The sequence below is a fragment of the Streptomyces sp. NPDC026246 genome (assembly GCF_055567995.1).
Genome location: NZ_JBVHPJ010000004.1, coordinates 388,616 through 499,293 on the forward strand (window position 1 = coordinate 388,616; position 110,678 = coordinate 499,293).

Below are 110,678 nucleotides of genomic sequence, written 5' to 3' on the forward strand. Positions count from 1 at the left end.
CCATGCGCCACCTGCTGGAGGACAACCACGAGCCGCGCAAGCAGCAACTGCGGCACATCCGCCGGGCCATCGCCATCTACCGCTCGCTGCTCGACGGCGGCATCGTCGAGAAGCTCGACCAGCCGGACGCAGAGGGCCGTATCGTCCGCCTCACGGTCGACCTCCAGCAGGACTTCGCCCTCAACCAGCCGCTGTCCACCTTCGCCCTGGCCGCCTTCGAACTGCTCGACCCCGAATCGCCGTCGTACGCGCTCGACATGGTGTCCGTCGTGGAGTCGACCCTGGACGACCCGCGGCAGATCCTCGCCGCCCAGCAGAACAAGGCGCGCGGCGAGGCCGTGGCCCAGATGAAGGCGGACGGCGTCGAGTACGAGGAGCGCATGGAGCGGCTCCAGGACATCACCTATCCCAAGCCCCTGGAGGAGCTGCTCTTCCACGCGTACAACACGTACCGCAAGAGCCACCCCTGGGTCGGCGACCACCCGTTGTCGCCGAAGTCGGTCATCCGGGACATGTACGAACGCGCCCTGTCCTTCACCGAGTTGGTCTCCCACTACGAGCTGGCCCGCACCGAGGGCATCGTGCTGCGCTACCTCGCCAGCGCCTACAAGGCCCTCGACCACACCGTCCCCGACGACCTGAAGTCCGAGGATCTGCAGGACCTGATCGAGTGGCTGGGCGAGATGGTGCGCCAGGTCGACTCCAGCCTGCTCGACGAGTGGGAGCAGCTCGCCAACCCGGAGGAGATGACCGCCGAGGAGGCCCAGGAAAAGGCCGACGAGGTCAAGCCCGTCACCGCCAACGCGCGGGCCTTCCGCGTCCTGGTCCGCAACGCCATGTTCCGCCGGGTCGAACTCGCCGCCCTCGACCAGGTCGGCGAACTGGGCGAGATGGACGCCGAGTCCGGCTGGGACGCCGAGGCGTGGGGCGAGGCCATGGACACGTATTGGGACGAGTACGACGACCTCGGCACCGGTCCCGACGCCCGTGGACCGAAGCTGCTCATCATCGAGCAGGAGCCGGAGAACGCCCTGTGGCGGGTCCGGCAGATCTTCCACGACCCGAACGGCGACCACGACTGGGGCATCAGCGCCGAGATCGACCTCACCGCCTCGGACGCCGAGGGCCGCGCGGTCGTCCGCGTCACCGACGTCGGCCAGCTCTGACCGGACCGGCAGCAGCGAACACAGGAGAGACCCCATCCCATGACGACGAACCCCGCCGAGAGTCTCGTCGACCTGCTCGACCTGGAGCAGATCGAGGTCGACATCTTCCGCGGCCGCAGCCCCGACGAGTCCCTGCAGAGGGTCTTCGGCGGGCAGGTGGCGGGCCAGGCGCTGGTCGCCGCCGGCCGCACCACGGAGGGCGACCGGCCCGTGCACTCGCTGCACGCCTACTTCCTGCGGCCGGGCCGCCCGGGAGTGCCGATCGTGTACCAGGTGGAGCACGTGCGCGACGGGCGCTCCTTCACCACCCGGCGGGTCACAGCCGTGCAGCAGGGCCGGACGATCTTCAACCTCACCGCGTCCTTCCACAAGCCGGAGGAGGGCAGCTTCGAGCACCAGCTGCCGCCGGCCCGCAAGGTCCCCGACCCGGAGTCCCTGCCGACGGTGACGGAGGAGATCCGCGAGCACCTGGGTGCCCTCCCCGAGCAGCTGGAGCGGATGGCCCGCCGCCAGCCTTTCGACATCCGCTATGTGGACCGGCTGCGCTGGACCACCGAGGAGGCCCGGGACGCCGAGCCGCGCAGCGCCGTGTGGATGCGTGCCGTCGGGCCGCTCGGCGACGACCCCCTCGTGCACACCTGCGCCCTCACCTACGCCAGCGACATGACCCTCCTGGACGCCGTCCGCATTCCCGTCGAGCCTCTGTGGGGGCCGCGGGGCTTCGACATGGCGTCGCTGGACCACGCCATGTGGTTCCACCGCCCCTTCCGCGCGGACGACTGGCTGCTCTACGACCAGGAGTCGCCCATCGCCGTCGGCGGCCGTGGTCTGGCCCGGGGCCGGATCTACGACCTGGAGGGACGGCTGGTCGTCTCCGTCGTCCAGGAAGGCCTCTTCCGCAAGCTCGGCTGAGCCGGCCTTCACCGATCCGGGCCCCAGGGGGTGGGCCCCGGATCGCGCCCGGGGCCCGGACCGGTGACCATGGCAGGGGAACTACCAGCCGGCGTCACGCGCCCGCCGCAACCGGGAGGTGACCACGCTGCACACCGTGCTCCCCGTTCTGTTCGCCGTCTGCGCGGCCTTCAGCAACGCCGTCGCGACCGTGCTGCAGCGCAAGGCGGCGCTCACCGTGCCGCGTGCGCAGGGCTTCCGGGTGGGGCTGATGCTCGATTTGCTGCGGCGGCCGGTCTGGCTGGCCGGCATCGTCGCGGTGATCGGCGCCGCCGTCTGCCAGGCGCTGGCCCTGGCGACGGGGCCGTTGACGATCGTGCAGCCGCTGTTCGTCCTGGAACTTCCGCTCACTCTGGTCGTCGCCTCTCTGCTGATGCACCGGCGTCTGCCCGGTGCGGGCTGGCTGGCCGTCGCGGTGGTGGTGGCCGGGCTCGCCCTGGCCCTGGCCGCGGCCTCCCCCTCCGGGAACCGCACCCATGTACCGCTGGATCGCTGGATTCCCGCGCTGGCCGTGTGCGCGGCGGTGGTCGTGGTCCTCTCGGTCGCCGCTCTCAAGCGCCCCGAGGGCCGTGCCCGTGCCGCGTGTCTGGGAACTGCCACGGCGATCAGCTACGCGGTGACCGCCGCGCTGATGAAGGCGGCCACCCACATCCTCGACGAGCAGGGACTCGTGGCCTTCCTCACCACGTGGCAGACCTACGCCTTCGCCGTGACCGGCGTGTGTGCGCTGTTCCTGCTGGAGAACGCCATGCAGGCCGGCCCACTGGTCGCCTCCCAGCCGGCGCTCACCCTCGGCGACGCACTGGTGAGTCTCGCCCTCGGCATCCTGTTGTACGAGGAGACGGTCCGTTCGGGGTGGTGGCTGGTGCCCCAGTTGTTCGGGGTCGCGCTGATCGCCGCGGGGGTCCTGGCGCTGTCCCGTATCCCCTTCACCCAGTCGCTGGTCGCCCCGGACGAGGAGCAGGAGCCTGTGGCAGCGCCCTGACGACGGCCTCTACCGCCGGCCTCTGCGGCGGAGGCGGCTCAGCAGGCCGGCCGGGCGGGATCCGGTGCGGGATCCGGGGCGAGACCCGGGGCGGGTGGCGAGGGAGGATCCGGGGCGGGTGGCGAGGGAAGGTCCAGGGCGGGTGGTGCCCTGGGACGGCACGTGAGTGCCGGGCGCCTGGCGTGCGACGGCCGAGGCCGGCCACGACAGGAGCGCCGGCGTGCGCCGCTCGGCAGGAGAGGGAGCCGGGAGCCATTCGCGTGCCGTCTCCAGCGTGTGGGCCAGGTCGGCTCGGAACCAGGCGACCTCGTCCGGTTCGCTCGCGGTCATGAGCGTCGCGGCCAGGTCTGCGGCGGGCGACCCCGGGGCGCCGTGCGAGGGAAGGCGGGGGCGGTACCGCTCCAGTCGTGCGCGCTCCTCGGGATCCGGCACGACCTCCGCCACATCGGACGGATCGAGGAGGGAGGCGACCGCCGCGGCTCGCGCCCATGGGTCGTCCCCGGCCTGCCGGGTCAGGAACCCGATATGACGTCCACGCCAGTTGCGGGGCCGCCGGTCCGTTCCCGCCCGCTGCGCTTCCCGCATCTCGGGTGGTGTGCGTCGGCCGGTCAGCAGCTGGACGTTGCTCGTCTCGGCCGCGAACCGGCCCAGCTCCTCGGCCAGGTAGAGCCAGACGACGGTGCGGTAGCGGTTGAGGTAGAAGCGGACCGGCACCAGGAGGCCGAAACGCGCCAGCGCCGTGAACCTCGTCGGAGCAACCCCCATCAGCTCGGCGCCCTCATGGGTGCCCACCGTCGCGACGCGCCGGCGCAGGTCGCCCGAGGAGCCGTCCTCGGCACGCAGCCGGTCGATCTCCGCCCGGGCCACGCGTCGTCCGGAACCGCCCTCGTCGGGCACGGTACGGATGAGGCCCAGGTTCACCGCCAGGTCGAACTCGCCGCGCTTGAGATCGAGGTCGCGGGCGGCTCGGCTGGGGGCGCAGGAGGTGGCGTCGGTGGTGGTGCTGATGCGTGACATGGTCGGTCTCCCCCGTGGAGTGTGGCGGCTGACGCCGGACGCGATCGCCGTGCAACAGACCGTATCCGTTTGGCTACCAAGCGCGCTCAGTCTGTGGATAACTCCACGGGGGTAACAGAACCGCAGGTCAGAGGTCTCTTGTCGGCTTCTGCTCGGGTTGGCGCGCGTCCACGTCGAGATGCTCGCCGACCCGGTTGACCAGTAGCGTCATCTCGTAGGCGATCTGGCCCATGTCGGCTTCGGCTCCGCTCAGGACGCACAGGCAGCTGCCCGTTCCGGCCGCGGTGACGAAGAGCACCGCGTCGTCGAACTCGATCATCGTCTGGCGTACGCCGCCCGCTCCGAAGTGCCGTCCCGACCCCTTGGCCAGGCTGTGCAGTCCGGACGACACGGCGGCGAGGTGCTCGGCGTCCTCTCGGCGCAGTCCGGTGCTCGACCCGGTCACCAGGCCGTCATTGGACAGGACGAGTGCGTGCCGCACGTCGTGGACGCGTTCGGTCAGATCGTCGAGCAGCCAGCCCAGCCCCTGGTTCTGCGGCATCTTCCGTTCTCCCCGTTTTCTCCCCGTACGATTCCCCTCCTTTTCGGAGGATCTCCATGCCAGCCTTCCCCACGACCGTGGCCGGGGCAAGGAGGATGGAAGCCATGGCAGAGAAGATGACCGATGCGCAATGGCGGGAGTTCGTGTCCCACGGCACCCGTACCGGAAAGCTGTCGACCGTCCGGGCCGACGGCAGTCCGCACGTGGCGCCGATCTGGTTCGTGATGGACGGGGACGAGCTGGTGTTCAACACCGGCAAGAGCACCGTGAAGGGGCGCAACATCGTCCGGGACGGCCGGGTCGCCCTGTGCGTCGACGACGACCGGCCGCCGTACTCGTTCGTCGTGGTGCAGGGCCGTGCCCGCGTCTCGGAGGACCTCGACGAGGTGCGGCACTGGGCCACCCGGATCGGGGCACGCTACATGGGCGCCGACCGCGCCGAGGAGTTCGGTGCCCGCAACGGTGTCCCGGGCGAACTCCTCGTGCGGGTGACCGTCGACAAGGTCCTGGCCGAGGCGGACGTCGCCGACTGAACGCGCGGGGCCGTCCGTCGGCGGAGCCGGCCGGCGGCGGCTCAGCCGACGGAGTCGAGCAGCCGGGCGGTGTGCATGCGCCCGGCGTACTCCATGAGCCGGATCAGCACCTCCTTGCCCGAGTCGCGTTCACGCGCGTCGCACAGCACCACCGGGGTGCCACGGTCGAGGTCGAGGGCGCGCGAGACGTCCGGAGCACCGTGCATGCGGGCACCCGCGAAGCAGTTGACGGCCACCACGAACGGGATGCGCCGGTGCTCGAAGTAGTCGACGGCGGGGAAACAGTCCTCCAGACGACGGGTGTCGGCGAGGACCACGGCACCGAGCGCGCCCTGCGCCAGCTCGTCCCACAGGAACCAGAACCGGTCCTGGCCGGGGGTGCCGAACAGGTACAGCGAGAGCCCGGACCTGATGGTGATGCGCCCGAAGTCCATGGCGACGGTCGTGGTCGTCTTGTGGTCCACTCCCTCGGTGTCGTCCACCGAGCGGCCGGCTTCGCTGAGCAGTTCCTCGGTGCGCAGGGGGCGGATCTCGCTGACGGCACCCACCAGGGTCGTCTTGCCCACGCCGAACCCGCCGGCGACCAGAATCTTCAACGCCAGTGCGGTGGTGTCGCCGCCCGTGGCGTCGGAGTGCTCGGAGACCATTGATCACTTCTCTCGGGAGTGCCGGCAGGGATGACGTGGTGCGCGTGCGGTGGAGGACCGGCGAGGCGAGCGACGGTCGGCGCCCGGTGGCCGTGTGCGGTGGCCGTGTGCGGCGGCCGTGTGCGGCGGCCGTGTGCGGCGGCCGTGTGCGGCGGCCGTGTGCGGCGGTTGTGTGCGGCGGCCGTGTGCGGCGGTTGTGTGCGGCGGCCGTGTGCGGCGGTTGTGTGCGGCGGCCGTGTGCGGCGGTTGTGTGCGGCGGCCGCCGGTCACAGGGCCTTGAGACCTTCGATCACCTCGCGGAGGATGCGTTCGTCGGGCAGTTGGGCGGGAGGAACCGGGCGGCTGACGGTGACGCAGCCGAGTTCCAGGAGGTCGCCGAGGAGGACCCGGACCACGCCCACCGGCAGGTCCGTGCCGGCGGCGAGTTCGGCGACCGACTGGGTCTCGGTGCGGCACAGACCGAGGATGTTGCGGTGTTCCGGGCCGAGCGGGGCGTCGTCCGTGCCCGGCGCGGCCGGATCCAGGGAGACCAGCGCGATCAGGTCGAACCGCACGCCCTCGGGGCCGGACCGGGTCCGGCCGCCCGTCAGCGCGTAGGGGCGGACGAGCGGACCGGCCTCGACGTCGTACCACTGGCTGCCCTGGTCGTGCGGGGTGCCGGTCATGTCCTCGGTCATCTGCGCGGGCCGTTCTGCTCGTTCATCCGGCGGCCGGCGGGTGGGTGCCGACGCGGGGTGCGGTGCCGAGGTGTTCGCCGACGCGCTTGACCAGGCGTGCCATCTCGTAGGCGACCAGGCCGATGTCGGCGGTGACGGCGGTGAGCAGGGCGAGGCAGGATCCGTCGCCCGCGGCGGCCACGAACAGGAAGCCCTCGTCCATCTCGACCATGGTCTGGCGCACTCCGCCGGCCCCGAAGTGCCGTCCCGCTCCCTTGGCCAGGCTGTGGAAGCCGGAGGCGACCGCGGCGAGGTGCTCGGCGTCCTCGCGCCGCAGGTCGCTGGAGGCGCCCACCGCGAGGCCGTCGTTGGACAGCACGACGGCGTGCCGGATCTCGCTCACGCGGAGCGTCAGATCGTCCAGCAGCCAGTCGAGTTCGCCGGAGCGCCGGGCGGTGTGCGTGCTCGGGTCCTGGATCATGCGGGGTCTCCTTCGCTGCTTTCGTGGCCCGTCGCGGGGTGGGGCGCCGCTCCGCGCCCGGGTCGCCTGCCTCCGCCGCGCGCCCAGCCGTCGCGGTAGGCCGCCATGCGGTCCCGTACGAATTCGGGTGTGCGCGTGTCGTCCCGCGGTGCGGGTGTCACGGGCGGTTCCTCGGGGCGTCCTTCGCGCAGTTGGGGGGCGAGACTGGCCTGGCGTACCCGCCGCGGAAGATCGTCGGAGTGTTCGGGCTGCTCTGGGGGTCGGTGCAGTCGCAAGGTGGCGACTCCTGGTGGTGGGGTGCGGCTCATCGACTCGCTGTGGCCCGGGGCCTCGGTGCGGCTCATCAGGTCGGTACGGCTCACCGTCCCGGTCCGGCCGTCCGGCTCGGCGTGGCTCTCCGGGACGGTGTGCTCCGGCGTCTCGGGGTGGTCCGTGGCGGTGACGTGGTGCGTGTCCTCCGTGTGGCTCGCCGCCTCGGTGACGGCGGGTACCGAGGCCATGAGGGCGCGCCGGTCGGCCTGGGCGGGGACGGGGTCGTGGAGGCGGCTGCCGTCGGGCACACGCGCGTGGGCCGCTTCGCCGTACGGGCTGGTGCGGCCCGTCCCGGCGGGGGAACGTTCGGCTGGGTCCGCGTGCAGCAGTGCGGTGGGCAGCAGGACGACGGCGGTGGTGCCGCCGTACGGCGAGGTCCGCAGGTGGACCTTGACCTCGTGGCGGGCGGCGAGCCTGCTGACGACGAACAGCCCGAGCCGGTCGCTGTCGAACAGGTCGAGCGCCTCGGACTGCGCGATACGGCGGTTGGCCTCGGCGAGGGTCTCCTTGCCCATGCCGAGGCCGCGGTCCTCGACCTCCACGGCGTAGCCGTTGCCCACGGGTTCGCCGGTGACGCGCACGCGCGTGTGGGGCGGTGAGAACTGGGCCGCGTTCTCGATGAGTTCGGCGAGCAGGTGGGTGAGGTCGGCGACGGCTGCGCCGATCACGGACGCCTCGGGGAGCTGGCGCACCTCCACGCGCGCGTAGTCCTCGATCTCGGAGACCGCGGCGCGGACGACGTTGGTGAGCGAGACGGGCATGCGCCAGGCCCGTCCGGGCGCGGCTCCCGAGAGGATGATCAGGCTCTCGGCGTGACGCCGCATACGGGTGGTGAGGTGGTCGAGCCGGAAGAGGTCGCTCAGTTCGTTCGGGTCGTCGGAGCGGCGTTCCATGCTGTCCAGCAGGCTGAGCTGCCGGTGGACGAGGATCTGGCTGCGGCGGGCGAGGTTGACGAAGACGCCGGAGATGCCGCTGGCGAGTTCGGCGCGTTCCACGGCGGCTCGCAGGGCGGCGCGGTGGACCGTGCCGAGGGCCTCGGCGACCTGGCCGGTCTCGTCCTCCGCCGGTGGGGTCGACGGCACTTCGGCGCCGATGTCGATGTCCTCTCCCGCGCGCAGTTTCCGCATGGCGTCGGGCAGTTTGCGCCGGGCGATCTCCAGGGCGGTGTTGCGCAGGCTCACGAGTTCCACCACCAGGCCGCGTCCGATGCGCACGGAGATGACGAGCGAGGCGGCGACGGCCGCGAGACCGAACAGGACGGCGGCACCGGCCGGCGTGAGCAGGCCCCGGGTGAAGGGGTCGGCCCGCTCCGCCACGCTGCGCGCCGCGTCGCCCTCGATGGTGCGCATACCGCTGTGCACGCGCGCGTGGGCGGTGGTCCAGGTGTCCGCGGGGACCGCGTCCACCGCGCGGGCGCCGGATCCGGCGGAGAGCACCTTGTCCTCGACGGCGCCCAGACTGTCGTGGGCACCGTCGCTGTCGAGGCTGCTCCAGGCGGCTCGTTCGGCGCCGCGCAGGTCCGCCACGGCCGCATCGGTGAGCGTGCGGCGTACCTGGACCGCGCCGGCGAACAACCGGAGCCGTTCACCGTCGAGCGCACCGCGCAGGCGGGCGCTCGCCAGCACCGTGTCCTCCTGCGCCAGCGCCTCGCCCGCCCGGGAGAACTCCAGCAGCACGCGCGCGTCGGAGCCGAGGGCGGCGTCCTGGATGCCGGTGAGGGCGCCGACCGCCCCGAACGCCGTGGCGATGGTGCTCGTGTACCGCTCGTACGCCTCTTCCCAGCCCACGCGCCGGTCGAGCACCGCCGTGCGCAGTGGCTCCAGTTGTTCGGCTCCGGTGACGAACTCCCGGAGGCGGGGGGCGACGGCGGCGGGCAGTTCCTCGCCGTCGGCGACGGTGTTGCCCCGGCCGAGCCGGAGTTTCGCGACGGCCGCGTCGGTGCGGCGGGCCAGTTCGTCCAGTTCGGCGGCGCGTACGGCCGACGGGTCGGTGGCGCGTCGGACCGCCGCCGCACGTTCGGCCTGGAGCGCGGCGACCGCAGTCGAGACGGGGACGCGGACGGCGGCGTCCACGCGCTGTACCTGCCGCAGCCGTGAGACGTCCTGGGCGGTGGTGACGGTGGCGTACGCCCACAGGGCCAGCAGGGAGACGACGGGCACCATCAGCAGGCAGACGATCTTGGCCCGCACGGTCCGCGGACGTATCCGCCAGCGTTCGGCCCGCGCGGGTATGCCGTCCGTGCCTTCGCCCTCGGGTGTCTCGGGTCCCTCCTCGGCCGGTGGCCCGGCGTGTGCGCGGCGGCCGCGCACGGGCGGGGGCGGCGTCTGGGCGCCGGCTGTGGGCGTCCTCCGGGGTGTGCGCATGGACTCCTCGCTCGGGAGTGGTCGGGGGTGCCGCCGGGGGCCGCGGCGGGGCGGAGTGCGACAGCCGGGCCGCACGGTGAGTCGCTGGGAGGGCTAGGAGGGGGCTGTGCCGACCGTCCGCTGGGCTGACGCGGAGGCCTCGCGCTCCCCGACTGTCGGTGACAGCGCCACGAAGGCGGAGGTCAGGAAGAGGTAGGACCCCAGGCCGACCGCGAGGGGGAAGATGAACTGCATCGCCGTGGCGCCGGGCAGGACGTCGGCCGACGGCGTCACCCGCACCGCCACCGCGAACATGCCGGTGTAGTGCATGCTGCTGACGGCGGCACCCATGATCAGGGAGGCCACGGTGACCGCCACGGGTGACTTGATGTTGAGCGCCGCCCACAGGGCCGCCGTGGCGGCGACGACGGCGATGAGGACCGACAGGCCGACGAGCAGCGGGTCGTACGTCACGTCACCGTGCAGCCGTACGGCCGCCATGCCCAGGTAGTGCATGCTGGCCACGCCGACGCCGGTGGTGAGTCCGCCGAGGACGAGGGCCCGGCCGCGGTCGCGGCTGTAGCCGACGGCGAAGACGCCGGCGCAGACGACGACCATGGCGACCATCAGGCTCAGCAGTGTGAGCGGCACGTCGTAGCGGATGTCGGTGCCGGCGACGCTGAATCCGAGCATGGCCACGAAGTGCATGGTCCAGATGCCGGTGCCGATCGCCGAGGCGGCGGTGAGGAGCCAGTTGCGGCGCGAGCGTCCGGTGGTGGCGAGCGCGCGGACGGTGCAGCGCAGTCCCAGCGCGGCGCCGGTGCAGGCCATCACGTACGACAGCACGGGGGTCAGCCACCCCAGGGCGGCGTGGTCCAGGTGTCCCATGGCCCCGGGACGCTAGACCCGGGCACGCCGCGTGAAGGGGGCGCATTTCGAAAGTAGGTGCAATGTGACGCAAGGATGCTTGGGAACGATCGGGTCACGCTCGAACGTGTGCACCGAAGCGTCCTTCGTGCCGGTGGGGAATCATGCCGTACATGAGCGACGACCAGACGCGTGTCCAGGAGTTCTTCACAACCCGCGCCGCCGACTGGGACAGCCGGTTCCCCGACGACGGGCCCGCCTACGCGGCCGCGGTGGCGGAACTCGGATTGCGACCGGGCGGCCGGGTGCTGGACGCCGGGTGCGGCACCGGCCGCGCCCTGCCGCCGCTGCGTGGTGCCGTCGGTCCCTCGGGCGTCGTGCTCGGGGCCGACCTGACACCGGCCATGCTGCGCGAGGCCGTCCGCGCCGGGCGGGACAGGGACGGGGCGCTGCTCCTCGCGGACGTCGCCGCGCTTCCCGTGCGGTCGGGCTCACTGGACGCCGTGTTCGGTGCGGGGCTCGTCTCACACCTGCCGGATCCGGCCGCGAACCTGCGTGAACTCGCGCGCGTGGTGCGCCCCGGCGGACTGCTGGCCCTGTTCCACCCGATCGGCAGGGCGCGCCTCGCGGCACGGCACGGCCGCGCGCTCACCCCGGACGACCTGCGCGCCGAGCCTCGTCTCCGTCCGCTGCTGGCCGGCGCGGGCTGGCGGCTGACGTCGTACGTGGACGAGGACGACCGCTTTCTCGCGCTGGCCGTGCGGTCGGACATCTGACGCTGCCGGGCGCACGCGCCGAGCGGTGGGCGCGGCGACCGTCGCGGTGACGCTGACGCCGGACCCCGATGTCCCAGCCAGCCCCGGTCGGGATCTCACCCGGTCCCGGTCTCCGGGGCTTCCCCGCGCCGCACCGGGCAGCCCCGCAGACCGGGGACCGGACGGGTGCCGAGGTCGGCGATCCGGTAGCCGTTCGGGTAGCCCTTGATCTCACGGTTCTGGCGGGCGAAGTGCGGTGCACGGCGTGGCGGCAGCAACCGGACGGCGCGGCCCCGCAGCCGGACGGCGCGACGCACCCACGCGCGCGTGGCGGCGCTCGGCGGGGTGTAGCGGAAGGCCCGCAGCAGGGAGTCGTCGAGCAGCGAGAGTGTGGTGGTGCGCAGCAGCGGCGCGAGCGGCGCCGGGTACCAGGAGGCCATCAGATCGAGCGTGGCGTCCGAGACGCGCCGCGCCTCCTCGTCCCAGGCGAAGTGGGCCGCTTCGTAGGCGTCGAGCACGGCCTCGAACTCCTCGTAGGTCCCGAGGATGTCCTTGATGCCCATGTGCCGGCCCAGTGTGCGGTAGTGCACGACGGAGGCGACGATCTCGTGGCGTGACATCCGCCGCCAGCCGTAGGCGTCGATCCACCGCTTGGGCATGACCACGAAGGTGCACAGGACGTAGCGCATGTCGTCGTCGCTGATGTCGTAGCTGCGGTGCATCCCGTTGATGCGGCGGATCGCCGTCCTGCCCTGGTCGCTGCCGAAACCGTGTTCCACGACGGCGTCCAGGAGCAGCGCGGTGTCGTCGTAGCGCTTCTGCGCGCGCTCGGTGAGCTCCGCCGTGCGGGCGAGCAGCCGGCCGATGCTCGGGACGGCGTACGTGCGGTACAGCGCCAGCTCCAGCGCCCTCGTGTAGTCCCAGGGGAACTCGTAGGCCACGCTCAGCCGGTAGATGTCCGTGGCCTGCCGGTTCGGGTCCATCTGCCGGATCTGTTCCAGACGCGCGTATCGCTTCACCGTGCGGTCCCCCTTCTGCCACGAGTCCCGCAACTTTACGTTGGAGGAGCCGATATGACGGCACGGCAGTTCACACACACCGGGGGAAGGGTGGTCGACATGTGGGGCAGGGTCCGCAGGGCCGGGGACAGGGTCGCGCACGCCTTGCGCACGGAACCGAAGGCCGGCGGGGACGGACGCCCGCACAACCTGTTCGAGGCCGCGGCGTCCTATGTCACGGCCTGCGCCGAGGACGATCAGGAACGGGCCGATGAGGCGGCCGGCTGGGTGTCGCCGGAGGCCCTGTCGTTCGGCGTCAACGAACTGGCCTGCCGGGCCGTGATCGCGCTCGCGCGAGAGCGCGGCCGGTCGCCCGAGGCGGTGGCCCGGGAGCTGCTGGGGCTGCCGACGCAGTGACCTGTCCCTCCGCGGCGGCCGATTCGCCCCCGTCCGCCGGAAAACTGCAGCTCGCGCGCCCGGCGGGGTCGTGACAAGCGGCTTCCGCGCACACTAGGGTGCGCGCGGTTGGACGAACCGATGGGGAGGCTGGGATGGCCGGGACGGACGAGGTCGCCGTCACCGCCGAGGACGACGCGCTCTACGTGCTCACGGCGGTGCTGCTGACGCCGGCGAAGTTCCCGAGTGTGCTCGGCGACGACTACCCCGAGGCCTGTGCGGCGCTCGGTCTCGCCCCGCTCGCGGACGGGTACGGGCTGGTGCTCGGCCAGGACGGCGAGGGCGCCCGGTGGACCGTGGTCACCGACGACGTCTCCCTGGTGGCCGTCGCGATCGCGTCGTGGGACTGCGGCATGGAGTACGAGCTGTCCCCGGACGAGCGCACGGTCGTGTCCGCGCTGCCCGGCTGGCCGCTCGCGGTCGCCGTCGCGGCGCCCGGCGTGCCCGCACCGCACGATCCCGGCCCGGACATCGACGACCGACCCCCGCTGACACCGCCGGACACCGGCGTCTGGGGCCCGGCCCAGCGACGCCTCGGAGCGGACGAGATCGCCCTGCAGTGGGCGATGTGGCGGGAGCAGGTCGACGCGGCCTATCCACGGCCCACCGGGTCCGCGAGCGAGGAGGGCAGCACGGCAGGCGACGCGCAGGGCGGCGCGCAGGGCGTCGGGGAGAACGGGCGGACGACCGGTCACAGCGGCATCCGGCGGGCTCTCGCCGAAGCACGCACCTACCTCGACACGCCACCGCCGCTGGGCCGGGTCCGTTCGTCGTTCGCGCCGGGAGACGCCCGGATCCTGCGGGCCGACGGACCGGGCTGGTCCCTGGTCGCCCGGACCGACGACATCGCTTTCGTGCTGCTCGACGACGAGCCGGGCGAGGTCCTGCCCGTGGGCAGGGGGCCGGAGCTGCCGGGTCTCCTCGAAGCGCTGGACAAGATGGCCGTCCGGCCCAATTGAGCCGGTCCGGGCCCGGCCCGGCGTCCCGGCCGCACCACCCGTCGCGCGTCACGGGCTTGCGCCGGTGGCCCGTCCACGCGGTGCGTCAGTGGGTGCCGACGCTCCGCGTTCCCGGGCGCCTCACCGGCCGATCTCCTTGCGTGTGGCACGGCGCAGCCTGCGCCGCTGTGACGGGTCCAGGGTGAGGTACGCCGCGGCCGGGACGCCCAGGACGATCAGGAGCGCCGCCCACCAGGGCAGCCAGATCAGCAGGATGAGCCCGACCGCCACACCCCCCACGGCGATCTTGGCGTTGTTGGACATGTCGTCGCCTCCTTCGCGGCCGATGCCGCTCTCTGTCCCGGAAACGGATCCGCGCCCACGCCGGTTCCGATCCACGACCCTGAGACATCCCTGAGGCCGGACCCCGAGGCGCCCCTGAGACTCCATGGTGACCCGGTTCACAGCTTTGTCGTACCCATGGGCGGCGGAAGTGCTGTATTCTCGGCGACTCCGCTCTGCTAGTCAAATTTGAGGACTGAGTCATAACCGAGCAGTCGACACCCCGGGAATCCTCCTCCGAGACCCTCGAACTGACCCGCTGTCATGCCGTGTTCCTACCCGGCGACCCGCCGCGCACCGGCGGCATCGCCTTCTGGCGGCCCGACGGCACGCTGCCACCTCTTCCTGCGCCGTCGCCCGCGGCGGCACCGGCCCTCGCCGACCCGACCGTGGTCGATCTCGATGTCGTCGTCGCCGGAGACGACGGGGTCGAGAGAGCGACGGTGCCCGCGGCCCTGCTGCCGTTGCGCACCGCCCTGCCGGTCCTGACACGCGTGCGTGCCGACACCGGGGACCACCGGTCGGCGGCGTTCTGGGGCGCGGCGGCCCTGCACGCACTGCAGCTCCTGTCGCGCGGCCTGCTGCTGCCGGGACTGTCGCCGGGTGACCACGACGCCTGGCGCGCCGGCCCGCTGCACGCCGAGGACGTCGAGGCCGTACGCCGCCTCGCCGCCGCGATGCCGCCGGAGGCGCATGCCGTGCCGCTGGACGGCCCGGGCCCCTTGCGGCTGCCCCGGCCGGAGCCGCTCCTGAGGGCCTTCCTCGACGCGGTGGCCGACACCCTGCCCCGCTCCCCCGCCGCTCCCTTGGTGACCGGCGGCGACGCCTACGCGTCGCTCGGCCCGGTGCACCTGCCCGGGCAGCGCGCCTGGGCCGCCGACATCGCCGCCGGCCACGACGCGGGCGTGCGGCTGTCGCTGCGGATCGAGACGGACGGACTGCCGGACATCGAGGCGGACGGACGTGGAGACACCGGGACGGACGGCCCCGGGGGCACCGGGGACACCGGGGCGGAGGGACCCGAAGACCGCGGGACGGACGGGGCGAGCGACCCGGAGGGTCTCGACGCGGACGTGGCCTTCCGGGCCGTGCTGCAGGTCCACAGCGTCAGTGACCCGGCGCTCGTGGCGGACGCCGCGGACCTCTGGGCCGGCGGCGAGGCCTTCGGCCCGCGCGCGCGGATGGACGCCCTGCTCGCGCTGCGGCGGGCGGCCCGCGCCTGGACGCCGCTCGCTCCCCTGATGTCGGCGGCCGTGCCGGACGCGGTGGCGCTCGCCGACGAGGAGGTCGTCGACCTGCTGGGCGCAGGGGCCCGGGCCCTGGCGGCGGCCGGGGTGGAGGTGCACTGGCCCAGGGGACTGACCCGGAAGCTCACCACGCGCGCGGAGGTGGGCCCCTCCGACAGCGGCACGCATCCGGACGACGAGGTGCAGGCCGGGCGGAGTCCCGGGGTGGCCCCGTCGTTCCTCTCCGCCGACGCGCTGCTCTCCTTCACCTGGTCGTTCGCGCTGGGCGACCGGCAGCTCAGCCGCGCGGAACTGGACCGCCTCGCCGAGGCCAAGCGCCCCGTGGTGCGGCTGCGCGACCAGTGGGTCCTGGTCGACCCGCAGGAGGTGCGCCTGGCCCGCTCCCGGCAGGACCACAAGGTCGCCCCGGTGGACGCGCTGGGCGTGGCCCTGACGGGCTGGGCCGAGGTCGAGGGCCACCGGGTGGAGGCACGGCCCACGGGGTGGCTCGCGATGCTGAAGGCGCGGCTCGCCGATCCCGAGGCGCAGCAGCCCGTCGAGCAGCCCGCCGCCCTCGCTGCCACCCTGCGCGACTACCAGCGGCGGGGGCTCAACTGGCTGGCGAGCATGACCTCGCTGGGGCTGGGCTGCTGCCTCGCCGACGACATGGGTCTCGGCAAGACGGTCACCCTGATCTCCCTGCATCTGCACCGGCAGACCGACGCACGGTCCGCGGGGCCGACCCTCGTGGTCTGCCCGACGTCGCTGATGGGGAACTGGCAACGGGAGATCGAGCGGTTCGCCCCGGGCGTCCCGGTACGGCGCTTCCACGGCGCGCGGCGCTCCCTGGAGGACCTCGCGCCGGGTGAGTTCGTCCTCACCACGTACGGCACCATGCGCCTGGACGCGGGCCGGCTCGGTGCGGTGCCGTGGGGCATGCTCGTGGCGGACGAGGCCCAGCACGTGAAGAACCCGTACTCCTCCACCGCGCGTGAGCTGCGTTCCATCGGCGCACGCGCGCGTGTGGCCCTCACCGGCACCCCGGTGGAGAACAACCTGTCGGAGCTGTGGGCGATCCTCGACTGGGCGACTCCGGGACTGCTGGGCCGGCTCGGCACCTTCCGGCGACGGTACGCGGAGGCGGTCGAGGGCGGCCGGGACCCGGCGGCCGCCGACCGTCTGGCCCGGCTGGTACGGCCGTTCCTGCTGCGCCGCCGCAAGTCCGACCCGGGCATCGCCCCCGAGCTGCCGCCTAAGACGGAGACGGACCACGCCGTCCTGCTCACCCAGGAGCAGACGGCGCTGTACGAGGCCGTGGTGCGCGAGGCGCTGGCGGAGATCTCCAGCGCGGGCAGCATGGCCCGGCGGGGCCTGATCGTGAAGCTGCTGACCGGTCTCAAGCAGATCTGCAACCACCCGGCCCAGTACCTCAAGGAGGAGCGGCCGGTGATCTCCGGGCGCTCCGGGAAGCTGGAGCTGCTGGACGAGCTGCTGACCACGATCCTCGCCGAGGGGGCCGGTGTCCTGGTCTTCACGCAGTACGTGCAGATGGCCCGCCTCCTGGAACGCCATCTGACCGGGCGCGGCACGCCCTCGCAGTTCCTGCACGGCGGCACGTCCGTCGCCGAACGCGAGGCCATGGTGCGGCGGTTCCAGGGCGGTGAGGTGCCGGTGTTCCTGCTGTCGCTGAAGGCGGCGGGCACCGGGCTGAACCTGACCCGGGCCGAGCACGTGGTGCACTACGACCGCTGGTGGAACCCTGCCGTCGAGGCGCAGGCGACCGACCGCGCGTACCGCATCGGCCAGACGCGGCCGGTGCAGGTGCACCGCATCATCGCGGAGGGAACCGTGGAGGACCGCATCGCCGAACTCCTGGCCCGTAAACGGGAACTCGCGGACGCGGTCCTGGGCTCCGGCGAGTCCGCGCTGACGGAACTGACGGACGCCGAACTGGCCGACCTGGTCGAGCTGCGAGAGGGCGTGCGATGAACCGGTACGACGACGCCCCGGAGCGGACGTTCGCCGCGCTGCCGCCCGCCCGCGGCAAGGCGTTCACCGCGAGTTGGTGGGGCCGGGCCTGGCTGCAGGCGCTGGAGGACACCGCGCTCGACCTGGCGCAGCTCAAGGCGGGCCGGCGGCTGGCCCGGGCGGGAGCGGTCGGCGCGGTGTCGGTGCGCCCGGGCCGGCTCACGGCCGTCGTGCAGGACCGCGACGGCACGGCCCACCGGGCCGACGTCCTGCTGTCCGAGCTCTCGCCCGCGCAGTGGGACCGTTTCCTCGACATGACGGTGGAGCGGGCCGGTCACGTGGCAGCGCTGCTGGACCGGGAGATGCCGCCGCACCTCGTGGAGGACGCGGCGAGCGCGGGTGTCGACCTGCTGCCGGGGATCGGCGACCTGGAACCGGAGTGCGACTGTGACGCCTGGGACCACTGCGGGCACACCGCGGCGCTCTGCTACGAAGTCGCGCGGCTGCTCGACCAGGACCCGTTCGTGCTGCTGCTGATGCGCGGGCGGACCGAACCCGCCCTGCTGGAGAACCTCCAGGCGCGCAGCGGAGCACACGCCGTTCCGGACCCCGCCGAGCCGGACGGGGTGGACGCGGCCGAGGCGTACGCGGCCGGTGACATCCTGCCGCCGCTTCCGGCCCTGCCCTGGCCGCCGGACGAACCGGGGACGCCGCCCTCCCTCGACACCGATACGCCGCCCGCGCCCGGCGTGGACCCGACGGCACTGGAGTACCTGGCGGCACGCACCGCCGTGCATGCCCACCGGCTGCTCGCCCGGGCGCTCGAAGGCGACCCCGGGGTGCAGCTGACGTCCGGACAGGACGCGGTGCGGCTGGCCGCGGGCGATCCGGCTCGGGACGTGGCCGACCGGCTGGCCGACGGGTCGGGGCGGGGACGCGAGGGACTGGCGACGGCCGTCCGCGCCTGGCGTCTGGGCGGCCCGGACGCCCTGTCCGTGCTCGACGAGGAGTGGCAGGTCGAGGGCGAGGCCCTCGCACGCGCGCGTGCCGCCCTGGAGGCGGCCTGGGACCCGGAGGAACGACCCGCGCTGCGGGCGCGGGGCAACCGGTGGACACCGGTGGGCTCGGCGACCCAGCTACGCCTCGGCCGTGACGGCCGCTGGTGGCCCTACCGCAAGGAACGCGGCCGCTGGCAGCCCGCCGGAGAGCCCACCCGGGACCCGGCCACGGCTCTGGCCGCCGCGGAGCCCGCACCGGGGGAACCGGGGGAACCGGGGGGAAAGGTCGGACCGTGAGGGTGACGCGCGTCGGGCGCACCTGGAGGTGACCTGAGTCCGGCGCCAGGGCTCCGGTCGGTGGGCCGGTGTGATCGCTGCCCTGTACTCAGCGTTGGAGCTCTGGCCCGGAAAGCAGGCCCGGACGGTGGCCGAACACGGAGTCGGAGCTCCAACCCGTCGGCCCTCGGGGACGGCAGGAGCGAGGGTGCGAGGCGCGTGCGGGGACCACCGCGCCGGCCGGTCGCGACGTCCGGCCGGCGGGTCTTCGCGCGCGTGGTGGCACCCACACGCGCGGGGTGGCACCCACAACGGCCACGCGCGCGTGGCGGCACGAACCGGGGCCACGCGCGCGCGGGGGTCAGCCGCGGGCCCCGAGCAGGTGGTCCATGGCCAGCTGGTCCAGGTGCTCGAACGCCATGCCGCGCGCGGCGGCGGCCTCGACGTCGAACGTCTCGAAGGCCGTCCGGTCGGCGAGCAGGGCCTGGAGGCCGTCCGCCGCGGTCGGCTGCGCCAGCTCGTCCAGCCGGGCCGCGCGCAGTGCCTCCTGGACTTCCGGATCGGCGCGGAACGCGGCGGCGCGCTCCTTGAGGATGAGGTAGTTGCGCATGCAGCCGGCCGCCGAGGCCCACACGCCGTCGAGGTCCTCGGTGCGCGGCGGCTTGAAGTCGAAGTGGCGCGGGCCGGTGTAACCGGCCGACTCCAGCAGGTCGACCAGCCAGAACGCGGCGCGCAGGTCCCCGGCGCCGAAGCGCAGGTCCTGGTCGTACTTGATGCCGGACTGGCCGTTGAGGTCGATGTGGAAGAGCTTGCCCGCCCACAGGGCCTGGGCGATGCCGTGCGGGAAGTTCAGGCCGGCCATCTGCTCGTGCCCCACCTCGGGGTTCACGCCGTACAGCTCGGGGCGCTCCAGGCGTTCGATGAACGCCAGCGCGTGGCCGACGGTCGGCAGCAGGATGTCGCCGCGCGGCTCGTTCGGCTTCGGCTCGATGGCGAAGCGCAGGTCGTAGCCCTGGGACGTGACGTACTCGCCGAGGAGGTCGAAGGCCTCCTTCATCCGGTCCAGGGCGGCGCGGACGTCCTTGGCGGCACCGGACTCGGCTCCCTCGCGGCCACCCCAGGCCACGTAGACCTGGGCGCCGAGCTCGGCCGCGAGGTCGATGTTGCGGATGGTCTTGCGCAGGGCGTAGCGGCGTACGTCGCGGTCGTTGGCGGTGAAGGCGCCGTCCTTGAAGACCGGGTGCGTGAAGAGGTTGGTCGTGGCCATCGGGACCTTCATGCCCGTGGCGTCCAGCGCCTGCCGGAAGCGCTTGATGTGGTTCTCGCGCTCGGTGTCGCTCGAGCCGAACGGGATCAGGTCGTCGTCGTGGAAGGTGACGCCGTGCGCGCCGAGCTCGGCCAGGCGCTGCACCGTCTCGGCCGGGTCCAGGGCGCGCCGGGTGGCGTCACCGAAGGGGTCCCGTCCCTGCCAGCCGACGGTCCACAGGCCGAAGGTGAACCTGTCCTCGGGGGTGGGCTGGTAGTTCATGCCGCGGCTCCTTGCTCGCTGAGGCTATTTCGTCATGCCGGTTTACAAATTAGTATGCGAGCACCTTCCTGGGAAGGGACAAGGTGCCCCCGAACACAGGCACGTGCCGCGCGCAGTAGGGAGAAACCCGATGTCAGCAGCCGAGGGTCCGCTCGTCGTCGGCGTGGATTCGTCCACCCAGTCCACCAAGGCGCTGGTCGTCGACGCGGCCACCGGCCGGGTCGTCGCCAGTGGCCAGGCGCCCCACACGGTCACCTCGGGAGCGGGGCGCGAGAGCGATCCGCGCCAGTGGTGGGACGCGCTGTGCGAGGCGCTGCACCAGTGCGGCGAGCCGGCGCACGAGGCCGCCGCGGTCGCGGTCGGCGGCCAGCAGCACGGCCTGGTCACGTTGGACGGCCGGGGCGAGCCGGTGCGGCCCGCCCTGCTGTGGAACGACGTGCGCTCGGCACCCCAGGCAGGGCGTCTGACGGAGGAGCTGGGCGGGACGAAGGTCTGGGCCGAGCGCACCGGCAGCGTTCCCACGGCCTCCTTCACGGTCACCAAGTGGGCGTGGCTGGCCGCGCACGAGCCGGAGGCGGTCCGCGCAACGAAGGCCGTGCGCCTGCCCCACGACTACCTGACCGAGCGGCTCACCGGTCAGGGCACCACGGACCGAGGCGACGCCTCCGGTACGGGCTGGTGGTCCTCCGGCACGGAGGCGTACGACGACGAGATCCTGGCGCACGTGGGTCTCGATCCGGCGCTGCTGCCGCGCGTGGTCCGGCCCGGCGAGATCGCGGGTACGGTCCGCGACAGCCACGATCTGCCGTTCTCGAAGGGCACTCTGGTCGCCCCCGGTACCGGCGACAACGCCGCGGCGGCGCTGGGCCTCGGGGTCCCCCCGGGTGTCGCGGTGATGAGCCTCGGCACGTCGGGCACGGTGTACGCGGTGTCCCGCAGGCGGCCCGCCGACCCCACGGGCACGGTGGCCGGCTTCGCCGACGCCCGGGGCGACTGGCTGCCGCTGGCCTGCACCTTGAACTGCACGCTCGCCGTGGACCGCGTGGCCACGCTGCTGGGGCTGGACCGCGAGGCCGTCGAGCCCGGCACGGCCGTCACGCTGCTTCCGTTCCTGGACGGTGAACGCACCCCGAACCTGCCCGACGCCTCCGGGCTGCTGCACGGCCTGCGCCACGACACGACCGCCGGCCAGCTCCTGCAGGCGGCCTACGACGGTGCGGTGCACTCCCTGCTCGGCGCTCTCGACTTGGTGCTCGACGAGGATGCCGACCCCTCGGCGCCCCTGCTGCTGATCGGCGGAGGGGCCCGCGGCACGGCCTGGCAGCACACCGTGCGGCGCCTGTCGGGACGCCCGGTGCAGGTGCCCGAGGCGAAGGAACTGGTGGCCCTGGGCGCCGCCGCGCAGGCGGCCGGCCTGCTGACCGGCGAGGACCCGGCGGCCGTGGCACGCCGCTGGGGCACCGCCGCCGGTCCGGTGCTCGACGCCGTCGAGCGGGACGAGGAGACGCTGGCCAGGATCGCCGGGGTACTCTCCGACGCGGCTCCGCTGCTGGAGCGTCCCACCCGCACCGACTGAGGACTGGCTCAGGCATGACCGCACCGCTGCACGAGGCCCACCCGACCGGGCGGCGACGCGCGCTGCCCGACACGCAGCAGGGGATGCGCCGCCGCAATCTCGCCCGTGTCATGCACGCCGTCCGGGCCGAGGGGCCGCTCTCGCGGGCCGCCGTCGCCTCACGGATCGGTCTGACCCGGGCCGCGGTCTCGACGCTCGTCGACGAGCTGATCCGGGCGGGACTGCTGGACGAACTGGGACCCGAGCGGCCCGGGCGGGTGGGCCGGCCGGGCTCCGCCCTCGCCGTCAGCGGACGCGGCCCGGCCGGGATCGGCGCGGAGGTCGGCGTCGACCACCTCGCCGTCTGCGCCGTCGACCTCACCGGCACGACCCGCGCACGGGCGATACGGCAGGGAGCGAACCGCGGCCGCTCCCCCGAACCCGTGATCGCGGAACTCACCGAACTGATCCGCCAGGTCGTCTCCGAGGCGGAGAGCGAAGGACTGTGGCCGGCGGGCCTGGCCGTGGCCGTGCCGGGCCTGGTGGCGCGCGACGGCCGGACCGTGGTCCGCGCACCCAACCTCGACTGGCGCGACACCGACCTCGGCGCGCTGCTGCCGGCGGAATGGCCGCCGACCGTGGACAACGAGGCCAACTTCGGGGCGCTGGCCGAACTCTGGCTCGGTGAGGACACACCGGGCGACTTCCTGCACGTGTCGGCGGAGATCGGCATCGGCGCCGCGCTCGTCGTGGACGGCGGACTCCTGCGCGGAACCCGCGGGTTCGCGGGCGAGCTGGGCCACGTGCCGGTCCGCCCCCGACGGGCCGGAGTGCGTGTGCGGGGGCCGCGGCTGCCTGGAGCAGTACGCCGGTGAGGAGGCGGTGCTGCGGGCGGCCGGCCTGGAGCCCGACCGGGACCGGGTGGGAGCACTCGCGGGTCGTGCAGCGGAGGGCGACGAGGACGTCCGCCGCGCCCTGCGGGACGCCGGATCCGCACTCGGGGTCGCCCTGACCGGGGCGGTCAACCTGCTCGATCCGGAGAGCGTCGTGCTGGGCGGGGAGCTGTCCGGGCTGGCACCGTGGCTCCTGCCCTCCCTGCGGGAGGAGTTGGCGCGGCGCACGGCGGGACCCGCCTGCCCGGTGTCCGTGTCTCGGCTGGGCCCGGAAGGCCCTCTGCTGGGGGCCGCGCACTCGGTGGTGCGGGCGGTCCTCGACGACCCGGCGGCATTCGCCGCGCAGCGGTGAGGGCGGCTCCCGTCCCACCGGCGCCCCCTCCGCCCTCTCTCGTCCCACCGGCGTCCCGCTGCTCGCGAGATCCGCAATACCCCGTACGGGTGAGCTAGTTGTGCACATCACCGGCCTCGTCCACGGAAAGCCGACGCTTCCCTCCGACCGCCCGGCAGGCGCCGTAACTTGATCGACGCGAGCCGCACCCACCGCGGCCACCGCCACCCAGTCGATCGCACGGCACCGTCCACCGGCCCCGGAAGGAATCCCACATGAACCACACGACTGCCGTCCCCAGCAGGCGAGGCCTCCTCGTGGGCGCCGCCCTGACCGCCCTCCCGTGTGCCCTGTTCCCGGCCCGGGCCGCCGCTGCCGGGGCACGGACCGTCGACCACCCCGGATCCGCGTGGCATCCGGCGAGCCGGTCCAACTACACGCCCGCGAACCGCCCCCGGGCCCATCCGCTGGACTTCGTCGTCATCCATGTCGCGCAGACGACCTACACCGGCACGCTGTCCGTGTTCCGCGACCCGCGCGAGAAGGTCTCCGCCCACTACGTCGTGCGGTCGTCGGACGGACGCGTGGCGCAGTGCGTACGCGAGTCCGACATCGCCTGGCACGCGGGGAACTGGGACTACAACACCCGCAGCATCGGCATCGAGCACGAGGGCTGGGTGGACCGGCCTGGCTTCTTCACGGACGTCATGTACGAGCGGTCGGCCCGGCTCACCGCGTCGATCTGCGAGCGGTACGGCATCCCCCGCGACCGCGCGCACATCATCGGGCATCACGAGGTACCGGGCAGCGACCACACGGATCCCGGCCGGCACTGGGACTGGAAGCGCTATCTCAGACTCGTCCGCGACCACTCCTGAACGCGGTCCCGCACGCGCCGGACCACCTCACGTCCCGGTTACGAATCGCTCAACCCCTGGTTGCGGGCGGGTGATCGCGCGACCATAGGGCCATGAGTCTGGCCCAGCGCGCCATCGAGCGCCTGCAGGCCTGGCCCGACCTCATGGCGGGCCCGGCGAGTTGCGGTACCGGACGGGCGTTGCGCTCCGTCAACGACGAGATCGTCCACTTCCACTCGGCCCGGGACGTCGACCTGCACCTCACGGACAGAGCCATCCGGCGCTTCCATCACAACCTGTCCGGCTCGAGCGCGATCCACCTGGTCCCCGGATCGGACTGGGTGACGGTCCACCTCGACTGCGAGGCGGACGTCGACCTGCTGCTGAGCCTGCTGAGCATCGCCCTCAAGGCACACCAGGCCTCGCCCGCGGACCGCGGCCCGCGGCTTGCCGGCTGCAACTTCCACCGGGTCAGGGTGCTCCCCCGGGACGCCGTCGCGGGCGGCTGAGTCTTGGCGGGAGAGGGCGAGGGCGGGGCCGGCGCCGTCCGCGCGCAGGACGTTCCTGCGGCGGAGGACGTCAACGCCCGGGCCTGGGACGCGTACGGGGCACACCACCTGCGGCGGGGCACGGTGCTGCCGGAGGCGGAGCGGATCGACTGGGGGTTCGAGGGCGGGGGGCCGGACGCCGGGATCCTCGGCGAACTGACGGGACGCCGGGTGCTCGACCTCGGATGCGGTACGGCGCGGCACGCCGCCCATCTGGTCCGGGCCCACGGCGCACAGGTGGACGCGGTCGACAGCGCGGAGGGCCAGTACGAACGGGCGCGCGCCCGCTACGGCACGCTGCCCGGACTGCGGCTGGTCCTGGCCGACGCGGTGGAGCACCTGCGCTCGGCGGAGCCGTACGACGTGGTCTACTCGGCCAACGCCGTGCCGTACATCGATCCGCACCGGCTGCTGCCCGCCCTGTCCGGGGCACTGAAGCCGGGCGGCAGGCTCTGCTTCACGGTGCTGCGCACCGATTCGGCCGGTGACGGGCCGTCGGACCGGGTCCGCTCGCGGCCCGAGATCCTGCGGCTGGCCGGCGGCGGTGAGGTGACGGTGCACATGTGGGTGCTCACACCGGACCTGTGGACGGAGTTGCTCACCGAGTACGGACTGCGGGTGGAGCGGGTCGACGTCCTCGATGCGCCGCAGGAGGGCAACCACGCTTCCTATCTGCTGTTCCAGGTCACCAGGCCCGTCCGCGTGTCCTCCCGGCCGCGCGTGGGCAGACCGCCGCCCGCCCACGCGGCGCTCGGGGTCGGTGCGGTGCTGTACGGTCCGCGCGGGTTGCTGCTGGGCCGTCACCGGCGCGGGACGTGGGAGCTGCCGGGCGGCACGGTGGAGCCGGGCGAGTCGCTGCGGGAGACGGCTGTGCGCGAACTCCGCGAGGAGACCGGGATCGAGGCGCGGCCGGAGGACGTCCGGTTGCTGGGGACGCTGCTGGACGAGGTGGGCGGTGTCGTCCGGGTGACCGTGGCGGCCGAGGTCACCGCATGGCGGGGCGAGCCGGCGGACCAGCCCGGCGAGAACGTGGGCCGCTGGCGCTGGTTCGCTCTCGACCGGCTGCCGGAGCAGTTGTTCGTGTGCAGTGCGCAGGCCCTCACCGCGTGGCGGCCCGGCCTGCCCATCGACCACGACCCTGCCCACTTCACCCCGTACGCCACCGGAACGGGCGACGGCTGAGGCACCCGGAGGGGTGTGTTTTTTCGGCCGTTCCCGCGTGGCCGCCGCCCGGCCGGCCCCGCCCGGCCTCCCGGTCTGGTGCACTGCCCCCGACAGTCCCGACGGTCGACGAGGCATCAGGGGGCACGGTGGCAGGTCGTCACAAGCGGCGCAGGGCAGGCAGATCGGTCCTGGCACTCCTCACGGCGTTCGGTGCGCTGGCCGGTGCGGGCCTGGCGGGGGCGGCCCCGGCCGACGCCGTCCAGAAGCGCGCACGGGTGGCGCCGGGCGTCACCTACGAGGAGTTCGACATCGACGCGGCCAAGGGGGTGGCGCACGCGCACGTGCTGCGGGTCGATCTGGGTCATCCGCAGGTGCGGGTCGACCTGCTGTACCCGGGGGCGGTCGCCTCGCGGGCGCAGGTGTCGAGGATGGCCGACGCCCAGGGCGCGGTCGCCGGTGTCAACGGCGACTTCTTCAACATCAGCGAGGCACAGCACCCCGGCGTCGAGGTGACCGGCGCGAGTGTGGGACCGGCGATCGCGGCCGGACGGACCCTCAAGGCCGCGGTGCCCGAGGGGCAGCGTTTCGGGCCGGCGTTGCCGTCCGGCACGACCACGGAGGACGTGTTCGCCGTGGACACCGACGGGCGGGCGCGCCTGGACCGGCTGGCCCTGGACGGCTCGGTCAGCACGGCCGACGCGCAGCTTCCGCTGGGCGGGCTCAACCAGTACGCGCTGCCGGTCGGTTCGGTCGGCGCGTTCACCTCGGAGTGGGGCAGCGTCTCGCGCGTGCGCGCCACCTGCGGCACGGACACGGACCGGGCGGCGCCGTGCAGCACGGACACCTACGAGGTGACGGTCCGCGACGGCGCGGTGGTGTCGGCCGCCGACACCCCGGGCAGTGGGCCCATCGCGGCGGGTACCACCGTGCTGGTGGGCCGGGAGGCGGGCGCGCAGCAGCTGCGGAAGTTCGCCACGGGTGAGGAGGTGCACATCGAGCACCGTCTGGTGGCGGCCACGGGTGGCGCCGCGTACCGCCTCGCGCTGGGCGGCTATCCGGTGCTCAGCGGCGGAAGTCCCTTGCCGGGTCTGGACGACACGACGTCGGCCGTGCGCACGGCCGTGGGGATCGCGGACGGCGGGCGGCGCCTGCTGCTGCTCGCGCTGGACGGGGCGGCCGCCTACCGCACCGGGCTGACGATCGCCGAGGTCGCCGGAACCATGCGGGAACTGGGCTCGGACGACGCCTTCAGCCTGGACGGGGGCGGGTCGTCGACGCTCGTCGCCCGGAAGGCGGGCGCGAGCGCCGTGTCGGTGCGCAACCACCCCAGCGGCGGTGCCGAACGGGCCGTTGCCAACGGCATCGGCGTGTTCTCCGGGACGTGAGGTCAGGGCCGCAGACCGCTGACGATGTCCGCCGTCGCGGTGAGGCCGCTGTGGATGGTCGGGGCGATGCTGGTGCTGGCCAGGGAGAACCCGAGCAGCAGGCAGACCAGCGCATGGGACACCTTCAGGCCGCCGTTGCGCAGGAAGATCACCGCCAGGATCGAGAGCAGCAGCACCACAGAGATGGAAATGGCCATCGTCGACTCCTCCGCCACGCCGCCTTGTCCGGTTCACGGCGTTCGGCCGCAAGTGTGGCGTAGCGGAGGGTTCGTCGGTGCGGCTGGCCTGTCCGCCGAACGTGTGGTGTCCCCGCGGTCCCGGCGGCCCTACGGCTTGCGCCGGGCGTCCAGGAAGCTCTCGAGCCCGGCGAGGTCGTCGGTGTTGAGGTGGTCGACGCCCGCGGCGAGCAGTTCGCCCCACACGGCGTCGCGGGCGGGCCCGGGCAGATCCGGGGTCGCCCAGAACCGCACCGCCTGCCCGCGCCGGTGGGCGGTCGTGACGATGCCCCGCAGTGTCCGCCGCTCGGCGTCGGGGAAGGCGCCCACGCCCTGCCACGTGAAGTTGAGCGTCCAGTTGTCGCTGATGAGGGGGATGAGGGAGGCCGGCGCCCGGCTGCCGAGGTCGGCGAGACGGCCGTCGTAGAAGGCGCGCCGGACGGACTGGGCCTCCAGGGGGGCGCGGGCCGCCCGGTCGCCGGAGACGACGACGGTGACCGGGCCGGGAAAGACCCTTCCGTGGGCGTAGGTGGTGAACAGGTGCCGGTGGCGCCGGAGATGCCGGTCGAGTTCGAGGTAGGTCGACGCGCCCTCGGTCTTGATGTCGACCAGCAGTTGCAGCGAGCCGCGGTGACCGCGGTACACGGAGCCGTGGTGGGCGCGCACCCGGGCGGCGAGCGGGTCGAGGTAGAGGGATTCCAGGGTGCGGGACGGGTCGAGGTCCGCCGGGTCGTGGGCGACCAGGAGCCGGTCGCCGACCAGGTGGATGTCGGCCTCGACGCTGCCGAAGCGGTGGTCGAGGGCGTCGTACAGGGGGCGGGGGTGCTCGTAGTCGTTGTGGGCGTGGGCGTGCCACAACGGGCGGGGCCGGTGCCGGCGTTGGTCGGCCAGGGCGTCGGTGGCGGGGAGGGCGACCGTGCCCGCGAGGGCGGCGCCGAGGGTGGTGAGGGCTCTGCGACGGGTGGTGAGGGCCATGCTCTGCCTCCCTGGAAGTGCCGTACGGGAACCCTGCGAGTATGGGGTCCCGGTCGCTCAACCAGCAGGCTCGCGCGCCGAGTTGGCCGGACTGCCGCCGTGTGTTCACCTCTTCCGGGACGAGGCGCACCGAAAAGCCCGCCCCTGGTGGGGCGGGCTTCACCGCGCTTGCCCGGCCTGCCGCCGGACCTCGAGGTGCCGACGGGAGGGGCTTCAGGGCGCCTGGAGGTCGACGAGCGCGGCCACGGCCTCTCGGTGGGCGCCGGCCGTGCCGAAGACGATCGAGTCGGCCTTGGCGCGCTTGAGGTAGAGGTGTGCCGGGTGTTCCCACGTCATGCCGATGCCGCCGTGCAACTGCACCGCCTCCTCGGCGGCGTGGACGGCCACGGGTGCCGCGTACGCCTGGGCGACCGCGACGGCGAGGTCGGCGTCCTCGCCGGTCGCCAGGGCGTCGGCGGCGTTGCGGGCGGCCGCGCGGAGGTTGACGACCTCCAGCCACAGCTGGGCGAGGCGGTGCTTGAGCGCCTGGAAGCCACCGACGGGCCGGTTGAACTGCTTGCGTTCCTTCAGGTAGCGGACGGTCTCCGTCAACGTCCACTCGGCGAGCCCGAGTTGCTCGGATGCGAGCAGCCCGGCCCCGGCGCGCAGCGCACGGCGCACGGCGGGCTCGGCGTCACCGAGCAACGTGCCCGGTGCCCCGTCCAGTTCGACGGTGGCCAGGGGCCGGGTCAGGTCGAGCGACACCTGCGCCGTGATCGTCGCGGCGCCGGCGTCGACCGCGTACAGACCGCCGTCGTCGGCGGGTACGAGCAGCACGTCCGCGACGACGGCGTCGGCGATGCCGGTCAGTGTGCCGTGCAGCGCACCGTTCTCGCGCCGGACGGTCCGGTGGGCGGCCCCCGGCGCGGTGTTCAGGGCGACCGCGAGGGCGCCGATCGCCGTGCCGGTGGCGAGGTCGCGCAGCAGGTCGTCCGCGCCGCAGGCGAGCAGCGCCTCGGTGGCGACGACCGCGCTCGTCAGGTACGGCACGGGTGCGACCGCGCGACCCAGTTCCTCCAGCACCACGGCGGCTTCCCGGTGGGTGGCGCCCTGCCCGTCGAGCTGCTCGGGCACCAGCAGGCCGGCCAGGCCCATGCCGCCGGTGAGGGACTTCCACACGGCCAGATGGTGCGGGGTGTCCGACTCCGTGCGGGCGATGACGCCGGGGGCGTCGCAGTGGTCGGTGAGCAGACCGCGGACGGCCGCGCGGAGCGCCTCTTCCTCCTCGGAGTACAGCAGATCGCTCATCGGGCCAGGTCCTTCCAGGCGACGTCCTTGTCGGTGCGCGGCTCGGGGGGCAGTCCGAGGACGCGCTCGGCGACGATGTTCAGCAGGACCTCGCTGGTCCCGCCCTCGATGCTGTTGCCCTTGGAGCGCAGGTAGCGGTAGCCGGCCTCGCGGCCGGTGAAGTCGACCAGTTCCGGGCGCCGCATGGTCCAGTCGTCGTACGACAGGCCCTCCTCGCCGAGGAGTTCGACCTCCAGGCCGCTGATCTCCTGGTTGAGGCGGGCGAAGGCCAGTTTCATGCCGGCGCCCTCGGGGCCGGGCTGGCCCGCGACGAGTTGCTGGCGCAGCCGCTCGGCGGTGAGCCGGGAGACCTCGGCCTCCACCCAGAGCTTCAGCAGCCGCTGGTGCAGGTCGTGGGTGCGCAACTCGGGCCGCTCGCGCCAGGTCGTGGAGACGGGCCCGATCATGCCGCCCTCGCGGGGCAGCCGCATGCCGCCGATGGCCACGCGCTCGTTGTTCAGCGTGGTCTGCGCGACCCGCCAGCCGTCGCCGACCTCGCCGAGACGCCGCGCGTCGGGGATGCGGACGCCGGTGAGGAAGACCTCGTTGAACTCGGCCTCGCCGGTGATCTGCCGCAGCGGCCGCACCTCGACGCCCGGGTCGGTCATGTCGCACACGAAGTAGGTGATGCCGCGGTGCTTGGGCACGTCCGGGTCGGTGCGGGCGATGAGGATCGCCCAGCGGGCCACATGGGCGCTGGACGTCCAGACCTTCTGCCCGTCGACCACCCACGTGTCGCCCTCACGCACCGCGCGGGTGCGGAGGGCGGCCAGGTCCGACCCGGCGCCGGGTTCGCTGAACAGCTGGCACCAGACCTCCTCGCCGGTCCACAGCGGCCGCAGGAAGCGTCGCTTCTGCTCCTCGGTGCCGTACTGGAGGATCGTCGGCGCGGCCATGCCGAGGCCGATGCCGATGCGCCGCGGGTCGTTGTCGGGCGCCCCGGCCGCGGCCAGTTCGGCGTCGACGACGGCCTGCAGGGAGCGGGAGGCGCCGAGCCCGCCGAGGCCCTGGGGGAAGTGCACCCAGGCCAGCCCGGCGTCGAAGCGGGCCCGCAGGAAGTCGAGACGGTCGGTCGAGGCCGGCGGGTGCGCGGCCAGGAACTCCCGCGTGCTGTGGCGCAGTTCCTCGGGGGTCATGCCGACTCCTCCATCACGACGGCGATCCGGCCGGTGGTCCGGCCGTCGGCCACCTTCTGCACGGCGTCGGCCGCTCCGGCGAGCGGCACGCGCTCGCTGACCAGCGGCTTGATCGCGCCCCGCGCGGCCAGCTCGGTGAGCTGCTCGTGGCAGTGCCGGACGAGCTTCGGGTCCTTGCTGTTGTACAGGCCCCAGTGCAGGCCCAGGATCGAGTAGTTCTTCACCAGGGCGTGGTTGAGGGCCGGGCTGGGGATGGTGCCGCTGGCGAAACCGACGACGACGATCCGCCCCTCGAAGGCGACGGTCTTGGCGGACTGGGTGTAGGCCTCGCCGCCGACCGGGTCGTAGACCACGTCGGCGCCCCGGCCGCCCGTGGCCTCCTTGACGGCGGCGACGACGTCGTCGGAGCGCCGGTCGATCACCACGTCGCATCCCAGCTCGCGGGCGACGGCCGCCTTGTCGGGGCCGCCGACGACACCGATGACGGTGGCGCCGGCGGCCTTCCCGAGCTGCACGGCCGCGCTGCCGACCCCTCCTGCGGCAGCGTGGACGAGCAGCGTCTCTCCGGCCTCCAGACCGGCCCGGCGGTGCAGGCCGAACCAGCCCGTCTGGTAGCCGATGTGCAGGGCGGCGGCCTCGGCGTCGTCCAGGGCCTCGGGCGCGGGCAGCAGGGCGGCGGAGTCGGCGAGGGCGTACTCGGCGAAACCACCGTGCGGCAGCGCCGGGTTGGCGATGACCCGGCGGCCGTCCTCGGTCTCGCCGCAGATCTCCACGCCGGGGGTGAACGGCAGCGGCGGCCGGACCTGATACTGGCCGCGGCACAGCAGGGCGTCGGGGAAGTTGACGTTGGCCGCCCGCACCCTCAGCAGGACCTGGCCCTCGGCGGGGGTGGGCGGCTCCGCGTCCTCGAGCCGCATCACCTCGCCCGGCTCGCCGTTCTCGTGCACGTGCCATGCCTGCATGCGGGGCCTCCACGGGGGACTGCTTCGTCTGACCGGGGTCGGTTCGCATACTAAGCGGTCGCTTGCCGATCAGGGAACAGCCTCCGGCGGACAGGTTCCGCGCTTCGCCTGTCGTGTGCGTCACGCCTTCTTCGGCCGGGCCCGCACGTGCATCCGCTCCCCCTGCGGCCCGAACAGGCTGAGGAACTCCACGGGCCCCTCCCCCGTCGACCCGAACCAGTGCGGCACCCGCGTGTCGAACTCGGCGGCCTCCCCCGCCGTGAGCACCACGTCGTGCTCCCCCAGCACCAGGCGCAGCCGCCCGGACAGCACGTACAGCCACTCGTAGCCGTCGTGCGTGCGCGGGTCCGGTTCCAGCCTCCGCTGCGGCTCCAGCACCTTGTAGGCCTGGAGGCCGCCCGGCTGGCGGGTGAGGGGCCAGTGGGTGCGCCCGCCCCGCACGATCGGCTTGGACCGCACCCGGGGGTCACCGGCCGGCGGGGCCCCGACCAGTTCGTCCAGGGCCACCTGGTGGGCGCGCGCGATCGGCAGGAGCAGTTCGAGACTGGGTTTGCGCAGGCCGGACTCCAGCCGCGACAGGGTGCTGACGGAGATGCCGGTGGTCTCCGAGAGCGCCGCCAGGGTCACCTCCCGCTCCTTGCGCATCTGCCGGAGCCTCGGGCCGACGCCCGCGAGTACCTCGTCCGTGGTCATGTGCGTATTGCAGGTTCGGCAAAGGTGTTTGTCAATCCCGAGGGTCCGGAGCGACGCTCGGCGGCGGAGGTGGTCACCATGACCGAGAAGTACGCAGTGGTCGTCGTCGGCGGTGGCGCGGCCGGTCTGTCCGCGGCGCTGGTGCTGGGCCGGGCCCGGATCCGCACACTGGTCGTCGACGCGGGTGAGCCGCGCAACGCGCCCGCCGCGCACATGCAGGGCTATCTGTCGCGCGACGGCATGCCACCGGCCGAGTTCCTGGCCGCGGGCCGTGCGGAGATCACCCGCTACGGCGTCGAGCTGGTACGGGACCGGGTGGTGGAGGTGGGACGGGACGAGGACTTCACGGTGGTGGCGGCCGGCGGCCGGACCGTGCGCGCCCGCCGCCTCGTCGTCGCCACCGGGCTCAAGGACGAGCTGCCCGACGTGCCGGGGGTCGCCGAACGGTTCGGTCGGGACGTGCTGCACTGCCCCTTCTGCCACGGGTGGGAGGTGCGGGACCAGCCGTTCGGGGTGCTGGCGACCAGCCCGGCGAGCGTGCATCAGGCGCTGATGGTGTCCCAGTGGTCCAAGGACGTGCGGTTCTTCCTGCACCGGGTCGCCGAGGAGGAGCTGTCCGACGTCGACCTGCGCCGGCTGGCCGCCGCCGGGGTGGACGTGGTGCCGGGCGAGGTGGCGGGCCTGGTGGTCGAGGACGACCGGCTCGCCGGGGTCCGGCTGGCCGACGGCACGGTGCACGCCCGCTCGGTGCTGTTCGCCGCGCCCCGGCCGGTGCCGCAGACGGGCTTGCTGGAGCGGCTCGGCGCGGAGCTGCACGAGACGCCCTTCGGCGCGTACCCGGTGGTCGACGCGACCGGCCTGACGACCGTGCCGGGCGTGTGGGCGGCGGGCAACGCGATCGGCTTCGCCGAGCAGGTCGTCCACGCGGCGAGCGGCGGCTACCGGGCCGCGTCCGCGATCGTCGGGGACCTGCTGATGACGGACCTCGACGCGGCCGTGCAGCCGTAGGCGCCGCACGGGGAAACGGCGGAGGCGCCGGGCGAGCGAATCGGCGGAGGCGCCGGGCGGGCGAGCGCGTGAGTCCGACGCCGCCGCACCTCGCGTGCGGGCCGGCGGCGGCACCGCGCGCAACGACCGGCAGCGCCCGGGCCGCGGCGTGGGGACCGGCACGGCCGCGCCCCCGCATGGAGGCAGGCAGAGGCACCACACGGGCGAGCCGGCAGCGGCACCTCGCGGTGAGACCGGCAGGGGCGCGCCGCGCCCGCCGGAACCCCAGCCACGGCACACCGCCTCCAGGCCCCCGGCCACGGCACACCGGTGGGGGCCTGGCGGTGTGCCGTGGCCGGGAACGCGTCGCCCCCCGCCGAAGGCGCCGCCGCGAGGGCGTGGGACTGGCTCCGGCGGCCACCCCGGCCCCTTCACCGCACTTCACCGCACCGGCCCGGCCGTCCGGGTGTAGAGAGGACCCCGGCGGTGCACCATGACTGCATGCTTCTGCATCGGCTGGCCCGAGTGTCCCAGGAGGTCGCCGCCACCTCCGCGCGGTCGAGGAAGACGGCGCTGCTCGCGGAGCTCTTCCGGGACGCGGAGGCGGACGACGTGCCCGTCGTCATCCCCTACCTGGCCGGACGCCTGCCGCAGGGCCGCATCGGCGTCGGCTGGAAGGTGCTCGGGCGGCCGGTCGCTCCCGCCGCCGAGCCGAGTCTGACCGTGCGGGACGTCGACGCCCGGCTGTCCGAGCTCGCGAAGGTGTCCGGCCCCGGCTCCCAGGCGGAGCGCACCCGGCTGGTCGGGGAGCTGATGGGCGCGGCCACCGAGGACGAGCAGCGGTTCCTGCTGGGACTGCTCACCGGCGAGGTCCGGCAGGGCGCCCTGGACGCGGTGGCCGTGGAGGGCCTGGCCCAGGCGACGGGTGCGCCCTCCGCGGACGTCCGCCGGGCCGTGATGCTCGCGGGTTCGCTGCAGTCGGTCGCCGAGGCGCTGCTCTCGGACGGGCCCGCGTCCCTCGAACGGTTCCGGCTCACCGTCGGCCGCCCGGTGCTGCCCATGCTGGCGCACAGCGCCTCCTCGGTCGCCGAGGCCGTCGACAAGCTCGGCGCCTGCGCGGTGGAGGAGAAGCTGGACGGCATCCGGGTCCAGGTGCACCGGGACGGCGGCACGGTGCGGCTCTACACCCGCACGCTCGACGACATCACCGACCGGCTGCCCGAAGTGACGGCCGCCGTGCTGGAGTTGCGGGGTGAACGGTTCATCCTGGACGGCGAGGTGATCTCCTTCGGCGAGGACGGGCGCCCCCGTTCGTTCCAGGAGACGGCCGGCCGGGTCGGTTCGCGCACGGACGTGGCGACCGCAGCCCGTGCGGTGCCCGTCTCCCCCGTCTTCTTCGACGCGTTGTCCGTCGACGGCCGTGACCTGCTGGACCTGCCGTTCACCGAGCGCCACGCCGAGCTGGCCCGCCTGGTCCCCGAGCCGATGCGGGTGCGCCGCACGCTGGTCTCCGGCCCCGAGGACACGCCCGCGGCGGAGCGGTTACTGGCCGCGACCCTGCAGCGCGGCCACGAAGGAGTCGTCGCCAAGGCGCTGGACGCCCCCTACAGCGCCGGCCGGCGGGGTGCGTCCTGGCTGAAGGTCAAGCCCGTCCACACCCTCGACCTCGTCGTCCTGGCCGCCGAGTGGGGCCACGGCCGCCGCAGCGGCAAGCTCTCCAACCTCCACCTGGGCGCCCGCACGGCCGACGGGGGTCTCGCCATGCTCGGCAAGACGTTCAAGGGCATGACCGACGCGCTGCTCACCTGGCAGACCGAACGGCTGCAGCAGCTCGCCGTCGAGACGGACGGCTACGTGGTCAAGGTCCGCCCGGAACTCGTCGTCGAGATCGCCTACGACGGCCTGCAGCGCTCCACGCGCTACCCGGCCGGCGTCACCCTCCGCTTCGCCCGCGTGATCCGGTACCGCGAGGACAAGCGCCCCGAGGAGGCCGACACCGTCGAGACGCTCCTCGCGGCGCACCCGGAGGTGAGACCGTGAAGCGCAGCGCAGGCCTGCTGCTCTTCCGCCCGTCCGCGCTCGGCCGCGAGGTCCTGCTCGGCCACATGGGCGGTCCCTTCTACGCCCGGCGGGACGCCGGCGCCTGGACCATCCCCAAGGGCGAGTACGAGCCGGACGAGTCCCCCTGGGCCGCCGCCCGCCGGGAGTTCGAGGAGGAGCTGGGGCTGCCTCCGCCCGACGGTGAGGCCATCGCCCTGGGCGAGGTGCGGCAGGGCAACGGCAAGATCGTCACCGCCTGGGCGATCGAGGCCGACCTCGACCCGGACACCGTCGCGCCCGGCACGTTCCGGATGGAGTGGCCGCCGCGCTCGGGGCGGCTGCAGGAGTTCCCCGAGCTGGACCGGGTCGCGTGGTTCGGGGTCGAACAGGCCCGAGCGGTGATCGTCACGGCCCAGGCCGCGTTTCTCGACCGGCTGGCGGAGCACTCGCCCTGAGGAGACACTCCCGCGTTGCGGTCCCTTCCGTCGCGCGGGAAGGTCGAGACACAGCCCGCACCGAGGGAGGTCAGCCATGCCCATCGCGACGGTGAACCCGGCGAACGGCGAGACGCTCAAGACGTACGAGGCCATGGGCGAGGAGGAGATCGAGCGCCGGCTCCAGCTCGCGGAGGCCACGTTCCGCACCTACCGTACGACGACCTTCGAGGAGCGCGCGCGGCTGCTGCACCGGGCCGCCGACCTCCTCGAGGAGGACCAGCAGGACATCGCCCGGGTGATGACCACCGAGATGGGCAAGCCGATCCAGCAGGCACGGGCCGAGGCCGCCAAGTGCGCCAAGGCGATGCACTGGTACGCCGACCACGCCGAGGAACTGCTCGCCGACGAGCGGCCCTCCGACGCGGACGTCAAGGACTCGGGCGCCTCACGCGTCCTGGTGCGCTACCGGCCGGTCGGCCCGGTGCTCGCGGTCATGCCCTGGAACTTCCCGCTGTGGCAGGTGATCCGCTTCGCGGCGCCCGCGCTGATGGCGGGGAACGTGGGCCTGCTCAAGCACTCCTCGAACGTCCCGCAGACCGCCCTCTACATCGAGGACCTCTTCCACCGGGCGGGCTTCACGGAAGGTTGCTTCCAGACCCTGCTGATCGGCTCGGCGGCGATCGACGACATCCTGCGCGACGAACGCGTCAAGGCCGCCACCCTCACCGGCAGCGAGCCGGCCGGCCGCGCGGTCGCCTCCACCGCCGGGGAGATGATCAAGAAGACGGTGCTGGAGCTGGGCGGCAGCGACCCGTTCGTGGTCATGCCGTCCGCCGACATCGACAAGGCGGCGCAGGTCGCGGTGACGGCACGGGTGCAGAACACCGGGCAGTCCTGCATCGCCGCCAAGCGGTTCATCGTGCACACGGACGTCTACGACGCCTTCGCCGAACGGTTCACCGAGGGCATGCGGGCGCTGAAGGTCGGCGACCCCCTGTCCGAGGACACCGAGGTCGGGCCGCTCTCCAGCGAGCAGGGACTGCGCGATCTGGAGGAGCTGGTCGACGACGCGGTGCGCAGCGGGGCCCGGGTGCTGTGCGGTGGCGAACGCCCGGAGGGTCCGGGCTGGTACTACACGCCGACGATCCTCGCCGGCATCACCCGCGAGATGCGCATCCACCGAGAGGAGGCGTTCGGGCCGGTCGCCACGCTGTACCGGGCGGCGGACCTGGACGAGGCGGTGCTGATCGCGAACGACTCGCCGTTCGGCCTGAGTTCCAACGTGTGGACGCGCGACGAGGCCGACGTGGACCGTTTCGTCCGGGATCTGGAGGCCGGAGGCGTGTTCTTCAACGGGATGACGGCCTCGCACCCGGCGTTCCCGTTCGGCGGTGTGAAGAGGTCCGGGTACGGGCGTGAGCTGTCCGGGCACGGAATCCGCGAGTTCTGCAACATCACCACGGTTTGGCACGGTGCGTGAGTGATGCAGGGCTACGATCCCGTCTGTGAACCGCGAAGTGACTCTGCCTCTGATCGTCGACAACCGCGGGACCCTGCAGGTGGCTGCGGCGGATGTCAGCAAGCTGCTGCGCACGGTGGGGGGACGGTGGGTGCGGCTGGTGGAGGACGGGGAGTCCGGACTGGACGAGGACACGGTCGCGGCTCTGACCATCGAACTGGCGAAGCTCGCCGACCGTATCGACGTGGCCTGTATCGCGCACAGCAGCGGGACGGCGACGTAGAGGGTGCGCGTGCGGGCGGGTGACGGCTGGTCGCCCGACTCCCCGCCCGGCTAGGCAAGCGCGCTCAGGGTGCTCCAGAACATCGCCTCGTAGCGCTGCAGCAGACGGCCGTACCGGTGTGCGGTGTTCTCGTCCAGTCGCTCCGCGTCCAGGGCGGCCTGGACCGCCTCAACCGCCAGGCGGTCCAGGTCGGGGGACGGCTGGGCGAAGAAGTCGAAGAAGGCGCAGGCCTCGTCGGTGAAGCCGTAGCGCTCGCGCAGTGCTGCGGCGATCGTCGCGCAATAGCCGCCCCAGGCCGAGAAGTTGGCCGCCAGGGCCAGGACCGCTTCCGGCGGTGGGGCGCCCAGGGCCAGCCAGGCCACGTACGCCGGGTAGGCCTGACAGCCGGGGAGCGGCTCGTACGACGCCTCCCGCTCCTCGTCCACGCCGCACGCCCGGGCGAAGGCGGTCAGCCGCTCCGCCGCCAGGTCTTCGCCCCGGGCCAGTGTCGTGAAGAAGGCGGCGGCCCGCGGGTCGGTCGCCGCGGAGCGGTCCGCCAGGTGCTCGAAGGCGCGGCGGTCTGCGGGGATCACCCAGCTCTGCTCCAGGGCCAGGGCCGCGAGGACGGAGCGGGGAGCCGTGCCGTCGGCGATCCTGGGCACGAGGGGGTTGGAGCGCGGGTCGGGGGCGAGCCGTGCGGTGGTCGCCGACAGCAGGTCCTGGGCCGGGTGCGTCATCGCGTCCTCCGTCATCCGTCATCCAAGTGCCGCAACGAGCCTTGCACGTCCTCCCCGGTACGGAGTAGCCCGGCGCGAAGTCACCGTGCCCCCGGGTGATCGTGGGGTGAACCACCTTCTGGCCGGGGGGCGAGCCGCCTTCCGGAAGGCGAAAGCAGGCATGGTTCATGGCGACTTTGTGCAGACCCGCGGTGTCCGTCCCGGAGTACGTGATCACGATGGAGGAGACGCTGGAACTGGCGCGGCAGCGCCACGCGGACCACCCCCAACTGCCGCTCGCCCTCCGGCTCATCGAGAACACCGGGGTGCGCACGCGACGCATCGTGCAGCCCGTCGAGGAGACTCTGAGACACCCGGGTTTCGAGGAGCGCAACAAGCTCTACGAGGCACAGGCCAAGGCGCGGGTGCCCGCGGTGGTCCAGCGGGCCCTCGACGACGCCGAGCTGCTCACCACCGAGGTGGATCTGATCGTCTACGTGTCGTGCACGGGCTTCATGATGCCGTCGCTGACGGCCTGGCTGATCAACGAGATGGGTTTCGAGCCGACCACCCGTCAGCTGCCGATCGCCCAGCTGGGCTGTGCGGCCGGCGGCGCGGCGATCAACCGGGCCCACGACTTCTGCTCCGCCTACCCCGAGGCCAACGCGCTGATCGTGGCCTGCGAGTTCTGCTCGCTGTGCTACCAGCCCACCGACATGGGCGTCGGTTCCCTGCTGTCGAACGGGCTGTTCGGTGACGGCATCGCAGCCGCCGTGGTGCGCGGCCGGGGCGGCGAGGGCATCGCCCTGGAGCGCAACGGTTCGTTCCTGATCCCGAAGACCGAGGACTGGATCACGTACGACGTGCGCGCGACCGGTTTCCACTTCCTGCTGGACAAGCGGGTCCCGGGCACGATGGAGCCGCTCGCGCCGGTCATCACGGACCTGGCGGGCGACCACGGGTGGGACGCGTCCGACCTGGACTTCTACATCGTCCACGCGGGCGGCCCCCGGATCCTGGACGACCTGAGCACCTTCCTGCGCGTCGACCGGCACGCCTTCCGGTTCAGCCGGGCCACGCTCACCGAGTACGGCAACATCGCCAGCGCCGTCGTCCTGGACGCGCTGCGCCGGCTGTTCGACGAGGGCGGGCCGGGAAGCGGGGCGCGCGGACTGGTCGCCGGGTTCGGGCCCGGCATCACCGCCGAGATGGCGCTGGGCCACTGGCGGGACGGGGACCTGGCGGGATGACCGCGACGGAAGGGCTGCTCGTTCCGCCGGGGCAGGGCCGCATCGTCCAGGCGCCCGCCCAGCACGTGACCTTCAAGGTAACCGGCGCCCACTCCCGCGCGGCCTCCTCCTTCGAGGTGGTGGTGCCGCCGGGGTTCGACGTCGGCGCCCATGTGCACACCCGCAGCGAGGAGTTGTTCTACGTGCTGGAGGGCGAGCTGGACGTGCTCGCCTTCGAGCCGCGGATCCGCACCCCCGACCGCTGGCAGGGGTGGGAGTCCGCCGCCGGCAACCGGGTGGTGCGGGCGACCCCGGGCACGGTGATCGTCGTGCCCCCGGGGTGCCCGCACGCGTTCGCCAATCCGACGGACGCGCCCGCGAAGATGTTCTTCCAGGCGAGCCCGCCGCCGGACCACGAGCGGTACTTCGAGGAGCTGCTGGAGATCCTCGGCGCCGGGGGCCCGCCGGACCACACGGCGATCGAGGAGCTCCGGGCGCGGTACGACATCGAGCAGCTGACGCCGCTCAGGCACCGTTAGCGGGCGTCAGCGGATGGGCACACCGGCGAGGGTGCGGGCGATGACCAGGCGCTGGATCTCGCTCGTGCCTTCGAAGATCGTGTAGATGGCGCTGTCGCGGTGCATGCGCTCCACCGGGTACTCGCGGGTGTAGCCGTTGCCGCCGAGGATCTGGATGGCCTGGGCGGTGACCTTCTTGGCGGTCTCGCTGGCGAAGAGCTTGGACATCGAGCCCTCGGCCGCAGTGAACGGCTTGCCGTTGACCGCCATCCAGGAGGCGCGCCACACCAGCAGCCGCGCCGCGTCGATCGAGGTGCGCATGTCCGCGAGCTGGAACGCCACGCCCTGGTTGTCGATGATGGGCCGGCCGAACTGCTCGCGGTTCGTGGCGTAGTCGAGGGCGACCTCGTAGGCGGCGCGGGCGGTGCCGACCGCCATGGCACCGACGGCCGGGCGCGAGGCCTCGAAGGTGGCCATGGCCGCGTTCTTCACGCGCTCCCCGCCCTGCCTGGCCTTCTCCCGGGCGCGGGCGAGCCGCTCGTCCAGCTTCTCCTTGCCGCCGAGGAGGCAGGAACCGGGCACGCGCACGTTGTCGAGGACGACCTCGGCGGTGTGCGAGGCACGGATGCCGTGCTTCTTGAACTTCTGCCCCTGGGAGAGTCCCTCGGTGCCCGGCGGGACGATGAAGGAGGCGTGGCCCTTGGAGCCGAGCTCGGGGTCGACGACCGCGACGACGACGTGGACGTTGGCGATGCCGCCGTTGGTGGCCCAGGTCTTGGTGCCGTTGAGCACCCATTCGTCCTTGGCCTCGTCGTAGACGGCCCGGGTGCGCATGGAGGCGACGTCGGATCCGGCGTCGGGCTCGGAGGAGCAGAAGGCGGCGACCTTCACGTCGTCGGCGTCGCCGTACATCTGCGGGATCCAGGTGCCGATCTGCTCCTCGGTGCCGTTGGCGAGGACGCCGACGGCGGCGAGGCCGGTGCCGACGATGGACAGGGCGATGCCCGCGTCGCCCCAGAAGAGCTCCTCCATCGCCATGGGGATGCCGAGGCCGGTGGGGTCGAAGTACTGCTGGGCGTAGAAGTCCAGGGAGTAGATGCCGACCTTGGCGGCCTCTTGGATGACCGGCCAGGGAGTCTCCTCACGCTCGTCCCATTCGGCGGCCGCGGGCCGGATCACGTCGGCGGCGAAGCCGTGGATCCAGTCACGGACCTCCTTCTGTTCGTCGTTGAGCTCCATGGTGAACTCGGCCATGTCGTCCCCTCCAGCGGCGCACATGCATGTTACTTGCGGTAACCGCAGTCTGTTACCGACGGGTAGTCCACGTCAACTCCCACCGGCCCGGTCGGGCCCTTCCCGTGTCCGGATCACGCCCGAGTGCTAGTTTGCGCAAGCGTCATCGAAATACCACGGGTGGGGAGAGCACATGGACACCACACAGCGGACCGACCAGCAACGGTCCGCCGACCGCCGGCGGCGCCAGCTGCTCGAGGCCGCCGACCGAGTGGTGCTGCGCGACGGCCCCCAGGCCTCGATGAACGCGATCGCGGCGGAGGCCGGGATCACCAAGCCGATCCTCTACCGCCACTTCGGCGACAAGGGCGGACTTTACGCCGCCCTTGCCAAACGGCACACCGACGCGCTGCTGGACTCCCTGCGGGCGGCGCTGGACGCCCCGGCGGACCGGCGCGAGCGCGTCGAGGCGACGCTCGACACCTACCTCGCCGCGATCGAGGCGCGTCCCCAGGTGTACCGGTTCCTGATGCACCCCGCCGAGGGCGGCCAGCCGGGCGATCCCGGGTTCGATGTCGGCAAGCACAGCGCGCCGTTGCTGCGGCGGATGGGCGAGGAGCTGGCCCAGGTCATCGAGGAGCGGCTGGACCTCGGGCCGGGCGGCCAGCAGCTCGCGCGGGTGTGGGGCCACGGGATCGTCGGCATGATGCACGCGGCCGGTGACTGGTGGCTGGGGGAACGGCCCTGCTCGCGGTCCGAGTTGGTGCGCAGCCTGGCGGACCTGTTGTGGGGGCGGCTTGCGACCGTGGGCGACCGGCTGGGGGGCCCGGGGTTCTGACCACGGCCCTCAGGCGTTCCAGGAGGCCCGGGCGACCTGCCGCATCAGCCTGCGGTGGCGCCGGCCCGTGAGGCGGTCCGCGTAGACGCGGCCGTCCAGGTGGTCGCACTCGTGCTGCAGGCAGCGGGCGAAGAAGCCCGTGCCGTGGACCGTGACGGGCTCGCCGGTCACGGTGAAGCCCTCCACCACGGCGTGGTCGTGGCGTTCGGTGCCCGCTTCCAGGCCCGGCAGGGACAGACAGCCTTCCGGGCCGCGGATCACCACCCCGTCGGCGACCACCAGGCGCGGGTTCACGACGTGCCCCAGGTGGCGGACGTCCTCGTCGTCCGGGCAGTCGTACACGAAGACCCGCAGCGGCTCGCCGACCTGGTTGGCGGCGAGTCCGACGCCCCGCGCGGCGTACATCGTCGCGAACAAGTCCTCCACGAGCCGGGCCAGTTCGGGGCCGAAGTCGGTGACCTCCGCGCAGGGCGTGTGCAGGACGGGATCGCCGTGCAGCGTAAGGGGTCTCACGCGGCCGCGGGCGCCGGGGATGGGGCTGTGTCGCATGGCGGCAAGAGTAAGGTCCTGTCGGTCCGCGCCTTCCACACGAGTTCGCCACAGTGCCACGGTTCGGGAGTGCGAATGGATCTCGATAGGCTGAGGTCCACACCACGTGGCCGTCAGGCTTCAGGGCGCGGCGCGTACGCAAGGAGGATCGAGAACTGATGGCAGGCAACTCGGACCCGCTCTCGCCGCGGGCCAAGCTGGCCGTGACCGCGGGCAAGGCGGTCGCGGCGGCGTCCCGCGCCGCGGGACGCGGCAGCGGATCGGTGATCGGCGGCCGGGTGGCACTCAAGCTCGACCCCGACCTGCTGGCCCGGCTCGCGCAGAACCTGGACGTGACGCTGGTCTCGGCGACCAACGGCAAGACCACCACCACCCGGCTCATCGCCGAGGCCCTGCGCGCGGCGGGCCCCGTCGTGTCGAACGCGCTCGGCGCCAACATGCCGGCCGGCATCACCTCGGCGCTCGCCGGCGGCTCCGAGGCCCGGTACGGCGTCATCGAGGTCGACGAGAAGTACCTCGCCGGGGTCGCCCGGGACACCGCGCCGAAGTGCATCGCGCTGCTCAACCTCTCCCGCGACCAGCTCGACCGGGCCGCCGAGACGCGCATGCTCGCCGAGAACTGGCGCGAAGGGCTCGCGGGCTCCAAGGCCGTGATCGTGGCCAACTGCGACGACCCGCTGGTCGTGTGGGCCGCCTCCTCCTCCCCCAACGTCGTCTGGGTCGCCGCGGGCCAGATGTGGAAGGACGACGCCTGGTCCTGCCCGTCCTGCGGCGGTGTGATGCAGCGCCCGGGCGACGACTGGTTCTGCGGCGAGTGCGGCTTCCGCCGCCCGACGCCGAGCTGGGCGCTCTCCGGCGACCACGTCCTCGACCCGCACGGCTCGGCCTGGCCGATCCACCTGCAGCTGCCCGGCCGTGCCAACAAGGCCAACGCGGCCTCCTCGGCCGCCGTCGCCGCCGTGTTCGGCGTGCCGCCGCAGGTCGCGCTGGAGCGCATGTACCAGGTGCAGGCGGTCGCCGGACGGTACGACGTCGTCCAGTTCCAGGGCCGGGACCTCAGGCTCCTGCTCGCCAAGAACCCGGCCGGCTGGCTGGAGACGTTCTCCCTGATCGACCCGCCGCCCACGCCGGTCATCCTGTCCGTGAACGCGCGCGGCGCCGACGGCACGGACACCTCCTGGCTGTGGGACGTCGACTACACGCGCCTGTCGGGCCACCCGATCTGCGTGATCGGCGACCGGCGGCTGGACCTGGCGGTGCGCCTGGAGGTCGCCGACCAGAACTTCCAGGTCTTCGACACCCTCGACCAGGCCGTGGCCGCCTGCCCGCCGGGCCGGATCGAGGTCATCGCCAACTACACGGCGTTCCAGGACCTGCGCCGCCGCGTCGGCAACTGAGCACGAGACGTCAGGGGACTTTTGTGAGCGACAACCAACTGCGGGTCGTCTGGATCTATCCCGACCTGCTCAGCACCTACGGCGACCAGGGCAACGTCCTCGTCGTGGAGCGCCGTGCCCGGCAGCGCGGCCTGGACGTGGCCCGGCTCGACGTGCGCAGCGACCAGCCGATCCCGACCTCCGGCGACATCTACCTGATCGGCGGCGGCGAGGACCGGCCGCAGCGGCTCGCCGCCGAGCGGCTGCGCCGGGACGGCGGACTGACCCGGGCGGTGGAGAACGGCGCCATCGTGTTCTCGGTGTGCGCCGGCTACCAGATCCTCGGCCACGAGTTCATCAACGACCTCGGCCAGCGGGAGCCCGGCCTGGGGCTGCTGGACGTGGTCTCGGTGCGCGGCGAGGGCGCGCGGTGCGTCGGTGACGTGCTGGGCGACGTCGACGAGCGCCTGGGACTGCCGCCGCTGACGGGCTTCGAGAACCACCAGGGCGTCACCCACCTGGGCCCGACCGCCCGCCCGCTCGCCCGGGTGCGGTTCGGCAACGGCAACGGCACGGGCGACGGCACCGAGGGCGCCTTCAACGACACCGTCTTCGGGACGTACATGCACGGCCCGGTGCTGGCGCGCAACCCGCTGATCGCGGACCTGCTGCTGAAGCTGGCCCTCGACGTCAACGCGCTGCCGCCGACCGACGACCGCTGGTACGAGGCCCTGCGCAACGAGCGCATCGCGGCTGCTCAGCAGCCCGCCTGAGCGCAGCGCCGCAGCTCGTCCGAGGCACGCGTCAACCTCCGGGTCAACAGCCCGTCTGACGGCACATCCGCACAGGTGAGCGGGGTCGTCCAGCAGGCGGACGCGTGCTTCGGTCATGGCCCCCGGTGCCGCTAGGGTGGCGGGGATTCCCGCCGGACGACGTGGTCCGGTCCCCGGCCCACGTTGAGAAGGTATTCGGGCTATGCGCATTGGTGTCCTCACGTCCGGCGGCGACTGCCCCGGCCTGAACGCCGTCATCCGGTCCGTCGTGCACCGCGCCGTCGTCGACCACGGCGACGAGGTCATCGGCTTCCGGGACGGCTGGAAGGGCCTCCTGGAGTGCGACTACCTCAAGCTCGACCTCGACGCGGTGGGCGGCATCCTCGCCCGCGGCGGCACCATCCTCGGCTCCTCCCGGGTCCAGCCGTCCCACCTGCGGGACGGCGTCGAGCGGGCCAGGGGACACGTCGAGGAGCTCGGTCTCGACGCGATCATCCCCATCGGCGGTGAGGGCACGCTGAAGGCCGCCCGGCTGATGTCGGACAGCGGGCTTCCCGTGGTGGGCGTACCGAAGACCATCGACAACGACATCGCCGTCACGGACGTCACCTTCGGCTTCGACACGGCCGTGGGCGTGGCGACCGAGGCGCTCGACCGGCTGAAGACGACCGCCGAGTCCCACCAGCGGGTGCTGGTCGTGGAGGTCATGGGCCGGCACACCGGCTGGATCGCGCTGCACTCCGGCATGGCGGCCGGCGCGCACGCGATCGTCGTCCCCGAGCGGCCCTTCGACATGGACGAGCTGGCCCGGCGCGTCGGCGAGCGGTTCGAGGCGGGCAAGCGCTTCGCGATCGTCGTGGCGGCCGAGGGCGCCAAGCCGCGGCCCGGAACCATGGACTTCGACGAGGGCGGCAAGGACATCTACGGGCACGAGCGCTTCGCCGGCATCGCCCGGCAGCTGTCGATCGAGCTGGAGGACCGGCTGGGCAAGGAGGCCCGGCCGGTCATCCTCGGGCACGTGCAGCGCGGCGGGACGCCGACGGCGTACGACCGGGTGCTCGCCACGCGGTTCGGCTGGCACGCGGTGGAGGCCGTGCACCGGGGCGAGTTCGGGCACATGACCGCGCTGCGCGGGACCGACATAGTGATGGTGCCGCTGGCGGAGGCCGTCGAGACGCTGAAGACCGTGCCGGAGGATCGGTACGACGAGGCGGAGTGCGTTCTCTGAGCCTGAGCTGATCTGCCGAGTGCGGGTCGCGGGTGGTCGCTCGCGCAGTTCCCCGCACCCCTGAGGCGTCGCACCGCCCCCGGTCACCGTGGTGACCGGGGGCGGCTCTACTCTTGTGGGCGGACAACTTGTTGCACACCCCCACGAAACAGGAGCCGGCGGAATGGATCACAGCGGGCACGGCATGACCATGGATCTGCCGCCGTTCACGCTGGGGCGAGGGCTGGAGTGGTCGGCGGACCCGTTCTTCCTCGTCGCCTGCCTGGCCGGTCTGGCGCTGTACGGGTGGGGTGTCGTCCGGCTGGTCCGGCGCGGGGACAAGTGGCCTGTGGGCCGGACCGTCGCCTACACGCTGGGCGTGCTGAGCATCATGCTCATGATGTGCACGCAGCTCAACGACTACGGCATGGTCATGTTCAGCGTGCACATGGTGCAGCACATGGTGATCAGCATGGTCTCGCCGATCCTCATCCTGCTCGGGGCGCCGATCACTCTCGCGCTGCGGGCGCTGCCCACGGCCGGGCGGGGGCGCAAGGGGCCGCGTGAGCTGCTGCTGATGTTCCTGCACAGCCGGTACATGCGGATCGTCACCCACCCCGCGTTCACGATCCCGCTGTTCATCGCGAGCCTGTACGGGCTGTACTTCACGCCGCTCTTCGACACGCTGATGGGGTCCAGGGCGGGGCACGTCGCGATGATGGTGCACTTCCTCGCCGTGGGCCTGGTGTTCTTCTGGCCGATCATGGGCGTGGACCCGGGCCCCCACCGGCCCGGCTACCTGATGCGGATGCTGGAGCTGTTCGCGGGCATGCCGTTCCACGCGTTCTTCGGCATCGCCCTGATGATGGCGACCGAGCCGATGGTCGAGTCGTTCAAGAACCCGCCCGCCTCCCTCGGCGTCGAGGCGCTGTCCGACCAGAACGCGGCGGGCGGCATCGCCTGGGCGTTCAGCGAGATCCCGTCGGTGCTGGTGCTGATCGCCCTGCTGTTCCAGTGGTACGCCTCCGAGCAGCGTCAGGCGCGGCGCACGGACCGGGCCGCCGAGCGCGACGGCGACAAGGAGCTGGAGGCGTACAACGCCTATCTCGCCTCACTGAACGCGCAGGGGCGCTGAAGGCGGCTCGTGCAAGGCCCGTGCGCGCCGGGCGTCCGGCAGGCACCATGGAGGGACCGGACCACGAGGAGGGTGTCACGATGCCCGGTTCCACGAACGGTTCCCATTCGACGAAGACCATGGGCGTGCTCACCGTCGGCGGCCTCGTCGTCGTGACGGCCTACACGGTGGCGCTCGGGAGCAACGGCTGGCTGTGGTTCGGCTGGGTCGTCCTGGGCCTGATCACCCTCGGCATGGTGGTCACCACGCGCAGCACCTGACGGCTCACTCCTCGGTCAGCCGGCCCGCCGAGTGGACGCCCGGCTGGTACTTGGGCAGCCGGACGGTGATCTTCATGCCCGCTCCCCGCGCGGTCTCGATGACGAGGCCGTGGGCGTCGCCGTAGACCTGGCGGAGCCGGTCGTCGACGTTGGACAGGCCGATGCCGCCGGAAGGGCTGGCCTCGCGGGCGAGGATGCGGCGCAGCAGCTCGGGGTCCATGCCGGCGCCGTCGTCCTCGATGACGACCAGCGCCTCGGCGCCCGCGTCCTGGGCGGTGATCTGGATGTGGCACTTGCCCGTGGGGACGGCCTTGCCCTCCAGGCCGTGCTTGACGGCGTTCTCCACGAGCGGCTGCAGGCACAGGAAGGGCAGGGCGACGGGCAGCACCTCGGGGGCTATCTGCAGGGTGACGGAGAGGCGCTCGCCGAAGCGCGCCCTGACCAGTGCCAGGTAGTGGTCGATGGCGTGCAGCTCGTCGGCGAGGGTGGTGAAGTCGCCGTGCCGGCGGAACGAGTAGCGGGTGAAGTCGGCGAACTCCAGGAGCAGCTCGCGGGCGCGCTCGGGGTCGGTGCGCACGAACGAGGCGATCACCGCGAGCGAGTTGAAGATGAAGTGCGGCGAGATCTGGGCCCGCAGCGCCTTGATCTCGGCCTCGATGAGGCGGGTGCGGGAACGGTCGAGGTCCGCCAGCTCCAGCTGCACGGAGACCCAGCGGGCGACCTCGCCGGCGGCCCGGACCAGCACGGCGGACTCGCGGGGGGCGCAGGCGACCAGGGCGCCGTGCACGCGGTCGTCGACGGTGAGGGGGGCGACGACCGCCCAGCGCACCGAGCAGTCCAGGTTGTCGCAGGTCAGCCGGAACGCCTCGCCGCGGCCGGTGTCCAGCGGCCCGCCGAGGCGTTCCATGATCTCGCCGCGGTGGTGGGCGCCGTCGCCGTCCCAGACCAGGACCTGTGCCCGGTCGGTGAGGCACAGGGCGTCCGTGCCGAGCAGGGAGCGCAGTTTGCGGGCGGACCTGCGGGCGGTCTCCTCGGTCAGGCCGGCCCGCAGCGGCGGCGCGGCCAGGGAGGCGGTGTGCAGGGTCTCGAAGGTGGCGTGCTCGACGGGCGTGCCGAGTCCGGCGAGGCTGCCGGCCCGGGCGGTGCGCCGGCCGATCCAGACACCCAGGGCCAGGACCGGCAGCACGGCGACGCACAGACCCGCCAGGAAGTCGCTCACGACGTCACCTCGCTGCGCAGTTCTTCGGGCAGGTGGAACCGGGCCAGGACCGCGTTCGTGCCCGGCGGCACCCGGCCGGGGGTGGCCAGGGAGACCGCGATCATGGTGAGGAAGCCGAGCGGCACGGACCACAGGGCGGGCCAGGCGAGCAGGGCGTGCAGGGCGCCCGGGCCCGGGTAGCCCGTCATGGTCGCGGCGACGGCGAGGAGGGCGGAGCCGCCCCCGACCAGCATCCCGGCGGCCGCGCCGGGCGGGGTGAGCCGCCGCCACCAGATGCCGAGGACGAGCAGCGGGCAGAACGAGGACGCCGACACCGCGAAGGCCAGCCCCACGGCGTCGGCGACCGGGAGCCCGCCGACCAGGACGCTCGCCGCGAGGGGCACCGCCATGGCCAGCACCGTCCCCAGACGGAAGTGCCGTACGCCCCGGGACGGCAGCACGTCCTGGGTGAGGACACCGGCGACCGCCATGGTCAGCCCCGAGGCGGTGGAGAGGAACGCGGCGAAGGCGCCCCCGGCGACCAGCGCGCCCAGCAGGTCGCCGCCCACTCCTCCGATCATGCGGTCGGGCAGCAGCAGGACCGCCGCGTCGGGGTCCGAGGTGAGGGTGAGTTCGGGTGCGTAGAGGCGGCCGAGGGCGCCGTAGACGGGGGGCAGGAGGTAGAAGGCACCGATCAGGGCGAGGACGGCGACGGTGGTGCGGCGGGCGGCGACGCCGTGCGGGCTCGTGTAGAAGCGGACCACGACGTGCGGCAGGCCCATGGTGCCGAGGAACGTGGCGAGGATCAGGCCGTAGGTGGCGTACAGGGGGCGTTCCTCCCGGCTTTCGGCCTGGGACGGTGACAGGTCGCCGCCGCCGCCACGTTCGGCCTCGGGGACGGCGGCGCCCGCGGGGAACTCCAGGCGCGTGCCGCCGTCGATGCGGTGGGTGCCGGCGGTCAGGTCGACACGGCCGGCGGCGTGGGTGCGGCCGTCGACGGTGCCGGTGACCGTGACGGTCAGCGGGCGGTCCAGCTTCAGGTCGATGTCGTCCTCGACACGGACGACGCGCTGCTCGCGGAAGGTGGCCGGTTCGTCGAAGGCATGGCGCGGGGCGCCGTCGCCCTGCCAGGCCAGCACCAGGAACAGGGCGGGGACCAGCAGGGCGGTGAGCTTGAGCCAGTACTGGAAGGCCTGGACGAAGGTGATGCTGCGCATGCCGCCCGCGGCGACGGTGGCGGTGACGACGAGGGCGACGGTGACCCCGCCCAGCCAGTCGGGTGCCCCCGTGAGCACGGTCAGCGTGAGCCCCGCTCCCTGCAGCTGGGGCAGCAGGTACAGCCAGCCGACACCGACGACGAAGGCTCCGGCGAGCCGCCGCACGGCCTGGGAGGCGAGGCGGGCCTCGGCGAAGTCGGGCAGCGTGTAGGCGCCGGAGCGGCGCAGCGGCGCGGCGACGAACAGCAGCAGGACGAGGTACCCGGCGGTGTAGCCGACCGGGTACCAGAGCATGTCGGGGCCCTGGACCAGGACGAGCCCGGCGATGCCGAGGAAGGAGGCGGCGGACAGGTACTCGCCGCTGATCGCGGCCGCGTTCAGCCGCGGGCCGACCGTGCGGGAGGCGACGTAGAAGTCGGAGGTGGTGCGGGAGATGCGCAGGCCGAAGGCGCCGACCAGGACGGTCGAGACGACGACCAGGGCGACGGCGGGGACGGCGTAGCCGGAGTTCATCGGGTGGGACTCAGCGGTCTTCGACGAGGCGCACGAAGTCGCGTTCGTTGCGTTCGGCGCGGCGGACGTACCAGCGGGCGAGCAGCACCAGGGGCAGGTAGAGGCCGAAGCCGAGGACGGCCCACTCCAGGCGGCGGGCGCCGGGCAGCGCCGCGAACAGCAGGGGGAGCGGGCCGACGAGCAGGCCGAGGACCGCGAGGACGGTGAGGGCGGCGCGCAGCTGGCTGCGCATCAGGGAGCGCACGTAGGTGTGGCCGAGGGTGGTCTGCTCGTCGATCTCGGTGCGCGGCCGGTAGTAGGCGGATGGCGAGGGATGGCGCCCCCGGGAGCGCAGCCGGGCGTGCGGGAGGCTCTGGCGGGGCGGGCCGGTGACGACGACGCGGCGCTCGGTGTGGTCCTGGGGCACCGTCACGGCCTCCGCATCAGCAGGTCGCGCAGCTCCCGGGCGTGGCGCCGGCTGACCTGCAGCTCCTCGGAGCCGACGAGGACGCTGACGGTGCCGGCGTCGAGGCGGAGTTCGCCGATGTGGCGCAGGGCGACGAGGTGGCGGCGGTGGATGCGGACGAAGCCGCGGGAGCGCCAGCGCTCCTCCAGGGTGGACAGCGGGATGCGCACCAGGTGGCTGCCGCGGTCGGTGTGCAGGCGGGCGTAGTCGCCCTGGGCCTCGACGTGGGTGATGTCGTCGACGGCGACGAACCGCGTCACGCCGCCGAGTTCGACGGGTATCTGGTCCGGGTCGGGTTCGTGCACGGGGATGCCCGGGGCGGTGCCGCGCCGCTCGGCGGCCCGGCGCACGGCCTCGGCCAGCCGTTCCCTGCGCACGGGCTTGAGGACGTAGTCGACGGCCTTGAGGTCGAAGGCCCGGACGGCGAAGTCCTCGTGGGCGGTGACGAAGACGACGAGCGGGGGCCGGGCGAAACCGCCCAGCAGCCGGGCGAGGTCGAGGCCGTCCAGGCCCGGCATCTGGATGTCGAGGAAGACGACGTCGATCGCCTCGGGCCCGCCGGGGCCGGACTCCAGGGCACGGTTGATGCGGCGCAGTGCCTCGGTCGCGTCGCCGGCGCCCTCCGCGCTGCCGATGCGGGGGTCGGCCCGCAGCAGATAGAGGAGTTCCTCCAGCGAGGGGCGTTCGTCGTCGACAGCCAGGGCGCGCAGCATGACCCGGAGTGTAGGGGCGATCCCCGCGTGCGGACACGGGCCGGCGGTGATCGTTCGCAGCGGTCCCGTCGGCCGCGCCGGGCCGGGGGCGGGCCGGGGTGGTGGTGGATACAGTGCCCGCATGAACAGCAGGTCCGCGGCGTTCGACGAACTCGACCGGAAGATCATCACCGCGTTGATGGCGAACGCGAGGACGTCGTTCGCCGAGATCGGGACGGCGATCGGGCTGTCGGCCACGGCGGTCAAGCGCCGGGTCGACCGGCTGCGCGAGACGGGCGTGATCACCGGGTTCTCGGCCACGGTCAAGCCGTCGGCGCTGGGCTGGCGCACCGAGGCCTACGTCGAGGTGTACTGCGAGGGCGCGGCGCCCCCGCGGCGGCTGGCGGAGGTCGTGCGGGACTACCCGGAGATCGCCGCGGCGATGACCGTCACCGGCGGCGCGGACGCGCTGCTGCACGTGCGGGCGCGGGACGTGGAGCACTTCGAGGAGGTGCTGGAGCGCATCCGCCAGGAACCGTTCATCCGGAAGACGATCAGCGTGATGGTGCTGTCGCATCTGCTGCCGGAGAGTCCCGAGGCGGGAGCCAGTCAGCCGGCACCGGAGTAGCCCCGGCGGGTGGCGCAGCAGGCGTGCGCTGACCAGCTCGAAGACGCAGCATTCGTGCGTCGACGCGCAATCTTTGTTTCTTGTCGGGCCCGGCCCCTGATTCCTACCGTTGTGTCAACCACTCATTACGGACCGTGAGGAAGCGGAGGGACCCCTTCGTGCCCGACTCCCGTGTGCCGCGTCGGCGGCGCTACCTCGTCTGCGAGCCCAGACACTTCGCCGTGCAGTACGCGATCAACCCGTGGATGCACCCCGGCGAACCCGTCGACGTCCTCCGCGCCCTGGACCAGTGGCAGGCGCTGGTCGACACCTACCGCGCCCACGGCCATACCGTGGACATCGTGAAACCCGTGCCCGGTCTGCCCGACATGGTCTTCGCCGCGAACGCCGCGGTCGTCGTCGACGGCCGTGTCTTCGGCTCGCTGTTCCACGCCCCGGAGCGCCGTCCCGAGTCCGTGCCCTACGAGGCGTGGTTCAAGACGGAGGGCTACGAGGTGTACCACCCGGAGTCGGTGTGCGAGGGCGAGGGCGACCTGGTGCCGGCCGGCCGGTGGATCCTGGCCGGAACGGGCTTCCGCACCACGCGGGAGGCCCACAGCGAGGTGCAGGAGTACTTCGGTGTGCCGGTGGTGAGCCTGACGCTGGTGGACCCGTACTTCTACCATCTGGACACGGCGTTGTTCGTCCTCGACGACGGGCACGACGGGCACGACGGGAACATCGTCTACTACCCGGAGGCGTTCTCGCCGGGCAGCCGTGAGGTGCTGGCCCGGATGTACCCGGACGCGGTGCTCGCCACCCGGGAGGACGCGATGGCGTTCGGGCTCAACTCCGTCTCCGACGGACGTCACGTGTTCGTCTCGCCCGGGGCGTCGGGACTGGCCGCCCAGCTGGCCGACCGCGGCTACGTCCCGGTCCCCGTCGACCTGTCCGAGTTCCAGAAGGCCGGTGGCGGCATCAAGTGCTGCACCCAGGAGATCCGGGAGAACCGCTCATGACCGCACCCGTCCGCACCCAGGACTCGCCCGGGACCCGTGGCTCCGAGGAGCTGATCCGCGCCGAGGAGCCCGTCCTGGCGCACAACTACCATCCGCTGCCCGTCGTCGTGGCCCGGGCCGAGGGCACGTGGGTGGAGGACGTCGAGGGCCGGCGCTATCTCGACATGCTGGCCGGCTACTCGGCCCTCAACTTCGGTCACCGGCACCCGGCGCTGATCGAGGCGGCCCACCGCCAGCTCGACCGGCTGACCCTCACCTCGCGCGCCTTCCACAACGACCGGCTCGCCGCCTTCGCGGAACGGCTGGCGGGGCTCACCGGCATGGACATGGTGCTGCCGATGAACACCGGCGCGGAGGCCGTGGAGAGCGGTGTGAAGGTGGCCCGCAAGTGGGCCTACGACGTCAAGGGGGTCCCGCAGGACCGGGCGACGATCGTGGTCGCGGCGGACAACTTCCACGGCCGCACGACGACGATCGTCAGCTTCTCCACGGACGAGACGGCCCGGGCCGGCTTCGGGCCGTTCACGCCGGGGTTCCGGGTCGTGCCGTACAACGACCTGGCGGCGATGGAGGAGGCCGTCGACGAGACGACGGCGGCGGTGCTGATCGAGCCGATCCAGGGCGAGGCGGGCGTCATCATCCCCGACGACGGCTATCTGGCCGGCGTGCGCGAGCTGACCCGGCGCAAGGGATGCCTGTTCATCGCCGACGAGATCCAGTCCGGGCTGGGCCGGACGGGCCGGACGCTGGCGGTCGCGCACGAGTCGGTGGTGCCGGACGTGCTGCTGCTGGGCAAGGCGCTGGGCGGCGGCATCGTGCCGGTGTCGGCGGTGGTCGGGCGCCGGGAGGTGCTCGGGGTGCTGCACCCGGGTGAGCACGGCTCCACCTTCGGCGGGAACCCGCTGGCGGCCGCGGTCGGCACGGCGGTCGTCGAGCTGCTGGAGACGGGCGAGTTCCAGCGCCGGGCCTCCGAACTCGGCGAGGTCCTGCGCGACGGTCTGACCGGCCTGGTCGGCAGGGGCGTGGTCGGCTTCCGCTCCCGGGGCCTGTGGGCGGGCGTCGACGTGGACCCGGCGCTCGGCACCGGCCGCGAGATCAGCGAGCGCCTGATGCGCGAAGGCGTCCTGGCCAAGGACACCCACGGCTCGACGATCCGTCTGGCCCCGCCGCTGACCATCACGGCGGAGGAACTCACGGGCGCCCTCGCGGCGCTGGAGAAGGTCCTGGGCTGAGATCCGGCCGGGGGGGCCGCCCCGGCTCTCCCCGGCCGCCACCGGCGAGCCCCGGCGACGACCGCCGGCCCGCGCCCCCGCCGGCGGTGGCCCGGGCCCCGACCGGACCCTCCCGGGCCGCCCCCTGGCGCCGGAAGGGTGAAGATTGGGGCAAGAGGTGGTAGACCACTCTCAGCGACAGAGAGGTCGGCCGTGGGCGCACACGAGGAGTCCGGCGTTGCCCGGCATCGGTTCGACGTGGCCGACGCCGCGCCCCTGCTGCTCGATTCTCGGGGCGTGGTGACGGGCTGGACGGGCGACGCCCGGCGGCTGCTGGCGTACCCGGCGTCGGAGGCGGTCGGCAGGAAGCTGGCCGATCTGCTGGTCGCCGAGGACGCGCAGCGCGTACCGGACCTGGTGGAGCGGTGCCGCAGGGACGGCGGCTGGGCCGGGCTGCTGACGGCCCGGCGCAGGGACGGGCGGCGGGTGAGGGTCGCGGCCCGCATCGCCTCGGCCGAGGAGGCCCAGGGGGCCCCGCGCTGGCTGGTGCTGCTGTCGGAGCTGGCCGGCGCGACCGGCTGGGACATGAGCCGCACGGTGCTGGAGCAGATGGTGGCCGACGCGCCGGTCGGCATCGCGATCGTGGACACGGACCTGCGCTTCGTGTGGTCGAACACCGCTCTCGAGCAGTTCGGCGGCGGACCGGCGGCGAGCCGGCTCGGCCTGCGCTTCGCGGACGTCCAGCCCGGCATGGACGCCCAGGCGGTCGAGGCGCAGATGCGGCACGTGCTGGAGACGGGCGAAGCGGTGGTCGGCTACGAGCACGTCGGCCGAGTGCGGTCGGCGCCGCTGCGCGAGACGGCGCACATGCTGTCCTTCAGCCGGCTAGAGGACGACCAGGGGCGGCCGATAGGCGTCTACTACACGGTCGTCGACATGACCGAGCGGCACCGCGCCCGCCAGCGCCTGGCGCTGCTGGACCGGGCCGGGGAGAGCATCGGCCGCACCCTCGACCTCAACCGCACCGCGCAGGAACTGGCCGACGTGGCCGTACCGGGCGTGGCCGACTTCGTCTCCGTGGACCTGCTGGAGTCGGTCCTCGGGGGTGCCGAACCGGCTCCCGGGCCGCTCGCGGACACCGGGGAGCCGGTGGCGCTGCGCCGCGCCGGCTTCCGGTCCGCGCAGGAGGACCTGGTGGAGGCCGTCATCGCCATCGGCGAGGTCGTGGAGTTCCGGCCCGGCACGCCCCCGGTCCGCTGTCTGGCCACCGGGCGGTCCTGGCTCGGGGAGCGGATCGACCCGCAGGCCAGGGACTGGACCACGGACGTCCCCAGCGGCCGGCCCGCCACGTTCCGGGAACTGGGCCTGCACAGCGTGCTGACCGTGCCGCTCCGGTCACGCGGCATCACGCTCGGCGTCACCACCTTCTTCCGCCGGGACCGCCGGGAGTCCTTCGACGAGGGGGACCTGCGGCTGGCGGAGGACCTCGTGACGCGGGCGGCCGTGTGTGTGGACAACGCCCGCCGCTACACCCGTGAGCGGGACGCCGCGCTCGTGCTGCAGCGCAGTCTCCTGCCCCACCGCCTGCCCGAGCAGGGCGCGGTCGACGTGGCCGCCTGCTACCGGCCGGCCGACGAGCTGACCGGCCTCGGGGGCGACTGGTACGACCTGATCCCGCTGTCCGGTGCCCGGGTGGCGCTCGTGGTGGGCGAGGTGCCCGGGCACGGCATCGACGCCGCCGCGGCCATGGGGCAGTTGCGGACGGCCGTACGGACCCTGGCGGCACTGGACCTGCCGCCCGAGGAGGTGCTGGCGCACCTCGACGACCTGGTGGCCCGCACGGCGCGGGAGGACGGCGCCGAGCCGGGCACGGCGGGGTCGGCGGGTGCCCGGTGCGTGGGCGCGGGGTGCCTGTACGTCGTCTACGACCCGGTCGACGGCGGCTGCGCGATGGCCGCGGCCGGGCATCCCGCACCGGCCGTGGTCCGGCCCGACGGCTCGGTCGTGTTCGCCGACCTCCCGCAGGGCCCGCCGCTCGGCGTGGGCGGCCCGCCCTTCGAGGCGGTCGCGATGCGGCTCGACGAGGGCAGCACCCTCGCCCTGCACACCGACGGACTGCTCGCCCGGGGCGAGACCTGGGCGGTCGACGCCGGACGGGAGCGGCTGCGCCGGGCACTGGAGCACGGCGGGCCGCTGGAGACGTACTGCCGCACGGTGGTGGACGCTCTGGTGCCGGCCCGCCCCTACGACGACGTGGCCCTGCTGATGGCCCGGACGAAACGTCTCGGCAGTGGTCAGGTCGCCGACTGGGAGCTGCCCTCCGACCCGGCCGTCGTCGCCGAGGCCCGTCGCACGGCCACCCGGCAGCTGGCCCGGTGGGGCCTGGACGAGCTGGCCTTCACCACGGAGCTCGTGGTGAGCGAACTGGTCACCAACGCCATCCGGTACGCCACCGGCACGATCCGGCTCCGTCTGATCCGCGAGCGCACCCTGGTGTGCGAGGTGTTCGACGGCGGTGCCACCGCGCCCCATCTGCGGCACCCGCGTACGACGGACGAGGGCGGGCGCGGTCTGCTGCTGGTCTCCCAGCTCACCCAGCGGTGGGGCACGCGCTTCGTCGCCGACGGGAAGATCATCTGGGCCGAGCAGTCCCTCACGGACCTCCCGGACTGACATCCGGGCGGGGGTTGTCCAGGCCGTGCGAAACTGGGGTGATTCCGGCAGCAGTGAGGCGGCGGCCATGACGGAAACGGCGATCGACTTCTCCGCGGTCTTCCAGTCCCTGCCCGGCATGGTGGCCGTGCTGACGCCCCAGCTCGTGTACGCGGACGTCAACGCGGAGTTCGTCCGGGTCTCCGGCCGCACCCGCGAGCAGCTGGTCGGCCGCTACCTCTTCGACGTCTTCCCCGACAACCCCCACGACCCGCAGGCGACGGGCGTGCGCAACCTGAAGGCGTCGCTGTACCGCGTCCTGGCGACCGGCGAGCGGGACGCGATGGCCCTGCAGCGCTACGACGTGGAGGACCCGCAACGCCCCGGGGAGTGGCAGGAGCGCTACTGGAGCCCGGTGAACACTCCCGTGTCGGCCCCCGACGGACGGGTGGTACTCGTCGTGCACCGCGTCGAGGAGGTCACGGAGCTGATCCGGGCCCGGGGCCGTTCCGACGGCCATGGCGACGGCCGTGCCCGGGTGCTGGAGGCCGAGCTCTACACACGCGCCCGTGAGCTGCAGGAACTCAACGAGCGGCTGCGCCTTGCGCACTCGCGGGAGCGGGAGGTGGCGCTGGCCCTGCAGGAGGCCATGCTGCCCGCCGGGCCGCAGACCCGGCACCACCACCGGGCCGCCGTCCGCTACCGGCCCGCCGTCGGGGCGCTCAACGTGTGCGGGGACTGGTACGACCTGGTGGATCTGGTCGGCGGTCACCGCACCGGGGTGTCCGTCGGCGACGTCGTCGGGCACGGTCTGGGGGCCGCCGGGGTGATGGGCCAGCTGCGCAGCGCGCTGAGCGCGGCGTCCCGGGTCGCCGAGGGACCGGCGCAGGCCCTGGACGTGCTGGGGCGGTACGCGCACGTCGTCGACGGCGCCGAGTCGGCGACGGCGGTGACGACCTTCATCGACTTCGACCGGCAGACCATCACCTACAGCAGCGCCGGCCATCTGCCGCCCGTGCTCGTCCACCCCGACGGCCGTACGGAGTTCCTCGACCGGGCCACGGACACGCCGCTCGACGCACGCCCCGACCCGATCCCCCGGCCGCAGGCGGAGACGGCGTTCACGGCAGGTGCAACGCTCGTGCTCTACACCGACGGGCTGGTCGAACGCCGGCACGAGGACATCGACACCGGCCTGGAGCGGCTCGCCGACGCCCTGCGCCGGCACCGCGCCCTGGACCCCGAACTGCTGGCCGACACCGTCCTGCTGGAGCTGCTGCCGCCCGGCGGCGCCACCGACGACACCGCCCTCATCGTCGTGCGGCTGTGACTACAGCCGGGTTTTGCCGTGGTCGAGGAGCCGTACGCGGTCCACGTTCTGGCGGTCCTCCGGGTCCGTGCTGGGCCGGCCGGCGAACCAGGCGTCCAGGATCTCGCCGAGCACCGGCCCGGACGTCAGGCGCAGGCTGAGCGCGAGCACGTTGGCGTCGTTCCAGCGCCGGGCCCCGTCGGCGGAGTAGGCGTCCGTGCACAGGGCGGCCCGCACGCCGGGCACCTTGTTCGCGGCGATCGAGGCTCCCGTACCGGTCCAGCAGCACACCACCGCCTGGTCCGCCGTCCCCTCGGCGACCTCACGGGCCGCGGCCTCGGAGCACACCGCCCACTGCGGATCGTCGCCGGGGCGCAGCGCGCCGTGCGTCCGCACCTCGTGGCCCCGCTCGCGCAGCGCGTCCACGAGGGCCCGGGCCACGGGCTCGTCCATGTCCGAGGAGACAGAGATGCGCATGTCCGGAAGACTACCCGGACCAGGTGTCCGGCGGCTGCTCCTGCACCTACACTGGCACCCCACGACATGCCGGTTGACCTGCTGGAACGCGGTGGTCGAGTCCCCCGCGAGAGTCGAAGGGCGCCCGCTTTGTTCTACTACCTGCTGAAATACGTGTTGCTGGGTCCGCTGCTGAGACTGGTCTTCCGACCCCGGATCCAGGGCCTGGAGCACGTTCCGGCGGAGGGCGCGGCCATCGTCGCCGGCAACCACCTGTCGTTCTCGGACCACTTCCTGATGCCCGCGATCCTCAAGCGGCGCATCACCTTCCTCGCCAAGGCCGAGTACTTCACCGGCCCCGGCGTCAAGGGCCGGCTGACGGCGTTCTTCTTCCGCAGCGCCGGGCAGATCCCCGTCGACCGCTCCGGCAAGGACGCGGGCCAGGCCGCGATCCGCGAGGGTCTCGGCGTCCTGGGCAAGGGCGAGTTGCTCGGCATCTATCCCGAGGGCACCCGCTCGCACGACGGGCGGCTCTACAAGGGCAAGGTCGGGGTCGCGGTGATGGCGCTCAAGGCCGGCGTGCCGGTCGTGCCCTGCGCGATGATCGGCACCTTCGAGGCCCAGCCGCCCGGAAAGGTCGTCCCCCGTCTGCACCCGGTGGCGATCCGCTTCGGCGAGCCCCTGGACTTCTCCCGCTACGAGGGCATGGAGAACGAGAAGGCCGTGCTGCGGGCGATCACCGACGAGATCATGTACGCGATCCTGGCGCTGTCCGAGCAGGAGTACGTCGACCGGTACGCGGCCGACGTGAAGGCCGAGGTGGCCGCCGCCCGGCAGCGCAGGTTCCGGCGGTCGCCGCAGGGCTGACCTCTGCCGTCGGCAGAACCCCGTTCCCCGGCCCGCCCCGGAGGACCTACGGTCACGGCATGAGACGTGCTGTGGTGATCGGGGCGGGCGGGCAGATCGGCCGGCCGGTGGTGGCGGCGCTGGCCCGGGACGGCTGGGAGGTGACGGCCGCCTCGCGCGGCGGCGGCCGGGACGGCTCCTGGCCCGGCGAGGTGCGCACCCGGCGCCTGGACCGCGAGGACGACGCGGCGCTCGCCGCGCTGATCGGCGACGGCTGCGACCTGGCCGTCGACGTCGTCGCCTACGGGGCGCGCCACGCACGCCAGTTGACCGCCCTGGCGGACCGGATCGGCTCGGCCGTGGTGGTCTCCAGCGTCTCCGTGTACGAGGACGGCAGAGGCCGCGGATTCGACACCCAGGGCGAACCGGACGGCTTCCCCGAGTATCCGGTGCCGATCACGGAGGACCAGCCGACGGTGGCCGCCTCCGACGCCACGTACAGCACGGGCAAGGCGGCCCTGGAGGGCGAACTGCTCGCCGCCGGCGCCCGGTTGCCGACGACCCTGCTGCGCGCGGGCGCCGTGCACGGACCGCACAGTCCGCTCCCCCGCGAGCTGTACTTCGTGCAGCGCAACCTCGACGGCCGGCGCCGACGGGTGCTCGCGTACGGCGGCGGGAGCCGGTTCCACCCGGCGGCCGCCCGGAACATCGCCGAGCTGGTGCGCCTGGCCGCGGCCCGGCCCGGTTCCCGGGTGCTCAACGCGTGTGATCCGCAAGCGCCGACGGTGGCGGAGATCGGCGCGGCCGTCGACGCGGTGATGGGCGCCCGGACCGAGACGGTGGCACCGGCCGGGCCGGCGCCGTCTCCTTCGGTGGGCCGTACGCCCTGGTCGGTTCCGCATCCGGTGGTGTGCGACATGTCCGCCGCGCGACGGGAGCTGGGCTACCGGCCGGTGGTGTCGTACGCGGAGAGCCTGCCGGAGACGGTGGAGTGGCTGACCCGCCGTCTGTCCGGGCGGGACTGGCGGGAGGCGTTCCCGCTGCTGGCACGGGCCTACCCGGATTTGTGCGACTACGCGGCGGAGGACGCCTGGTTCGCGGCATGAGCGTGGGGCGGCCGGAGATCCGGCCGCCCCACGTCGTTCGGTCCGCTGCCGCTACGGCTTCGGCGTGGCGTGCGGCGCGCACGTGACGTCGGCGCCGTCCAGCTTGCCGGTGAGCAGGTAGGCGTCGACCCGCGTGTTGATGCACGGGTTGGTCAGCCCGGTGACACCGTGCGAGCCGGCGTCCTTCTCCGTGATCAGACGCGAGCCCTTGAACCGCTTGTGCAGTTCGACGGCGCCCTCGTACGGGGTGGCGGCGTCACGCTCGGACTGGACGATGAGCACGCCGGGCAGACCCTTGCCCGTCCTGACGTTCAGCGGCGTCTGCTGCTTGACCGGCCAGGTGGCGCACGGCAGGTTCATCCAGGCGTTGGCCCACGTCATGAACGGGTGGTCCTTGTGGAGCCGCGTGTTGTCGCGGTTCCACTTCTGCCAGCTGGTGGGCCACTTGGCGTCGGCGCACTCCACGGCCGTGTACACGGCGTTGCCGTTCTCCGAGGAGGCGTTGCCGACCGTGTCCGACAGGTCGGGGGCGGCGGCGTCGACGAGCGCCTGGGTGTCCCCGGCGACGTACTTGCTGAAGACCGAGGCGACCGGCGCCCAGGAGGAGTCGTAGTAGGGAGCGCTCTGGAAGAAGGAGATGAGCTCGGCCGGGCCCACGACCCCGCCGATCGGGTTCTTCTTCGCGGTGGCGCGCAGCTTCAGGTACTGCTGCTGGACCTCGGCGCGGGTGGCGCCCAGGTGGTAGGTCGCGTCGTTCTTCGCGACCCAGTCCTGCCAGTCCTTCCAGCGGCCCTCGAAGGCGACGTCCTGGTCCAGGTTGGCCTGGTACCAGATCTTCTCGCGGGAGGGGTTGACGACGCTGTCGACGACCATGCGGCGCACGTGGCCCGGGAAGAGCGTGCCGTAGACGGCGCCGAGGTAGGTGCCGTAGGAGACGCCCAGGTAGTTGAGCTTCTTCTCGCCGAGGGCGGCGCGGATGACGTCGAGGTCGCGCGCCGTGTTCGGCGTGGTCATGTGCGGCAGCATCCAGCCGCTGCGCTCGTGGCAGCCCTCGGCGTACTCGCGGGCCAGCTTGCGCTGGGCGCGCTTGTCGGCCTCGGAGTCGGGCACCGGGTCGGCCTTGGGCGCCTTGACGAACTCCTGCGGGTCGACGCAGGAGATGGGCGTGGACCGGCCGACGCCGCGCGGGTCGAAGCCCACGAAGTCGTACGCCTTGGCCGCGTTGGCCCAGATCGGGTTCTTGGACGTGACGCGGGCCGGGAAGCGCAGTCCGGAGCCGCCGGGGCCACCGGGGTTGTAGAGGAGCGCACCCTGCCGCTCGGCCTTCGTGCCGGTGTTGCCGATGCGGTCCACGGCGAGCTTGATCTGCTTGCCGTTCGGCTTGGCGTAGTCGAGCGGCACGGTGACGTACCCGCACTGGATCGGCTTGGCCAGGTTCCAGTCGGCGGGGCAGTCCTGCCAGTCGATGCCGGTCTTCGCGGCCCGGGCGGCGGCGACGGCGGCTCCGCGCGCCTCGCGGTCCTGGCCGTGGCCGCTGCCCGCGCTGGCGTTGGCCGTGGGCGCCGCGACGGCGCCGGCTATCAGCGTGGCCGTGACGAGCGCACCGGCCGAACCGAGCGCCGTCATACGCCTTGTCGGTCTCATACCCCTCAAGGGGGACCTCCCCGTACATCGTTGCGATCAGTACGGGGGATCCTCGCGGCTGCGAGGTGTCCGGGAACAGGGGCGGCCGCCCTTCTTTGCCAATCCGATAAACGGAGAAGTTGTGCTGCTGTACGGACGTGGCCCGGCTAGGCGAGCAGCAGCAGCGCCTCGTCGAGCACGCGCCGCAGGCGCAAAGCGTCCGGTGCCAGGGCGCTGACCAGCGCGGCGGGCCCGGCGAGCGGCATGAGACTGGCCGTCTCCCCCAGCATCCGGGCCGTCACCGGCCGTGCGGCGAACTCGGGGCGGACGACGACGAGCTGGCCGACGGCGCGCCGGCCGGCGAGCACGGCCGGGCCGTCCCAACCGCCCGGCGCGCCGGGCCCGCACGCCAGTTCCTGGTCGAGCACGACGCGTTCGGCGACCCGCACGGTCAGCCGGCTCGACAACCGCCCGGGCTGTTCCCCGGAGCGTCCCAGCACCTGCTCCTCGCGCAGCACGAGCCTCGCGGTGGGGGCCAGGTCGGCCCGGGTGGCGACGCGCAGGTCGCTGCCGCGCACCGAGATCAACTGCTCCGGCAGCCAGTGCAGTTCGGCGTGATCCGCGACGGACAGCCGGACGTCGTAGCGTGCCTCGTCCCCGGTCTGCCCGGGCAGTGCGAGAGTGGCGGCCGCGGACCCCACGGTCAGCCGGGCGCCCTCGTCCACGTGGCCCTCCACGGTGAAGTGGTCCCCGCCCAGTGGCCCGCTCATGGCACCCACCAGCACGACCCGTGCCTCGGAGCCGGTCGACCGGGTGCGGCGCAGGGCCAGGGGACCGTCGCTCTCCAGGACGGGCAGCGCGGTCCCGCCCCGCCCGTCGTCGCGGGCGACGATCCGTGCGACGGACCGCACCCCCGTGCCGTACGCGGTCACGCCGACCACACGGCGAGCCGGTCCCGCACCCACGCGGCGACGTCGGCCACCCCGGCCTCACCGCGCAACGACTGCAGGATGACGGGGAGTTCGCCCCGCTGCGCCCTGGCGTCGGCGGCCATCCGGGCCAGATCGGATCCCACGTACGGGGCGAGGTCGGTCTTGTTGACGACGAGCAGGTCGGCGGTGGTGACGCCGGGCCCGCCCTTGCGCGGGATGTCGTCGCCGCCGGCCACGTCGATGACGAAGATCTGCGCGTCGACGAGCCCTTTGGAGAAGGTCGCGGTGAGGTTGTCCCCGCCGGACTCGACGAGCACCAGGTCCAGCGGGCCGACCTCGTCCTCCAGGTCCTCCACGGCCTCCAGGTTCGCGGAGATGTCGTCCCGGATCGCGGTGTGCGGGCAGGCACCCGTCTCCACCGCGGTGATCCGCTCGGGCGGCAGCACGGCCTCCCGCAGCAGGAACTCGGCGTCCTCCCGGGTGTAGATGTCGTTGGTGACGACAGCCAGGGACAGTTCGTCGCGCAACGCCCGGCACAGTGCGGCCACGGTGGCGGTCTTGCCCGATCCGACGGGCCCGCCGAGCCCGACGCGCAGCGCCCGGCGACGGCCGTCGGGGCGCAGGGCGTCGGCGCCCACGGCGGCCGGGCCGTCGTGGGTGTGGTCGAGGTGCATGAGGCGACTCCTGCGGTCTTGTCGGAGGGGCGAGGTGCCCGAGAGGTGGATCTTCCGTCCGGTGGGCGCCGGGGCGGGGACATGGCCGGCTAAGAGGCGAACAGCCGCGTTCCCCAGGCCGCGTGTGCTTGTGCCCCCGTCTCCAGCAGCGGCGCCGACCCCGCGGGCAGCGCGTCGGTCCCTTCGTCGACGGCTCGGCGCGCCGCCTCCACCGCCCGGTCGGCGACCCGGTCCATCTCCGGTGCGAGCCGGGCCAGGACGCCCGTCGCGTCGAAGGGGTCCAGGCTCAGCAGGCGCACGGTCGCCGCCGCGGGTCCGCTCACGCTCTCGTACGCGGCACAGTACGCGGCGTCGGCCGGCCCCAGTCCCGCCGCCCGGGCGGTCAGGCCCAGCACCACCGGCTGATGGGCGCCCTTGGGGAACTCCCGGGCGAGTGCGTCGAGTTCGCGGGAGGGCCAGGTGGTCCGCGCGGCCCGCAGCAACTGCCGCCCCAGTTTCCGCGCGGCGGTCCGCAGCGCGGGTGAGGGCGTACGGGCGTCCGCCGCACGGTCCAGCGCGACCGCGTCGAGCCCGAGCGCGGCGGCCGCCGCGAGTCCGGCCGCCGTCAGGCCCGCCGTGTGCAGCCGTCCCCGGCAGAACTCCCCGAGGCTGACCGGCCCCGTGATGCGCCCGGCGCCGACGGCCGCCTCGGCGCCGCCGGAGTGGGCGTGGCCGCCGGCGGGGAACCGCCCGTCGGCCAGGATCAGCAGCGTCGCACGCGACATCGGATCACCCCGGGCCGTCAGAAGAGGAAGTACCGCTGTGCCATGGGCAGTTCCGCCGCCGGCGTGGCCTCGACCGGTTGGCCGTCGATGTGCACGGCGAAGCTGTCCGGGTCGATCCGCACGTCGGGCCGGGCGTCGTTCTCCCGCATGTCGGCCTTGGTGACGCCGCGGGTGGACTCGATCGGCACGAACCGCTTGCCGAGCCCGAGCCGTTCGGGCAGCCCGTCGTCGAGGGCCAGGGGTGCGACGAAGTTGACGGAGTTGGCGGCGGGCGCCCGGCCGATCGCCCCGAACATCGGACGCGGCAGGATGGGCTGCGGGGTGGGGATCGAGGCGTTCGCGTCGCCCATCTGCGCGTACGTGATCTGCCCGCCCTTGAGCACGAGGTGCGGCTTGACTCCGAAGAACGCCGGTTCCCACAGCACCAGATCGGCCAGCTTGCCGGTCTCCACCGAGCCGATCTCGCGGGCGAGGCCCTGGGCGAGAGCGGGGTTGATCGTGTACTTGGCGACATAGCGGCGCACGCGGTGGTTGTCGGCCCGCCCGTCCCCGGGCAGCGCGCCCCGGCGCAGCTTCATCGCATGGGCCGTCTGCCAGGTCCGCAGGACGACCTCCCCGACGCGTCCCATCGCCTGGGAGTCGGAGGAGATGATCGAGATGGCACCGAGGTCGTGCAGCACGTCCTCGGCCCCGATGGTGGACGGCCGAATGCGCGACTCGGCGAAGGCCAGGTCCTCCGGCACGGCCGGGTTGAGGTGGTGGCACACCATCAGCATGTCGAGGTGTTCCTCGGCGGTGTTCACGGTGAACGGCCGCGTCGGGTTGGTGGAACTGGGCAGCACGTGCGGCTCGGACACCACGGTCATGATGTCCGGCGCGTGCCCGCCCCCGGCGCCTTCGGTGTGGTAGGCGTGGATGCCGCGCCCGGCGATCGCGGCGAGCGTGTCGCCGACGAAGCCGGCCTCGTTGAGGGTGTCCGTGTGGATGGCGACCTGGATGCCGGTGCGCTCGGCGACGGTCAGCGCCGCGTCGATGACGGCCGGGGTGGAACCCCAGTCCTCGTGGAGTTTCAGGCCGAGCGCGCCGCCCCGGATCTGCGACAGCATCGCCTCGTGGGAGACGGTGTTGCCCTTGCCGAGCAGGCCGATGTTGAGCGGGTGGCCCTCCATCGCCTCCAGCATCCGCGCCAGGTGCCAGGGGCCGGGTGTGACGGTGGTGGCCTTGGAGCCCTCGGCCGGGCCGGTGCCGCCGCCGACGAGGGTCGTGACGCCCGACGCGAGGGCCTCGTCGGCGATCTGCGGGCAGATGAAGTGGACGTGGGCGTCGATGGCACCGGCGGTGAGGATGCGTCCGTTGCCGGCGATGATCTCGGTCTCCGGGCCGATGACCAGCTCGGGGTGGATCCCGTCCATGGTGTCGGGGTTGCCGGCCTTGCCGATGCCGGTGATCCTCCCGTCGCGGATGCCGACGTCGGCCTTGACGATCCCCCAGTGGTCGACGATCACCGCGCCGGTGACGACGGTGTCCGGCGTGCCCTCGGCGCGGGTGGCCCGGGCCTGGCCCATGGACTCGCGGATGACCTTCCCACCGCCGAACACGGCCTCGTCCCCCGCGAGTCCGGGCCCGCCGGAACGGTCCTCCTCGATCTCCACCAGCAGGTCGGTGTCCGCCAGGCGGATCCGGTCGCCGGTCGTCGGGCCGAACAGGTCGGCGTAGGCGGCACGCGAGAGCTCAGGCATCGAGGGGACCTCCCGTCCGGCCCCGCAGGCCGGGCACGATCCGGGCACCGGCGAGCGGGACGAGTTCGACCTCGACGGGGATGCCGGGCTCGAAGCGCACGGCGGTGCCGGCGGCGACGTTCAGCCGCTTGCCGCGCGCCACGGCACGGTCGAACTCCAGACCGGGATTGGCTTCCGCGAAGTGGTAGTGGGAGCCGACCTGGACGGGCCGGTCGGCGGCGTTGAGGACGGTGAGCCGGGTGACCTCGCGGCCGAGGTTGCAGACAATCGGCCCGTCGGCGAACAGGATCTCTCCGGGGATCACTGCGGCCCCCCGTCAGACGATCGGGTCGTGGACGGTGACGAGCTTGGTGCCGTCGGGGAAGGTGGCCTCGACCTGGACGTCGTGGATCATCTCCGCGATGCCTTCCATGACGTCGTCCCTGGTGAGCAGTTGACGCCCGGAGGACATCAACTCCGCGACGGTGCGCCCGTCACGGGCCCCCTCCAGGAGGTGCGACGTGATCAGGGCGACCGCCTCGGGGTGGTTGAGTCGCAGGCCGCGGTCCCGGCGTTTCTGCGCCACGTCGGCCGCCACATGGATGAGCAGTCGCTCCTGCTCGTGCGGGGTCAGCTGCACGTCCCACCTCACAGTCCTCGCTCCGGACCGTGCGGGGTCCGGTGGCCGCCGCCACGGGGCGACGAGCCGGGTGGCGTGCGCGGCAGGCTAGTGGGACCGCGTTTCGAGTGCGTTAACCGCGTGGCGCCGCGTCGGCGGCGGCGGACCGGGCCTCCATGCTCATCAGCGCCCGCAGCCCGTCCCGGAGGATCTCCACCGGGGCCGGGCCGAACAGGGACTGCTGGGCGATGAAGCCGAGCACGGAGGCGATCATCGTGCGGGCCACGTGGTCCGGTTCGACGTCCGCCCGCATCATCCCGGCCTTCTGGTAGGCCTCGACGATCCTGCCCCAGGACGCGCGGACCGAGCCGTAGCCCTCCCGGAGCAGGGCCGCGAGCTCCTCGTTGCGCAGGGTCTCCGTCCACACCTGGATCACGAGCCGGGGGAAGGCGGGCCTGCCGTCGACGACGAGGGACTCGCGGGCGCCGAGCGTCCTGCCGAGCACGGAGGCGACGAGTTCGTCGGGCGGTGGGGGCGGGGTCTGACGGGCCGCCTCCTCGAAGGCCTCCCGTACCGAGCCGAGGACCTCGGTCACGATCGCGCCGATCAGCTCCTCCTTGCCGCGGAAGTAGCGGTACACGGCACCCGCCGAGAGGTCGACCTCCTTCAGCACGTCCTGCATGGAGGTGGCGTGGAAGCCGTTGCGGGCGAAGCAGAGCGCGGCGCCGTCGAGGATCTGGCGGCGGCGGGCGTCGAGGTGTTCCTGGGACACACGGGCCATGCCCCCTAACGTAAAACGAATATTCATTCTTGACAAGGACGGACTCCGGGAGGACGGTGGAGGAAGCAAAACGAACGATCCTTCTTTTTGAGTTCCCGTTCCCTCCGCTCCCGCGGTCCTCTCCCTCAGGAGACCTCCATGTCCTCCCGCGCCCGCCCGCTGATCGCGGTCGTCGTCCTCGTGCCCGTCCTCGCCGCCCTGGCCCTGTGGGCCTTCGCCTGGCCGGCCTCCCGCACGGCCCCCCGTGACCTGCCGCTGGGGGTCGCCGGGCCGCCCGCCGCCGCGGCCCAGGCCGAGCGGCAGCTCCAGCAGCACGAGGGCGCCTTCGAGATCCACCGCTACGCCGACGAGGCCGCCGCCCGCGACGCCATCGAGGACCGGAGCGTCTACGGCGCGATCGTGGTGACGCCCCGGGGACCCGAACTGCTCACGGCGTCCGCGGCCGGGCCGGCCGTCGCCCAGTTCCTGCAGCAGGCCGTGGCCCGGCAGCCCTCCGCCGAGGGCACCCCCGTGCGGACGGTCGACGTGGTGCCCACTCCGGCGAGCGATCCCCGCGGCGTCGTGCTGAACGCCGCCGTGCTGCCGCTCGCCCTGGCCGGGATCGCGGCCGGAGCGGTGGTCACTCTGCTGGGACTGCGCGGCATCCGTGCCGTGACGGCACTGCTCGCCGCGTCCGCCCTGGTGGGCGCGGTCGCCGCCGGGATCGCGCACAGCTGGCTCGGAGCCCTCGCGGGCGACTGGTGGGTGGAGGCCTCGGCGCTCGGTCTGTCCACCCTGGCCGTCGGCGCGGCCGTCGCGGGTCTCGCCGCCCTGATCGGCCCCGCCGGCACGGGCATCGGGGCGGCCCTGGTGATGCTGCTGGGCAACCCCTTCTCCGGAGCCACCTCGGCCCCGCAGATGCTCCCGGAGCCGGCCGGGGCGATCGGCCAGTGGCTGCCGCCCGGCGCGGGCACGTCGCTGCTGCGCTCGGTGTCCTACTTCGACGGTGCCGCGGCGACCGGGCCGGCGCTCACCCTGGCCTGGTGGGCGGCGCTGGGACTGGGGGCCGTACTGCTCGGCAACACCCTGCGCGCCCGCAAGAAGAGCGGCGCCGTCGCCGAGGAACCGCGAGACCTCGCGACGGTCGGCTGACCGTACGCGACGGCCGTTGCCGGGCGACGGCACGCGAACGACCGTGCACTCCCGCTGTAGCGGACGGGGGTGCACGGTCCCGTCGTTCCTGCGGAGCCCGGCTCCCGGCCCTGTGGGGCAGTGAGACCCCGGGGGGCGGCGATGGACTTGCCGTGCCGGGGGACGACGGCACTCGCCCGGGCGCCCGCGACCGACAGCCCCGACCTTCCAGCGCGCCGCGCTGCCCACCGCCCTGGCGCTCCGTCAGCCGGCCCGGCCGAGCCTCCTCGGACGGATCAATCCGGCGCGTCGCGCTCACCCTGATGCACCAACGGGCGGAGACGGAACTGCACGCCGCCACGCCGGCCCGCGCTCCGGCGGCGTGCCGGGCCGCGAGCGACGCACCGCCCGCGTCACCCTTACGCCGGGGTCCGCCAGTTGAGGCGGGTCTGCAGCCGCGAGCGCGCCGGTCGGCGGAGCGTCCGGCTCCGAGTCGAAACCGACCAAATGGCGTACCCCTGTTCGGAGTAGACACGCGTCCGGCTTTCGCGTGGCTGAAGTTGCGCCATGGGCCTGACCGGTGGGCGGAATTGGACATTCCATCCCTGGTCGGACCGTCCACGGCGGGGTGGACGGCGGCTCGAACACAGACGTGTCCACCCGAACGGGTGAGTGGTGAGTAACAACACAAATCCTCGGTTCCGTTGGGATTTCGGGACAGCCATGAGTCAAGATCCCTGACTGACGACAAGCCCCCGCCGCAGCGGCGGGGCGATCCGGGCGGACGCCGAGTCCTGCCGCCGCCCGGATGACCGGTCGACAGGAGTGGATCGGCAGGAGTGGAGGACCCAAGCACGACGGGTCGCCGGGACGGTCACGCCATGATCGGGTCCGAGCAGCCCTTGGGGTGAAGCCGCGTCAGCGGCCGGGCAACTTCGCCAGCCCGAATCCGACAGGTCATCCTTCACAGGCGGCTGACGAAGGGTTGCGCATGACTGCGCTCAATCGTGTCCCGTCGCTCATGGCCCGTGCCGGTACGGCCTCGGCCCTCACCATCGCCGCCGTCGGCGGCTCGATAGTGGCGCCCGGCTTCTCGTCCGAGGCCGCGGCAGCCACCACGGCGACCAAGGCACTCCAGATCGCGGCGTCGAAGAAGGGATCGCCGTACAAGTACGGGGCCACCGGTCCGCACCGGTTCGACTGCTCCGGGCTGACGCTGTACTCGTTCAAGAAGGCGGGCAAGAAGCTGCCCCGCACGGCCGCCCAGCAGTACAACAAGACGCGCCACATCTCCGCCAAGAGCCGCAAGGCCGGGGACCTGGTCTTCTTCCACTCGGGCAAGAACGTGTACCACGTCGGTATCTACGCGGGTAAGAACAAGCTGTGGCACTCCCCCAAGACCGGTGACGTGGTGCGACTGCAGAAGATCTGGACCAAGAGCGTCTGGTACGGGCGCGTGAAGTGATCGCCCGGCGTGCGGCGGCGTCCTGACGCGCCGCCGCACGCCGAGAGCGTGAAGGCGGCTCGTACGGTCACCCGTGCGGGCATGGCCGGGCACCGCCCCTGCGCCGCCCGCAACGAGACCCCGCTGCAACGCGCGGACGACGACGTCGCCGAGCTGCTCCAGCAGCTGCGCGTCACCCGGACGGGCGTGCAGATCCTGTCCGCCTGTCCGCTGTCGCCGGCCTTCACCGCGCGCTTCGAGGACCTGGACCCGGTCCCGCGCGTCACGTTCGTCGTCACGCTGCTGCCGGCGGTCTGCGCCGGCCTGTGGGGGCTGCCAGGCGCCGTTGAACGGACGGGGTCGCGGGGCCGGAAGAGGTGAGAGGCGCCTCAGTCGGAGTCCTGGGGTTCCCGTGGTCCCCCGGACGGCACCGGCTGGGCCGGGATGATCCAGGGCAGTTCGATCGTGATCGTCTTGCCGCCCTCACGCGTCGGCCGGATGCGCAGCTTGCCGCCGCATTCCGCGGTCAGCCACCGGATGATGACCAGGCCGCGGCCGTTGTCCTGCTGGACGGCGGCGGGCAGACGCCTGGGGAAACGCGGGTGGCTGTCCGTGACGCCGATGCGCAGGTGCTCGTCACGGTCGAGCTCGACGTCCACCGTGAACGTGGGCGACTGGCCGAAGGTGTGCTGGACGGCGTTGGTGGCCAGTTCGGAGATGATCAGCCGGACGGTGTCGGACACCTCCGTGTCCGCCGGCAGGCCCCACTCCGCCAGCGTGCCCACCACGTAGGCGCGCGCCGCGGGGACCGAGGCGGGATCGCTCGGCAGAGTGACGGATGCTTCCAGATGGTCTGCCATGGCGACGCCGTCCCTTTCCCACGGGACCGCAGTCCGACATCACGCGGATGGTTCGAGTACGGTCCCGGACTGGTGCTTCGTCGCCAGAGTGCCACCAGAACACCTCCGAAGGACGGCGATCCACCAAGATATGCATATATCTGTCGCCCAAAGCGGTGAACTCTGCGACGCGAGACCGTATATGGGTGGTCCGGAAGGAGTAGGGAGAAGCGCATGCAGCACGGTCCCGCGGTGCGCCGCCGGAAACTGGGTGCCGAACTGCGTGCCCTGCGCACGTCGGCGGGGCTGACCAGTGGTGAGGCGGCCCGGCTGGTGGGCTGGCACCAGTCGAAGGTCAGCCGGATCGAGACCGGGACGAGCGGGGTGAAACCGGCCGACGTGCGGTTACTGCTCGACGCCTACGGCGTGGCCGATTCCCAACTGCGCGACCTGCTCACGGTGCTGGCGGGCTCGGACGACGGCGGCGGGCGGCACCACTGGTGGCACGCCTACCGCGGTGTGCTGCCCCCGACCTACCGCGACTTCATCAGCCTGGAGTCCCAGGCCACCGCGATGCGCACCCTGGAGACCACCGTCGTCCCCGGCCTGCTCCAGACGCCCGAGTACGCCCGTGCGGTGACCAGGGCGGCGGTGGGCAACGTACCGGAGGACCGGCTCGACACCCTCGTGGAGGTGCGCCTCGCCCGTCAGGACGTGCTGCGCGCGGACCCGCCGCTGGAGTTCAGCGCCGTCCTCGACGAGGCGGTGCTGCGGCGGGAGGTGGGCGGCCCGGGGGTCATGGCCCGCCAGCTGGAGCGGCTGGTGGAGGCGGCACGGCTGCCCCACGTACGGCTTCGGGTGCTGCCGTTCGCCGCCGGTGCGCATATCGGGGTGACCGGACCTTTCGTAATCTTGTCATTTTCGAGCACTTCTGATCTGGACGTGGTTGTTCTCGACCACTTGACGAGTAGCCTCTACCTCGAACGGAAAGAAGACCTCCGGGCCTACACGGAGGCCTTCAACTCCCTTCTGATCCACGCCCTTTCGCCCGAGGATTCGTTGGATTTCATTGCCGGGACAGCCACCGGCGCATAAGGAGGCACCATGCGTGCACTGCCTCGTCATGTCCCCTCGAGCCGCGCACTGCACGGTGTGCGATGGCTGCGCAGCAGCTACAGCACCGGCGCGAACAACTGCGTCGAGACCGCGCGTCCGGACGCCCCGCCCTGGGCCGGACTGCTCGCCGTGCGCGACTCCAAGGCCCCGGACGGGCCCGCGCTCCTCTTCTCACCGCGGAGCTGGGCGCACTTCACCGCCGGTCTGACCCGTCTGTGAAGCCCTTCTGATCAGCTGCCCCGGTTGCTGCGCCGGCCGCTTGAGCCGCTTCAGCCGCTGAAGAGGCCCGTCCCCCGTCCGATCAGTCCGTCATCGTGCCGACGCACGGCCGTGTCACGCCGACTCATGGCCGCGTCTCGCCGATCACTCGTACAGCGCGTTCGATCTGTTCACCGGTCAAGTCCGCGCGGGCGGTCAGCCTGAGCCGGGAGATGCCGTCGGGCACGGAGGGAGGACGGAAGCAGCCCACGGCCAGGCCCGCCGCGCGGCACTCGGCCGCCCAGCGCACCGCGTCCTCGGCCGAGGGCGCCCGCACCGAGACCACCGCGGCGTCGGGGCGTACCGCCTCCAGACCCGCGGCGCTCAGACGTGCGTGCAGTTCGCCCGCCACCGCACGGGCCCGGCCGGCCCGTTCGGGCTCGCGGCGCAGCAGCCGAAGCGCCGACAGGGCCGCCCCGGCCGCGGCGGGGGCCAGTCCCGTGTCGAAGATGAACGTCCGCGCCGCGTTGACGAGATGGTCGACGACCCGCGCGGGGCCCAGGACGGCTCCGCCCTGGCTGCCGAGCGACTTCGAGAGGGTGACCGTCGTGACGACGTCCTCGGCGCCCGCGAGGCCCGCCGTGTGGGGCGCGCCCCGGCCGCCCTCCCCCAGGACGCCCAGACCGTGGGCGTCGTCGACGACGAGTCCGGCGCCGTGCTCGCGGCAGACCCGGGCCAGTTCCGTGAGCGGGGCGGCGTCGCCGTCGACCGAGAAGACGGTGTCGGAGACGGCGATCGCGGGTCCGTCGTGTGTCCTCAGGGCCTTGCGCACGGCCTCCGGTTCGGCGTGCGCGGCGACCTGGGTCGCGCCGCGGGCCAGCCGGCAGCCGTCGATGAGCGAGGCGTGGTTGCCGGCGTCGGAGACGATCAGTGAGCCGTGCGGGGCCAGCGCGGTGACGGCGGCGAGGTTGGCGGCGTAGCCCGAGGAGAAGACCAGGGCCGCCTCGTAACCGCAGAAGTCGGCCAGTTCGTCTTCCAGTTCGGTGTGCAGTTCGGTGGTGCCGGTCACGAGCCGGGAGCCGGTGGCTCCGCCGCCCCAGACCCGGGCGGCCCGGGCCGCCCCCTCGGCCACCTCGGGATGGTGGGCCAGTCCGAGGTAGTCGTTGCTCGCGAGATCGAGGAGGGGCGAGTCGGCCGGGCGGGGGCGCAGAGTCCGGACGAGTCCGGCGCTGCGGCGCCGCTGCGCCTGCTCGTCGAGCCAGCCGAACGCCATGGGGGGTCCTCCGCGGGATTTGTAGGCAGTGCACAGACACTAGCGGGACGACCAGCGGGTCACTGTGTGGCAATACCCACACGTCGAACCCGATTGCTTGTGTGAAGTCTCCTTGGCCCGGAGCGGGTCCGTAGGACAGGATCGGCTCTCATGGACCTGCTGAACACGCTGGTGGACAAGGGGCTTCGGCGCGAGACGCCGACCCGTGACGAGGCACTGGCCGTCCTTCGGACGTCCGACGACGACCTCCTCGATGTGGTGGCCGCGGCCGGGAAGGTACGCCGGCACTGGTTCGGCCGACGGGTGAAACTCAACTATCTCGTCAACCTGAAGTCGGGCCTGTGCCCGGAGGACTGCTCGTACTGTTCGCAGCGGCTCGGTTCCACGGCCGGGATCCTGAAGTACACCTGGCTCAAGCCGGATCAGGCGTCCGACGCGGCGGCGGCCGGGGTGGCCGGAGGCGCCAAGCGGGTGTGCCTGGTGGCCAGCGGACGGGGTCCGACCGACCGCGACGTGGACCGGGTCTCCGAGACGATCAAGGCCATCAAGGAGAACAACGAGGGCGTCGAGGTGTGCGCCTGTCTGGGCCTGCTCGCCGACGGCCAGGCCGAGCGGCTGCGCGAGGCGGGAGCGGACGCCTACAACCACAACCTCAACACGTCCGAGGCGACGTACGGGGACATCACCAGCACGCACACCTACGCCGACCGCGTCGACACGGTGAACAAGGCGCACGCGGCGGGGCTGTCCGCCTGCTCGGGGCTGATCGCCGGCATGGGCGAGACGGACGAGGACCTGGTCGACGTCGTCTTCTCGCTGCGCGAACTGGACCCCGACTCCGTTCCGGTCAACTTCCTGATCCCCTTCGAGGGCACACCGCTCGGCAAGGAGTGGAACCTCACCCCGCAGCGGTGTCTCCGGATCCTCGCGATGACGCGGTTCGTCTGCCCCGACGTGGAGGTCCGGATCGCGGGCGGGCGCGAGGTGCATCTGCGCACCATGCAGCCGCTCGCCCTGCACCTGGCCAACTCGATCTTCCTGGGCGACTACCTCACCAGTGAGGGCCAGGCCGGCAAGGCCGACCTGGAGATGATCGCGGACGCCGGGTTCGAGGTGGAGGGCGCCGACCAGGTCACCCTGCCCGAGCACCGGGCCGGCGGCGGCGGCTGCGGAAGCGGTGGCGGCGGCTGCGGTATCGAGGCGGCCGAGGGCGCGGGCACGTGCGGTTCCGGCGTGACCGAGGGGGCGGGCGTGTTCGGTTCCGCGCCCGCCGCCGAGCCCGCGCCGGCCGCCGAGCCCGCTGCCTCCGGTCCCCGTACGGACCTGGTCGCCGTACGCCGCCGGGGTGCCGGGACGGATCTCGCGCCCAATGCCTGAGCTGACGGTCCCCGAGCTGCTGGAGCTCGACCGGCGGCACGTCTGGCACCCGTACGGCCCCATGCCGGGGCGGCAGGAACCCCTCGCCGTGGAGTCCGCGAGCGGGGTGCGGCTGCGGCTGGCCGACGGCTCGGGTGAGCTGGTCGACGGGATGTCCTCCTGGTGGTCGGCGATCCACGGGTACAACCACCCGGTGCTGAACGAGGCTGCCCGCGAGCAGCTCGGGCGGATGAGCCACGTGATGTTCGGCGGGCTGACCCACGAGCCCGCCGTCCGTCTGGCGAAGCACCTTGTCGACATGTCTCCGGAGGGGTTGGAGCACGTCTTCCTCGCCGACTCCGGGTCGGTGTCGGTCGAGGTGGCCGTCAAGATGTGCCTGCAGTACTGGCGTTCCCTGGGCCGCCCCGGCAAGCGGCGGCTGCTGACCTGGCGCGGCGGCTACCACGGGGACACCTGGCAGCCGATGTCGGTGTGCGACCCCGAGGGCGGGATGCACGAGCTGTGGGCCGGGGTGCTCCCGCGCCAGGTGTTCGCCGACCCGCCCCCGGCGGAGTTCGAGGAGACCTACGCCGAGCACCTGCGCTCGCTGGTCGCCGAGCACGCCGACGAGCTGGCCGCGGTGATCGTCGAGCCGGTGGTGCAGGGCGCGGGCGGCATGCGGTTCCACTCCCCCGCCTACCTGCGGGTGCTGCGCGAGGCGTGCGACGCGCACGACGTGCTGCTGGTGTTCGACGAGATCGCGACCGGATTCGGCCGTACGGGCGCCCTGTTCGCGGCGGAGCACGCGGCCGTGACGCCCGATGTGATGTGCGTCGGCAAGGCGCTGACCGGCGGCTATCTGACCATGGCGGCGACGCTGTGCACCGGGCGGGTGGCGGACGGCATCTCGCGCGGCGAGGTCCCGGTGCTCGCGCACGGCCCGACCTTCATGGGCAACCCGCTCGCCGCCTCGGTGGCCTGCGCCTCGATCGAGCTGCTGCTCGGGCAGGACTGGCTCGCGGAGGTCAAGCGGATCGAGTCGGGACTGCGCGACGGGCTCGCTGCGGCCGCCGCACTCCCGGGCGTCGCGGACGTACGGGTCCTGGGCGCCATCGGCGTGGTCCAGCTGGACCACGCCGTGGACATGCGGGCGGCCACGGCGGCGGCCGTGCGCGAGGGCGTGTGGCTGCGGCCGTTCCGCGACCTGATCTACACGATGCCGCCGTACGTCACGGGCGACGCGGACCTGGCGCGGATCGCGCGGGCGGTGTGCGCGGCGGCTCGGGAGGGATGACATGCCGGTACTGATGATCACGGGCACGGGCACGGAGGTCGGCAAGACCGTCGTGACCGCCGCCGTCGCCGCGGCGGCGCTGGCGGCCGGCCGTACGGTGGCCGTGCTCAAGGCCGCGCAGACCGGCGTGCTGCCGGACGAGCCCGGGGACGCGGCGGAGGTGGCGCGTCTGGCGGGCCCGGTGACGACGGCCGAACTGGCCCGGTACCCGGAACCGTTGGCCCCGGCCACCGCCGCCCGCCGGGCCGGCCGGGACCCGGTGCGGCCGCACGAGGTCGCGGAGGCGGCCGCCAAGCTGGCCACGGAGCACGACCTGGTGCTGGTGGAGGGCGCGGGCGGGCTGCTCGTCCGCTTCGACGCGGCCGGCGGCACGCTGGCGGACGCGGCCGGGCTGCTGTCGGCGCCGGTGCTGGTCGTGGTGCAGGCGGGGCTGGGCACCCTCAACACCACGGAGCTGACGGCCCGTGAGCTGCGGCGGCGCCGCCTGGACCTGGCCGGGATGGTGATCGGGAGCTGGCCCGCCGAGCCGGACCTGGCCGCGCGCTGCAATCTCGCGGACCTTCCGGAGGTCGCCGGTGCACCCCTGCTCGGGTCGGTCCCGGCCGGGTCGGGGAGCCTGTCCCCCGCCGTGTTCCGGTCGTCGGCGCCGGGATGGCTGGGGCCGCGGCTGGACGGCACGTGGGACGCGGAGGCGTTCCGCACCCGGGAGGCTCCCCGGGAGGTGTGAGCGACCCGGTGGCCGGGACGGCAGGCGGACACCGGGGGGACGCGAGCGGCCCCGTGGGGCGTGGCGGTGAAACCGCGCGCGGGCGTGATCGCGTGGTGAACCTACGCAGGCGATCATCTCCGTCCCTGCGCTCCTCCGTCCCCCGTTCCTCCGTCCTCCCGTTCCTCCGATCCTCCGCTCCTTCGAAAGGACCACCGTGACCATCGCGCACGCGAAACCCTTGCTCCCGTCCCGCCGTACCGCCCTCACGTTGGGTACGGCCGCCGCCCTCGCTCTGGGCGGCGGCACGGCCCGTGCCGCGACCGGCGCCGGCGGCGTCGCCGCCCGGCTGAGGGAGCTGGAGCGGGAGCACACGGCGCGGCTGGGGGTGTACGGCCGGAACCTGCGCACGGGCCGGACGGTCGTGCACCGGGCCGACGAACGCTTCCCGATGGCCTCGCTGTTCAAGACACTGGCCGCCGCGGCCGTCCTGCGCGACCTCGACCGCGACGGCACGTTCCTGGCCCGGCGCGTCCACTACACCCGGGACTACGTCACGAGGTCCGGGTACTCCCCGATCACCGAGCAGCACGTGGCCACCGGGATGACCGTCGGTGAACTGTGCGACGCCACCCTCCGGTTCAGCGACAACACGGCAGGCAACCTGCTGCTGAAGGAGCTGGGAGGGCCTACGGCCGTGACGCGTTTCGCCCGCTCGGTCGGGGACCGCGTCACGCGGCTGGACCGCTGGGAGCCCGAGCTCAACTCGGCCGAGCCCTGGCGCGGGACCGACACGACCTCCCCGCGGGCCATCGGCCTCACCTACGCGCGTCTGGTGCTCGGGGACGCGCTGGAGCGGTGCGACCGGGCGCGGCTGACGGACTGGATGCTGCGCAACACCACCAGCGGCGAGAAGTTCCGCAAGGCGCTGCCCGCCGACTGGCTGATCGCCGACAAGACCGGCGGCGCGCGCTACGGCGGCAACAACGACGTGGGCGTCGTGTGGCCGCCGGACGGACCGCCGATCGTCCTGTCGGTCCTCACCACCCAGCCGGAGGAGGACGCGCCTGCGGACAACCCGCTGGTGGCCCGGGCGGCCGAGCTGGTGGCGGCGGAACTCGCCTGAGCGGGCGGCTTCCGGCCGGGAGGGTTGCTCCCCGGACGCGGCCGCAGGCCCGGCGGGTCACGGACGCCGGATGGGGCGGAGAGGGGTGCGGCGCGTCCGTCCGGGGGAGAATCCCGGTGAGGCCCGCCTCACGAGGGAGGTTTCCCATGCCGCTCCGGTCCGGCCGGGTGCCGCGGGACGCCGTGCACCACCCGCTGTTCGCCCGGTGCTACGCCCGGGTCAGTGTCCGCGCGGAGACCAGGATGGGCATGGGCCGGGTCCGCGAGCGGCTGCTCGACGGACTGTCCGGGCGGGTGATCGAGATCGGTGCGGGCAACGGCCTGAACTTCGCGCACTACCCGGGCACGGTCGCCGAGGTCGTGGCCATCGAGCCGGAGCGACGGCTGCGGCGGCTGGCCGTGGAGGCGGCGCTGCGTGCCGAGGTGCCGGTGGACGTGGTGCCGGGGGCGGCGGAGGCCCTGCCGGTCAAGAGCGAGGGGTTCGACGCGGCCGTGGTGTCGCTGGTGCTGTGCAGCGTGCGCGACGTGCCCCGGGCGCTCGGGGAGCTGCGGCGGGTGCTGCGGCCGGGCGGTGAGCTGCGGTTCTTCGAGCACGGCCGCGGTGGGGGCCGGGCGATGGCCTGCACGCAGCACGCCCTGGACCGGACGGTGTGGCCGCTGGTCAGCGGCGGCTGCCACGTGGCGCGGGATCCGGTGCGGGCGCTGCGTGAGGCCGGCTTCGAACTGGGCCCCTACCGGAGGATCCTGATGCCGGAGCAGGGTCCGGTGCTGCCCACGTCGTACTGCGTCCTGGGCACGGCCTGGCGCCCGGCGGGCGGCTGACGGACGCCCGAGGCGGCCGAGCGCGGGCCGCGGGGTGTTTCAGGTGTGGGGCGGGTCACATTACCCTCGGCGGGGGATGTGCCCGTGTCACCGGAGGAGGCGCCTTGTCCACACCTGCTGCCGAGCACGCTCCCGGCCTCGCGCCGGCCGACGGGATCGCGGCTCGCGCCCGCGGCCTGACCAAGGCGTACGGCTCCGGCGAGACGGCCGTGCTGGCGCTGGACTCGGTGGACGTGGACATCGTCCGCGGCCGGTTCACCGCGGTCATGGGACCCTCGGGCTCGGGCAAGTCCACGCTGATGCACTGCCTCGCCGGGCTCGACACGGTCTCGGCCGGCCAGGTCTGGCTCGGCGACACGGAGATCACGGGGCTGAAGGAGCGGGACCTCACGCGGCTGCGCCGGGACCGGATCGGGTTCATGTTCCAGTCGTTCAACCTCATCCCCACCCTGAACGCGCGCGAGAACATCACCCTGCCCATGGACATCGCGGGCAAGAAGGCCGACGAGGAGTGGCTGGACCGGGTGATCGACACCCTCGGCCTGCGCGACCGGCTGCGGCACCGGCCGGCCCAGCTCTCGGGCGGGCAGCAGCAGCGCGTGGCGTGTGCGCGGGCCCTGGCCTCCCGGCCGGAGCTGATCTTCGCGGACGAACCGACGGGCAACCTCGACTCCCGGGCCGGCCTGGAGTTGCTGGGGTTCCTGCGGGAGGCGGTGGACCGGCTCGGCCAGACCGTCGTCATGGTGACCCATGACCCGGGGGCCGCCGCACACGCGGACCTCGTGCTCTTCCTGGGTGACGGCCGGATCGTGGACGAGATGCCCCGGCCCACGGCGGACGCCGTGCTGGAGCGGATGAAGCGGTTCGACGTGATCCGCTCCCGGTCCGGGGACGCCCCGGCGACGGGCGCGGAGAACTGACACCGTGCTCAAGGCGACCCTGAGGAGCTTCCTGGCCCACAAGGGACGGCTGCTGCTCTCGGCGCTCGCCGTCGTGCTGTCCGTCGCGTTCGTGGTGGGCAGCCTCATCTTCTCGGACACCGTCAGCCACACGTTCGACCGCCTGTTCGCCTCCACCGCAGCCGATGTCACGGTCAGTCCTCAGGAGGACCTCGACGAGGCGGTGCCCTCGGGGCGGACCGCCACCCTGCCGGCGTCGCTCGCCGAACGCGTGCGCCGGATCGACGGGGTCGCCGCGGCCCGGGCCGACGTCGAGGTCTCCGGCCTCACGGTCGTCGACCGCGCGAGGCAACCGGTGAGCCCGACCACGGGCGCGCCCGCGCTGGGCAACGCCTGGAGTCCCAACGAGCACAGCCGGGTGGAACTGGCCTCCGGCCACGCCCCGCGCGGCCCCGGCCAGGTGCTGGTGGACGAGGAGACCGCGCGCCGCAAGCACGTGCGCATCGGCGACACCCTCACCGTGATCGCGCCCCCGGGTTCGTTCGAGGCCCGGGTGGTCGGGATCGCCGGCTTCACCACGGCCAACGCCGGTGCCGCCCTGTTCTACTTCGACACCCCGACCGCGCAGACCGGACTGCTGGGGCGGCCGGGACTCGCGACGAGCATCTCCGTCGACGCGGCGGCCGGAGTCGGCGACGAGCAGCTCGAACAACGGGTCGTCGCCGCGCTCGGCTCGCGGGGCTACGACATCAGGACGGCCGGTGAACAGGCGAAGTCCGACGTGGAGAAGCTGGGCGGGTTCCTCGACGTCGTCAAGTACGTGATGCTGGGCTTCGCCGGGGTGGCCGTCCTGGTGGGCGTCTTCCTGATCGTCAACACCTTCAGCATGCTCATCGCCCAGCGCACCAGGGAGCTGGGGCTGCTGCGGGCCCTGGGGGCCGACAGGCGCCAGGTCCGCCGGTCCGTGCTCACCGAGGCCCTGCTGCTCGGCCTGGCCGGCTCCACCGTGGGGCTGGCCGCGGGGATCGGGCTCGCGGCCGGCCTGATCGCGCTGATGGGGCTGCTGGGCACGAACATCGACGCCGGCGAGATGCAGATCGGCTGGGTGACGCCGGTGTCGGCGTACGTCGTGGGTCTCGGGGTCACCTTCGTCGCCGCGTACCTGCCGGCGCGCCGGGCCGCGAACGTCTCGCCGATGGCGGCCCTGTCGGACGCCGAGGTCGCCGGGGTGGGCCGGCCGCTGCGGGTGCGGGCGGTCGCGGGCGCCCTGGTGGGGGTGGCCGGGGCGGCGGCGCTCGCGGGCTGTGCGGTGGCGGACCGTACGGCGCCGGCTGCGTCGCTGCTGGGCCTGGGGGTGGTGCTGAGCCTGATCGCGACCGTGATCGCCGGGCCGCTGCTGGTCCGCCCGGTGATCCGCGTGCTGGGCGGCGCGTTTCCGGCCCTGTTCGGTCCGATCGGCCGGATGAGCCAGCGCAACGCCCTGCGCAATCCGCGGCGCACCGGTGCCACGGCGGCCGCCCTGATGGTGGGTCTGGCCCTGGTCGGCGGGATGTCGGTGGCCAGCGAGTCGATGACGGCCTCGTTCGACCAGCAGATCGACCGGACGCTGGGGGCCGACTTCGTCGTGCAGAACACCAACTTCCTGCCGTTCCCGAGGGAGGTCACCGACGCCGTCCGCGGCACGGAGGGCGTCGGCCTGGTGGTGCGGGGGCGGTTCACCCCGGTCGCGGTGCGGCTCCCCGACGGCGACCGCGTGGAGACCACGGCGGCGGGCTACGATCCCCGGCTCGACGAGGTCGCCGACATCACCTACACCCAGGGCGACTCGGCCGCCGCGCTCGCCCCCGGGCACCTCGCCATGGACCGCGACTTCGCCCGCGACCACGGCGTACGGGCCGGCAGCACCCTGCCGGTGGAGTTCCAGGGCGGGCGCCGGGCGGAGCTGACGGTCGGCGCCCTCACCGACCAGGACACCGCCGAGGGCTTCGGCACGCAGGGCGGGCTCTACTTCGGCCTCGGCACGCTCCAGCGGTACGCCCCGGGCGGCCAGGACTCCGCGCTGTACGTCAACGCCGCCCCGGGCACCGGCGACGACGACCTGCGCGCGCACCTGGAGGAGGCCCTCGACCCCTATCCCCAGGTGCAGGTGCGCGACCTGGCCGACTACAAGCAGCTGGTCCGCGACCAGATCGCCGTGCTGCTGTACCTCGTGTACGCGCTGCTGGGGCTGGCGATCATCATCGCGGTGCTCGGGGTGGTCAACACGCTGGCCCTGTCGGTCGTCGAGCGCACCCGGGAGATCGGGCTGCTGCGGGCGATCGGGCTGGCCCGTCGCCAACTGCGGCGCATGATCCGGCTGGAGTCGGTGGTGATCGCGGTGTTCGGTGCCGTGCTGGGCCTCGCGCTGGGGCTGGTGTGGGGCGTGTGCACCCACGAGGTGCTGGCCCTGCAGGGCATGACGGTCCTCGCCGTCCCGTGGTTCACGGTCGTGGCGGTGGTGGTCGGTTCGGCGGTGATCGGCGTGGTGGCGGCGCTGCTGCCGGCCCTGCGCGCCTCGCGGATGAACGTCCTGGCCGCGATCGCGCACGAGTGACGGTCCGCCTGCGCCCGGTGCCAGCCACGACCGCGACGGCGTCGAGCGGCTCCTGGCACGGGATCCCGGAGCCCTGCTGCCGGCCGAGATCCGTCAGGACACGGTGGGCACGGTGATCGCCGGCTTCGACGGCTGGCGGTGCCACGCGTACCGGCTGGCCGTGCATCCCGGGCACCGCCGCCGGGGCGTGGCGAGGGCGCCGCTCGGCGCCGCCGAGGAAACGGTTCGCGGCACTCGGCGGGTGGCGGGCCGACGCGATGGTGCTGACCCGGAACGAGACCGCGCATCGCGCGTGGGAGGCCGCAGGTTACGCGCCCGAGGAGCAGTGGCGGCGCTGGGTGAAGCCCCTCACCGACGCGGACGTCCGAGCGCCCCGGACGGGCTTTGCACATCCTTTACGCTGGTCGGGCCACTCGGTTCTGCATGAAAGGTCGTGAGCGTCCGCCCATGGGCGATCCTCCCCGCGCGTACCCCGCCGTCCTGGAGAACCATGGATCGGGGGTGAATCGATGACCGAAGTGCTTCTGCTCCTCGCGGCGATCCTGCTGTCGCTGGCCTGCGGCGCCTTCGTGGCCGCCGAGTTCTCCCTGACCACGGTCGAGCGCGCCGAACTGGAGCAGGCCGTGGAGCGCGGCGAGCGCGGCGCGCAGGGCGCACTGAAAGCCGTACGGAACCTGACCTTCCAGCTGTCCGGGGCCCAGCTGGGCATCACCGTCACGAACCTGGTGGTCGGCATGCTCGCCGAGCCGTCGATCGCCGCGCTGATCGCCGGGCCGCTGGAGGACCTCGGCGTCTCCCGGTCGGCCTCGCGCAGCGTGGCGCTGGTCATCGGCACGGCCCTGTCGACGGTGTTCCTGATGGTCGTCGGCGAACTGGTGCCCAAGAACTGGGCGATCTCCTCGCCGCTGGCGGTGGCCAAGACGGTCGGCAACGCCCAGCGTGGGTTCAGCGCCGTGTTCCGGCCGTTCATCACCCACCTGAACAACACCGCGAACCGGGTCGTGCGGCGCATCGGCGTGGAGCCCGCCGAGGAGCTGGCCTCGGCGCGCGGGCCGCAGGAGCTGGCGGCCCTCGCCCGGCACTCCGCCAAGGAGGGTGTCCTGGAGCCGGACACCGCCGAGCTGTTCGTGCGGACCCTCAACCTCGCCGACCTGACCGCCGAGAACGTGATGACACCGCGCGTGCAGGTCGTCGCGCTGGAGGTGCAGGCGACCCTGGAGGACGTCGCGAACGCGACCCGCGCCACCGGGCTGTCCCGCTTCCCGGTCTACCGCGGCACCCTCGACTCGGTCGTCGGCACGGCCCACGTCAAGGACGTCCTGGCGGTGCCCGCGGACCGCCGCACCCGGATCCACGTCTCCGAGCTGATGCGCGAGCCGCTGCTGGTGCCGGAGAGCCTCACCGTCGACCGGCTGCTGGACCGGCTCTCCGGCAGGCGCACGATGGCCGTGGTGATCGACGAGTACGGCGGCACGGCGGGCGTGGCCACGCTGGAGGACATCGTCGAGGAGGTCGTCGGCGAGGTGCGCGACGAACACGACCCGCACGAGACGCCGGACCTCGCCTCCGCCGGCACGGACGAGGGCGGGCACGCCCTGTACGCCGCCGACGGCGCCGCCCGCGTGGACCATCTGCAGCGCGTCGGCCTGCGGGCGCCGGAGGGGCCGTACGAGACGCTGGCCGGGCTGGTGGCCGCCACCCTGGGGCGGATACCGGCCCCCGGTGACACGCTCGAGGTCGCCGGCTGGCGGATGGAGGTCCTCGACGCCACGGGCCGCCGGGCGGCCCGGGTCATGCTGCGCGCGCCGCTCGACGAGAAGCCCGAGGAGAAGGGGGCGGAGCTGTGACCGCCGTGCAGTTGCTGATCGGTCTGGCGACGCTCGTCGTCAACGCGTTCTTCGTCGGGGCCGAGTTCGCGCTGATCTCGGTGCGCCGCAGCCAGATCGAGCCCCACGCCGACCAGGGCGACCGGCGCGCCAAGAGCGTGCTGTGGGGCCTGGAGCACGTGTCCGCGCTGATGGCGGCCGCGCAGCTGGGCATCACGCTGTGCACGCTGGTGCTGGGCGTGGTCGCCGAGCCCGCGATCGCGCACCTGCTGGAGCCGGTGTTCCACGCGGTCGGCGTCCCCGAGGGGGCGGGGCACGCGGTGTCCTTCGTGATCGCCCTGGCCCTGGCGACGTATCTGCACATGCTGCTCGGCGAGATGGTGCCCAAGAACATCGCCCTCGCCGAGCCGGTGCGCAGCGCGCTGGCGCTCGGTCCGCCCCTGGTGGCGCTGTCCCGGGCGCTGCGCCCGGTGATCTTCACGGTGAACGCCTTCGCGAACGCGCTGCTGAAGCTGTTGCGGGTGGAGGCCCGGGAGGAGGTCGCGGCCTCCTACTCGGACGCGGAGATCGCGCAGATCGTGAAGGACTCCGGCGAGGCCGGGCTCATCGACGACCGCGCCCAGGAGCGGTTGCGCGACGCACTGGAGCTGGGGCGGCGACCGGTGCGCGACGTGGTGATGCCGCTGGAACGCGTGGTGTACGCGAGCGTGGGCATCACGCCCGAAGGGCTGGAGCGGCTGTCGGCCGAGTCCGGGTTCTCCCGGTTCCCGGTGGTGGACGAGGGACGGCGGATCGTGGGCTACCTGCACGTGAAGGACGCCCTGGAGGCGGTCGGGCGGGACGTGCCGTTCCGGCTGCGGGACATGCGGTCCATCGCGCGGGTGCGGGAGGCGACCCCGATGGACGACGTCCTGACGGCCATGCGGGGCAGCCGCACCCACCTCGCGGCCGTCCTCGGCGTGGACGGCCGGCTGGCGGGGCTGGTGACGATGGAGGACGTGCTGCGGGAGCTGTTCGGGCAGCGGGCCTGACGGGGCGGCCCCGGGTGCCGTGAGCGGCGCCGGTGCGGGGCCCGGGCGGAGGCCGACCGACTGCTGGGTATGTGCACGGGATAGCATTTCCGTCGCCATGCAGACGAACCCCACCTACACCAGCCTGGTCGCGCTCGGCGACTCCTTCACCGAGGGCATGTCGGACCTGATGCCCGACGGCACCTACCGGGGCTGGGCCGACCTGCTCGCCGCCCGGATGGCGACCCGCACACCCGGCTTCCGGTACGCCAACCTGGCGGTGCGCGGCAAGCTGATCCGGCAGATCGTCGACGAGCAGGTGGACGTCGCCGCCGCCATGCAGGCCGACGTCGTGACCCTGGTCGGCGGCCTCAACGACACCCTGCGGCCCAAGTGCGACATGGGCCGGGTGCGCGGGCTGCTGGAGGAGGCCGTGGAGAAGCTGGCCCCCTCCTGCAAGCAGCTCGTGCTGATGCGCAGCCCGGGCCGGCAGGGGCCCGTCCTGGAGCGGTTCCGCCCGCGCATGGAGGAGCTGTTCGCCTGCGTCGACGACCTGGCCGCACGGCACGGCGCGCTCGTCGTCGACCTGTACGGCGCGCCCTCGCTGAGGGATCCGCGCCTGTGGGACGTGGACCGGCTGCACCTGACGGCCGAGGGGCACCGCCGGGTCGCGGAGGCCGTGTGGCAGGCGCTCGGCCACGACCCGGAGGACGCCGACTGGCACGCGCCGATGCCGGCCACGCTGCCGCCGGGCTGGATCACGCGCCGGGTCACGGACGTGCGCTTCGCGCGCCAGCACCTGCTCCCCTGGATCGGCCGCCGCCTCACGGGTCGCTCCTCGGGTGACGGCCTGCCCCCGAAGCGGCCGGACCTGCTGCCGTTCGAGGAACTGACCTAGCGCCTGTCGTCCGGAACGCGCAGGACCGGCCGCCGCCGCGCACCCGAGCGCTGTGGCGCGGGTCTCGTAGGTTCCGACGAAGCCCCCCGCGGCGCTGGCCTGCACGAATCGCCAGTAGAATCCGTCCACGTGACTTCCGCTCCCGCCAAGCCCCGCATCCCGAACGTCCTCGCCGGACGCTACGCCTCGGCCGAGCTCGCCACGCTCTGGTCGCCCGAGCAGAAGGTGAGGCTGGAGCGGCAGCTCTGGCTCGCCGTGCTGCGCGCCCAGAAGGACCTCGGGATCGAGGTGCCGGACGCGGCGCTCGCCGACTACGAGCGGGTACTCGACTCCGTCGACCTGGCCTCCATCGCCGAGCGTGAGAAGGTCACCCGGCACGACGTGAAAGCCCGGATCGAGGAGTTCAACGACCTCGCCGGGCACGAGCACGTGCACAAGGGCATGACCTCCCGCGACCTGACCGAGAACGTCGAGCAGCTGCAGATCCGGCTCTCGCTGGAGCTGGTCCGCGACCGCACGGTGGCGGTCCTGGCCCGCCTCGGCAAGCTGGCCGGCGAGTACGGCGAGCTGGTCATGGCCGGCCGCTCGCACAACGTGGCCGCGCAGGCCACCACCCTCGGCAAGCGCTTCGCGACCGCGGCCGACGAGCTGCTCGTGGCGTACGGCCGGGTCGAGGAACTCCTCGGCCGCTACCCGCTGCGCGGCATCAAGGGCCCGGTCGGCACCGCGCAGGACATGCTGGACCTGCTGGGCGGGGACGCCGCGAAGCTCGCCGAGCTGGAGCAGCGCATCGCCACGCACCTGGGCTTCTCGCAGGCGTTCACCTCGGTCGGCCAGGTCTACCCGCGCTCGCTCGACTACGAGGTCGTCACCGCGCTGGTGCAGCTCGCGGCGGCGCCCTCCTCGCTGGCGAAGACGATCCGGCTGATGGCCGGGCACGAGCTGGTCACCGAGGGCTTCAAGCCCGGCCAGGTCGGTTCCTCGGCGATGCCGCACAAGATGAACACCCGCTCCTGCGAGCGCGTCAACGGCCTGATGGTGATCCTGCGCGGCTACGCCTCGATGACGGGCGAGCTGGCGGGCGACCAGTGGAACGAGGGTGACGTGTCCTGCTCGGTGGTGCGCCGCATCGCGCTGCCGGACGCGTTCTTCGCGCTGGACGGTCTGCTGGAGACGTTCCTGACCGTGCTGGACGAGTTCGGCGCGTTCCCGGCGGTCGTCGCCCGGGAGCTGGACCGCTACCTGCCGTTCCTCGCCACGACCAAGGTGCTGATGGGCGCCGTGCGCGCGGGCGTGGGCCGGGAGCTCGCGCACGAGGCGATCAAGGAGAACGCCGTGGCCTCCGCGCTCGCGATGCGCGAGCAGGGCGCCGAGCGCAACGAGCTGCTCGACAAGCTGGCCGCCGACGAGCGCATCCCGCTGGACCGCGAGCGGCTGGACGCCCTGATGGCGGACAAGCTGTCCTTCACCGGTGCGGCGGGCGACCAGGTCGCCGCCGTCGTCGCCCGGGTCGAGGAGATCGTGAAGCAGCACCCGCGGGCCGCCGGCTACACGCCCGGCGCGATCCTGTGACGCGCCGCCGCTGATGCCGCGTCTCACCCCCGAGGAACTGCAGGCCGCCCGCGACCGCGTCGTGCCCGACGTGGTCGCGGAGGGCTTGCACGTGCTGTTCTGCGGGATCAACCCGGGCCTCATGACCGCCGCGACGGGCCACCACTTCGCCCGCCCCGGCAACCGGTTCTGGCCCGCGCTGCACCGCTCCGGCTTCACGCCGAGGCTGCTGCAGCCGTCCGAGCAGCGGGAGTTGCTGACGTACGGGCTCGGCATCACCAACGTCGTGGCGCGGGCGTCCGCCCGGGCCGACGAGCTGAGCGCCGAGGAGTACCGGGAGGGCGGGCGGCTGCTCGCCCGGAAGGTGGAGCGGCTGCGGCCGCGCTGGCTGGCCGTGGTGGGCGTGACCGCGTACCGCGCCGCGTTCGCCGACCGTCAGGCCCGGGTGGGGCCCCAGTCGCTCCTGATCGGCGGCACGCGCGTGTGGGTGCTGCCCAATCCGAGCGGGCTGAACGCGCACTGGACGCTGGAGACGATGGCGCAGGAGTTCGCCCGGCTGCGGGAGGCCGCCGAGCTCCCGGCCCCTACGGGGGATCCGTCTCCGTGACGAGCGCGAGCAGCCGGACCGCGTCCGCCGGGTCGCGGTCGGCGACCGCCACGGCGACCCAGCGGCCGGTGCCTCCCACCTGCCACAGGTGGGCCGCGCTCGCCCGCTGACTCAGCTCGGCCCAGGGCCGGGGTATGTCCTCGCGCTCGGTGCGCAGCAGGACCGTGAGCAGGTTGTACGGGGCCGCGTCGCCCCAGCGGGAGGCCAGCACCTCGTGGACGGCGTCGCGGTCCTTCTCGAACTGGCCGACCGTCACCGCCCGCAGCGCCGGATCGCCCTCCTCCGCCGTCGCCAGCACCGCCGTGTGGTGACCGGGTCCGGACACGCCGACGTCCGACGGGCCGTGCTCCGCCGGAAAGGGGCGGTGGCACAGCTCGTCGACGACGGCGATGTGCCGTGCGATGTCCATGGGTCCAGTAAACCCGCCACCACTGACAGTTGGCGGTGCGTCAATCGGCCGACCTGCGACCCGCCGGTGAACCAGCCGGTGCGGCAGGGGACTTCGCGGCCGGGACGGGCTGGACCGTCCGCCGGTTCGGGAGACCGGCTGCGACCATGACCCGCATGACCCGCACACAGTCGGGGCGCCTGGCCACCGTATGGGCCGTGCGGTTGCTGGGTTCGTCACCCGCCGAGCGGATCGCCGCCCTGGAGGAACGGACCGGGAGACCGGCCGGGCCGCGCTGGAGGATCTGGAGCGGGTGCTGGGCGTGCCTGCGCGAGTCGGGGAAGCCGGTCGGCGGCAGGCCGACCCTGGTGGACGCGGAGCGGCTGCTGGAATCCGCGCGCGCCTCGGGCGCGGAGGTCGACGCCGAGGTGACGGGCCGGGTCGACGCCGCCCGGGCCGGTGTCCCGGGAGGGCTACCGGATCCTGCAGGAGTCGCTGACCAACGTGCTGCGGCACGCGGGCGCGGTCCCGGTGCGCGTGCGGGTGGACGCCGCCGGCGGCACGCTCGTCCTCTCGATACGCAATCCCCTGCCGGTTCCGGCGATCCCGCCCCGGCACGGCAGCGGGCTGCGCGGGATACGGGAACGCGCGGCCCTGCGCGGCGGCCGGGCCACCACCGGGCCGGACGGCGGCGACTGGCAGGTCCGTGCGGAGCTCCCGTTGCGCTGATCTACGCTGAACCGGTGCCGGTCACCGTTCTCCTCGTCGACGACGAGCCCCTCGTGCGCGCGAGGAGGAGGTGTTGCGGCTGATGGCGCGCGGGCTGTCGAACGCCGAGATCGCCGCCCGGCTCGCCGTCGGCACGGAGACCGTGAAGACGCACGTCAGCGGCGTGCTGGCGAAGCTGGGAGCGCGGGACCGCACGCAGGCGGTGATCGCCGCGTACGAGTCGGGGTTCGTCGCGCCGGGCTGATCGCCCCCTCCTGGTGCCCGCCCCTCGCCGGGGCGGGCCGGGGCAAGTACGATCCGGCCAACACGCGCACGACCTGGGAGGACGGACGGTGGGGCGGCTGACCGGCGGGGATCCCTCGCTGCTGCGCAGGATCAACTCCGCGGTGGTGCTGCACGCGTTGCGTGCCACGGACTGCGCGACGCTGACCGAGATCACCCGGGTGACGGGGCTGTCCAGGCCGACCGTCGAGGGCGTCGTGGAGGGCCTGATCGAAGCCGGGCTGGTCGTGGAGAAGGCCGCGGAGGAGGGCGCCGCGCGGCGGCAGGGACGGCCCGCGCGCCGGTTCCGGTTCCGGGCGGAGGCCGGGCACCTGCTCGGGCTGGAGATCGGGGCACGCCGGGTGGCGGCGCTGCTGGCGGACCTGGACGGCCGGGTGATCGGCTCCCAGGCGCGGGACGTGCCCGAGACCGCGGAGGCCGACGAGCGGCTGGAGCGGCTGCGGGGAGCGGTCGCCGAGCTGCTGCGCCGGGCGGGTGTGGCGCGCGGCTCGCTGCGGGCGGTGGGGGTGGCGACGCCCGGGATCGTCGACGCGGACGGGACGGTGCGGCTGGGCACGGCGCTGCCGGGCTGGACGGGCCTGCGGCTGGGCGAACGCCTGAGCCGGTCCTTCAAGTGCCCGGTGCTGGTCGAGAACGACGCGAACGCGGCGGCCGTGGCCGAGCACTGGAAGGGCGCGGCGGCCGAGACGGACGACGTGGTGTTCGTGCTGGCCGGTCTCAGCCCGGGCGCCGGTTCCCTCATCGGGGGACGGCTGCACCGCGGCTACGGCGGTGCCGCCGGGGAGATCGGCGCGCTGCACCTGCTGGGCCGGGAAGTGACCCCCGAGACGCTGCTGTCGACCACCGACGAGCCGCTGCCCCCGCTGGACGAGCAGGCGGTCGCCGGGGTCTTCGCCCAGGCCCGCGAGGGGGACCAGCGGGCCAGGGCGGCCGTCGACCGCTACCTGCAGCGCCTGGTCCACGACGTGGCGGCCCTGGTCCTGGCCCTCGATCCCGAGCTGGTCGTCATCGGCGGCTGGGCGGCGGGCCTGGACGGTGTCCTGGACCCCCTGCGCCGGGAACTGGCCCGGTACTGCCTGCGCCCGCCGCAGGTGACCCTGTCCCGGCTCGGCGACGCGGCGGTGGCGACCGGTGCGCTGCGGCTCGCCCTGGACCATGTGGAGGAGCAGCTGTTCAGCGTGGAGGGCACGACCACCCCGCGCCGCTGAGGGCACGGGCCGGACGGGCCGGACCGGGCGATCCGGCTTCAGGAGGCCTGTCGCTGCGGGCCGTCGTGGATCTCCACGCGCCCCGCGTCGCCGAAGGTCAGCCGGCAGGTGTCCGCCCGGTACGTCGCGACGGACAGCGCGGCCGTGCGCCCCGCGGTGACGAACCGCGTCGTCACCACCAGCACGGGCGCTCCGGGCAGCCGGTCCAGCTCGCGGGCGTCGTCGGCCCCGGCCGATCCGAGCTCCACCGCGTTCTCCTGCCGGTCCAGCTCCAGCCGCTGCAGCTCGCGCAGCACCGCACGCGCGCGTGCGGTGCCCGAGGGCGCGTCGATGCCGGAGAGCTCGGGCACCGAGGCTCGGGGGATGTAGAGCAGTTCGGCCGCGACCGGGCGGCCGTGGGAGACGCGGAAACGGCGCACGACGTGCACCTGCTCGTCGTCACGGGTCTCCAGCGTCCCGGCGACCGCGGCCGGCGGGAGAGCGGCCGTGCAGTCCACCGGCTGCCAGGCGTCCTCGGGGCCGCCGGGCCAGGTGTGCGGGCCGGTGCCGAGGGAGACGCCCATGCGGGGCGGTGCGACCGTCGTGCCGACACCGCGGCGGCGCTGCAGCCTGCCTTCCAGTTCGAGCTGCTCCAGGGCCTGGCGCAGCGTGGCGCGGGCGACGCCGAAACGGGCCGCGAGATCGCGCTCGTTGGGCAGGATCTCCCCCACCGCGAACTCCGAGTCGAGGGCTTGGCTGAGCACGGTCTTGAGGTGCCAGTACTTCGGCTCCGGCACCGGTTCCAACTGCGTGGTCCCCACCCTGTCCTCCGCAATCGCCGTGGTCGGCTTCGTTTTAGCGCCCTTGTTTATTAAAGGTTGTTGCACTTATCTGCGACCATAGGGCGGCCCTGATGCTTGGTCAAGACCAATGCCGGGAACGTTCACGGCGCGTTGACACACGGCGCGCCCGGGCCGCACGGCACCGGCTACGCGGCGGGCAGCGCCCCCAACTTGTCCGGGTTGCGGACCACGTAGACGGTCTGGACGCGGCCGTCGGCCACATCGAGCTGGAAGACCGTGTCGGGCTCGCCGCCGGACAGGACGAGCACCGCCGGGCCGCCGTTGAGCTCCAGGAAACGGACCGAGAAGTCCTCCACGCCCTTGCGCGCCGCGCCGACGAGGAAGCGGCCGACCTTGTCCGCGGTGTGCACCACCCGCAGGGGCGCCCGCGACTTGCCGCCGCTGTCCCCGACGAGCCGGACGTCCGGGGCGAGCAGGGCCATCAGCCCCTCCAGGTCGCCGTCGGCCGCGGCGGCGAGGAACCGTTCGGTGAGGTCGCGGCGCTGGGCGGGGTCGACCTCGTAGCGGGGCCGCCGTTCCTCCACGTGCCTGCGGGCCCGCCCGGCCAGCTGGCGGACGGCCGGTTCGCCCCGGTCGAGCATGGCGGCGATGTCGGCGTGCGGGAAGCCGAAGGCCTCGCGGAGCACGAAGACCGCGCGCTCCAGCGGGGAGAGCGACTCCAGCACGACGAGGACGGCGAGGGAGACGGAGTCGGCGAGCACGGCCCGCTCGGCGGTGTCGGGCGCGGTGTCGCCGAAGTCGGTGACGTACGGCTCGGGAAGCCAGGGCCCGACGTAGGTCTCGCCGCGGGACTTGATCTGGCGCAGCCGGTCGATGGCGAGGCGGGTGGTGATCCGCACGAGGTAGCCGCGTGGCTCGCGCACGCCACCGCGGTCGGCGCCCGACCAGCGCAGCCAGGCCTCCTGCACCACGTCCTCCGCGTCGGCCACCCGCCCCAGCATGCGGTAGGCGACGCCCAGCAGGACGGGCCGGTGCGCTTCGAAGACGTCGGTCGCGGTCTCGGTCGTCACGAACCCATCCCAGCCCACGCCCGCCGCCCTGTCCAGGCGGAACCGCTCCTTCCCGGACACGATGGCCGACAGGAGGCAGGTGATCGGCGGGAAGGCTCCGGGAGCCTGCCGCCCCGGGGGTGAAGGTGGCTGCGACCGGGGGCTACCCGTCGGTAGCAATTGCTGACAAGCTGTCTACGGCGTCTGTCAGCGCACACAGCCGAGGAGCACCCATGTCCGCCACCGTGTCCTTCGACGTCGCCACCGCGCGCGGCGAGCGATCCGTGACCCTGTCGTACCTGCGCCGGGGCAGCGGCGACCCGCTGCTCCTGCTGCACGGCATCGGCCACCACCGGCAGGCGTGGGACTCGGTGATCCCCGCCCTGGCCGCCGAGCGCGACGTGATCGCCGTGGACCTGCCGGGCTGCGGCGAGTCGCCGGCGCTGCCGGACGGCATGGCGCACGACCTGCCGACGATGAGCGCGGTCCTGACGGCCCTCTTCCGCGCGCTGGACATCGAACGGCCCCACGTGGCGGGCAACTCGCTGGGCGGTCTCCTCGCCCTGGACCTGGCCCGGGCCTCCCTGGTGCGGTCCGTCACCGCCCTGTCCCCCGCCGGCTTCTGGAACGACGCCGAGCGCCGTTACGCCTTCGCGGTGCTGACGGCCATGCGGGGCATCGCCCGGCGCATGCCGCTGCCCGTGGTGGAGCGGCTGGCCCGTCCCGCGCTCGGCCGCGCCCTGCTCACCAGCAGCATCTACGCGCGCCCCGGGCGTCGCGCGCCCGATGCCGTGGTGGCGGAGACCCGCGCCCTGGCCGGCGCGCAGGGCTTCACCGAGACGCTCCGCTCGGGCCGCACCGTGCAGTTCGCGCACGACATAGTCGGCACGCCCGTCACCGTCGCCTGGGGTGACCGGGACCGGCTGCTAATCCCGCGCCAGGGCGTGCGCGCCAAGACCGTCATCCCGCAGGCCCGGCTCGTGCGGCTGCCCGGCTGCGGCCACGTCCCGATGAACGACGATCCGGCCCTGGTGGCCCGGGTGGTCCTGGACGGCAGCCGCTGATCAACCCGACGGCAGGAGGCTAGGGTCTCCTCGCATGAGGTCGACGCACGGCGAGCCGGGTGACGGCGGCGCCTCCGCCGCCTGGGAGCTGCTGCTCCCCGCCGCCTCGGCGCCCGCGCGCACCCGCGGCCGCGCGCTGCAGGCGGCGCTGCGCGAGGCGGTCCGCTCGGGACGGCTCACACCGGGCACACGACTGCCGTCGAGCCGGGACCTCGCCGCGGACCTGGGTGTCTCACGCGGGCTGGTCACCGAGGCGTACGAGCAGCTCACGGCCGAGGGCTACCTGCGCAGCGGCCGTGGCGCCGGGACCTGGGTGGGCGACGCGGTCCGGTCCGCGCGGCCCCGGGCGCACGACCTCGCGCCCCGCTCCCCGGGCACCCGGGCGGACTTCGTGCCCGGCACCCCGGACCTCGCCCTGTTCCCCCGCTCGGCGTGGGCCGCAGCCCAGCGCGGGGTGCTGGCGGAGCTGCCCCACAGCGACCTGGGCTACCCCGATCCGCGCGGCCTGCCCCGGTTGCGGACCGCGCTGGCCGAACTGCTCGCCCGGCGGCGGGGCGTGGTGGCCGACCCCGAGCGGATCGTCGTCGTCTCCGGCGTGGCCCAGGCGACGACCCTGCTGGGTTACGCGCTGCACGCGCGCGGGATCCGCAGGGTCGGGGTGGAGGACCCCGGCAGCCCGCAGCACGACGCGCTGTACGGCTCGGCCGGGGTCACGGCCGTGCCGCTGCCGGTCGACGACGAGGGCGTCGCCATGGAGCCGCTGCGGGCCTCGGGCGTACGGTCCCTGGTGGCGACACCGGCCCACCAGTTCCCCACCGGGGTCGCCTGCTCGGCCCGGCGCCGCGCCGAACTGCTCGACTGGGCCCGGTCGGTGGACGGGCTGATCCTGGAGGACGACTACGACGGCGACTTCCGCTACGACCGCGCTCCCGTCGGCGCGCTCCAGGGCCTCGACCCCGACCGCGTGGCCTACACCGGCTCGGTCAGCAAGTCCCTCGCCCCGGGGCTGCGGCTGGGCTGGCTGCTGGTACCGGAGTCCTGGACCCAGGAGGTCGTGGAACGCAAGCGCACCATGGACCTCGGCCATCCGGCCCTCGACCAGGCCCTGTTCGCCAGGTTCCTGGAACGCGGCGACTACGACCGGCAGTTGCGCCGCTGCCAGCGGGCCTACCGAGAGCGGCGGGACGCCCTGGTCGCCGCGCTGGACGCGCACTTCCCCGGCTCGGCCGTCTCGGGCATCGCCGCCGGGCTGCACGTGATCGCCACCCTGCCGCGGCACTACGGGCCCGAGGAGCGGTTCCTCGCGCGCGTGGCGCAGGCCGGGGTGGCGGTGCGCCCGCTGTCGGCGTACACGCACACGCCCGCCGCCGGCGACGGGGCGAAGGAGGTACGGCTGGTCCTGGGCTACGCCCACGTGCCGCCGGCCCGGATCCGCGAAGGCGTACGGCTGATGGCGGAGGCGCTCGCCCGCTGACGGCTCGTCGGCCACGGAAACCCACCGCCACCGCCGTGCAGGACGTCGCCCTGTTCCCTCACCCGGCGATCAGTTGTTCACTTGGGGTTCGTGCGGGCGCTGCGGCGTGCCAGTAGGTGTGGCTCTGCACACTGGCCGGATCCCGTCCCTGGAGGCGCATCCATGTCCCACCGTCCCTTCCCCCGGCGTCGCAGCGTCCTGCGCGGCACCCTCGCCGCGTCGGCGGCCCTGTCCCTGCCCACCGCGCTGGGCTCCGCCCCCGCCTTCGCGCGGTCCGGGCGCCCGAACGCCGCGTGGGGCGTCCAGACGGGCGACGTGACCAGTGACTCGGGGCTGGTGTGGGTGCGGTCCGACCGGCCCGCCCGGATGATCGTGGAGACCTCCGCCACCGAGTCGTTCCGCCACACCCGGCGGTGGCACGGCCCACTGCTCGGTCCGGGCACCGACTTCACCGGCACCACCCGGCTGCGCGGACTGCCCTCCGGTGAGCAGATCCACTACCGCGTCTCGCTCGCCGACCCGGACGACCCGCGCCGTACCGGCGAGCCCGTCACCGGCACCTTCCGCACCGCCTCCGCCCGGCGCCGCGACGGCGTGCGGTTCGTCTGGTCCGGCGACCTCGCGGGCCAGGGCTGGGGCATCAACCCGGAGTTCGGCGGCTACACCATCTACAACGCCATGGCCGCCCTCGACCCCGACTTCTTCCTGTGCAGCGGCGACAACATCTACGCCGACGGCCCCCTCGCCGAGACCGTGGCCCTGCCCGACGGCCGGACCTGGCGGAACGTCACCACCGAGGAGAAGTCCAAGGTCGCCGAGACGCTCGCCGAGTTCCGGGGCAACTTCCGCTACAACCTGCTGGACGAGAACCTCCGGGCCTTCAACGCCCGCGTGCCCTCCGTCGTCCAGTGGGACGACCACGAGGTCGTCAACAACTGGTACCCCGGTGAGATCCTCACCGACGGCCGGTACACCGAGAAGCGCGTCGACGTGCTGGCCGCCCGCGCCCGCCGGGCGTTCTCGGAGTACTTCCCGATCTCCACCCTGCGCCGGCCGGACGGACGGGTGTACCGCGTGCAGCATCACGGCCCGCTGCTGGACGTGTTCGTCCTGGACATGCGCACCCACCGCAACGCCAACTCCCCCGGCGACCAGCCGGTGGACGAGCAGGGCATCCTCGGGCGCGAGCAGCTGGAATGGCTCAAGCGCGCGCTGTCCCGCTCCCGGGCGGTGTGGAAGGTGATCGCCTCGGACATGCCGATCGGCCTGGTCGTTCCGGACGGGAAGACGGACGTCGAGGCCGTCGCCCAGGGCGACCCGGGCGAGCCGCTCGGCCGGGAGCTGCAGATCGCCGAGTTGCTCCGGCACGTCAAGCACCGGCGGATCACCGGCACCGTGTGGCTGACGGCCGACGTGCACCACACCTCCGCCCAGCACTACCAGCCGTCGCGGGCCGCGTTCACCGACTTCGAGCCGTTCTGGGAGTTCGTGTCGGGCCCGCTGAACGCCGGTGCCTTCCCGGCGAGCGCGCTCGACGGCACCTTCGGCCCGGACCGCGTGTTCGTGAAGGCGCCGGCCACGGGCAATGTCTCGCCCGCGGGCGGTTACCAGTTCTTCGGCGAGGTCGACATCGACGGGCACAGCGGCGAGCTGACGGTGCGTCTGCGCGAGCAGGACGGCACGGTGCTGTACACGAAGGCGCTCCAGCCCGGCCGGGTCGGCCAGTGAGCACACAGCGCAACGTTTGAATCATCGACAAAAAGGGGAAACTGGCTCCTTTACCCACCGGTCACAATCCGTTCTCGACCGCGCAACACCGTTCCGTCACAGTGGGTGCATGACGCACGAAGCGAGCGAACCGACGGACCGCAACGACGACCGCCGCACCACGACGGCCTGGCAGCGGGCCGGGGCGGCCTTCCGCGGGTGCTTCAGTCGGCGCCACGGACACGCGCCGCCGACGAGCGATACCGGGTCCCCGGCACCGCAGCAGGTGCCGGGGGCGGACACCCTGTGGCGGATGCGGACCACCGTGCAGGACGAACCGGGGTCCCTGGCCGCCCTGTGCACGGCCCTCGCCGGACAGCGGGTGGACATCATCAGCCTGCAGACGCATCCGCTGGCCGAGGGCACGGTGGACGAACTCCTGCTGCGGGCCCCGGCCTCGCTGCTCGCCTCGGACCTCGCCGCGGCCGTGAGCGCGGCCGGCGGCACCGAGACCTGGCTGGAACGGGCCGACGCGCACGACCTGGTCGACGCGCCGACCCGGATCCTCGGGCTCGCCGCGCGCACCGCGCTCGACGCCGCGGAACTGCCGCTGGCGCTCCGGCAGTTGCTCGGCCGGTGCACCATCCGGTCCCGGCCCGCTCCGGCGGGCGGCGACCGCGCGCCGGCCGCCTCGCCGGTGGAAGGGGCCCTCGACGGCACCGTGCTGCGGCTGCGTTCCCCGGAGGGCGGGACGATCACCGTGGAGCGACCGTACCTGCCCTTCACCCCGACCGAGTTCGCCCGGGCGAGGGCCCTGGTGGAACTGGACGCCCGGCTCGGCCCGCGGGTGCCGCAGGGCGCCGACGTGCTCACCCTCGCCGAGGGCAGCGACATCACCGTGCGGCGGGCCGACCCGAGGGACCTGGCCGCGGCCCGGGCGATGCACGAGCGCTGCTCGCCGCGGACGTTGAGGCTGCGCTACCACGGGCCCGTCGGTGACGCCGACCGCTACCTCGACCACCTGCTCAGCCCGCGGCACGGCCGCACCCTCGCCGTGCAGACGGCCTCCGGCCGGATCGTCGGACTCGGTCACCTGCTGTGGGACGGGGACGAGACGGAGGTCGCCCTGATCGTCGAGGACGTGTGGCAACGGCGGGGTGTCGGCGCGCAGTTGCTGGCCCGGCTGGTGGGCATGGCCGTCGAGGCGGGCTGCTCCAGCGTGTACGCCGTGACGCAGGCGTCCAACACGGCGATGGTCGCGGCCATGCGGGGGCTCGGGCTCCCCCTCGACTACCAGGTCGAGGAGGGCACGCTGGTGATCACGGCACGGCTGGCCGGGGCCGTGCCGGCGGGTGCGGAGGAACTGGGCAGCACCTCCGCACCGTAGGACCGCCGGTCAGAGGGCGGGGACGGGGGCGTGCCGCCCGTTCACGCGGCTCCGCGCGTCGCCGGCCGGGCCGGACAACGCCCGGTCCAGGTCCGCCCAGAGGTCCTCCACGTCCTCCAGGCCCACGGACATCCGCAGCAGCCGGTCGCCGACCCCGGCACCCCGGCGGTCGTCGGCGTCGACGATGCGGTGGCTGATCGACGCCGGGTGCTGGATGAGGGTGTCCACACTGCCCAGGCTGACGGCCGGGGTGATCAGGCGGACCCCGGCGATGACCTCGTGCGGGTCGCCGTGCACCTCGAAGGCGACCATGCCGCCGCCGATGCGCGGGTAGTGCACCCGGGCCACGCGCGGGTCGGCGGTGAGGCGGCGGGCCAGTTCGGCGGCCGTCGTGGACGCGGCCCGGACCCGGACCGGCAGCGTGGACAGGCCGCGCAGCAGCAGGTAGCCGGCCAGGGGGTGCAGGACACCGCCCGTGGCGAAGCGCACCTGGCGCAGCTTCCCGGCGAACTCCTCGTCGCAGGCGACGACGCCGGCCAGGACGTCGCCGTGCCCGCCGAGGTACTTGGTGGCGCTGTGCAGCACCAGCCGGGCCCCGTGCTCGGCCGGGCGCTGGAGGACGGGTGTGGCGAAGGTGTTGTCCACGAGCAGCGGCACCGAGCCGCAGGCGTGGGCGACGGCCCGCAGGTCGACCTCGGTGAGCGTCGGGTTGGCCGGCGACTCGACCATCACCAGCCCGGTGTCCGGGCGCAGCGCGTCGGCGACACCGGCCGGGTCCGTCCAGGTGACCTCCGAGCCGAGGACCCCGGCGGTCAGCAGATGGTCGCTGCAGCCGTACAGGGGGCGCACGGCGACGACGTGGCGCAGGTCCGCCGCGCCACGCGCGAGGAGGACGGCGCTCAGCGCCGCCATGCCGCTGGCGAAGGCGACCGCCGCCTCGGTGCCCTCCAGCCGGGCCAGGGCGGTCTCGAAGCGGGCCACGGTGGGATTGCCGAGCCGCCCGTAGACAGGCGGTCCGTCCGGCTCCGCGCCGGTGGCGGCGAAGGCGTCGATCCGGGCCGCCTCGGCACGGCTGTCGTACGACGGGTAGGTGGTGGACAGGTCGATCGGCGGGGCGTGCAGCCCCTGCCGGGCGAGATCGTCCCGGCCGGCGTGCACGGCCTCGGTGGCGAGTGCTCGCGGTGCGGTGCGGATGTCGTCGTGGGCGCCCATGCTCGCTGTGTCCATGACGGAAGGGTGAACACCGGCCGGGTTCGCGGGGCTGAACCCCGTGCTACGTTCGGCCGATGGCCGAATCTGTCGTACTGGACCCGGTGGATCTTCATCTTCTGCGGCTGTTGCAGAACGACGCCCGGGCCACCTACCGGGATCTCGCCGCGCAGGTCGGGGTGGCGCCGTCGACGTGTCTGGACCGGGTGACGCGGTTGCGGCGCTCGGGGGTGATCCTCGGGCACCGGCTGGAGCTGGATCCGGCCAAGCTCGGGCGGGGTCTCCAGGCGCTGCTGTCGGTGCAGGTCAGGCCGCACCGGCGGGAGCTGGTCGGCCCGTTCGTGGAGCGGATCCGTGCGCTGCCCGAGTCCCGGACCGTCTTCCACCTGACCGGTCCCGACGACTACCTGGTCCATGTCGCGGTGGCCGACATGGCGGACCTTCAGCGGCTCGTGCTGGACGAGTTCACCGCGCGGCGGGAGGTCGCGCGGGTGGAGACCCGGCTGATCTTCCAGGAGTGGGAGTGCGGCCCGCTGCTGCCGCCTTCGCCCTCGGCTCAATCCGCGTGACGCGGGCGGTCCGCCGTACCAGGATGGACCGCATGTCTGAGATCACCAGCGCGCTTCCCCGAGAGGTCGCCGACGCCTACGTCGACGAGCTCGTCGCCCTCGACCCGATCACCGGCACGTTCCTCGGCGACAAGGCGAGTTCGAACCGGCTGCCCGACACCTCGCCCGCCGGCCAGGAGGCGCTGGCGGAGCTGGCCCGCCGGACGCTGGCCCGGCTGGACGAGGCGGAGCGGCGGCCCGGCGCGGACAGCGACATCGAGCGCCGCTGCGGGCGGCTGCTGCGTGAGCGGCTCACCGCCGAACTCGCCGTGCACGAGGCCGACGAGAGCCTGCGCTCGGTCAGCAACCTGAGCTCGGTGGCGCACGCGGTCCGGCAGGTCTTCACCGTGACACCGGCGCAGACGGAGGAGGACTGGACGGCGATCGCCGAGCGGCTGCGCGCGGTCCCGGCCGCGCTGGAGGGTTACCGGGAGTCCCTGGCGCTCGGCCTGGAGCGCAAGCTGTACGGCGGGCCCCGTGCCACGGCGACCTTCGTCGGGCAGCTCGGCGAGTGGGCCGACGCGGACGGCTCGGGCCGCGGCTGGTTCGAGGGGTACGCGGCCGCGGGCCCCGAGTCCCTGCGGACCGAACTGGACACGGCCGCCCGGGCCGCCACCGAGGCGGTCGCGGGGCTGCGCGACTGGATGCGGGACGTGTACGCACCGGCCGTGGAGGGCGCCCCGGACGTGGTGGGCCGGGAGCGGTACGCCCGCTGGGTGCGCCAGTACAACGGCACGGACCTCGACCTGGACGAGGCGTACGCCTACGGCTGGTCCGAGTACCACCGCCTGCTGGGCGAGATGAGGACCGAGGCCGAGAAGATCCTCCCGGGTGCCGCCACCCCGTGGGAGGCGCTGGCCCACCTCGACGAGCACGGCACCCACATCGAGGGCGTCGACGAGGTCCGCGCCTGGCTGCAGGGCCTGATGGACGAGGCGATGGACGCCCTGGACGGCACCCACTTCGACCTGGCCGAGCGGGTACGCCGGGTCGAGTCGCGCATCGCCCCTCCGGGCAGTGCGGCGGCCCCCTACTACACGCCGCCGTCGGACGACTTCTCCCGCCCTGGCTGCACCTGGCTGCCGACCATGGGGGCGACGCGCTTCCCGGTGTACGACCTGGTGTCGACCTGGTACCACGAGGGCGTGCCCGGCCACCACCTGCAGCTGGCCCAGTGGAAGCACGTGGCGCAGGACCTCTCCCGCTACCAGGCGAGCGTCGGCATGGTCAGCGCCAACGCCGAGGGCTGGGCGCTGTACGCGGAGCGGCTGATGGACGAACTGGGCTTCCTGACCGACCCGGAGCGCCGGCTCGGCTACCTGGACGCGCAGATGATGCGGGCCGTGCGCGTCATCATCGACATCGGCATGCACCTGGAGCTGACGATCCCGGACGACTCGCCGTTCCACCCCGGCGAGCGCTGGACGCCGGAGCTGGCGCAGGAGTTCTTCGGGTCGCACAGCAGCCGCCCGGCCGACTTCGTGGAGAGCGAGCTGACCCGCTACCTGTCCATGCCGGGCCAGGCCATCGGCTACAAGCTCGGCGAGCGGGCCTGGCTGCTGGGTCGGGAGAACGCCCGCAAGCGGCACGGGGACGCCTTCGACCCGAAGGCGTGGCACATGGCGGCGCTGTCGCAGGGGTCGCTGGGGCTGGACGACCTGGTGGACGAACTGTCCCGGCTGTAGGTCCCCCGCCGGGGCTACTTCGGCGTGCGCAAGCGGAGCCGGACGAGGTCCAGCCAGGTCTCCTGGCCCGGCTGGACCCGTGCGGCGCGGACCGTGTAGGTGCCGGGTCGCAGGGCGACCCGGACCTGGTCGGCGTCCGGCAGGCCCGTGCCGGGCCAGGCGGCGTCGAAGAGACGGACGGGGCCGGGCACCTTCCAGGCCAGCTCCGGCCCCCACTCGGCCGTGGCGGCCGCCGAGGGGAGGCTCGCCAGCAGCTCCTCCTCGGAGTCGGCCGCGCACCAGCGGACGAACAGGCCGTGGCCGGGGAGGTACGCCGTCGCCGCCGGTTCGTCGCCCAGGACGAGAGCGGTGCCGTCGCCGACCGGGAGGAGCCCTGCCTGCCCGTCGACCTCGCAGGCCCGGTCGTAGTCCGACGCCGTCTCCTCGCCGTCGGCGCCCGCCCAGAACGGCAGGACGGTCTCGGGGACCGCGATCAGCGGCCCGCCGCCCGACTCCACCCATTCCACGACGCCCGGTTCCGCGTATCGCACCATGGCGCAAGAACCTACAGGGTCAACTGATCGCCTCAGGACGGGGGTTCAGCACCCACAGTCGTCCGCGTCGACGGGGGCCGTCAGCGGGTCGGGGTCCCGGTGCCCGCCGCCGCGCCGGGCCTCGAACGCCAGGCCCTCGCGCACCCAGTACTCGAACCCGCCGAGCATCTCCTTGACCCGGTAGCCGAGTTCGGCGAGGGCGAGCGCGGCGCGGGTGGCGCCGTTGCAGCCGGGGCCCCAGCAGTACGTGACGACGGGTACGGACGGATCGAGGAGCCGCGCGGCCTGCTCGGAGACGAGCGCGGTCGGCAGGTGGAGCGCGCCGGGGACGTGCCCCTGCTCCCACGCCCGGGTGGAACGGGAGTCGACGAGGACGAAGCCCGGATCCCCGCCCGCCGCGAGTGCGGCGGAGACGTCGGACACGTCGGTGTGGAAGGCGAGGGCGGCCCGGAAGTACGCGGCGGCCTGTGCCGGCGCGGCCGGCGCGACCCGCAGGACGGGATTCACGGTGGTGGTCATGGACAGGAAACTACGCACCCCGGCGCGCCCGCTGAAGGGGCGATCCCCGGCCCCGCCCTTGATCCGCCGGGGATTGCCCTGCTATTCCTCGGGGATGGCCGACTATTCCCCGGACAGCACCGACTGGCGCATCCTCGACGTCCTCCAGCGGAACGGCCGGGCCGGTTTCGCCGAGCTGGCCCGGGCCGTGTCGATGTCCGCGAGCGCGGTCACCGAGCGCGTGCGCCGCATGGAGGAGGCCGGGGTGATCCGGGGCTACGCCGCGGTGGTCGACCCGGAACGACTGGGGCTGCCGATCCTGGCGTTCGTCCGGCTCAGGTACCCGACCGGCAACTACAAGCCCTTCCACGACCTGGTCGCCGTCACGCCGGAGATCCTGGAGGCGCACCACGTCACGGGTGACGACTGCTTCGTCATCAAGGTGACGGCGCGGTCCATGCGCCACCTGGAGGAGGTGTCCGGGAGGATCGGCGCACTGGGGTCGGTGACCACGAGCGTGGTCTACTCCTCACCGCTCCCCCGCCGTCCGCTGGGCCGCTGACCGGGCCTCAGCCGGCGCCCCGTTGCCTCAGGACCGACCCCGAACGGCCCTTGACGACCTCGAGCTGGGCGTGGATCCGCCGCCGCAGGTCGGCCACGTGGCTGACGATGCCGACACTGCGGTCGCGCTCGCGCAGGGAGTCGAGGACGTCGAGCACCTCGTCGAGCGTCTGGTCGTCGAGGCTGCCGAAACCCTCGTCGATGAAGAGGGTGTCGAGCCGCACCCCGCCCGCCTCGTCCGTGACGACGTCGGCGAGGCCGAGCGCGAGCGCGAGCGAGGCGAAGAAGGTCTCGCCGCCCGACAGCGTCGCCGTGTCGCGTTCGCGGCCGGTCCAGGCGTCGACCACGTGCAGTCCGAGACCGCTGCGGCCGCGGCCGGTGCGGTCGTCGGAGTGGACGAGGGTGTAGCGGCCGGACGACATGCGGCGCAGCCGCACCGTGGCGGCGGCGGCGACCTGCTCCAGCCGGGCCGCCAGCACGTACGACTCCAGGCGCATCCGGCGTTCGTTGTCCGCGGAGGTGCCCGCGGCGAGGCCTGCCATGCGGGCCACCCGGTCGTACTGCTCGCGCAGCGGCGCCAGTCGGCGCACCGCCGCGTCCGCGCGGGCGGACAGCCGGTCGAGTTCGGCGCAGCGCCGCCGGGCGGCGTCGTGGGCGGAGGCGGCGTCGCGCAGACGGCGGGCCGCCCGGTCGGCGGTCTGCTGCGCCGCGGCCACGTCGGCCGGTGGCTGCGCGGCGGCGTCCACGGCGTCCGCCTCGGCGAGGACGGCCCGGACGGCTGCCTCCTCGTGCTGCCAGGCGTCCAGCCGGCGCTGCAGTTCCCGGTGGGAGGCGTCGTCGAGGAGAGCGGCGGCCGCGGCCTGCGGGGTCTCGAAGCCGGCGCGGAAGGCGGCGTCCGCGAGCCGGGCGTCGGCCTCCTTGAGGCGCTGGGCGCTGTCCTCGGCCGCGCGGACGGCGTCGGCGGCGTCCTCGAGGAGTGCGGTGCGCCGCTCCAGCTGCGCCGCGCGGGCCGCGACGCTGTCCAGGGCGCCCCGCGCCCGGTCCAGTTCCTCCTGGAGAGCGGTGCGCTCACGGTCGAGGCGCTCCCGGTGCCCCACCCGTGAGGCGGCCCGGACGGCGGCCTCCTGCCGGGCGGCGACGCGCCGCTCGTGCTCGAACCCGGCCTGGCGCAACCGCTCCTGGGCGGAGTGCAGTTCGGCGGCGGCACCGCGGGCCTGCGCGTACTGCTCCTCCAGTTCCTCCGTCTCGGCGGCCAGCCGGGCGGTGGGTGCGTCACCGGCCTCGGCGGTGGCGGCGGCCAGGGCCTCCCGGACGACGCCGAGGCGGCGTTCGTGCTCGGCGCGCTGCTCCTCGGCACGCTGGTGGGCGGCGAGGGCGCGTTCCTCGGCCTCGCGGTCGACGTGCCCGGCGACCTTGCGGGCGGGGGCGGGGTGCTCGGTGGCGCCGCACACCGCGCAGGGGTCGCCGTCGGCGAGGTTCTCGGCGAGTTCGGCGGCGATGCCCGCCAGCCGCTGTTCCTTCAGGTCCAGCCAGTGCTGCTTGGCCCGCAGCGCCTCCTCCTGCGCGGTGCGGACCTGTGCGACGGCCTCCTCCGTGTCCCCGGCGAGCTGGTCGCGCAGCCGGGCCGCGGCAAGCCGCTGCCGGGCGGGCTCACGCCGTACGGCGAGCTGCTCGGCGAGGGCGGCGGCCTGCTGGGCGTGGTCCACGCGGGTCTGGAGGGCCGTGCGGGCCTCCTCCCAGCCGTCGAGCCAGGCCTCGGCCTCCTGGAGGAGGTCGGCGTCGGCGCGTTCCTGGCGGTCCAGGCCGGTGCGTTCGTCGTGGAGTTCGGCCAGCCGGCGCTCGGCGCGGCGGGCCGCGTCCAGTCCGCCCAGTTCCTCGGCGGCGCGGCGGGCGGCGGTGGCGAGACCGGCCGCTCCCGCGTCGGCGAAGTCGTCGGGCAGCAGGGCGCGGGCGCGCGCTTCGGCGGCGGCCGCCCGGCGGTGCTCGGCGTCGGCGGCCTCCCGCAGGTCCAGGGCGGGGGCGACCCCCTCGGCCTTGCGGGCCCGCTCCATGAGCGACTGCGCCTCCCGGAACGCCCCGGCCCCCTCCTCCAGCCGCGCCGCCCGCTGCCGCGCCTCGGCGAACCTGCGCTGCAGCCGGGCGAGCTCGCGTACGGCGTCCAGGGCGCGGGTGGCGGCGGTCTGCGCGGACTCGGCGGCGGCGAGGGTGCACTCGGCGACGGTGAGCTGTTCGCGGGCGGTGCTGCGGGCCACGGCCGCGGCGCCCAGCACGGCCTCGGCGAGTCCGGGTTCGCCCGGGCCCAGCTCCGGCAGCCGCATGGCCTCGCCGGCGGCCTGCTGCATCCGGTGGGCGTCGGCCAGCAGCTCGGCGTCGCCCTCGCGCACGCGCGTCTCGGTGGCGCGGCGGCGTTCGGCCAGGCGCTTCTCGACGTCGGCGAAGCGGCGGGTGTCGAAGAGGCGGCCCAGCAGCTTGCCGCGGGCCTCGGCGTCGGCGCGCAGGAACCGCGCGAAGTCGCCCTGGGGCAGCAGCACGACCTGGCAGAACTGCTCCCGGCTCATCCCGAGCAGCTGGGTGATCTCCTCGCCGACCTCCTGGTGGGAGCGGCTGAGGTCCTTCCAGACGCCGGCGGACGCGTCGTAGGCGCGCAGCCAGGTCTGGGCCTTGTCGACGGTGGTGCCGGTACCGCGCTTCTTGGGGCGCTCCCAGGGCGGCTGGCGGGTGACCTCCAGACGGCGTCCGGCGACGGTCAGTTCGAGGCTCACCTCGGTGCGGGTCGCGGGGGCGGCGTGGTCGCTGCGCAGGCCGGTGCCCTGGCCGCCCGTCTGCCGGGCGCCGGGGACCGAGCCGTACAGGGCGTAGCAGACGGCGTCGAGGACGGAGGTCTTGCCCGCGCCGGTCGGCCCGTGCAGCAGGAACAGCCCGGCGGCCGACAGGTCGTCGAAGTCGACGGTCTGGGTGCCGCCGAAGGGCCCGAACGCGGTGACCGTGAGCCGGTGCAGCCTCACCGGGCCACCTCCCGCACGGTGTCGTCGGCCCGCACCGCGTCGAACGCGTCGCTCAGCACGCGCTGTTCGTGCGGGTCGGGCCCGGTGCCGCGTACGTGCGCGACGAAGTCCTCGGCGATCTGCTGGTCGCTGCGTCCGGCGAGGCGCCGGGCGTACGACTCCTCGCTCTCCTCCCGCTCGCGGTCGGGGTCGAAGACCAGGCTGAGGGTGTGCGGGAAGCGTTCGGTGAGCCGGGCCATGGGTTCGGCCGGGCGGACCGGGTCGGTGAGCGTCGCCTCCACCCAGGCCGCCTCGTGCCGGGCGAGAGCGGGGTCGGCGAGCAGGTCGTCGAGTGTGCCGCGGATGCGGGCCAGGGGACGCGGCACGGGGCAGTCGACGCGCTCGGCGCCGACCGTGCCGTCGGCGGCCAGGTCGACCAGCCACATGCTCTTGCGGTGGTCGGCCTCGGAGAAGGAGTACGGCAGCGGGGAGCCGGAGTAGCGGATCCGGTCGGTGAGGGTCTGGCAGCCGTGCAGATGCCCGAGGGCCACGTAGTCGACGCCGTCGAAGACCCCGGCGGGCACGGCGGCCACCCCGCCGACGGTGATGTCGCGCTCGCTGTCGCTGGGTTGCCCGCCGGTGACGAAGGCGTGGGCGAGGACGACGGAGCGGGTGCCGGGCGCACGTGCTGCGAGATCGGCGCGGACGCGGTCCATGGCGGCGGCGAGCACGCTCTCGTGCCCGGCCTTCTCCACCCCGAACTCGTCCTTGACCAAGGCCGGTTCGAGGTAGGGCAGTCCGTAGAAGGCGACGTCGCCATGAGCGTCGGCCAGCACCACCGGGGTGCCGGCCGCCGACGGCTCGGTGCGCAGGTGGATGCCGGCCCGGTCGATCAGCCCGGCGGCCACGCCCAGCCGGCGGGCAGAGTCGTGGTTGCCGGAGATCATGACGGTGGGCACACCGAGGGCGGCGAGCCGGTGCAGGGCGTCGTCGAACAGCTCGACCGCGGCGAGCGGCGGCACGGCCCGGTCGTACACGTCCCCCGACACGACCACCGCGTCCACGGCCCGCTCCCGCGCGGTCGCGACGAGGTGCCCGACGAACTCGGCCTGGGCACCGAGCATGTTGACCCGGTGGAAGGAGCGGCCCAGGTGCCAGTCGGACGTGTGCAGGAGTCTCATGATCCCCCGAGACTATCCGCCGGTGCTGACATCACGGGTGCTTACTCCCGTATCGCCCGGCATCAGCAGGCGCGTTGTGACCAGTTAACGCCCGCTTCGTCCCGCTTCCTCAGGCCTCGCCGTACGCCTCGCCGCCCTCTTCGAGGCGGGCCGTGCCGGAGGTCACGTCGGCGAGCCAGGCGCGGAAGGCGTCCAGGTCGGCGTCCGGGAGGGCGATCTCCAGCTCGACCTCCTCGCCGTAGCGGACGTCGCGCACCCCGCGTCCGGTGGTGCGCAGGTCGTTCTCCAGCTTCCCGGCCCGCTGGTGGTCGACGGTGACCGTGGCCAGGCGGTACCGGCGGCGGGTGCGGGTGCCGACGGCGTCCAGGGCTTCGCCGACCGCTCCGCCGTAGGCCCGGATGAGGCCGCCGGCGCCGAGCTTGACGCCACCGAAGTAGCGGGTGACGACGGCGACGACGTAGCGCATGTCGCGGCGCAGGAGCATCTGGAGCATGGGGACGCCGGCGGTGCCGCCGGGCTCGCCGTCGTCGCTCGCCTTCTGCACCGAGGCGTCGGCGCCGATGACGTAGGCCCAGCAGTTGTGGTTGGCGTCGGCGTGCTCCTTGCGGACCGCGGCGATGAACTCCTGGGCCTCCTGCTCGGTGGCCGCCGGGGCGAGGGCGCACAGGAAGCGGGAGCGGTTGACCTCGGTCTCGTGCACGGCCGCGCGGGCGACCGTGCGGTATTCGTCCTGCATCCGGCCAGCCTATGCGTGCGGCCCGCGGTGCTTCCTGTCGCCCCGGGCGACGGTCACCGAGGTGAGCAGCGCCCTCCCGGGGTCGAGGGCGTGCCAGGCCGTGCCGCGCCAGGACAGGACGGCGATCGCCGCGGTCGGGAACTTCGTGCGGACCCGCTCCAGGGTGTCGTCCAGGCCGTCCCCGGCGAGGGCCAGGACCAGTTCCTCCAGTCCGGGGTTGTGCCCGATCAGCAGCAGCGTCTCGACCTCTGCGGACACCTCGTGGATCACGTTCAGCAGGCCCTGGGGTCCGGCGGCGTACAACCGCCGGTCGTGCCGGACGGGAGGTGGTGTGCCCCATTGGGCGGCGGCCAGGTCCCACGTCTCGCGGGCGCGCAGGGCGGAGGAGCACAGCGCGAGGTCGGGGAGGCAGTCCGCCTCGGCCAGGGCACGCCCGGCGGCGGGGGCGTCCCGGCGGCCGCGCGGCGCGAGGGGGCGTTCGTGGTCGGCGGCGTCCACGGGCCAGGCGGACTTGGCGTGCCGCAGCAGCACCAGGCGGCGCAGCGGGCCTCCCCCCGCACGGTCGATCACGAGGAGGATCCCAGGCCGGCGGTGAGGTCGAGGCCGAGGAGGCGGTCGGCGTGGGCGTAGGTCTCGAAGCGGGCACCGTCCGGCACCTCGGGCCCGGTCTCCACCCGGCGCAGTTCGTCCAGCACCGCGGGGAGGCCGAGGTCGTTCTCCCAGGCCTCGCGCAGCCGCCGGCGCACGTCCTCGGGGACCGGGCGCGAGGGGCTGCGGGCCCAGCGGGCGACCGTGTCGCGCCAGCGCGTGAGCGTGGCGGCGGCCTCCTCGACAGCGGCCGGCCCCAGCCGGGCGGGGGTGCCGTGGTGCCGGGTCAGCAGGGCCAGGCGCAGGGCGGCGGGGTCGGGGAGGTCCGCCGGGCCGGGGCCGCTCGCCGGTGCCACCGCGATGCGCGGCCCGTCCGGCGCGCAACCGCCCTCGGCGGCGACATGGACGATCCGGGTGTTGTCGAGGCTCGCGGCGGGGCCGGACTCGAAGGGCCGCATGCCGAGCGCGGCGGCCCCGGCCCGCAGCTTCGGCTGGAACGGCCCGCCGTCGAGCCATGCCGACGCCACGGAGCCCCTGATCTCCAGGGCCCGGACGAGCAGATCGGCCACGAGCAGGACGCGCAGGTCCGTCAGACCGGCGCCGGCGGCGTGCGCCTGGACCAGGGTCGGTCCGCGGTGGGCCGGGGCGGCGTCGGCCTGCTCGCCGGTACGGGCGTCGATGATGCGCAGCACAGGGCGAGCCTAGGCCGGGGGGCGGCGCCGTGCGACGTGTTCCGGACGGCGTTTCGGCCGTCACGGCCCCGGCGGTGTGCGCGGGGCCGGCTCCAGGGTGCCGAGGAACCGGACGTGGGGCCGTCCGCCGGGGCCGTCGTGGCGGACGTCCGCCCGCACCCCGTACACCTCGGCGATCAGGTCCGCCGTGAGCACCTCGGCCGGTGTGCCGCCGGCCACCACGCGCCCCGCGCGCAGCACCACGACCCGGTCGCAGTACATCGCCGCGAGGTTGAGGTCGTGCAGGGCGACGACGGTCGTGACGGGCAGCGCGGTGACGAGGTCGAGCAGGTCGAGCTGGTGGTGGATGTCCAGGTGGTTGGTCGGCTCGTCCAGGAGGAGCTCGCGGGGTTCCTGCGCGAGCGCGCGGGCGATCTGCACCCGTTGCCCTTCCCCGCCCGACAGGGTGTGCCAGGGCTGCGCGGCCCGGTCGGTCAGGCCGGTGCGCTCCAACGCCTCGCGGACCGCCCGCTCGTCGTCCGCCGAGGCGGGCGTCCAGGCCCGGCGGTGCGGGACGCGGCCGAGCCGGACCACGTCCGCGACCGTCAACTCGACCTGGGTGTCCGACTGCTGCGCGACGACGGCCAGACGCCGGGCCACGGCACGGCGGGGCAGGTCCCCCAGGGGGGTGCCGTCGAGGGTGACGACCCCGGCGGTCGGCGCGAGCAGCCCGGCGAGCAGCCGCAGCAGGGTGCTCTTGCCGGAGCCGTTGGGGCCGAGGACGCCGAGGGTGGAACCGGCCTCGGGGGCCAGGCTGACGCCGTCGACGAGAAGGCGCCCGTCGGCCCGCCGGCTCACCCGCTCGGCCCGCAGCCCGGTCTCGCCCACCGCCCGCGTGGCCCGGGCTGCGTTGCCCGCGTCCGGGCCGCCCGTCCCGGCGGGCCCGCCGTGGGCGGGCGCGCCGGGTCCTCCCGTCGCCGCCTCCGTCCCGCTCATCGCACCCTCCGTGTCCGGTACAGCACCGCCACGAACGCCGGCACCCCGACCAGCGACGTCACCACGCCCACCGGGACCTCCTGCGGATCCAGCACCGTCCGGGCGAGGGTGTCGACCCACACCAGGAACACCGCTCCGGCCAGGGCCGTGACCGGCAGCAGCCGGACGTGGCCGGGGCCGGTGAGGGCCCGGGCGGCGTGCGGCAGGACCAGCCCGACGAAGCCGATGGCCCCGGCGGAGCTGACCAGCGCGGCCGTGAGCAGGGCC

106 protein-coding genes, 4 pseudogenes and 1 riboswitch (2 of these 111 running past the window's edge) are annotated in these 110,678 nt (G+C 73.6%); of the genes and pseudogenes, 63 read left to right on the forward strand and 47 right to left on the reverse strand.

The window, feature by feature from the left end; translation table 11 throughout:
* The 3 genes from ACZ4M5_RS13685 to ACZ4M5_RS13695 form a co-directional block, all read left to right on the forward strand.
* A protein-coding gene (locus tag ACZ4M5_RS13685) for a DEAD/DEAH box helicase (protein WP_467736205.1) crosses the window boundary here: on the forward strand, positions 1–1,166 show its 3' end. 1,348 nt of this gene lie to the left of the window's left edge; only the last 1,166 of its 2,514 coding nucleotides appear in the window; its start codon lies beyond the left edge, outside the window; the stop codon is at positions 1,164–1,166.
* 39 nt (positions 1,167–1,205) lie between these two features.
* Positions 1,206–2,078: an acyl-CoA thioesterase gene (locus ACZ4M5_RS13690; RefSeq protein ID WP_467736207.1), complete on the forward strand. Its 873-nt coding sequence runs from the start codon at positions 1,206–1,208 to the stop codon at positions 2,076–2,078.
* A 127-nt stretch (positions 2,079–2,205) separates the two neighbouring features.
* Positions 2,206–3,102, forward strand: a complete 897-nt coding sequence (locus ACZ4M5_RS13695) for a DMT family transporter (protein ID WP_467736578.1) — start codon at positions 2,206–2,208, stop codon at positions 3,100–3,102.
* Positions 3,103–3,111: 9 nt separating this feature from the next.
* Here the strand turns inward: ACZ4M5_RS13695 and ACZ4M5_RS13700 are convergent, their stop codons facing one another.
* Positions 3,112–4,119: a DUF6397 family protein gene (locus ACZ4M5_RS13700; RefSeq protein ID WP_467736209.1), complete on the reverse strand. Its 1,008-nt coding sequence runs from the start codon at positions 4,117–4,119 to the stop codon at positions 3,112–3,114.
* Between the two features lie 127 nt (positions 4,120–4,246).
* Complete coding sequence (locus ACZ4M5_RS13705) at positions 4,247–4,660, reverse strand: roadblock/LC7 domain-containing protein (protein ID WP_467736211.1); 414 nt, start codon at positions 4,658–4,660, stop codon at positions 4,247–4,249.
* A gap of 104 nt (positions 4,661–4,764) precedes the next feature.
* On the opposite strand from ACZ4M5_RS13705, the gene ACZ4M5_RS13710 reads away from it, so the two are divergent.
* Positions 4,765–5,193, forward strand: coding sequence for a PPOX class F420-dependent oxidoreductase (locus tag ACZ4M5_RS13710; protein ID WP_467736213.1), 429 nt, complete (start codon positions 4,765–4,767; stop codon positions 5,191–5,193).
* A gap of 41 nt (positions 5,194–5,234) precedes the next feature.
* Here the strand turns inward: ACZ4M5_RS13710 and ACZ4M5_RS13715 are convergent, their stop codons facing one another.
* The 5 genes from ACZ4M5_RS13715 to ACZ4M5_RS13735 form a co-directional block, all read right to left on the reverse strand.
* Positions 5,235–5,840: a GTP-binding protein gene (locus tag ACZ4M5_RS13715; RefSeq protein ID WP_467736215.1), complete on the reverse strand. Its 606-nt coding sequence runs from the start codon at positions 5,838–5,840 to the stop codon at positions 5,235–5,237.
* A gap of 266 nt (positions 5,841–6,106) precedes the next feature.
* Positions 6,107–6,517 carry a DUF742 domain-containing protein gene (locus tag ACZ4M5_RS13720; RefSeq protein ID WP_467736217.1) on the reverse strand — a complete coding sequence of 137 codons (411 nt, stop codon included), beginning with the start codon at positions 6,515–6,517 and terminating at the stop codon, positions 6,107–6,109.
* Between the two features lie 22 nt (positions 6,518–6,539).
* On the reverse strand, positions 6,540–6,977 hold the full coding sequence (locus ACZ4M5_RS13725) for a roadblock/LC7 domain-containing protein (RefSeq protein ID WP_467736219.1): 438 nt from the start codon (positions 6,975–6,977) through the stop codon (positions 6,540–6,542).
* On the reverse strand, positions 6,974–9,652 hold the full coding sequence (locus tag ACZ4M5_RS13730; protein WP_467736221.1) for a sensor histidine kinase: 2,679 nt from the start codon (positions 9,650–9,652) through the stop codon (positions 6,974–6,976). The genes ACZ4M5_RS13725 and ACZ4M5_RS13730 overlap by 4 nt, the downstream gene beginning before the upstream one ends.
* 93 nt (positions 9,653–9,745) lie before the next feature.
* Positions 9,746–10,519: an MHYT domain-containing protein gene (locus tag ACZ4M5_RS13735; protein ID WP_467736223.1), complete on the reverse strand. Its 774-nt coding sequence runs from the start codon at positions 10,517–10,519 to the stop codon at positions 9,746–9,748.
* A gap of 152 nt (positions 10,520–10,671) precedes the next feature.
* Between ACZ4M5_RS13735 and ACZ4M5_RS13740 the strand changes: the two genes are divergently transcribed.
* Positions 10,672–11,274: a class I SAM-dependent methyltransferase gene (locus ACZ4M5_RS13740; protein ID WP_467736225.1), complete on the forward strand. Its 603-nt coding sequence runs from the start codon at positions 10,672–10,674 to the stop codon at positions 11,272–11,274.
* 95 nt (positions 11,275–11,369) lie between these two features.
* Here the strand turns inward: ACZ4M5_RS13740 and ACZ4M5_RS13745 are convergent, their stop codons facing one another.
* The gene (locus ACZ4M5_RS13745; RefSeq protein ID WP_467736227.1) at positions 11,370–12,272 is read right to left on the reverse strand and encodes an oxygenase MpaB family protein; all 903 of its coding nucleotides are present in this window, start codon (positions 12,270–12,272) and stop codon (positions 11,370–11,372) included.
* Between the two features lie 99 nt (positions 12,273–12,371).
* Between ACZ4M5_RS13745 and ACZ4M5_RS13750 the strand changes: the two genes are divergently transcribed.
* Together ACZ4M5_RS13750 and ACZ4M5_RS13755 are read left to right on the forward strand one after the other, a co-directional pair.
* Positions 12,372–12,668 (forward strand): hypothetical protein, encoded by a 297-nt coding sequence (locus ACZ4M5_RS13750; RefSeq protein WP_467736580.1) that lies wholly within the window; start codon positions 12,372–12,374, stop codon positions 12,666–12,668.
* A 134-nt stretch (positions 12,669–12,802) separates the two neighbouring features.
* Entirely contained in the window at positions 12,803–13,666 is an 864-nt protein-coding gene (locus ACZ4M5_RS13755) for a hypothetical protein (RefSeq protein WP_467736229.1), read from the forward strand.
* Between the two features lie 120 nt (positions 13,667–13,786).
* On the opposite strand, the gene ACZ4M5_RS13760 is transcribed toward ACZ4M5_RS13755, so the two are convergent.
* The gene (locus ACZ4M5_RS13760) at positions 13,787–13,969 is read right to left on the reverse strand and encodes a hypothetical protein (protein ID WP_467736231.1); all 183 of its coding nucleotides are present in this window, start codon (positions 13,967–13,969) and stop codon (positions 13,787–13,789) included.
* 287 nt (positions 13,970–14,256) lie between these two features.
* On the opposite strand from ACZ4M5_RS13760, the gene ACZ4M5_RS13765 reads away from it, so the two are divergent.
* Entirely contained in the window at positions 14,257–17,202 is a 2,946-nt protein-coding gene (locus ACZ4M5_RS13765; protein ID WP_467736233.1) for a DEAD/DEAH box helicase, read from the forward strand.
* Positions 17,199–18,476: an SWIM zinc finger family protein gene (locus tag ACZ4M5_RS13770; protein ID WP_467736235.1), complete on the forward strand. Its 1,278-nt coding sequence runs from the start codon at positions 17,199–17,201 to the stop codon at positions 18,474–18,476. Before ACZ4M5_RS13765 ends, ACZ4M5_RS13770 begins: the two co-directional genes overlap by 4 nt.
* A 340-nt stretch (positions 18,477–18,816) precedes the next feature.
* Here the strand turns inward: ACZ4M5_RS13770 and xylA are convergent, their stop codons facing one another.
* Positions 18,817–19,983, reverse strand: a complete 1,167-nt coding sequence (gene xylA, locus ACZ4M5_RS13775) for a xylose isomerase (RefSeq protein WP_467736237.1) — start codon at positions 19,981–19,983, stop codon at positions 18,817–18,819.
* A gap of 130 nt (positions 19,984–20,113) precedes the next feature.
* Between xylA and xylB the strand changes: the two genes are divergently transcribed.
* The 6 genes and pseudogenes from xylB to ACZ4M5_RS13805 all read left to right on the forward strand — a co-directional run bounded on the left by xylB (position 20,114) and on the right by ACZ4M5_RS13805 (position 26,716).
* Positions 20,114–21,559: a xylulokinase gene (gene xylB, locus ACZ4M5_RS13780; RefSeq protein WP_467736238.1), complete on the forward strand. Its 1,446-nt coding sequence runs from the start codon at positions 20,114–20,116 to the stop codon at positions 21,557–21,559.
* A gap of 14 nt (positions 21,560–21,573) precedes the next feature.
* Positions 21,574–22,783: pseudogene (locus ACZ4M5_RS13785) on the forward strand (ROK family protein).
* Positions 22,784–23,037: 254 nt separating this feature from the next.
* Positions 23,038–23,640, forward strand: a complete 603-nt coding sequence (locus tag ACZ4M5_RS13790; RefSeq protein ID WP_467736240.1) for an N-acetylmuramoyl-L-alanine amidase — start codon at positions 23,038–23,040, stop codon at positions 23,638–23,640.
* A 92-nt stretch (positions 23,641–23,732) separates the two neighbouring features.
* Entirely contained in the window at positions 23,733–24,128 is a 396-nt protein-coding gene (locus ACZ4M5_RS13795; RefSeq protein ID WP_467736242.1) for a luciferase domain-containing protein, read from the forward strand.
* 123 nt (positions 24,129–24,251) lie between these two features.
* Positions 24,252–25,349, forward strand: coding sequence for a bifunctional class I SAM-dependent methyltransferase/NUDIX hydrolase (locus ACZ4M5_RS13800; RefSeq protein ID WP_467736582.1), 1,098 nt, complete (start codon positions 24,252–24,254; stop codon positions 25,347–25,349).
* 128 nt (positions 25,350–25,477) lie between these two features.
* Entirely contained in the window at positions 25,478–26,716 is a 1,239-nt protein-coding gene (locus ACZ4M5_RS13805) for a phosphodiester glycosidase family protein (protein WP_467736244.1), read from the forward strand.
* 2 nt (positions 26,717–26,718) lie between these two features.
* Here ACZ4M5_RS13805 and ACZ4M5_RS13810 read toward each other — a convergent pair whose 3' ends face one another.
* The 6 genes from ACZ4M5_RS13810 to ACZ4M5_RS13835 all read right to left on the reverse strand — a co-directional run bounded on the left by ACZ4M5_RS13810 (position 26,719) and on the right by ACZ4M5_RS13835 (position 32,023).
* Positions 26,719–26,913: a hypothetical protein gene (locus ACZ4M5_RS13810; protein WP_333929917.1), complete on the reverse strand. Its 195-nt coding sequence runs from the start codon at positions 26,911–26,913 to the stop codon at positions 26,719–26,721.
* Between the two features lie 129 nt (positions 26,914–27,042).
* Entirely contained in the window at positions 27,043–27,906 is an 864-nt protein-coding gene (locus tag ACZ4M5_RS13815; protein ID WP_467736246.1) for a phosphatidylinositol-specific phospholipase C/glycerophosphodiester phosphodiesterase family protein, read from the reverse strand.
* Positions 27,907–28,119: 213 nt separating this feature from the next.
* On the reverse strand, positions 28,120–29,193 hold the full coding sequence (locus tag ACZ4M5_RS13820; RefSeq protein ID WP_467736248.1) for an acyl-CoA dehydrogenase family protein: 1,074 nt from the start codon (positions 29,191–29,193) through the stop codon (positions 28,120–28,122).
* Positions 29,190–30,368 carry an acyl-CoA dehydrogenase family protein gene (locus ACZ4M5_RS13825; RefSeq protein ID WP_467736250.1) on the reverse strand — a complete coding sequence of 393 codons (1,179 nt, stop codon included), beginning with the start codon at positions 30,366–30,368 and terminating at the stop codon, positions 29,190–29,192. Before ACZ4M5_RS13825 ends, ACZ4M5_RS13820 begins: the two co-directional genes overlap by 4 nt.
* On the reverse strand, positions 30,365–31,330 hold the full coding sequence (locus ACZ4M5_RS13830; RefSeq protein WP_467736252.1) for an NADPH:quinone oxidoreductase family protein: 966 nt from the start codon (positions 31,328–31,330) through the stop codon (positions 30,365–30,367). Before ACZ4M5_RS13830 ends, ACZ4M5_RS13825 begins: the two co-directional genes overlap by 4 nt.
* Before the next feature lie 120 nt (positions 31,331–31,450).
* A complete protein-coding gene (locus ACZ4M5_RS13835) occupies positions 31,451–32,023 on the reverse strand; it encodes a helix-turn-helix domain-containing protein (protein ID WP_467736254.1) in 573 nt (190 codons plus the stop codon).
* A gap of 78 nt (positions 32,024–32,101) precedes the next feature.
* Here ACZ4M5_RS13835 and ACZ4M5_RS13840 point away from each other — a divergent pair, with 78 nt between their 5' ends.
* The 5 genes from ACZ4M5_RS13840 (at position 32,102) to ACZ4M5_RS13860 (ending at position 37,229) form a co-directional block, all read left to right on the forward strand.
* The gene (locus ACZ4M5_RS13840; RefSeq protein ID WP_467736256.1) at positions 32,102–33,031 is read left to right on the forward strand and encodes an NAD(P)/FAD-dependent oxidoreductase; all 930 of its coding nucleotides are present in this window, start codon (positions 32,102–32,104) and stop codon (positions 33,029–33,031) included.
* Positions 33,032–33,511: 480 nt separating this feature from the next.
* On the forward strand, positions 33,512–35,050 hold the full coding sequence (locus ACZ4M5_RS13845; protein ID WP_467736258.1) for an ATP-dependent DNA ligase: 1,539 nt from the start codon (positions 33,512–33,514) through the stop codon (positions 35,048–35,050).
* Complete coding sequence (locus ACZ4M5_RS13850) at positions 35,047–35,505, forward strand: NUDIX hydrolase (RefSeq protein ID WP_467736260.1); 459 nt, start codon at positions 35,047–35,049, stop codon at positions 35,503–35,505. Before ACZ4M5_RS13845 ends, ACZ4M5_RS13850 begins: the two co-directional genes overlap by 4 nt.
* Before the next feature lie 76 nt (positions 35,506–35,581).
* On the forward strand, positions 35,582–36,967 hold the full coding sequence (locus ACZ4M5_RS13855; protein WP_467736262.1) for an NADP-dependent succinic semialdehyde dehydrogenase: 1,386 nt from the start codon (positions 35,582–35,584) through the stop codon (positions 36,965–36,967).
* Between the two features lie 25 nt (positions 36,968–36,992).
* Positions 36,993–37,229 (forward strand): DUF6213 family protein, encoded by a 237-nt coding sequence (locus ACZ4M5_RS13860; protein ID WP_333929907.1) that lies wholly within the window; start codon positions 36,993–36,995, stop codon positions 37,227–37,229.
* 50 nt (positions 37,230–37,279) lie between these two features.
* On the opposite strand, the gene ACZ4M5_RS13865 is transcribed toward ACZ4M5_RS13860, so the two are convergent.
* Positions 37,280–37,945, reverse strand: coding sequence for a thiaminase II/PqqC family protein (locus ACZ4M5_RS13865; protein WP_467736265.1), 666 nt, complete (start codon positions 37,943–37,945; stop codon positions 37,280–37,282).
* Between the two features lie 167 nt (positions 37,946–38,112).
* Here ACZ4M5_RS13865 and ACZ4M5_RS13870 point away from each other — a divergent pair, with 167 nt between their 5' ends.
* Positions 38,113–39,174, forward strand: coding sequence for a type III polyketide synthase (locus tag ACZ4M5_RS13870; RefSeq protein ID WP_467736267.1), 1,062 nt, complete (start codon positions 38,113–38,115; stop codon positions 39,172–39,174).
* Positions 39,171–39,692: a cupin domain-containing protein gene (locus ACZ4M5_RS13875; protein WP_467736269.1), complete on the forward strand. Its 522-nt coding sequence runs from the start codon at positions 39,171–39,173 to the stop codon at positions 39,690–39,692. The genes ACZ4M5_RS13870 and ACZ4M5_RS13875 overlap by 4 nt, the downstream gene beginning before the upstream one ends.
* Before the next feature lie 6 nt (positions 39,693–39,698).
* Here the strand turns inward: ACZ4M5_RS13875 and ACZ4M5_RS13880 are convergent, their stop codons facing one another.
* Positions 39,699–40,925, reverse strand: coding sequence for an acyl-CoA dehydrogenase family protein (locus ACZ4M5_RS13880; protein ID WP_467736271.1), 1,227 nt, complete (start codon positions 40,923–40,925; stop codon positions 39,699–39,701).
* A 172-nt stretch (positions 40,926–41,097) separates the two neighbouring features.
* On the opposite strand from ACZ4M5_RS13880, the gene ACZ4M5_RS13885 reads away from it, so the two are divergent.
* Positions 41,098–41,742, forward strand: a complete 645-nt coding sequence (locus ACZ4M5_RS13885; protein WP_467736273.1) for a TetR/AcrR family transcriptional regulator — start codon at positions 41,098–41,100, stop codon at positions 41,740–41,742.
* 9 nt (positions 41,743–41,751) lie between these two features.
* Here ACZ4M5_RS13885 and def read toward each other — a convergent pair whose 3' ends face one another.
* A complete protein-coding gene (def, locus tag ACZ4M5_RS13890; protein WP_467736275.1) occupies positions 41,752–42,291 on the reverse strand; it encodes a peptide deformylase in 540 nt (179 codons plus the stop codon).
* 158 nt (positions 42,292–42,449) lie between these two features.
* On the opposite strand from def, the gene ACZ4M5_RS13895 reads away from it, so the two are divergent.
* From ACZ4M5_RS13895 to ACZ4M5_RS13915, 5 genes are all read left to right on the forward strand, one after another.
* Positions 42,450–43,688 carry a DUF1727 domain-containing protein gene (locus tag ACZ4M5_RS13895; protein ID WP_467736277.1) on the forward strand — a complete coding sequence of 413 codons (1,239 nt, stop codon included), beginning with the start codon at positions 42,450–42,452 and terminating at the stop codon, positions 43,686–43,688.
* 23 nt (positions 43,689–43,711) lie between these two features.
* The gene (locus ACZ4M5_RS13900; protein ID WP_333929899.1) at positions 43,712–44,440 is read left to right on the forward strand and encodes a type 1 glutamine amidotransferase; all 729 of its coding nucleotides are present in this window, start codon (positions 43,712–43,714) and stop codon (positions 44,438–44,440) included.
* Positions 44,441–44,642: 202 nt separating this feature from the next.
* Positions 44,643–45,668: a 6-phosphofructokinase gene (locus tag ACZ4M5_RS13905; protein WP_467736280.1), complete on the forward strand. Its 1,026-nt coding sequence runs from the start codon at positions 44,643–44,645 to the stop codon at positions 45,666–45,668.
* Positions 45,669–45,831: 163 nt separating this feature from the next.
* Entirely contained in the window at positions 45,832–46,782 is a 951-nt protein-coding gene (locus ACZ4M5_RS13910) for a cytochrome c oxidase assembly protein (RefSeq protein ID WP_467736282.1), read from the forward strand.
* Positions 46,783–46,862: 80 nt separating this feature from the next.
* Positions 46,863–47,042, forward strand: a complete 180-nt coding sequence (locus tag ACZ4M5_RS13915) for a hypothetical protein (protein WP_398108570.1) — start codon at positions 46,863–46,865, stop codon at positions 47,040–47,042.
* A 4-nt stretch (positions 47,043–47,046) separates the two neighbouring features.
* On the opposite strand, the gene ACZ4M5_RS13920 is transcribed toward ACZ4M5_RS13915, so the two are convergent.
* The 4 genes from ACZ4M5_RS13920 to ACZ4M5_RS13935 are packed head-to-tail and all read right to left on the reverse strand — an operon-like array spanning position 47,047 to position 51,128.
* A complete protein-coding gene (locus tag ACZ4M5_RS13920) occupies positions 47,047–48,261 on the reverse strand; it encodes a sensor histidine kinase (protein ID WP_467736284.1) in 1,215 nt (404 codons plus the stop codon).
* Complete coding sequence (locus tag ACZ4M5_RS13925) at positions 48,258–49,970, reverse strand: sodium/solute symporter (protein ID WP_467736286.1); 1,713 nt, start codon at positions 49,968–49,970, stop codon at positions 48,258–48,260. The genes ACZ4M5_RS13920 and ACZ4M5_RS13925 overlap by 4 nt, the downstream gene beginning before the upstream one ends.
* 10 nt (positions 49,971–49,980) lie before the next feature.
* Positions 49,981–50,376, reverse strand: coding sequence for a hypothetical protein (locus ACZ4M5_RS13930; RefSeq protein WP_467736584.1), 396 nt, complete (start codon positions 50,374–50,376; stop codon positions 49,981–49,983).
* 2 nt (positions 50,377–50,378) lie between these two features.
* Positions 50,379–51,128 carry a LytR/AlgR family response regulator transcription factor gene (locus tag ACZ4M5_RS13935; protein ID WP_467736288.1) on the reverse strand — a complete coding sequence of 250 codons (750 nt, stop codon included), beginning with the start codon at positions 51,126–51,128 and terminating at the stop codon, positions 50,379–50,381.
* 121 nt (positions 51,129–51,249) lie between these two features.
* On the opposite strand from ACZ4M5_RS13935, the gene ACZ4M5_RS13940 reads away from it, so the two are divergent.
* From ACZ4M5_RS13940 to ACZ4M5_RS13960, 5 genes are all read left to right on the forward strand, one after another.
* Positions 51,250–51,735, forward strand: a complete 486-nt coding sequence (locus ACZ4M5_RS13940) for an Lrp/AsnC family transcriptional regulator (protein WP_467736290.1) — start codon at positions 51,250–51,252, stop codon at positions 51,733–51,735.
* 158 nt (positions 51,736–51,893) lie between these two features.
* Positions 51,894–52,733: a dimethylargininase gene (gene ddaH, locus ACZ4M5_RS13945; RefSeq protein WP_467736291.1), complete on the forward strand. Its 840-nt coding sequence runs from the start codon at positions 51,894–51,896 to the stop codon at positions 52,731–52,733.
* Entirely contained in the window at positions 52,730–53,965 is a 1,236-nt protein-coding gene (rocD, locus tag ACZ4M5_RS13950; protein WP_467736293.1) for an ornithine--oxo-acid transaminase, read from the forward strand. The genes ddaH and rocD overlap by 4 nt, the downstream gene beginning before the upstream one ends.
* Before the next feature lie 192 nt (positions 53,966–54,157).
* Positions 54,158–56,617 carry a SpoIIE family protein phosphatase gene (locus ACZ4M5_RS13955; RefSeq protein WP_467736295.1) on the forward strand — a complete coding sequence of 820 codons (2,460 nt, stop codon included), beginning with the start codon at positions 54,158–54,160 and terminating at the stop codon, positions 56,615–56,617.
* A 67-nt stretch (positions 56,618–56,684) separates the two neighbouring features.
* Positions 56,685–57,926, forward strand: coding sequence for a PP2C family protein-serine/threonine phosphatase (locus ACZ4M5_RS13960; RefSeq protein WP_467736297.1), 1,242 nt, complete (start codon positions 56,685–56,687; stop codon positions 57,924–57,926).
* On the opposite strand, the gene ACZ4M5_RS13965 is transcribed toward ACZ4M5_RS13960, so the two are convergent.
* Positions 57,927–58,382, reverse strand: a complete 456-nt coding sequence (locus tag ACZ4M5_RS13965) for an RpiB/LacA/LacB family sugar-phosphate isomerase (RefSeq protein WP_467736299.1) — start codon at positions 58,380–58,382, stop codon at positions 57,927–57,929.
* A gap of 129 nt (positions 58,383–58,511) precedes the next feature.
* On the opposite strand from ACZ4M5_RS13965, the gene ACZ4M5_RS13970 reads away from it, so the two are divergent.
* Positions 58,512–59,228: a lysophospholipid acyltransferase family protein gene (locus ACZ4M5_RS13970; protein WP_467736301.1), complete on the forward strand. Its 717-nt coding sequence runs from the start codon at positions 58,512–58,514 to the stop codon at positions 59,226–59,228.
* Between the two features lie 59 nt (positions 59,229–59,287).
* Entirely contained in the window at positions 59,288–60,313 is a 1,026-nt protein-coding gene (locus ACZ4M5_RS13975; RefSeq protein WP_467736303.1) for an NAD-dependent epimerase/dehydratase family protein, read from the forward strand.
* A 51-nt stretch (positions 60,314–60,364) separates the two neighbouring features.
* Here ACZ4M5_RS13975 and ACZ4M5_RS13980 read toward each other — a convergent pair whose 3' ends face one another.
* From ACZ4M5_RS13980 to ACZ4M5_RS14015, 8 genes are all read right to left on the reverse strand, one after another.
* Positions 60,365–61,957: an alpha/beta hydrolase gene (locus ACZ4M5_RS13980; protein ID WP_467736305.1), complete on the reverse strand. Its 1,593-nt coding sequence runs from the start codon at positions 61,955–61,957 to the stop codon at positions 60,365–60,367.
* A gap of 146 nt (positions 61,958–62,103) precedes the next feature.
* Positions 62,104–62,877: an urease accessory protein UreD gene (locus ACZ4M5_RS13985; RefSeq protein ID WP_467736307.1), complete on the reverse strand. Its 774-nt coding sequence runs from the start codon at positions 62,875–62,877 to the stop codon at positions 62,104–62,106.
* On the reverse strand, positions 62,865–63,542 hold the full coding sequence (gene ureG / locus ACZ4M5_RS13990) for an urease accessory protein UreG (protein ID WP_467736309.1): 678 nt from the start codon (positions 63,540–63,542) through the stop codon (positions 62,865–62,867). The genes ACZ4M5_RS13985 and ureG overlap by 13 nt, the downstream gene beginning before the upstream one ends.
* Before the next feature lie 89 nt (positions 63,543–63,631).
* Entirely contained in the window at positions 63,632–64,306 is a 675-nt protein-coding gene (locus ACZ4M5_RS13995; RefSeq protein ID WP_467736311.1) for an urease accessory protein UreF, read from the reverse strand.
* Positions 64,307–64,323: 17 nt separating this feature from the next.
* Positions 64,324–66,045, reverse strand: coding sequence for an urease subunit alpha (locus tag ACZ4M5_RS14000; RefSeq protein WP_467736313.1), 1,722 nt, complete (start codon positions 66,043–66,045; stop codon positions 64,324–64,326).
* Complete coding sequence (locus tag ACZ4M5_RS14005; protein WP_467736315.1) at positions 66,038–66,349, reverse strand: urease subunit beta; 312 nt, start codon at positions 66,347–66,349, stop codon at positions 66,038–66,040. The genes ACZ4M5_RS14000 and ACZ4M5_RS14005 overlap by 8 nt, the downstream gene beginning before the upstream one ends.
* A 12-nt stretch (positions 66,350–66,361) precedes the next feature.
* Positions 66,362–66,664 (reverse strand): urease subunit gamma, encoded by a 303-nt coding sequence (locus ACZ4M5_RS14010; protein WP_467736317.1) that lies wholly within the window; start codon positions 66,662–66,664, stop codon positions 66,362–66,364.
* A 112-nt stretch (positions 66,665–66,776) separates the two neighbouring features.
* Positions 66,777–67,424: a TetR/AcrR family transcriptional regulator gene (locus ACZ4M5_RS14015; RefSeq protein WP_467736319.1), complete on the reverse strand. Its 648-nt coding sequence runs from the start codon at positions 67,422–67,424 to the stop codon at positions 66,777–66,779.
* 138 nt (positions 67,425–67,562) lie between these two features.
* Here ACZ4M5_RS14015 and ACZ4M5_RS14020 point away from each other — a divergent pair, with 138 nt between their 5' ends.
* The 3 genes from ACZ4M5_RS14020 (at position 67,563) to ACZ4M5_RS14030 (ending at position 70,359) form a co-directional block, all read left to right on the forward strand.
* Positions 67,563–68,555 carry an ABC transporter permease gene (locus ACZ4M5_RS14020; RefSeq protein ID WP_467736321.1) on the forward strand — a complete coding sequence of 331 codons (993 nt, stop codon included), beginning with the start codon at positions 67,563–67,565 and terminating at the stop codon, positions 68,553–68,555.
* A gap of 767 nt (positions 68,556–69,322) precedes the next feature.
* A riboswitch (cyclic di-AMP (ydaO/yuaA leader) is annotated at positions 69,323–69,522 on the forward strand.
* Between the two features lie 3 nt (positions 69,523–69,525).
* Positions 69,526–69,999 carry a C40 family peptidase gene (locus ACZ4M5_RS14025; protein WP_467736323.1) on the forward strand — a complete coding sequence of 158 codons (474 nt, stop codon included), beginning with the start codon at positions 69,526–69,528 and terminating at the stop codon, positions 69,997–69,999.
* Between the two features lie 48 nt (positions 70,000–70,047).
* A complete protein-coding gene (locus ACZ4M5_RS14030) occupies positions 70,048–70,359 on the forward strand; it encodes a DUF6328 family protein (RefSeq protein WP_467736324.1) in 312 nt (103 codons plus the stop codon).
* Positions 70,360–70,367: 8 nt separating this feature from the next.
* Here ACZ4M5_RS14030 and ACZ4M5_RS14035 read toward each other — a convergent pair whose 3' ends face one another.
* On the reverse strand, positions 70,368–70,838 hold the full coding sequence (locus ACZ4M5_RS14035; protein WP_467736326.1) for an ATP-binding protein: 471 nt from the start codon (positions 70,836–70,838) through the stop codon (positions 70,368–70,370).
* A gap of 213 nt (positions 70,839–71,051) precedes the next feature.
* Here ACZ4M5_RS14035 and ACZ4M5_RS14040 point away from each other — a divergent pair, with 213 nt between their 5' ends.
* Complete coding sequence (locus ACZ4M5_RS14040; protein WP_467736328.1) at positions 71,052–71,912, forward strand: helix-turn-helix domain-containing protein; 861 nt, start codon at positions 71,052–71,054, stop codon at positions 71,910–71,912.
* A 9-nt stretch (positions 71,913–71,921) separates the two neighbouring features.
* On the forward strand, positions 71,922–72,152 hold the full coding sequence (locus ACZ4M5_RS14045) for a DUF397 domain-containing protein (protein ID WP_467736330.1): 231 nt from the start codon (positions 71,922–71,924) through the stop codon (positions 72,150–72,152).
* A 124-nt stretch (positions 72,153–72,276) separates the two neighbouring features.
* On the opposite strand, the gene ACZ4M5_RS14050 is transcribed toward ACZ4M5_RS14045, so the two are convergent.
* On the reverse strand, positions 72,277–73,404 hold the full coding sequence (locus ACZ4M5_RS14050) for an 8-amino-7-oxononanoate synthase (RefSeq protein ID WP_467736332.1): 1,128 nt from the start codon (positions 73,402–73,404) through the stop codon (positions 72,277–72,279).
* Positions 73,405–73,554: 150 nt separating this feature from the next.
* Here ACZ4M5_RS14050 and bioB point away from each other — a divergent pair, with 150 nt between their 5' ends.
* From bioB to mug, 13 genes and pseudogenes are all read left to right on the forward strand, one after another.
* On the forward strand, positions 73,555–74,781 hold the full coding sequence (bioB, locus tag ACZ4M5_RS14055) for a biotin synthase BioB (RefSeq protein ID WP_467736334.1): 1,227 nt from the start codon (positions 73,555–73,557) through the stop codon (positions 74,779–74,781).
* Positions 74,774–76,054: an adenosylmethionine--8-amino-7-oxononanoate transaminase gene (locus ACZ4M5_RS14060; RefSeq protein ID WP_467736336.1), complete on the forward strand. Its 1,281-nt coding sequence runs from the start codon at positions 74,774–74,776 to the stop codon at positions 76,052–76,054. The genes bioB and ACZ4M5_RS14060 overlap by 8 nt, the downstream gene beginning before the upstream one ends.
* Position 76,055: 1 nt before the next feature.
* Positions 76,056–76,781 (forward strand): dethiobiotin synthase, encoded by a 726-nt coding sequence (bioD, locus tag ACZ4M5_RS14065; RefSeq protein ID WP_467736338.1) that lies wholly within the window; start codon positions 76,056–76,058, stop codon positions 76,779–76,781.
* Positions 76,782–76,983: 202 nt separating this feature from the next.
* Positions 76,984–77,886 carry a class A beta-lactamase gene (gene bla, locus ACZ4M5_RS14070; RefSeq protein ID WP_467736586.1) on the forward strand — a complete coding sequence of 301 codons (903 nt, stop codon included), beginning with the start codon at positions 76,984–76,986 and terminating at the stop codon, positions 77,884–77,886.
* 146 nt (positions 77,887–78,032) lie between these two features.
* On the forward strand, positions 78,033–78,707 hold the full coding sequence (locus ACZ4M5_RS14075) for a class I SAM-dependent methyltransferase (protein WP_467736340.1): 675 nt from the start codon (positions 78,033–78,035) through the stop codon (positions 78,705–78,707).
* A gap of 104 nt (positions 78,708–78,811) precedes the next feature.
* Complete coding sequence (locus ACZ4M5_RS14080; RefSeq protein ID WP_467736342.1) at positions 78,812–79,627, forward strand: ABC transporter ATP-binding protein; 816 nt, start codon at positions 78,812–78,814, stop codon at positions 79,625–79,627.
* 4 nt (positions 79,628–79,631) lie between these two features.
* Positions 79,632–82,199, forward strand: a complete 2,568-nt coding sequence (locus tag ACZ4M5_RS14085; protein WP_467736344.1) for an ABC transporter permease — start codon at positions 79,632–79,634, stop codon at positions 82,197–82,199.
* Positions 82,200–82,221: 22 nt separating this feature from the next.
* A pseudogene (locus tag ACZ4M5_RS14090) lies at positions 82,222–82,636 on the forward strand (GNAT family N-acetyltransferase); the annotation flags it as partial.
* A 72-nt stretch (positions 82,637–82,708) separates the two neighbouring features.
* Positions 82,709–84,046 carry a hemolysin family protein gene (locus ACZ4M5_RS14095; protein ID WP_467736346.1) on the forward strand — a complete coding sequence of 446 codons (1,338 nt, stop codon included), beginning with the start codon at positions 82,709–82,711 and terminating at the stop codon, positions 84,044–84,046.
* A complete protein-coding gene (locus tag ACZ4M5_RS14100) occupies positions 84,043–85,056 on the forward strand; it encodes a hemolysin family protein (protein ID WP_467736348.1) in 1,014 nt (337 codons plus the stop codon). Before ACZ4M5_RS14095 ends, ACZ4M5_RS14100 begins: the two co-directional genes overlap by 4 nt.
* A 97-nt stretch (positions 85,057–85,153) precedes the next feature.
* Positions 85,154–85,933 (forward strand): SGNH/GDSL hydrolase family protein, encoded by a 780-nt coding sequence (locus tag ACZ4M5_RS14105; protein ID WP_467736349.1) that lies wholly within the window; start codon positions 85,154–85,156, stop codon positions 85,931–85,933.
* A gap of 129 nt (positions 85,934–86,062) precedes the next feature.
* A complete protein-coding gene (purB, locus tag ACZ4M5_RS14110) occupies positions 86,063–87,505 on the forward strand; it encodes an adenylosuccinate lyase (RefSeq protein ID WP_467736351.1) in 1,443 nt (480 codons plus the stop codon).
* 13 nt (positions 87,506–87,518) lie between these two features.
* On the forward strand, positions 87,519–88,091 hold the full coding sequence (mug, locus tag ACZ4M5_RS14115; RefSeq protein WP_467736353.1) for a G/U mismatch-specific DNA glycosylase: 573 nt from the start codon (positions 87,519–87,521) through the stop codon (positions 88,089–88,091).
* On the opposite strand, the gene ACZ4M5_RS14120 is transcribed toward mug, so the two are convergent.
* Positions 88,069–88,500, reverse strand: a complete 432-nt coding sequence (locus tag ACZ4M5_RS14120) for a hypothetical protein (protein ID WP_467736355.1) — start codon at positions 88,498–88,500, stop codon at positions 88,069–88,071. The two genes, mug and ACZ4M5_RS14120, sit on opposite strands and share 23 nt — an antisense overlap.
* 181 nt (positions 88,501–88,681) lie before the next feature.
* Between ACZ4M5_RS14120 and ACZ4M5_RS14125 the strand changes: the two are divergent.
* The 3 genes and pseudogenes from ACZ4M5_RS14125 to ACZ4M5_RS14135 form a co-directional block, all read left to right on the forward strand.
* A pseudogene (locus ACZ4M5_RS14125) lies at positions 88,682–89,208 on the forward strand (sensor histidine kinase); the annotation flags it as partial.
* 58 nt (positions 89,209–89,266) lie between these two features.
* Positions 89,267–89,452: pseudogene (locus tag ACZ4M5_RS14130) on the forward strand (response regulator transcription factor); the annotation flags it as partial.
* Positions 89,453–89,540: 88 nt separating this feature from the next.
* A complete protein-coding gene (locus tag ACZ4M5_RS14135) occupies positions 89,541–90,698 on the forward strand; it encodes an ROK family transcriptional regulator (protein ID WP_467736356.1) in 1,158 nt (385 codons plus the stop codon).
* Between the two features lie 38 nt (positions 90,699–90,736).
* Here the strand turns inward: ACZ4M5_RS14135 and ACZ4M5_RS14140 are convergent, their stop codons facing one another.
* Complete coding sequence (locus ACZ4M5_RS14140) at positions 90,737–91,498, reverse strand: GntR family transcriptional regulator (protein ID WP_467736358.1); 762 nt, start codon at positions 91,496–91,498, stop codon at positions 90,737–90,739.
* Positions 91,499–91,665: 167 nt separating this feature from the next.
* The gene (locus ACZ4M5_RS14145) at positions 91,666–92,550 is read right to left on the reverse strand and encodes an RNA polymerase sigma-70 factor (protein WP_467736360.1); all 885 of its coding nucleotides are present in this window, start codon (positions 92,548–92,550) and stop codon (positions 91,666–91,668) included.
* A 212-nt stretch (positions 92,551–92,762) separates the two neighbouring features.
* On the opposite strand from ACZ4M5_RS14145, the gene ACZ4M5_RS14150 reads away from it, so the two are divergent.
* The 4 genes from ACZ4M5_RS14150 to ACZ4M5_RS14165 all read left to right on the forward strand — a co-directional run bounded on the left by ACZ4M5_RS14150 (position 92,763) and on the right by ACZ4M5_RS14165 (position 98,161).
* Positions 92,763–93,593: an alpha/beta fold hydrolase gene (locus ACZ4M5_RS14150; RefSeq protein ID WP_467736362.1), complete on the forward strand. Its 831-nt coding sequence runs from the start codon at positions 92,763–92,765 to the stop codon at positions 93,591–93,593.
* 34 nt (positions 93,594–93,627) lie between these two features.
* Complete coding sequence (gene pdxR / locus ACZ4M5_RS14155; RefSeq protein WP_467736364.1) at positions 93,628–95,067, forward strand: MocR-like pyridoxine biosynthesis transcription factor PdxR; 1,440 nt, start codon at positions 93,628–93,630, stop codon at positions 95,065–95,067.
* Positions 95,068–95,229: 162 nt separating this feature from the next.
* Positions 95,230–96,795 (forward strand): alkaline phosphatase D family protein, encoded by a 1,566-nt coding sequence (locus ACZ4M5_RS14160; protein WP_467736366.1) that lies wholly within the window; start codon positions 95,230–95,232, stop codon positions 96,793–96,795.
* A gap of 109 nt (positions 96,796–96,904) precedes the next feature.
* Positions 96,905–98,161, forward strand: coding sequence for a GNAT family N-acetyltransferase (locus ACZ4M5_RS14165; protein ID WP_467736368.1), 1,257 nt, complete (start codon positions 96,905–96,907; stop codon positions 98,159–98,161).
* 9 nt (positions 98,162–98,170) lie between these two features.
* On the opposite strand, the gene ACZ4M5_RS14170 is transcribed toward ACZ4M5_RS14165, so the two are convergent.
* Positions 98,171–99,388, reverse strand: a complete 1,218-nt coding sequence (locus tag ACZ4M5_RS14170; RefSeq protein WP_467736370.1) for a trans-sulfuration enzyme family protein — start codon at positions 99,386–99,388, stop codon at positions 98,171–98,173.
* A gap of 59 nt (positions 99,389–99,447) precedes the next feature.
* Here ACZ4M5_RS14170 and ACZ4M5_RS14175 point away from each other — a divergent pair, with 59 nt between their 5' ends.
* Both ACZ4M5_RS14175 and ACZ4M5_RS14180 read left to right on the forward strand, forming a co-directional pair.
* Positions 99,448–99,939 (forward strand): Lrp/AsnC family transcriptional regulator, encoded by a 492-nt coding sequence (locus tag ACZ4M5_RS14175; RefSeq protein ID WP_467736372.1) that lies wholly within the window; start codon positions 99,448–99,450, stop codon positions 99,937–99,939.
* Positions 99,940–99,971: 32 nt separating this feature from the next.
* Positions 99,972–101,663: a DUF885 domain-containing protein gene (locus tag ACZ4M5_RS14180; RefSeq protein ID WP_467736374.1), complete on the forward strand. Its 1,692-nt coding sequence runs from the start codon at positions 99,972–99,974 to the stop codon at positions 101,661–101,663.
* Positions 101,664–101,677: 14 nt separating this feature from the next.
* Here ACZ4M5_RS14180 and ACZ4M5_RS14185 read toward each other — a convergent pair whose 3' ends face one another.
* A complete protein-coding gene (locus ACZ4M5_RS14185) occupies positions 101,678–102,196 on the reverse strand; it encodes an immunity 21 family protein (RefSeq protein ID WP_467736376.1) in 519 nt (172 codons plus the stop codon).
* A gap of 45 nt (positions 102,197–102,241) precedes the next feature.
* Positions 102,242–102,715 (reverse strand): rhodanese-like domain-containing protein, encoded by a 474-nt coding sequence (locus ACZ4M5_RS14190; RefSeq protein ID WP_467736378.1) that lies wholly within the window; start codon positions 102,713–102,715, stop codon positions 102,242–102,244.
* 94 nt (positions 102,716–102,809) lie between these two features.
* Here ACZ4M5_RS14190 and ACZ4M5_RS14195 point away from each other — a divergent pair, with 94 nt between their 5' ends.
* Positions 102,810–103,256 (forward strand): Lrp/AsnC family transcriptional regulator, encoded by a 447-nt coding sequence (locus ACZ4M5_RS14195; RefSeq protein WP_467736380.1) that lies wholly within the window; start codon positions 102,810–102,812, stop codon positions 103,254–103,256.
* Between the two features lie 7 nt (positions 103,257–103,263).
* Here the strand turns inward: ACZ4M5_RS14195 and ACZ4M5_RS14200 are convergent, their stop codons facing one another.
* From ACZ4M5_RS14200 to ACZ4M5_RS14230, 7 genes are all read right to left on the reverse strand, one after another.
* On the reverse strand, positions 103,264–106,260 hold the full coding sequence (locus ACZ4M5_RS14200) for an AAA family ATPase (RefSeq protein WP_467736382.1): 2,997 nt from the start codon (positions 106,258–106,260) through the stop codon (positions 103,264–103,266).
* Positions 106,257–107,420 carry an exonuclease SbcCD subunit D gene (locus ACZ4M5_RS14205; RefSeq protein WP_467736384.1) on the reverse strand — a complete coding sequence of 388 codons (1,164 nt, stop codon included), beginning with the start codon at positions 107,418–107,420 and terminating at the stop codon, positions 106,257–106,259. Before ACZ4M5_RS14205 ends, ACZ4M5_RS14200 begins: the two co-directional genes overlap by 4 nt.
* Positions 107,421–107,529: 109 nt before the next feature.
* Complete coding sequence (locus ACZ4M5_RS14210) at positions 107,530–108,156, reverse strand: YigZ family protein (protein ID WP_467736386.1); 627 nt, start codon at positions 108,154–108,156, stop codon at positions 107,530–107,532.
* Between the two features lie 9 nt (positions 108,157–108,165).
* Positions 108,166–108,726, reverse strand: a complete 561-nt coding sequence (locus ACZ4M5_RS14215; protein WP_467736388.1) for a SixA phosphatase family protein — start codon at positions 108,724–108,726, stop codon at positions 108,166–108,168.
* Positions 108,723–109,436: a hypothetical protein gene (locus tag ACZ4M5_RS14220; RefSeq protein WP_467736390.1), complete on the reverse strand. Its 714-nt coding sequence runs from the start codon at positions 109,434–109,436 to the stop codon at positions 108,723–108,725. The genes ACZ4M5_RS14215 and ACZ4M5_RS14220 overlap by 4 nt, the downstream gene beginning before the upstream one ends.
* Positions 109,437–109,496: 60 nt before the next feature.
* Complete coding sequence (locus ACZ4M5_RS14225; RefSeq protein ID WP_467736392.1) at positions 109,497–110,411, reverse strand: ABC transporter ATP-binding protein; 915 nt, start codon at positions 110,409–110,411, stop codon at positions 109,497–109,499.
* Positions 110,408–110,678, reverse strand: the end of a protein-coding gene (locus ACZ4M5_RS14230) for a FecCD family ABC transporter permease (RefSeq protein ID WP_467736394.1). Its footprint extends 782 nt past the window's final position; the window shows 271 of its 1,053 coding nt (coding positions 783–1,053); its start codon lies beyond the right edge, outside the window — the gene reads right to left on this strand; the stop codon is at positions 110,408–110,410. The genes ACZ4M5_RS14225 and ACZ4M5_RS14230 overlap by 4 nt, the downstream gene beginning before the upstream one ends.

What these genes read in the sequence shown, in the direction of transcription:
- ACZ4M5_RS14190 (WP_467736378.1), bottom strand. Translation starts at nt 102,715, where the DNA reads ATGACCACCACCGTGAATCCCGTCCTGCGGGTCGCGCCGGCCGCGCCG.
- ACZ4M5_RS13715 (WP_467736215.1), bottom strand. Translation starts at nt 5,840, where the DNA reads ATGGTCTCCGAGCACTCCGACGCCACGGGCGGCGACACCACCGCACTG.
- ACZ4M5_RS13875 (WP_467736269.1), top strand. Translation starts at nt 39,171, where the DNA reads ATGACCGCGACGGAAGGGCTGCTCGTTCCGCCGGGGCAGGGCCGCATC.
- ACZ4M5_RS13825 (WP_467736250.1), bottom strand. Translation starts at nt 30,368, where the DNA reads ATGACCCCCGAGGAACTGCGCCACAGCACGCGGGAGTTCCTGGCCGCG.
- ACZ4M5_RS14025 (WP_467736323.1), top strand. Translation starts at nt 69,526, where the DNA reads ATGACTGCGCTCAATCGTGTCCCGTCGCTCATGGCCCGTGCCGGTACG.
- bioD (WP_467736338.1), top strand. Translation starts at nt 76,056, where the DNA reads ATGCCGGTACTGATGATCACGGGCACGGGCACGGAGGTCGGCAAGACC.
- ACZ4M5_RS14045 (WP_467736330.1), top strand. Translation starts at nt 71,922, where the DNA reads ATGCGTGCACTGCCTCGTCATGTCCCCTCGAGCCGCGCACTGCACGGT.
- ACZ4M5_RS13940 (WP_467736290.1), top strand. Translation starts at nt 51,250, where the DNA reads ATGAACAGCAGGTCCGCGGCGTTCGACGAACTCGACCGGAAGATCATC.
- ACZ4M5_RS14170 (WP_467736370.1), bottom strand. Translation starts at nt 99,388, where the DNA reads ATGGACACAGCGAGCATGGGCGCCCACGACGACATCCGCACCGCACCG.
- ACZ4M5_RS13870 (WP_467736267.1), top strand. Translation starts at nt 38,113, where the DNA reads ATGGCGACTTTGTGCAGACCCGCGGTGTCCGTCCCGGAGTACGTGATC.
- ACZ4M5_RS13880 (WP_467736271.1), bottom strand. Translation starts at nt 40,925, where the DNA reads ATGGCCGAGTTCACCATGGAGCTCAACGACGAACAGAAGGAGGTCCGT.
- ACZ4M5_RS13995 (WP_467736311.1), bottom strand. Translation starts at nt 64,306, where the DNA reads ATGTCGCGTGCGACGCTGCTGATCCTGGCCGACGGGCGGTTCCCCGCC.
- ACZ4M5_RS13855 (WP_467736262.1), top strand. Translation starts at nt 35,582, where the DNA reads ATGCCCATCGCGACGGTGAACCCGGCGAACGGCGAGACGCTCAAGACG.
- ACZ4M5_RS13790 (WP_467736240.1), top strand. Translation starts at nt 23,038, where the DNA reads ATGAACCACACGACTGCCGTCCCCAGCAGGCGAGGCCTCCTCGTGGGC.
- ACZ4M5_RS13730 (WP_467736221.1), bottom strand. Translation starts at nt 9,652, where the DNA reads ATGCGCACACCCCGGAGGACGCCCACAGCCGGCGCCCAGACGCCGCCC.
- ACZ4M5_RS13690 (WP_467736207.1), top strand. Translation starts at nt 1,206, where the DNA reads ATGACGACGAACCCCGCCGAGAGTCTCGTCGACCTGCTCGACCTGGAG.
- ACZ4M5_RS14020 (WP_467736321.1), top strand. Translation starts at nt 67,563, where the DNA reads ATGTCCTCCCGCGCCCGCCCGCTGATCGCGGTCGTCGTCCTCGTGCCC.
- rocD (WP_467736293.1), top strand. Translation starts at nt 52,730, where the DNA reads ATGACCGCACCCGTCCGCACCCAGGACTCGCCCGGGACCCGTGGCTCC.
- ACZ4M5_RS14150 (WP_467736362.1), top strand. Translation starts at nt 92,763, where the DNA reads ATGTCCGCCACCGTGTCCTTCGACGTCGCCACCGCGCGCGGCGAGCGA.
- ACZ4M5_RS13710 (WP_467736213.1), top strand. Translation starts at nt 4,765, where the DNA reads ATGGCAGAGAAGATGACCGATGCGCAATGGCGGGAGTTCGTGTCCCAC.
- ACZ4M5_RS13895 (WP_467736277.1), top strand. Translation starts at nt 42,450, where the DNA reads ATGGCAGGCAACTCGGACCCGCTCTCGCCGCGGGCCAAGCTGGCCGTG.
- ACZ4M5_RS13740 (WP_467736225.1), top strand. Translation starts at nt 10,672, where the DNA reads ATGAGCGACGACCAGACGCGTGTCCAGGAGTTCTTCACAACCCGCGCC.
- ACZ4M5_RS14205 (WP_467736384.1), bottom strand. Translation starts at nt 107,420, where the DNA reads ATGAGACTCCTGCACACGTCCGACTGGCACCTGGGCCGCTCCTTCCAC.
- ACZ4M5_RS13750 (WP_467736580.1), top strand. Translation starts at nt 12,372, where the DNA reads ATGTGGGGCAGGGTCCGCAGGGCCGGGGACAGGGTCGCGCACGCCTTG.
- ACZ4M5_RS13830 (WP_467736252.1), bottom strand. Translation starts at nt 31,330, where the DNA reads ATGCAGGCATGGCACGTGCACGAGAACGGCGAGCCGGGCGAGGTGATG.
- ACZ4M5_RS13935 (WP_467736288.1), bottom strand. Translation starts at nt 51,128, where the DNA reads ATGCTGCGCGCCCTGGCTGTCGACGACGAACGCCCCTCGCTGGAGGAA.
- xylB (WP_467736238.1), top strand. Translation starts at nt 20,114, where the DNA reads ATGTCAGCAGCCGAGGGTCCGCTCGTCGTCGGCGTGGATTCGTCCACC.
- ACZ4M5_RS13915 (WP_398108570.1), top strand. Translation starts at nt 46,863, where the DNA reads ATGCCCGGTTCCACGAACGGTTCCCATTCGACGAAGACCATGGGCGTG.
- xylA (WP_467736237.1), bottom strand. Translation starts at nt 19,983, where the DNA reads ATGAACTACCAGCCCACCCCCGAGGACAGGTTCACCTTCGGCCTGTGG.
- ACZ4M5_RS13925 (WP_467736286.1), bottom strand. Translation starts at nt 49,970, where the DNA reads ATGAACTCCGGCTACGCCGTCCCCGCCGTCGCCCTGGTCGTCGTCTCG.
- ACZ4M5_RS14160 (WP_467736366.1), top strand. Translation starts at nt 95,230, where the DNA reads ATGTCCCACCGTCCCTTCCCCCGGCGTCGCAGCGTCCTGCGCGGCACC.
- bioB (WP_467736334.1), top strand. Translation starts at nt 73,555, where the DNA reads ATGGACCTGCTGAACACGCTGGTGGACAAGGGGCTTCGGCGCGAGACG.
- ACZ4M5_RS13960 (WP_467736297.1), top strand. Translation starts at nt 56,685, where the DNA reads ATGACGGAAACGGCGATCGACTTCTCCGCGGTCTTCCAGTCCCTGCCC.
- ACZ4M5_RS13815 (WP_467736246.1), bottom strand. Translation starts at nt 27,906, where the DNA reads ATGGCCCTCACCACCCGTCGCAGAGCCCTCACCACCCTCGGCGCCGCC.
- ACZ4M5_RS14075 (WP_467736340.1), top strand. Translation starts at nt 78,033, where the DNA reads ATGCCGCTCCGGTCCGGCCGGGTGCCGCGGGACGCCGTGCACCACCCG.
- ACZ4M5_RS14040 (WP_467736328.1), top strand. Translation starts at nt 71,052, where the DNA reads ATGCAGCACGGTCCCGCGGTGCGCCGCCGGAAACTGGGTGCCGAACTG.
- ACZ4M5_RS13965 (WP_467736299.1), bottom strand. Translation starts at nt 58,382, where the DNA reads ATGCGCATCTCTGTCTCCTCGGACATGGACGAGCCCGTGGCCCGGGCC.
- ACZ4M5_RS13865 (WP_467736265.1), bottom strand. Translation starts at nt 37,945, where the DNA reads ATGACGCACCCGGCCCAGGACCTGCTGTCGGCGACCACCGCACGGCTC.
- ACZ4M5_RS14210 (WP_467736386.1), bottom strand. Translation starts at nt 108,156, where the DNA reads ATGCAGGACGAATACCGCACGGTCGCCCGCGCGGCCGTGCACGAGACC.
- ACZ4M5_RS13700 (WP_467736209.1), bottom strand. Translation starts at nt 4,119, where the DNA reads ATGTCACGCATCAGCACCACCACCGACGCCACCTCCTGCGCCCCCAGC.
- ACZ4M5_RS13905 (WP_467736280.1), top strand. Translation starts at nt 44,643, where the DNA reads ATGCGCATTGGTGTCCTCACGTCCGGCGGCGACTGCCCCGGCCTGAAC.
- def (WP_467736275.1), bottom strand. Translation starts at nt 42,291, where the DNA reads ATGCGACACAGCCCCATCCCCGGCGCCCGCGGCCGCGTGAGACCCCTT.
- ACZ4M5_RS14225 (WP_467736392.1), bottom strand. Translation starts at nt 110,411, where the DNA reads ATGAGCGGGACGGAGGCGGCGACGGGAGGACCCGGCGCGCCCGCCCAC.
- ACZ4M5_RS13910 (WP_467736282.1), top strand. Translation starts at nt 45,832, where the DNA reads ATGGATCACAGCGGGCACGGCATGACCATGGATCTGCCGCCGTTCACG.
- ACZ4M5_RS14175 (WP_467736372.1), top strand. Translation starts at nt 99,448, where the DNA reads ATGGCCGAATCTGTCGTACTGGACCCGGTGGATCTTCATCTTCTGCGG.
- ACZ4M5_RS14060 (WP_467736336.1), top strand. Translation starts at nt 74,774, where the DNA reads ATGCCTGAGCTGACGGTCCCCGAGCTGCTGGAGCTCGACCGGCGGCAC.
- ACZ4M5_RS13840 (WP_467736256.1), top strand. Translation starts at nt 32,102, where the DNA reads ATGACCGAGAAGTACGCAGTGGTCGTCGTCGGCGGTGGCGCGGCCGGT.
- ACZ4M5_RS13975 (WP_467736303.1), top strand. Translation starts at nt 59,288, where the DNA reads ATGAGACGTGCTGTGGTGATCGGGGCGGGCGGGCAGATCGGCCGGCCG.
- ACZ4M5_RS14000 (WP_467736313.1), bottom strand. Translation starts at nt 66,045, where the DNA reads ATGCCTGAGCTCTCGCGTGCCGCCTACGCCGACCTGTTCGGCCCGACG.
- ACZ4M5_RS13810 (WP_333929917.1), bottom strand. Translation starts at nt 26,913, where the DNA reads ATGGCCATTTCCATCTCTGTGGTGCTGCTGCTCTCGATCCTGGCGGTG.
- pdxR (WP_467736364.1), top strand. Translation starts at nt 93,628, where the DNA reads ATGAGGTCGACGCACGGCGAGCCGGGTGACGGCGGCGCCTCCGCCGCC.
- ACZ4M5_RS14165 (WP_467736368.1), top strand. Translation starts at nt 96,905, where the DNA reads ATGACGCACGAAGCGAGCGAACCGACGGACCGCAACGACGACCGCCGC.
- ACZ4M5_RS13980 (WP_467736305.1), bottom strand. Translation starts at nt 61,957, where the DNA reads ATGAGACCGACAAGGCGTATGACGGCGCTCGGTTCGGCCGGTGCGCTC.
- ACZ4M5_RS13835 (WP_467736254.1), bottom strand. Translation starts at nt 32,023, where the DNA reads ATGACCACGGACGAGGTACTCGCGGGCGTCGGCCCGAGGCTCCGGCAG.
- ACZ4M5_RS13845 (WP_467736258.1), top strand. Translation starts at nt 33,512, where the DNA reads ATGCTTCTGCATCGGCTGGCCCGAGTGTCCCAGGAGGTCGCCGCCACC.
- ACZ4M5_RS13885 (WP_467736273.1), top strand. Translation starts at nt 41,098, where the DNA reads ATGGACACCACACAGCGGACCGACCAGCAACGGTCCGCCGACCGCCGG.
- ACZ4M5_RS13720 (WP_467736217.1), bottom strand. Translation starts at nt 6,517, where the DNA reads ATGACCGAGGACATGACCGGCACCCCGCACGACCAGGGCAGCCAGTGG.
- ureG (WP_467736309.1), bottom strand. Translation starts at nt 63,542, where the DNA reads ATGCACCTCGACCACACCCACGACGGCCCGGCCGCCGTGGGCGCCGAC.
- ACZ4M5_RS14120 (WP_467736355.1), bottom strand. Translation starts at nt 88,500, where the DNA reads ATGGACATCGCACGGCACATCGCCGTCGTCGACGAGCTGTGCCACCGC.
- mug (WP_467736353.1), top strand. Translation starts at nt 87,519, where the DNA reads ATGCCGCGTCTCACCCCCGAGGAACTGCAGGCCGCCCGCGACCGCGTC.
- ACZ4M5_RS14185 (WP_467736376.1), bottom strand. Translation starts at nt 102,196, where the DNA reads ATGGTGCGATACGCGGAACCGGGCGTCGTGGAATGGGTGGAGTCGGGC.
- ACZ4M5_RS14105 (WP_467736349.1), top strand. Translation starts at nt 85,154, where the DNA reads ATGCAGACGAACCCCACCTACACCAGCCTGGTCGCGCTCGGCGACTCC.
- ACZ4M5_RS13770 (WP_467736235.1), top strand. Translation starts at nt 17,199, where the DNA reads ATGAACCGGTACGACGACGCCCCGGAGCGGACGTTCGCCGCGCTGCCG.
- ACZ4M5_RS13755 (WP_467736229.1), top strand. Translation starts at nt 12,803, where the DNA reads ATGGCCGGGACGGACGAGGTCGCCGTCACCGCCGAGGACGACGCGCTC.
- ACZ4M5_RS14035 (WP_467736326.1), bottom strand. Translation starts at nt 70,838, where the DNA reads ATGGCAGACCATCTGGAAGCATCCGTCACTCTGCCGAGCGATCCCGCC.
- ACZ4M5_RS14180 (WP_467736374.1), top strand. Translation starts at nt 99,972, where the DNA reads ATGTCTGAGATCACCAGCGCGCTTCCCCGAGAGGTCGCCGACGCCTAC.
- ACZ4M5_RS14015 (WP_467736319.1), bottom strand. Translation starts at nt 67,424, where the DNA reads ATGGCCCGTGTGTCCCAGGAACACCTCGACGCCCGCCGCCGCCAGATC.
- ACZ4M5_RS13820 (WP_467736248.1), bottom strand. Translation starts at nt 29,193, where the DNA reads ATGAGCGATCTGCTGTACTCCGAGGAGGAAGAGGCGCTCCGCGCGGCC.
- ACZ4M5_RS14195 (WP_467736380.1), top strand. Translation starts at nt 102,810, where the DNA reads ATGGCCGACTATTCCCCGGACAGCACCGACTGGCGCATCCTCGACGTC.
- ACZ4M5_RS13760 (WP_467736231.1), bottom strand. Translation starts at nt 13,969, where the DNA reads ATGTCCAACAACGCCAAGATCGCCGTGGGGGGTGTGGCGGTCGGGCTC.
- ACZ4M5_RS14095 (WP_467736346.1), top strand. Translation starts at nt 82,709, where the DNA reads ATGACCGAAGTGCTTCTGCTCCTCGCGGCGATCCTGCTGTCGCTGGCC.
- ACZ4M5_RS13705 (WP_467736211.1), bottom strand. Translation starts at nt 4,660, where the DNA reads ATGCCGCAGAACCAGGGGCTGGGCTGGCTGCTCGACGATCTGACCGAA.
- ACZ4M5_RS13795 (WP_467736242.1), top strand. Translation starts at nt 23,733, where the DNA reads ATGAGTCTGGCCCAGCGCGCCATCGAGCGCCTGCAGGCCTGGCCCGAC.
- ACZ4M5_RS13735 (WP_467736223.1), bottom strand. Translation starts at nt 10,519, where the DNA reads ATGGGACACCTGGACCACGCCGCCCTGGGGTGGCTGACCCCCGTGCTG.
- ACZ4M5_RS14050 (WP_467736332.1), bottom strand. Translation starts at nt 73,404, where the DNA reads ATGGCGTTCGGCTGGCTCGACGAGCAGGCGCAGCGGCGCCGCAGCGCC.
- ACZ4M5_RS13725 (WP_467736219.1), bottom strand. Translation starts at nt 6,977, where the DNA reads ATGATCCAGGACCCGAGCACGCACACCGCCCGGCGCTCCGGCGAACTC.